Below are 106337 nucleotides of genomic sequence, written 5' to 3' on the forward strand. Positions count from 1 at the left end.
AAGATGCGTCGGTGAACTCCGGCGCCGGGCCTCGGGCAGACACTGCACCGGACCGGTACGCGGACGCAGATCAAGTATCACGGTGGCCAAGACGACCGCACGCGCGGTTCGGCGACTTGTTCAACCTGGTGTCACACCCGGACTACCTATGGATGCATGGACGGTGGTGGACGCAACAAGGGGCTCGCACCGCTGGGATCGATGGTGTGACTGTGCACCAGATCGAACAGCGTGCGAGGTCCTGCGTTCTTGTCCGAGATCGCTGCGACTATCGAAGACGGCTCGTATCGGCCCGCGGTGCGGCGGTGTTCATTCCAAGCCGGGTGGAAGTCTCGCCGCTGGGGATCCCACCGTGACGACCGGTGTGCAGCAGTCGTTGAAGATGGTGCTGGAACCGATCTTTGAGCCGACTTCTTGCCGGTCTCCTACGGTTTTCGGCCAAGCGCGAGCTCATGACGCGGTCGCTGAGATCCATTACTACGCACACGCGGGTACCAGTGGTGCTCGATGCTGACATCGAAGGATGCTTCGACCACATCGACCACGGCACTACTCGCACGGGTGCGGGCACGGATCTCGGACAAAAAGACCGTGGCATTGGTACGTGCGTTCCTCAAGCCGGAGTGCTCAATGAACTCGGCGTCAGGACGACACCGATGCCGGAACGCTCAGGCGGATCATCTCACCGCTGCTGGCCAATATCGCGTTGTCCGCGTTGGACGAGGCGGTGATGGCTCCGTGGCAGCCGGGGCGACCAAGCCACGCAGTGGGCCGTCGCAAACGGGTGCGCCACGGATGGGCAACTGGCGGATCGTGCGCTATGCCGACGATTTCGTCATCATGTCCAACGGCAGCAGAGATGACGTTGTCGCCTTGAGAGAACAAGTCGCCGAGGTGCTCGGCGGTTGGGCCTGCGGCTATCTGAGGCAAGACCCGTATCACGCACCTTGAGCAGGGATCGACTTCTCGGCTTCCACCTCCAGTGGAGGCAACGTCGGGGAGCGGCAAGTGGTACTGCATGACCTTCATCGCCGATAAGGCGTTCGGTCGATCAAGCAGACCATCCGCCGGTTGATCCCACGCCGGTCACCCCGGCCTTTGGCAGCAGTAATTTTCGAGGTCAACGCGGCGCTGCGTGGTTGGACGTACTACTTCCGCCACGCGCTGGCCGGGCGACGATTCTCCTTCCTGCGGTACTTTACGTGGCGAAGGTTCGTTGCCTGGCAGCGAGAGCAGCGGCGCTGGAACTGGTCGAAGGTCAAACGATGGCTGCGCCGTCCCGACGGCAGCTGGAACACCATCACGGCCCCCGGCGCGGTCCTGTTCGATCCGACGAAAGTGCGGATCGAGCGCTACTGGTACCGCGGACGAAGATCCCAGTCCCTACGACCCGAGCATGGCCGCCTGACCGGCACCATCGTCGTGGAGAGCCCGTTGCGCTGAAAGGCGCACGGCGGGTTCGCGGGAGGCCCGGGAAACGGAGCAGCAGCAATGCTGCACCGCGTCCCGGCCCACCCAACACCTTGCATTTCGAGACCGATGCCGGCGACGGATTCCGCGAACCAGGATTCTCCAAGAACGACGGCTGGACCCACAAATCACCTCGGGTTGCTCACCGACGCATCCGGCCTGCCACTGTCGGTGACGGCATTCGAGGCAATCGAGCCGAGACCGCCACGATGCTGCCGTGATCAACGCCTTCAAGCCACCACCACCTCTCCGATGTGACCGTGGTCGCCGACGCGGCATGATCTCCGAAGCCAACCAGGTCGCCCTGCACGCCGCCGGGCTGACCTACATCCTCGCGCGAGGATTCCATTGCTGCCCGGTGTGGTCGGTGAATGGCGCGACAACCACCGCGACGAGGCGATCCCGACGGACTGGTACTCACTCAACCGTGGCGGCCAGCACCAGCGAGAAGGCCGCGGATCCCGACCGGATGATCCACTACCAATACCGCACGACCGGCACGACGCACGCTCCGTGGGATCGATGAACAGGTCGCCAAAGCCCAGCGTGCCGTCGACGGCACGCCGCGGTCAAGCGCAACCGGTTCATCAAGCTGTCCGGGCGACCAAACGCGTCAACCGTGAACTGGAAGCCAAGGCCCGCGCCTGGCCGGATGGAAGGGCTATACACCAACCTCACCGGTCAGCCCGCCTCGTTCGTCATCGACGCCTACCACCAGTTGTGGCGCATCGAGAAAGCTTTCCGGATGTCCAAGCACGACCTGCAGGCCGCCCGATCTACCACCGCACCGCGAGTCCATCGAAGCTCACCTGAGCGTCGTGTTCGCCGCCATGGCCGTCTCACACTGGATCGAGCACCAAATGTCCGTGGCCATGAAAAAGTACCGAGCTGAAGAACCGCGGGTGGCGACATCTTCTTCCTGGTCTGCGATGGGCTCAAAGGCTTACCGCAATCGTGGGCGCGTGTTCCCCGACACTGTGGTCCAGACGTGTGTCATCCATCCGTTGAGACGCTCTGGTTCCGGTGGAGGCTCGGCTATTGGATTTCGACCAGGGTTGGTCGGTCCGTTTCGGAGCGTAGAAGATGGCTTCGAACTCTGTGGGCGGTAGGTCGTTGAGGTAGCCGTGCAGACGCGCTGTGTTGTGCCAGTGCACCCAGCTCAGGGTGGCCAGTTCGACATCCTCGACGGTCTTCCAGGGGCGGTGCGGGCCGGCCCGTAGATCAGCTCGGACTTGTAGTATCCGTTCACCGTCTCCGCGAGGCGTTATCGAAGCTGTCCCGACGGATCCGATGGAGGGCACCGCACCGATCTCGGCGAGGCGTTCACCGTAGCGAACGGACGTGAATTGCGATCCGGCGTCGGAGTGACATGTCAAACCGGCAACGTATTTCCGCGTGACCAGCGGCCATCTCAATCGCGTCGAGCACCATCGTGGTCCGCATGTTCGACGCGACCCGCCAGCCGACGATCATCCGACTGAACGCGTCGGTGATGAAGCAGACGTACGCCACGCCGGCCCAGGTCGGAACGTAGGTCAGGTCGGTGACCCACAACTGGTTGGGGCAGTCGCGGTGAAGTTGCGCTTGACCAGATCGGGATGCCGCCCAGCGCCGGGTCAGCCTTGTGGTGCGGACCCGTTTGCCGCGACACACCCCTTCGATGCCGGCGGCCCGCATCAGCCGGCCACCTGATCGCGGCCCACATCGTGACCGGCCGGCGTGCCGTTTTCCACAGCTTGTGCGCCCGTAGACGCAGTAGTTGTCCTTCCACAACCCGACCAGGCCGGACCCAGCACGGCGTCACGGCGGGCCCGCTGCGACGGACCGCGGACTTGGCCGCGTAGTAGGTGCTCGGAGCCACCGACACCCTGCTGATCGCAGGACGGTGCAGATGGGCTCGACCCGAACTCCTCGCGGTTGTCGTCGATGAAGTCGACTATTTCTTGTGTTGGCGTCGAGCTCCGCCCGAAGAAACTGGCCGCTCGCTTCAGAATCGCGTTGGCGCGCTTGAGTTCTCGGTTCTCTTGCTCGAGTTCCTTGACCCGCGCCGACTCTGCGGTCGATACCCCTGGAGCTAATCCTTCATCGATATCTGCCTGGCGCACCCACATCCGTACCGACTCGACGCCGTAGCCGAGCTGGCGGGCTACCGTTGCACGGTTCCCTGCTCGTACCCAGTTCGGCGCGCAACGTCCGCACCATCCGCACCGCGGCGGCCTTCTCTTCCGGACTGTATCGGCGTGTCGTCGGCTTCCCTGGCGACTGTTCTTTCGGCATACCTGCATCCTCGTTTCCAAGGTCAGGAGCCTCCAGCATTTCCAGGGCGATTCACTTCTTCGTCTCCAGCCGGGGCAACAGGATGGTCTACCAAACGGTGCACGCAGTGTTCCGAAACCTCTGTGACGGCGCCGGAATCGGTGCGGATGCACCGTCGCGGCCACGGATTCACGACCTGCGCCACACCTTCGCCATCCGCACCCTGATCGGCTGGTACTACGCCGGAGAAGACGTCGAGGCACGGCTACCGGTGCTATCGACCTACCTGGGTCATCGGGATCCGCGCTGGACCTACTGGTATCTGTCGGCCGCCCCCGAACTGTTGGCGTTGGCGGCCGCGCGCCTGGAAGCCGCCACATCAGGAGGCTCCGATGAGCCTCATCGCGCCGACGCTGCAGACGTTCTTCACCGACCGGCTCATCACACAGCGCCACGTCAGTCCACGCACCATCGCGTCCTACCGCGACTCCCTGCGGCTACTGGTCGGATTCGCCCAGGAACGCACCGGCAAAGCGCCCTCCCAGCTGGAGTGGACCGACCTCGACGCCGAGCTGATCGCAGCGTTCCTCGACCACCTCGAACACACTCGGCACAACAGCGCACGCACCCGAAACCTCCGACTGACCGCGATCCGCTCGCTCTTCGGGTTCGCTGCACTGCGCCACCCCGAGCACGCCGAGGTGATCCAGCGGGTCCTGGCTATACCGGCCAAACGATTCGACCACCAACTCATCACCTTCCTCACCCCGACCGAAATCGACGCCCTCATCGACGCACCCGACACCGATCGATGGAAGGCCGCCGAGACCGTGCACTGCTGCTGTTGGCGACCCAGACCGGGCTGCGGGTCTCCGAACTGACCGGCCTCAACTGCGATGACGTCACCTTCGGAGCCGGATCCAGCGTTCGCTGCCTGGGCAAAGGACGAAAACGCCGCGCCGTTCCCCTGACCACGACAACCCAAGCAGTGCTACGCATTTGGCTCACCGAGCGTGGTCACGCGCCCGATCGACCCCTACTTCCGACCCGGACGGGACGTCGCCTCAGCACCGATGCAATCGAACGACTCGTCCGATTGCATGCGATCACCGCCGCGCGAACGTGCCCACGATCCGCCCAGACAAACTACACCCACACGTTCTGCGGCACACCTGCGCAATGTCACTGCTGCGAGCCGGAATCGACACCGCCGTCATCGCCCTATGGCTCGGCCACGCCGACATCCGATCAACCGGCATCTACCTGCACACCGACCTCACCATCAAACAGCGTGCACTCGACGCGATGACCACGGCCTCGATAAAACCCGGTCGCTACCACCCACGCGACAAGCTGCTCGCGTTCCTGGAAAGCCTCTAACTATGCCGACAGCAACGGCATGCATAAGATCGAACTGACCACCACCCCAACACGTTCCAGAAGCGCATGCCTACAACAGTCGGCATAGTTACGGGTCGGCATAGGTCGATTTATCCCGATGTCGGATAAATCGACGAGGTTGGCTACATCCCCTTCGAGCAGGACGCGGCCAACCTGTTCTTCCAGCTCGTCTCCAGCCGCTACGAACACGCCTCGCTGATCTTGACCTCCAACCTGCCTTTCGCCAAAGCGCACTTGTTCGCGCGAACCTGTGCGGAAGTGGCGTCGAAACGTGACACGTTCGCACTTATCAGGGTTCAGCGAGATGGTCGGGCAGTCGGCCATCGTCGAGGTGATCGGCGAGGTAGATCATCGCTCCTTCGGGTCTCATCCCGAACGCTGCCGCGACGAGTTTCGGGTCGATCGTATTGACCAGGTCGGCCAGTCGGGTCGTGCGCAGCATCTTGGCCGGCAGGCCGCACGGATCGAGCAGATGACTCATGTAGGCCTCGGACGCTGCTCGCCGGTCGGCCTTGGTACCGCGGGTGACGATCACATGCGGGTTGTTGGTGCGCAAGGTGTCGCGGTGATGGAGGCTGCGTTGCAGAGCGGTCCAGCTGACCGGGTCCAGCGGCACCCGGTGGGGGCGCTTGCCGAGGTGGATCGAGCGATCACTCGCGTCGATATGGTCGACCTCCAGCAGGCGCAGCTCACGGCTGGAGACACCGTGCAATATGGCGAGGAGCCCGAAGAGGGCCTCGTGCGGATGCGCCGCGGGGTCGGCGCTCCAGCGGCGAAACAGCGCGCGCTGTTGCGTGATGGCGAGGGTGCGGCCACGAAATCCCCTGTACCGCTTGGCCGACATGCCTCGCGTCGGGTCGACGAGCACCACGCGGCGATTGCGGGCGAACCGGAAGAACTGGCCCAACACAGTCAGACGTCGAGCTCGGTTGTTCGGCAACTCAGCGAGGAACGCCTCAATATCGGCGACGTCCACGAGTGCCCAATCCCGCTTGCCGCGTTGGGTATCGAGGAAGCAGGCCAGATCGCGCACAATTGCCAACGCCGACTCGATGGTGCGGTCGGCGCGGGGCCGGGTGCCCGCACGCCGAGCCCGATCGCGAGCGCGCAGCATCGACTCGGCGAAGGCCGCGACAGCGGCGCGCATCCCGGCTGGTGCGCCGTCGATCCGCTTCTTGCGCCGTCCGGAGGCGAGCCGCTGGTCCTGGTCGGTGGCCATCGCCAGGCCGCGCTGGGTGAAGAACGTCTCCAGGGCACGCGCCAGTGACCCCATCGACCGGCCAGGTCGGCGGGCCCGCTCGAGCACGCTCTGCGGGTGGTTAGGGTGCTCGTCCTCGAGCAGCCGAGACAACGTAGTGATCAGCACGCAGGAGCGAGCGGGCAGTGGTGAGCGGCCAGATACGCGACGAAATCTTCAAGCCAGTCCGGCGGTTCGGCGAGCCGAGCAGCGAGCGTCTCGCCGCGCACGAACGGCCGGTCCGGTGGCGCTGCCAGCATCGCCCGCACATACCGCGCCCGGCGTGGCGACGCAACTCGCCGCAGCTCGCACAGATGCGGGCGGATCCTTTGACGGGCCGGGACGAGAGCACGAGCCACACCACCCAGTCGTTTCCCGCAGATAGCCCGGCTTCCCGCAACGCGGGCACGGCGACTTCGCGGCGGCGAGCTCGGCCCGCTTCCGGCACGGCCGGCACACCGTCTCACCGCGGAACCGGATCGGCCCGCCGCATTCGCGGCAGCGGCGCGAGCACAGCACGCACCGGCCCGTCTGCGACAGCAGCATCCGGTCCCGACCGCAGCCCGGGCATCGCGCCTTGGCCACCTGCGCCCGTAACCGGCGGGTGCACCGGCAACAGTGCTCGCGGCCGATGTATCCCACCGGCGCACCGCAGTCGACGCAGTCTCGTTGCCGTTTCCCCATCAGCCCCAACCCGTTCCGAAATCTGCGTGGGTTTACATCGGCGGCATCGACCGGCCCGCGCAGTGGCCGTCTTCGGCTCCGACGCGACCGGCCGCGGAGGGACCACGAGCCGTTCGACCGGGGTGGTGTCGACCTCGAACAGGTCGTCCGGGGTGCAGTCCAGCGCGGTGCACAACGCGATCAGCGTTGAGAGCTTGATCTGGCTGGGCTCCTTGGTCAACAGCGCCGACACCGACGCCGCCGACAACTCCAGACCCGCTCGCTCGGCCAACAGCCGCCGCAGCTCGGTGCCGGTCCACACCTCGCGCTGGGCCGCGGCCATCCGCAGCCGCCATCGAATCTTCATGCCGTCCCGTCCTCTCCGCTCAACTCGGCCAGCGTCGAGGTGACCGCACGCCGGTAGGCGTCCTCGATGAACGTGGCCGACGGACGCACATACCGCATGGTCGAACTCACCGTCCAATGACCCAAAAGCTGTTGAATCGCAACCAGATCCACACCACGCTCGTAGTTGTGGGTGGCGCACGCGCGGCGCAGCGCGTGCGGGCTGAACCGCTCGGTAGCCGGTCGGCCCTCCAGCTCCATCAGATACCGCAACCGGTTGCGGATCGTGCCACGATGCAATGGGCCGCCGGACTCGTCGGCGAACAGCACCGGCGAGTTCGGGAACTTCGGGCGCACATCGGCCAGGAACCAGCGCAACAGCACGTCCAGCCCGTCCAGCATCGGCACCCACCGCGGCCGGGACCGGACATGTGGGCGGCCTTGCCGAACCGCACGTGCAACTTGCCGAACGGTCCACGATCGAAATGCACATCCGGAATCTCCAGCAGCGCAGACTCTTCCGACCGCAGGCCAGCGTGATACAGGGTCCGGAACATCGCGTAGTCCCGCGCGGCCGGACCGTACTTGCGGGCGGTGGCGATCCTCGACTTCAGGAACTCGAAGAACTCGCTCACCCGCTGCGGGATCGGCGGCGCCGCGACCGCCGGCGAGTCGTCGCCCACGTGCCGGGAGGCGTTGAACTCGTCCACCGGGCACACCAGCCGCGCCCGAACGCGGCCTCGATCTCGGCCGCCTTCCGGGTCTGCAGGAACCGATGGAACCCCTTGAAGATCTGCACATACTCACGCCGCGTCGACGCCGCCCGCCCCGCCACCGCCAGTTCACCGACCACCCGATCGATGTCCTCACTGGTGACCTCCCACGCCGGACGCCCCAGCGCCGCCAACGTCCGCTCCAACAGCCCAACATCGTTGTCGATCGTCACCAGGCTGAATCCTCGGCATGCCACGACGCCACGAACGCATCGACGCATTCACGTTGAAACACAACAGGATCCGCGGCAACAGGCTCGACCGGTGCGACGCCACCGGGAATCAGCCGCAGACCCTCCACTAGCCGCACACCTTCTTCCCGCCTAACTAGTTAAGGCGGCACCTAACATATCGCGACCATGGCTTGAAGATCTGTAAGACACGCAGACCAGTCGAAAGCCCAGCTAGCAGCAGAAATCAGACACAACGAACATGTGCCAGCTCCAGTTCGCTGGGGCGATGTCTTTGGTGACCAGGTCGTCGCGGCGGCGATGATCGACCGCATCGTTCACCACGCCGAGGTGCTGACCCTCAAAGGCTCCAGCTACCGCCTCAAAGACACCGGAATCGACACCCTGCCCTCCGCGCGGGCAGACAACACGGCACAATAACCACGACCACGTGGCCTACTTTTCGACCGTCGCCACCGGCCTACGTTTCGACCGTCGTCAACAGGGTTGCCAGTGCGCGACGAGGACTTCGTAGGCCCGTTCGGCCTGTTCGACGATTGCGTTCTCTTCGTTGCGGCGTTGCTTGCTGTTATAGGCCGCGCCGGGTTGGCGGTGGTTCCCGCGCCGTGATGGCGCCCCAGCGCCAGCTCAAGCTTGCGGCGCTTGTGGGTGACCAGACCTGGTCGGGCGAAGGCGTAGTCCTCGTCCTTGGTGACCAGGTGCCAGGCCAGCACCGTCATCTTGCGGGCGGTGGCCACGATCGCGGTCTGAAAGCCGCGTCGGGCCTTGATGCGTTGATAGAACGCCCGCAAAGGCCCGGGTGCGCGACTGGCCGACCAGGCCGCCTCGACCAGCACACCGCGGACGTGGGCGCGGCCGGCTTTGCTGATCCGGCCGTGCACCGGTAAGGAGTTTCCGGATTGGCGTACCTTCGGGTTGAGCCCGACGTAGGCCACTAACTTGTCGGGATCGTCGAACCGGGAGAAGTCACCCACGGCGGCCACGATCGAGAGCCCGGCGATCGCGTCGACGCCGGGGATGGTCATCAACCGGGCCACGACAGGGTCGGTGAGGGCTTCTTCGGCCAACTCTTTGTCGACCAGGGCGAGTTCGCGGGCGTGGAAGTCCAACTGCCGCAACAACGCTTGCACGCTAGCCTGCTCGTCTTCGGGGAGCGGCTGACGTGCGAGCCAGTGTCGGCCGGTCTTACCGAACAGATCCGACACCGGCGGCGTCGGCGCGAGATTGCGTGCCAGGATCGAGTGGACCTGGTTCTTCAGCCGTGTGCGTTGACGCACCACATGCGCACGGCGCATCACCTGGCGGCGCAGACTGCGCGTGCGGTCATCGGGCAGCCACACCGGCGGGAGGAAGTCCGCCGCCAGCAGCTGCGCCAAGATCCGCGCATCGACCTTGTCGGTCTTGGCCTTCGCCTCGGCGATCGCTCGCGTCTTGGACGGGTTCGACACCACCACCCGGCCCACCAGCGGTGCCAGCAGAGTCGCGATCGCGTCACTGTTGCCGGTGGCCTCCAACGCCACCTCGTCATCCGATCGCAGTTCAGACGCCCACGCCCGCAACGCTTCTGGCGTAACACCTATCTTTCCCTCGTCACGGACAATCCCGTCCTCAAGCACCGCCAGCTGCGCGAACTCACGGTGCACGTCCATCCCGATATACCGAGTCACCTCGATTCCCCTTCTTCCTGGATTTCACTTGGAGGGGAACCGCTGGGACGGAACGCACACCTACGGATACGCGCTCACAGCGCAGCCGGACAAGTCGCAGGGGCGGCCAACTACTAACACGGGCTCGCAGCCCATCGAGCAAGAACGGCCTGCCCATACGTGTTCCCCAAAGGCCCCTGTTCCGGACGGTCGCACCGTACGCCCAGCACGCTGACCAGGCAAGACAGAACACCACGCGGGCCCTCACCCCATTTCATGGGTACCAACGCGATCGAATCGCTCAACGCCCGCTACCGCCGCGCGATCAAGGCTCGGGGGCACTTCCCGTCCCAGCAGGCCGCGCTCAAATGCCTGTACCTGGTGACACGATCGCTGGACCCGACCGGTGCCGGCAGGGCACGATGGACGATGCGGTGGAAGCCCGCACTCAACGCGTTCGCAATCACCTTCAGCGGCCGGATCACTCCGACTGGCAACTAACCAATGCCAGGATCAGATCCACCGTCTATCGGACAGTCCCGACGGGTGTTAGCCGACCACCAAATTCGTCACCGGAACCCGGCTTTGAGGCGATCGATGACTACCTCGGGCTTCTCCACCATCATGAAATGCCCAGCATCCTGGATGAGTTCCATGGTGTAGTTCGAATAATAGTTCGGAACCTGATGAACGAGCGATGACGGAACGACGGGATCGCCCACGCCCCAGAGCATGGTCACGGGAAGTTCGCTTACCGTCCGGTCGAGGTCCGTCCACAGATCGCTCGTTACCGAGAGGTTTGACCGGTAATAGTTGAACCCGCCGTGGACATTGTTCGGTTTCATACAGTTGTCCACGTGTATGTCCAGCTCGTCCTGTGTTAGCAAAGGCGCGTGGTACGACCGAGCATGTCCCGAGTCTCGTGGATTCTTGGTGACGATCCATGGTGAACTCTAGGCGGCGGCACCGACAGCTTCGGTACCGGCGGCGGTTTTGGGGTGGGCGTGTCGATGTAGGGCAGCTACGAGCTGGGGCATCTGCTTGTGGCCCTTGATGCGGCGGAAGGCTCGCTCGGCGTTGAGCATGCCGGCTGCGGTCCAGCGCAGCACCATCTGCCCGTCGCGCCAGCGGGTGACGTTTCGGTTGGTGGTGCGCGCGATCGAGATCATCGACTCGACTGGGTTGGAGGTTGTCAGTGTTTTGGCGAGCCGGCCGTCGATGCCCAGACGGGCGACGGTGAACATCTCGTCCAGCCCCTCGGGATAGTTCTTCTCCAGTTGCGCAGCAAGGCTTTTGGCATTGGCTAGCCCGGTGTGGGGGTCAGGGTGGCCGAACGCCTTGACCAGCTTGGCATCCACCCAGGCCTGCTCCTTATCGGGCAGGTGATCGGCGACATTCCTACGCTTGTGCAGGGTGCATCGTTGGATCGCAGCCTTGGCGCCGAACACCTCACGCACCGCGGCGGCCAATGCCTTGGCCCCGTCGCAGACAACCAGCAGTCCGTCATCGAAGCGCAGGCCACGCTCAACGAGATCGGCCAACAGCGAGCACACCACCGTCTTGTTCTCGGTGGAGCCGTCCCACAACCCGACCGGCTTCTTCGTGCCGTCGGCGGTGATCGCCAGCGCCACCACCACGCACCGGCCAGCCATATGCTCCCCGTCGAGCATGAGCACCTTGATGTCCTCGCCGGCCAAGTCGCGGCTCATCAACTCGGCCAGCGCGGTCTCGGTCTGCTTGACGAATCGACGCGAGATCGCCGACTTCGAAGTGGATTTCTGTGTGCCGCTGACTTTTTCGCCGACCGGCTCGGCGGTGCGGGCGTGCCGGCGAGTGGCCACCCCGGCGGCCATCCGCTCCATCACCACCTGAGTCAGCAGGTCGTCAGCAGCGAAGTGGGCGTAGCTGGTCAACGGCACCTCATGGCCCTCGACGGTGCGTGCCCGCGGCCGCTCGACCGGCACCCGGCGACCGCCAAGAGTCACCGATCCCTTCTCGGCGCCATGGCGCACCGCGGCGCGATCCGGGTTGTGCTTGCCCTTGGGTCCGGCAATCTCGGTGATCTCGGCCTCAAACATCGCGGCCATCACCGCCATCCCGGCGGCCACGCTCATCGCCATCAGCCCTTCGCGCGCGGCATCGGCGATATCGGTCATCGCCAGCGCGATCTCCTCCGGCAACTCGGGCAGAGCGGCAGCATCGATCGTGTCAGCGAGACGAACAGTAGGTACGGTCTTCATGGCGGTCCCTTACTCCTTCTTCGAGGTGTACTTGGCGGTTCACCCGAAGACCTACCATCAGGCAGGCCTCAGGTGAGGGACCGTCACCTCAAATTCCACGAAGAACGGGACAACCTCGTACGACCAGTGATCGAAGAAGTGCTTGAAGTAAATCCGGCAAGCCTCGCGGCTTGAAGTAACGAGTTCGACTGACATATCTGTCTGATGGAACTGCGAATACCACGACTCTGCGATGTGCGGGAAGCCAAGATAGAAGGGTCCGAAATCCGGGGTAATGGGATCGAAGATCGCCGCCTTGACAACCCTGTCGGGATACTTTCGGATGAACTTGTGAACGACGATTGCACTGTAGTCGTGTCCGACGACATACGCTTGATCGATTCCCAATGCGTTCAGCAACCCTGCTTGGTCGTCGGCGACCCGTTCCAGCGAGTACTGCGCCAGGTCGGACAAGTCGGGCTTCTCTGAGTCGCCGAACCCACGCAAGTCCGGAACGATTACATCGAAGCGCTCCGAAAGCGGTCCGATGACCTTGCTCCATTCCCACCAGAATCCGGGCCAGCCGTGCAGCAGCAACAGCGTGGGCCCGGCCCCCTCGCGCACGTAATGAATCTTCACATCTGAGAGCTGTACCTCATGATGCGTGAAGTGCTCGGGGCGCCTAATCGTCATTTGCTGACCTTGGTGTTGTGGGGGTGATTGAGGTTCCCCCGAAATGTGGACAGGGGGCTATGCGGCTTTGGTGGCCGCGTCCAATGACTGTTCGTGGGCGATGGGGCTGAGCATTCCGATCACCGAGGAACACGTGCTGTCGGGCAGTGCCATGTCCGGAAGATGCAGGTCCAGGTAACACCACGTCGGGATGTTCCGATGCGGCGAGCGCGACGCCATCAGTCGAGGTACGCCCCCCTGGGCACATCTGCACGCGCGGCGCGCCTTCCACCACCAAGTGCACGAACGGATGATCGTTCGACCACCATCACACGTACCGACCCGTCATGGGCACCCACCACACCTGCAGTGGCGGCGTACGGGCGCGGGTCGCTGTGACCTCGCCGGTGAGGGACCATGTTTCCACGGTAACCCCACGCGTTCCCGACCACCGTCACCCGTAGCGATCGCGAACCTCCGATCGGAGGTGTTCGCCCGCAGATCCGCGTGTGATGCTGGTCTCAACGCGACGGTGGTCGGCACCGGCGTCACAACCCAACGGGAGCGATATATGACTGCATCGGTCACCACACAGCACGAGAAAATCAAGTCGTTCGATTGGGAGCCGAGTTACTTTCATCGCGACGCGCTGTATCCGACGAAGTACAAAATTCCGCCGAAGACCAAGGACCCGTTCCGCACTCTGGTCCGTGAGTACGTCGGGATGGAGGAGGAGAAGGACGACCGGCAGTACGGTGCGCTCGAGGATGCGTTGAGCCGGATGAACAACTCCGGGCAGGCCGAGCCCCGCTTTATGGAGGTCATGAAGCCGGCGCTGGCGTTGGTCGACTTCGCCGAGTACGCCGCGATGAAGTGCACTGCGATGCTGGTTGACACGGTGGAGAATCCGGAGCTGCGCCAGGGGTTCCTCGCGCAGATGATCGACGAGGTGCGCCACACCAATCAGGAGGCGTACCTGATGCGGTACTTCGCCAAGCACGCTCCAGACCCGGCTGGGTTCAATTCGGGATTTCAGATGCGCGCCTTCGACCCGATCGGTCGAGCGGGGCGGGCGGTGTTCGAAGCCTTCATGAACGACGATCCGATTGCCAATGCGTTGAATCTGCAGGTCGTCGCCGAGACTGCGTACACCAATCCGCTGTTTGTGGCGTTAACCGAGGTGGCCGCCGCCAACGGAGACCAGGCGACCCCGTCGGTGTTCCTGTCGGTCCAGTCCGACGAGGCGCGGCACATGGCCAATGGCTACTCGACGCTGGCCGCTGTGCTGAGTGAGCCGGACAACCTGCCGATGCTCCAAGAGGACTTCGACACGGCGTTCTGGCGTCAGCACGCCTTCCTGGACAATTTCCAGGGCTCGACTTACGACTACTTTTCGAAGGTTCGGCTGAAGTCGTATAAGGAGTACTGGGACGAGTGGATCTGGGACGATTGGGCCGGAAGCTACATCGAGCGGTTGGAACCATTCGGCCTGAAGGTGCCGCGTTGGATCCATGATGCGAAGCGGCATGTGGAATGGGGCGGGCATTCCGCAGCGATGGTGTCCGCGGCGCTGTGGCCGGTACACGCTTGGCGATCGGATTACATGGTCGACGAGGACTTCGCTTTTCTGGAGGAAAAATATCCGGGCTGGGAAGAGCATTTCGGCGGATTCTGGACGGCGTACCGCGAGATGGGTGACCCGCGCAAGGGCCACCTGGCGTTGGAGCTGTTCCCCGCGATGCCACCGATCTGTCGGACCTGCCAGATGCCGTGCGTGTTCCCGCGCCCGGACATCAACGAGGTCCGGTTGTCGGTCGACGCGGCCGGTCAACGTCATGCGTTCTGCTCGGAGGCCTGCCAGCACATCTTCAAGCAGGCCCCGCAGCGTCACACCGGGATGACCTGGTGGGAGGTCAACGACGGGATCGAGCTGGCCCGCTACATCGAGGACGCCGGCCTGCTGCGCGACGATGGCCGGACTCTAATGGGTCAGCCCCATCTGCACACCGAGGAACGGTGGTTGTGGACGATCGACGACATCCGGCGCACCGGATTCGTCATCCAGGATCCGCTCAAGGCATTGCCCGCCGACGCGTTCAGCGAGATCTGATGAGCGCCGAACTGATATCGGACGGTGTGGAGGCCGAGATGGTGGGAGAGGGCTTTTACTCGGCTCGGGATCTGACCTACATCCGCCCGCAGAAGCGTCGACTCTCCGAGTACGAGGCGGTCATCTGCAACGCGCAACCGGACCTCGGCCAGTTCGATTCCGGTGGCTGGTATCTGCTGAGGCCCGACGGCTTGGGCTGCCAGGATGCCCGGACCACGGCGCTGGGGCATCCGAACTGGTTCGAGTACCGCGACCCGTCCGGTCTGTGGCAGCGTCCTTACATCAAGCTGCAGGCCCAGCAGGAACGGTCCATCGAAGGGGCAATCACCTCGGCGAAGGTCAACGGCGCATTCGGGGACATCGCGCCAGAGTGGCTTGATCTCGTGGCGCGCTATTACGAAGCGTTGGCGTCGTTTCAGTGGGGGATGTTCAAGGCGCACGCATTCGTCACCCGGGAAGCGTTGTCGGACACCCTGTCGATGACCTATACCTTCAGCGGGATGGATCGGCTGCGTCACCAGCAGGACATCGCGCTGTATAGTCTGGATCTGCACGAGCACGCGTCCGGCTACACCGAGGGCGCCGGTGCCGAGGCCTGGCTCAATGATCCGGCCTGCCAGGGGGCACGCCGGCTGGTGGAGAGGCTGCTCTCGCTGCACGACTGGGGTGAAATGATTCTGATGACGAACCTGGTGGTGGAGCCTCTGTGCACCGCCTTGATCGGCAGCGAGTTCTTTCGACGCCTAGCGCCGCTGCACGGGGATGTGGTGATCCCGGTGATCGAGATGACTGCGGAAGCGGACCGGCGTCGCAACCGGGCAGCGACACAGGCTTTGGTCAAGATGCTCATCGCCGATACGGACCGTGCCGGTCATCCCGTTCCGGCCGCACGCAACCGTGAACTCATCCAGGGCTGGGTCGACTCGTGGTATCCGGATGCGCTGGCGGCTGTCGACGCATTCCTGCCTGTCTTCGACGCAGCTCCCGCGGGATCAGTGTCGGGAGAATGCGCCCGCCAGCGTGTCGTCGACACGACCGCGGACATCCTCGAGTTGGCCGGTCTACGTGTTCCTGCGGCGGTGACGTCGTGAGCGACACCCAGTCCCACGGCCGCAGAACGATCGGACTCGTCCTGATGAAAAGCGAAGAGGCCCAGGCGACCGTGCATTACGTGAACGAAGAATGCCCCCAGATTCGAGTGCAGGATCGCGGCACGTTCTTCCTGCTCGAGACCGAGGCGACGATACGCATCCCGCTGGCTGAGGTCGAGGAATACCTGGGCAAACCGTTGACGATGGCTCGGTTCCTGGTGAGCATGTCCAGTTACTACGGTCGGGCGCACGTCGAAGACGATGCGTTCGTGGTAAGTGCCGACATGTCTCAGCTCGAACCGGCGAAGTTCTGATTGGAGGGCAGATGGCGCGCGTCACCCTGGTACCGACGGGGGAGGAGTTCCCCGTCGGGGAGAATGAGGACATTCTCACGGCCGCCCTGCACCACGGCGTCAACCTGCAATACGGGTGCCGGCACGGGAACTGCTCCTCCTGCAAGCACTGGTTGCTCGACGGCGACGTCGACGACTCGGCGGCGTCGGTCTATGCGATTCCGAGGAACGAACGCGAGGACGGGGCGATTCTGCTGTGCTGCACCTACGCCGAGAGTGATCTGGTAATTGAGATCGACCAGCATGACGGTGCCGAGGCGCTTCCGCCGATGACACCTCCCAGCCCGCGGCGGGCGACGGTGTTGGAAGTGATTTCTCGGACATCGAACCTGGTCGAGTTGCGGGTGGCCCTGGACGCACCATTAAGTTTCCGGGCCGGCCAGTACGCGGAATTCACTCTCGACACCGGGGAACGCCGCTCCTACTCGCTGCTGAACCCGCCGAGTTCGGGAAGCGAACTGACCTTCTGTATCAAACGCGTGCAGAACGGAGTGTTCACCGCCGTGCTCGACCAGCTCGAGCCGGGATACCACCTGCACCTGGAGGCACCGTTCGGCACGATGTTCCTGCGGGAAACCGGTCGCCCGGTGATCGCGGTTGGGACAGGCTCCGGGATAGCGCCGCTATTGTCGATGCTGTCCGACGCCGCCGAGCAGAACAGCGACGTCCCGATCCGCTTCTACTACGGAGCCCGTACCACCAATGATCTGGTATACCTCGACAAGCTCGCCGAACTGTCCACACGGTTGAAGGATTTCCAGTTCATCCCGTGCCTGTCGCAGGGCACCCCCGAGACGGTGCCGCCAAACGCCCGCGCTGGACGGGTAACTCGGGCCATCGCCGAAGACATCCGGGACGCCTCACTCTATGACGCCTACCTGTGCGGCGCACCCGAAATGTGTGACGCCGTCGGGAGACTCCTGGAAGCCAAGGGCCTGCCCGAGGTGCGCATTCACGCCGATAAGTTCTATCCGGCCATCGAGTCGGCCCCGGTATCCGCGTGAGTGACGTGCAATCCAACCGATTGCACGACCTAGCACCGACAGTAGATTCAGAGAATTACCGCCGAGGAGATCGCCACGACAGCTGCCGCAAAGCACCCCGCTGTGCCCGAGGTTCTCGGGATCCTCCGCGGCGACTGCGCTGATAGGTAAGGGGACCGTCGCGATCGCGGTTTGGCGGACCCGGCGAACCTCACCGTGCGCGTATCGGGAACCGACCTGACACTCAAACGAGAACACGATCAAGGGCTCGTTGCCCAAACCGCAACTGTGCGCCTGCATGACCACCGCGATCCGGGATGTCCTTGGCCACCATCCGGGGTGAAAGCCTCACACGAAGAGAAGAGAGTGCGCAACCGTGCCCAAGAAAATTGCCTTCGATGAGGATGCGCGCCGGGCCTTGGAGCGGGGGGTAGACAAACTCGCAGACGCCGTCAAGGTTACCCTCGGCCCGAAGGGCCGCAATGTCGTGCTCGGTCGTCATCTGGCGAAACCGCTCGTGACCAACGACGGTGTCACCGTTGCCCGCAGTATCGAACTCGGCGATCCCTACGAAAAGATGGGCGCCGAACTGGTCAAAGAGGTTGCCAAGCAGACCGACGACGTAGCCGGTGATGGTACGACCACCGCCACTGTGCTGGCCCAGGCCATGGTGCACGAAGGCCTGCGGAACATCGCCGCCGGCGCCAACCCGATAGCGGTCAGGCGAGGTATCACCGCTGGCTTGGTCAATGTCATCCAGGCGCTCGACGATGCCGCGAGACCTGTCGAAACCTTAGAACAGATCGCCGCGACCGCGACGATCTCCTCCGGCGACCCAGCAATCGGGAACATTGTTGCCGCGGCGTTGAACAAGGTCGGTGCGCACGGCATCATCACAGCTGAGGCATCCGACGCGATCGGCCTCACGCTTGAGCTCGTCGAGGGTTTGCGATTCGAGAAGGGATACCTCAGTCCATACTTCGTGAACGATTTCGAACGGCTCGAGGCCGTCCTCGACGACCCGTACATTCTTCTCGTCTCGTCGGTGATCAGCTCGGTGCGCCAGCTGATGCCGATCGTGGAAAAGGTGATGAAGACCGGCCGTCCGCTGGTCATCGTGGCCGAAGACGTCACTGACGATGCGCTCGCGACCTTGGTCGTCAACAATGTGCGCGGCAAGTTCACCTCAGCGGCAGTGAAGTCGCCCGGTTTCGGCGACCGGCGTGAGTTGATGCTGCGCGACATGGCGATCGTGACCGGTGGCGAAGTCATCTCCGAAGCCACCGGGGTGACCGTCGAAGCCGCGAGCCTCGACTTGCTCGGGTCTGCGCGTCGGGTGCTGATCACCAAGAACGACACCTCGTTTGTCGGCGGCGCTGGCGACCCCGTCGCGATCGGGGGACGGGTCAAAGAAATCACCGCCGCGATCGAGGCGTCAACCGACGATTACGACACCGACAAACTCCGGGAACGCCTGGCAACGCTCAGCGCCGCGGCGGCGGTGATCCGGATCGGCGCCGCAACCGAGATCGAACTCAAGGAACGCAAACATCGGATCGAGGACGCAGTGCGCAACGCGAGGGCCGCAGCGGAGGAAGGCGTAGTGGCCGGCGGGGGTGTTGCGTTGCTGCAGGCATCCAACGCCGCCTTCGACACACTCGATCTCGCTGGCGATGAGGCGGCCGGCGCCAACGTCCTGCGGGTCGCTCTGGACGCGCCGCTGAAACAGATCGCCGTCAACGCCGGCCTGGAAGGTGGGGTTGTGGTCGAGAAGGTCAGAAACCTCCCGACCGGGCACGGCCTGAACGCCGCGACCGGACAGTATGGCGACATGATCGCCGCCGGAATCATGGATCCGCTCAAGGTAACCCGATTAGCGCTGGAAAGCGCCGCGTCCATCGCGGCGATGTTCCTGACCGCGGAGGTACTCATCGCCGATAAGCCCCACATCCCACTATCCGAAATGCCTCCGCTCTGAAACGACAGCCGTTTTCGCCAACAGTGCGGCCCGTGTCGGCGTCGCTGCGGACTTGGTCAAAGATCCCGAAGCGGACTAGGATCGGCGTTCACTGGCCCGTGTGGGGCCGGTCGATCGGTCCAGCGCCCCGGCAGGCTCAGTAACGGCCGATCTCGTCGACCCGCGCATGCGCGTCGAATCTCAACCGGTCAAGACCCACGGATGGCAACGGTGTCCGCCGGGCCGGCAAAACGATCCGGCAGGCGTATCGAGCATGTCCCGAGTCTCGTGGATTCTTGGTGACGATCCATGGTGAACTCTAGGCGGCGGCACCGACAGCTTCGGTACCGGCGGCGGTTTTGGGGTGGGCGTGTCGATGTAGGGCAGCTACGAGCTGGGGCATCTGCTTGTGGCCCTTGATGCGGCGGAAGGCTCGCTCGGCGTTGAGCATGCCGGCTGCGGTCCAGCGCAGCACCATCTGCCCGTCGCGCCAGCGGGTGACGTTTCGGTTGGTGGTGCGCGCGATCGAGATCATCGACTCGACTGGGTTGGAGGTTGTCAGTGTTTTGGCGAGCCGGCCGTCGATGCCCAGACTGAATCGCCCTGGAAATGCTGGAGGCTCCTGACCTTGGAAACGAGGATGCAGGTATGCCGAAAGAACAGTCGCCAGGGAAGCCGACGACACGCCGATACAGTCCGGAAGAGAAGGCCGCCGCGGTGCGGATGGTGCGGACGTTGCGCGCCGAACTGGGTACCGAGCAGGGAACCGTGCAACGGGTAGCCCGCCAGCTCGGCTACGGCGTCGAGTCGGTACGGATGTGGGTGCGCCAGGCAGATATCGATGAAGGATTAGCTCCAGGGGTATCGACCGCAGAGTCGGCGCGGGTCAAGGAACTCGAGCAAGAGAACCGAGAACTCAAGCGCGCCAACGAGATTCTGAAGCGAGCGGCCAGTTTCTTCGGGGCGGAGCTCGACCGCCAACACAAGAAATAGTCGACTTCATCGACGACAACCGCGAGGAGTTCGGGGTCGAGCCCATCTGCACCGTCCTGCGATCAGCAGGGGTGTCGGTGGCTCCGAGCACCTACTACGCGGCCAAGTCCCGCGGTCCGTCGCAGCGGGCCCGCCGTGACGCCGTGCTGGGTCCGGCCCTGGTCGGGTTGTGGAAGGACAACTACTGCGTCTACGGGGCGCACAAGCTGTGGAAAACGGCACGCCGGGCCGGTCACGATGTGGGCCGCGATCAGGTGGCCCGGCTGATGCGGGCCGCCGGCATCGAAGGGGTGTGTCGCGGCAAACGGGTCCGCACCACCAAGGCTGACCCCGGCGCTGGGGTTGCGTCCAGCAGAGTGGTGTACGAGTCGGACCTGATCAGCGGTACCGGCGTGTCGTAGCCCAATGATTGAAGGTCATCGCGTGATTCTTCGAGAGACCGTCCAAAGTCACTCGAGCAAAGGAATCGACGCGATGACCACTGCCCACAATATCGACCTGCCCGCCGTGCTCGCCGAACGACTCACCACCTGCCATCCCGACGTGCTGCGTGAACTGCTCGCCACGTTCATCCACACGTTGATGGGTGCTGAGGCCGATGCGCTGTGCGGTGCCGGATACGGCGAGCGCAGTACCGAGCGCACCAATCAGCGCAATGGCTATCGGCACCGCCAGTTCGACACCCGCGCAGGTTCGTTGGACTTGGCGATCCCCAAGCTACGGCAGGGCTCCTATTTCCCGGACTGGCTGCTGGAACGGCGCAAACGCGCCGAGCGGGCCCTGACCACGGTGGTGGCCACCTGCTACCTGCTCGGGGTCTCGACGCGGCGGATGGACAAGCTCGTCGAAACGTTGGGCATCACGTCGCTGTCGAAGTCGCAGGTGTCGGTGATGGCCAAGGAACTCGACGCCGCTGTCGAGGCGTTCCGGACCCGGCCGCTGGACGCCGGTCCGTACACGTTCGTCGCCGCCGATGCGCTGGTGCTCAAGGTCCGCGAGGGCGGGCGGGTGGTCAACGTGCACGCCCTGATCGCTGTCGGGGTCAATGCCGAGGGCTACCGCGAAATCCTGGGTGTCGACGTCACCACCGCCGAGGACGGCGCGGGCTGGCTGACGTTCTGGCGGTCGCTGACCGCTCGCGGGCTGTCCGGGGTCAAACTGGTCACCTCCGACGCCCACGCCGGGCTGGTCGCCGCGATCGGCGCCACGCTGCCAGGGGCAGCCTGGCAGCGCTGCCGCACGCACTACACGACCAATCTGATGGCCGTCACTCCAAAAGCGTCATGGCCGTGGGTGCGGACCCTGTTGCATTCAGTGTTCGACCAGCCTGACTCGGAATCCGTTGCTGCCCAATACGATCGGATCGTCGCCGCGCTCGCCGACAAGCTCCCCAAGGCCGCTGAACATTTGGAAGCGGCCCGGCCGGATCTACTGGCGTTCACCGCGTTCCCCAAACAGATCTGGCGCCAGATCTGGTCGAACAACCCTCAGGTTATCTGGAGTGCTCCGGTGGGTGTCCTCGATGTCCGACACGAGGGGTTGAGGGTCCGGTTTCTGCCTGGTGGACGTGGTTATCTGCAGTCGTCCAGGAGGCAGATTCCAGGGAGGCGGAGTGTTTGTTACGCGGGTGGTTTCGCCGGTCTCGTCGCGTGAGTCGTGGACCGTTCTCGGTGATGACGATCGGCCGGTGGAGCCGGTTGAGCGGTATCTGGCCTATTTGACCGGGATCGAACGGTCCCCGAACACGGTCAAGGCGTATGCCCACGATCTGAAGGACTGGTTCGAATTCCTCGGCGACCGCGGGTTGGATTGGCGGTCAGTGACTTTGGAAGATGTCGACGGGTTCGTGGCCTGGCTGCGCGCCCCGGCTGAGGCGCGTGACGGGCGGGTGGCGGTGCTGCCGTCGGTGGCGCCGGTATGCAGCGAGTCGACGGTGAACCGGAAGTTGTCGGCGCTGGGTTCGTTCTATACCCATACCGCTCGTGACGGCGTCGATGTTGCCATGTTGTTGTCGTCGTGGCAGGTCGGAGGGGCGCGGGGCGGGTGGAAACCGTTCCTGCATCACATCAGCAAGTCGATGCCGCAGCGGCGGCGGACGGTGGCGTTGAAGGCGCCGAAGAAGCTGCCGCGGGTGCTGACACCGGAGCAGGTGCAGGCCCTGCTGGACGGGTGCGAGCATCTGCGCGACCGGCTGTTGCTGGTAATTCTCTACGACACCGGAATGCGGATTGGTGAAGCATTGGGGTTGCGGCACAACGATATTGCCGCTGCCGAACGCCAGATCACGGTGACGCGCCGCGACAATGACAACGGGGCCCGCGCCAAGTCGCCCACCACGCGCACGGTTCCGGTCAGCGCGGAGCTGATCCGGCTCTACGGCGATTACCTGCATCGCGAATACGGTGACCTGGACAGCGACTACGTGTTCGTCAATCTGTGGGGCCGCCCGTTCGGGCAGCCGTGGACCTACGCCGCGGTCTACGACCTCATCCGCCGCCTGCGCCAGCGCACCGGCATCGACTTCGATCCGCACTGGCTGCGGCACTCGGCAGCAACCAGGCTGCTGCGCGACGGTGTCGGCCTCGAGGTCGTGGCCCAGCTGCTCGGCCACTCGAACGTCACGGTCACCGCCACAACCTACGGGCACCTCACCGTCGAAGACGCCCGAGCGGTGCTCGACGAGGCGGGCTGGTTCGACGGGCGGGTCAGCTGGTGACCGCCCCGGAGATCAACGGCCCGGGTCTGCGGGGCCTGCTGGGCCGGTTGATGGCGGTTGTCCGTCCCGAATTCCGCAGTGATGTCCTGGAATTCCCCGCCGACGACCTGGTGTTCGGCGGGGGCGCCTGCCGGGTTCCCGGCTGCCAGCGCAGCGCACGAGGTCACGGGTTCTGCCAGGGCCATGGCCAGCGGTGGGTCGATGCCGGTCGACCGGACCCGGAGGTGTTCGCGGCGACGACCGATCCGCGGTGGCGGCGTCAGCAGCCGAACCAGCGGTGCGCGGTCGATGGCTGTGGTTACGGCACCGCCCGCGGCGGGTTGTGTTCCATGCACGCCCGGCGCTGGGAGCATGCGGGCAGGCCGGATCGTGACCGGTGGCTGGCTGCGGTTCCGGCGGTCAAACAGCCTGCGGCAGGGGCGGTTTGCCGTATAGAGCACTGCCTGCTCTGGCCGCAGGCCAGCTCACCGTTCTGCCATGCTCACACCAACGCCTGGCGCTGCCACGGCCGCCCGGACCCTGGCGAGTTCGCCGACGGGTTCGTCCCGACCGGCCTGCCCGCCAACGAGACCATCCGTTTGGGGACGCTGGCGCCGGCGCTGCGGCTGGAGATGCAGTACGCGCTGCAGTGCCGCCACGACCAGCGCCGCGGCAAGGTCACCCCGACCATCGTCGGCAGGGTGGTGCGGCTGCTGGTCGCCGCCGAGGTCAGCTCGCTGCTCGACCACGACGAAGCCGGCTGGCGGCAGCTGTCGGGCCAGTTGGACTCCAACGCCCGCGGACTGCTGATGTTCGCTCACCGCGTCGTCGCCGACCTCGCCGAGGATGACGGCTGGGACGGCGAATACGATCGTGACGTCTGGCGCATGCACCGGCTCGGCTTCGACGGACACCGGAGTCTGCGGTTCACCAGCATCACCCAGCCCTGGCTGCAGGAGTTGGCCAAACGCTTTGTCCGGCTGCGTCTTTCCCGCGGACTTGGCCTGGAAGCCGGCGGCGGGCGCCCGGTCTTGGCGATCACCCGGTTCTCGGCGTTCCTGTCCCGCACCGGTGTCGAACGCATCGATCAGCTCGACCGGCCGCTGCTCGAGCACTACCTCGCCGACCTGAGCGAGTTGAGCATCGAACGCCGCCGCAGCCACATCGGCACGCTCAACGGGCTGTTCACCGCGATCCGCCAGCACCACTGGCACTCGGGCCTGGCCGCCACGGTCACCTTCTACAACGAGGACTACCCGCACCGCGCCGAGTTGCTGCCCCGGGCACTGGCCGAGCAGGTCATGACCCAGCTCGAACACCCGGCCAACCTCGACCGGTTCGACAACCGCACCTACCGGCTGATCACCATCGTGCTCATGCGCAGCGGATTGCGGGTCACCGACGCGCTGCGGCTGCGCGCCGACTGCATCACCACCGACGCCGAAGGCGCCCCCTACCTGCGCTACTTCAATCACAAGATGCGCCGCGACGCCCTGGTCCCCATCGACGCCGAGCTGGTCGACCAGATCAACGAACACCGCCGCCGCACCCTCGACCGCTGGCCGGGCGGGACACCGATCCTGTTCCCGCGCCCTACTAAAAACGTCGACGGCACACAGCCGTTGGGAACACCCACATACCGGGCCGCGCTGCTGCGCGGGCTAGCCGCCTGCGACATCCGCGACGACACCGGCCAGCCGGTCCACCTGACGCCTCACCGCTGGCGTCACACTCTCGGCACCCGGCTGATCAACCGGGATGTTCCGCAGGAGGTCGTGCGCCGCATCCTCGACCACGACTCACCGCAGATGACCGCCCACTACGCCCGAATGCACGACACCACCGTTAGACGGGCTTGGGAAGCCGCCCGCAAGGTCGATATCACCGGCCGCACAGTAGTTTTCGACCCAGACGGGCCACTCGCCGACGCCGCCTGGGCCAAACAACGCCTGGCACAAGCAACCCAGGCCCTGCCCAACGGCTACTGCGGGCTGCCGCTGCAGCAGTCCTGCCCGCACGCCAACGCCTGCCTGACCTGCTCCATGTTCCTCACCACCGCCGAGTTCCTGCCCCAGCACCGCACGCAACGGCAGCAGACCCTGGAACTGATCACCGCCGCCGAGGCCCGCGGCCAGAAACGGCTGGCCGAGATGAACCGCACCGTCCTGACCAACCTCGACACCATCATCGACAGCCTCGACACCTCGCAGGACACCGAACATGCGCTCTGACAACAGCATTCACCTCGTCACCGCCGCCCGCCAACGCCACGAACTCACCCGCGCAAAAGCCCTGGCCGCCCTGCACGAGCTCGACCGCACCGGCCAGCCCATCACTTTCAGCACCGTCGCCGACGCCGCAGGCGTCTCCCGTTCCTGGCTCTACGCTCAGACCGACGTCAAAGACGAGATCCGGCGCCTGCGCGCCCGCAACCAGCCCCGGCCGACCCCAACGATTCCGTCCCGGCAACAGTCCAGCGACCAATCCCTGCGCCAGCGCCTCGACATCGCGCTACGCCGCAACCGCGAACTCACCGACGAAAACCAGCGGCTACGCCGCCAACTCGCTGTCGTTCTCGGCCAGAACCGAACCGCGACACCCCACCCCCCACCACATCGCAATCGGATAACGATCGGCCCATGCTGAACCGCCAGCGCACCCACCCGCACGACCGTCATCGACACCGTCCACAACACGAAACACCAGCTCAGACGACCGCACCTGCACCGGACTCCAGATAACGGTGGAGCGGCTCAACAAGGAGATCCGCCGGCGCACCGACGTCGTGGGCATCTTCCCCGACCGCAACGCTCTGATCCGCCTCGTCGGCGCCGTGCTGGCCGAGCAACACGACGAATGGGCCGAGTCCCGGCGCTACCTCGGCCTCGACGTCCTGAGTAAATCACGCACCGTCAACGAAACCCCGACAGAACAGGAGAACGCCCCAGCGGCGCTAACCGCCTGACCCATCACGACGAAGAATCACACGACGACGTCGTACACCACGTCCCTGGACTTGACCGGCGCTGGGCGGCATCCCGATCTGGTCAAGCGCAACTTCACCGCGACTGCCCCCAACCAGTTGTGGGTCACCGACCTGACCTACGTTCCGACCTGGGCCGGCGTGGCGTACGTCTGCTTCATCACCGATGCGTTCAGTCGGATGATCGTCGGCTGGCGGGTCGCGTCGAACATGCGGACCACGATGGTGCTCGATGCGATTGAGATGGCCCGCTGGTCACGCGGAAATACGTTGCCGGGTTTGACATGTCACTCCGACGCCGGATCGCAATTCACGTCCGTTCGCTACGGTGAACGCCTCGCCGAGATCGGTGCGGTGCCCTCCATCGGATCCGTCGGGGACAGCTTCGATAACGCCCTCGCGGAGACGGTGAACGGATACTACAAGTCCGAGCTGATCTACGGGCCGGCCCGCACCGCCCCCTGGAAGACCGCCGAGGATGTCGAACTGGCCACCCTGAGCTGGGTGCACTGGCACAACACAGCGCGTCTGCACGGCTACCTCAACGACCTACCGCCCACAGAGTTCGAAGCCATCTTCTACGCTCCGAAACGGACCGACCAACCCCTGGTCGAAATCCAATAGCCCGAGCCTCCACCGGAACCAGAGCGTCTCAGGCTGGTAGAACTGGGCAAGATCCGTGAGTGTCGCGGCCGCAAACCCTCGAACAGCGAGGAGACCGTCGCCGAGATCGTCAGGCTGACGACCACGACGAACCCGCCGGGTGCCACACATTGGTCGTGCTGGACGATGGCCAATCGGGTGGGGCCCTATATGCAGCGTTAATCCTTGGCCTGGACGGTATATCGGACGGTTTGGACCTGGATCAGTCCGTCGCCGAACACAAAGGTGTCGATGCCGTCGTCCACGCGTGTGGTCGCGGATTCGGCGGCCCACTCGAGCAAGAGCACGTCACCCTCGAAGAACTGGGTCTTCAACTGCCAATCCGCTTTCGGAACATCATCCAGCAGCTGGGTGAACGCCGCACGAATGCCATCCTTGCCGCGAAGGACGCCGCTGGGCGACATGAAGACGGCGTCATCGGCATAATCGGCGACGATCTCATCGAGGTCGCCTGCGCCGAGCGCCTGGGCGTGGTGGGCGAATACTTCCTGCGGCGTGCGGGTCATCGTGGTTCCTTCATCTCGTCGTGTCCTGAGCTAGACCCTAACCCAGATTTTTCGGGGATTATCGCTGGTGACGGCGTGTAGATAAGCGAAAGTGCCTGTCCTGCAAGGGATAATTGGACTTCTCTAGGGTTCAACCATCCTGACGGGAAGGCACTTCGCAGGTGAAGAGTATCGCGGCCGCATCGCGGGTGAAAGTGTCAGCCGACGGCCACGGGGTCGTGTCGCACGCCGGGATGGGCCTACTGCGGGAACTGGCCGACCGGACCGGGTTATCAGCGCAGGTCACCGGGGCTTTGGCCGACACCTACCGCGGGCCGTGGAGCTACGCACCCGGCGAGGTGTTCGCTGATCTGGCCGCGGCGGTCGCCGACGGCGCGGACTGCATTGACGGGGTCGGCCAACTGTGCGGCGACCGTGAGCACGCGTTCGGCGCGAAAGCCTCCACGACCACGATGTGGCGGCTGGTCAATGAGCGCATCGACGCTGCACACCTGCCTGCGGTGCGCGCGGCCCGCGCCAGCGCGCGGGCGGCGGCCTGGGCCGCCGGTGCGGCCCCGAACCGGGTGGCTGGCTGCACATCGACATCGACGCCACCCTGGTGATCGATCACTCCGACAACAAACACGGCGCGACGCCGACCTGGAAGAAGTCGTTCGGGCACCATCCGCTGCTGGCGTTCCTGGACCGCCCGAGATCGCCGGCGGGGAAGCCCTGGCCGGGCTGCTGCGCAGCGGCAACGCGGGCTCCAACACCGCCAGCGACCACGTCATCGTCCTGGCCCAGGCGCTGGCAGCGCTGCCCGCGCCGTGGCGGCCCGACTCGAGTCGTGGCGGTGATCCCGACCGGCCCCAGGTGCTGGTGCGTTGCGACACCGCCGGAGCCACCCACCGATTCGCCGACGCCTGCCGTGAGCAGGGGTCGGATTCTCCTTCGGCTACCCCGTCGACGCCCGCGTCCAGGACGCCGTGGACACACTCAACCTTGCCGAGGGCTGGTACCCGGCCATCGACACCGACGGTGGGCTGCGCGACGGCGCCTGGGTCGCCGAGGCCACCACCTTGGTCAACCTCAACAGCTGGCCGCCGGGCACCCGGCTGATCCTGCGCAAAGAGAGACCGCATCCCGGCGCCCAGCTGCGGTTCACCGACACCGACGGGATGCGCGTCACCGCGTTCATCACCGACACACCGCCCGGTGTCGTGGCCGGCCAAGTCGCCGGCCTGGAGTTGCGGCACCGCCAGCACGCCCGCGTCGAGGACCGCATCCGCGAACTCAAGAACGCCGGCCTGCGCAACCTGCCGTGTCACGGCTTCTGGGCCAACGCCGCCTGGCTCGAGATCGTCCTGGCCGCCGCCGACCTGGTCATCTGGGCACGGCTCATCGGATTCACCAGTGATCCGACGCTGGCCCGCGCCGAGATCGCCACGTTCCGCTACCGCGTGCTGCACGTCGCGGCCCGCATCACCCGCGGCGCCCGCCAACTCCGGCTGCGCATCGACGCCACCTGGCGCTGGGCCACCTCGATCGCGACCGCCTGGCAGACGATCCGCACCGCCTTCGGATAACAGCCGGCCTCCTGACCGATCGATCACGAAAGACATACCGGCCCTAGGAAAGCCCGCCCCACCCGGCGACACGGGACCAACCCACCATGCCCTGTGACCGCAGACGTCACCCGACCAACCATCACGCCCTACAGATCCACCGCCATCACCATCGACGAAAAATCCGGGCTAATTGGAGTCGTGTTGTAAGCCAGATGCTGTGAGCAGCGCTTGAGAGTAGCGGTCTCAGCCGGGCGGGTGAACAGGCCATACGCGGTCTCGAACTCGTCGAGGGCCAACCGGTGGGTGATCATGGGCGCGGTGTTGGGTCGGCCGTTGGCGACGAGTTCGATCAAGCTCCGCGTGGCGTACGTATCGACGAGCGCCTTCATTGCGTCCTCTTCTGCTGGCTCGACCATCCCGAGTCCTCGATCGGTATCTACTGCTTCGGTCGCACTTCGGTTACGGCCGCAAAATCGGCTCGATCGCGTGCAACACGGTGGCGTCTTCGATGGTGGACGGGGTCGGCTCGTCCTTGCCGTGGGCGATGCCGCGCATGGTTTTCCGCAGGATCTTGCCGGAGCGGGTCTTAGGTAGCGCGGCCACGACGTCGACCTGCTTTAAGCAGGCCACCGCCCCGATCTCGTCGCGCACCAACTTGACGAGCTCGTCGGCCAGTCCCTCGGCGGACGCGCGGGCCTTCAGCACGACCAGCCCACGCGGCACCTGACCTTTGATCTCGTCGGCAACCCCGATGACGGCGCATTCGGCCACCGCCGGGTGGGTGGCCAGCACCTCTTCGATCGCGCCGGTCGAGAGCCGGTGTCCCGCGACATTGATGACGTCGTCGATGCGGCCCATCACGAACAGGTAGCCGTCCTCGTCAATGTAGCCGCCGTCGCCGGTGAGGTAGTAGCCGGGATGCTCGCACAGATAGGCCGCCTCGTAGCGAGCGTCGTCACCCCATAGCGTCGGCAACGTGCCCGGCGGCAACGGCAACGCGATGCAGATCGCGCCGTCCTCGCCCGGTTGGCACTCCGAGCCGTCGATGCGCAGCACGTGCACGTCATAGCCGGGCATCGGCACCGTGGGCGATCCCGGTTTGATCGGCAGCGCCTCCACCCCCATCGGGTTGGCAGCGACCGCCCAGCCGGTCTCGGTCTGCCACCAGTGGTCGACGACCGGGACGCCCAGCTTCTCGGCCGCCCAAGCATAGGTATCCGGGTCGAGACGCTCGCCGGCCTGGAACAAACAGCGCAGGCCGGTCAGGTCATAGCGGTGAATGTGAGTGCCCTCGGGATCCTCCTTGCGGATCGCCCGCAGCGCGGTCGGCGCCGAAAACAGCGCCTTCACACCGTGTTCCGAGACGACGCGCCAGAACGCGCCGGGATCCGGGGTGCCGACGGGCTTGCCCTCGTAGAGCACCGTCGTCGCACCCAGCAACAGCGGGCCGTACACGATGTAGGAGTGCCCGACCACCCAGCCGACATCGGAGGCCGCCCAAAACACCTCGCCCGGTGCTACGTCGTAGATGTGGCGCATGCTCCACAGCAAGGCGACGGCGTGCCCGCCGTTGTCACGGACGATGCCTTTGGGTTTTCCGGTGGTGCCGGAGGTGTAGAGGATGTACAGCGGATCGGTGGCCGCGACCGGTACCGCTTCGACGGGCTCGGAATTGCCGATCAGCTCGTGCCAATCCAGGTCGCGGCCGGGGACTAGTTCGCAGCGGTGACGGTCGCGCTGCACGATCACGCAGGCGGCCGGCTTGTGCTGGGCCATGTCGAGCGCGGCGTCGAGCATGGGCTTGTACTCCACGATGCGGCTCGGCTCGATGCCGCAGGAGGCGGAGACGACGACCGTCGGGCGGGCGTCGTCGATGCGGGTGGCCAGTTCATGCGGGGCGAACCCGCCGAACACCACCGAATGTACCGCGCCCAGCCGGGCGCAGGCCAGCATCGCGATCACCGCCTCGGGCACCATCGGCAGGTAGATCACCACCCGGTCACCCTTGCCCACCCCGAGCGCGCGCAGCACCCCGGCGAACCGCGCGGTCTCGTCGAGCAGCTCGTGGAAGGTGTAGGTGCGTTTGGTGCTAGTGACGGGGGAGTCGTAGATCAGCGCAGGCTGGTCGGCGCGGCCGCCTGCGACGTGGCGATCCAGCGCGTTGACGCAGGTGTTCAGCTGCCCGTCCGGGAACCAGCGGTAAAATGGTGGATTTGTGTCGTCCAGAACGCGCTGCGGCTCGCGGGTCCAGGTCACCGCCCGCGCGGCGTCGCTCCAGAAGCCCGTCGGATTTTCGATACTCGAGTTGAACAGTTCTCGGTACCCGATATCGCTCATGATTGTGATTGTCTCCTCAGCCATCAACGGATCATCTCCACGTCCAAATGAGGCTCGAAGCCGTGCGGCACCGGCCGCGTCGCGCAGACCACCGCAGCACGCCTGAATCGCAGAGCATCGTCGGTCAAGCGGTTGCTGAGACGACATCGTCGGCGAGCGATTCGACCGCGGTCATGATCAGTTCGGCGGTGTGTTCGGGCACTTCTGCAGCCGAGAGGCTTTTTCTCAAATGCGCGCCGACGAGGTCGAAGTGGCGGCGGGTGATCCCGCGCCCCTGGTGGACCTGGCGCATCGAGGGACCGACGTACGGCTCGGGCCCGCCGAGAGCCGCGGCAAAGAATTCGACCTGTTTGCCCTTCAGCCGCTCAATCCTTGTGCCGCTGAAGAATGGCGCCAATTCCTGGTCGGCCAGCACTCGTCCGTAGAAGTCCTCGACGACGTCTTCGAGCGCCTCCGCACCGCCGATGTGCTCATAGATGCTTGCCATGCTGCCGATCCCTTCGCCGCGTGCGTCAGATGCCGCTCGACGCTACGCAGTGGCGGTTGGCGCAAGGTTGGACCATCGGCGGCGTGTTCCGAACTCTGCCGCCTGATGCCCGCCAATGCCGCGCGAGTGCAGTGGGCGACGAGCGTCTGACACTGACACATCTGTCTGCACATGTCTGCGTAGCCGCACTGCCGATTCGCCGGGCACCAGTGTGCAGTTTTCGGACACATAGCCCCTCCTTTTGATGCGGACAATTTCCAGGAAGAGCGCTACAACGGTTAATCGGCGAACACAGCGAAGGCGCTGGGCACATAGGGAGATAAAGATGAAAACAAGAGCGGCAGTCCTGTTCGAGGGTGGCAAGCCCTTTGAGATCGTCGATTTGGATCTCGAGGGCCCTCGCGACGGTGAGGTGCTGATCAGGTATGTGGCCGCCGGATTGTGCCATTCCGATCTGCACCTGACCGACGGGGATCTGGTGCCTCGGTTCCCGATCGTGGGTGGTCATGAGGGGGCAGGCATTATCGAGGAGGTCGGCGCCGGTGTCACCAAGGTTAAACCGGGTGATCACGTGGTGTGTAGCTTCATCCCCAATTGTGGGCGCTGTCGCTACTGCGCGACGGGGCGTTCCAACCTGTGTGATATGGGTGCGACGATCCTGGATGGCCATATGCCCGACGGGTCGTTCCGGTTCCGTATGGGCGATACCGATTTCGGCGCGATGTGCATGCTGGGCACATTCGCTGAGCGGGCGACCATCTCCGAACATTCGGTGGTCAAGGTCGATGATTGGCTGCCGTTGGAGACCGCGGTGCTGGTCGGTTGTGGTGTGCCGACCGGGTGGGGCAGCGCCAACTATGCGGGCGCGGTGCGCGCCGGCGATACCACGGTGGTGTACGGCATCGGCGGGATCGGCATCAACGCCGTGCAGGGCGCCAAGCAGGCGGGCGCGAAATACGTGATCGCGGTGGATCCGGTGGCGTTCAAACGCGAGACCGCGGCGAAGTTCGGCGCGACGCATGTTTTCGCCACGGCCGACGAGGCCGCCGAGAAGGTTACCGAACTGACCTGGGGGCTGATGGCCGACCAGGCCATCATCACCGTCGGCACCGTCGACGAACAGGTGGTCACCGACGCGTTCAACACCATCGGGCGGGGCGGCACGGTGGTGATCACCGGCTTGGCCAACCCGGAGAAACTGACGGTCCATGTCTCCGGCGGGGTGATGACGCTGTTCGAGAAGACGATCAAGGGCACCCTGTTCGGTTCGGCCAATCCGCAGTACGACATCGTCAAGCTGCTGCGGCTCTACGACGCCGGCCAACTGAAACTGGATGAACTGGTCACCAAGAGGTACACGCTCGAGCAGGTGAACGAGGGCTACCAGGACCTGCGGGACGGCAAGAACATCCGAGGCGTCATCACCCATGCCCAGTGAACTCAGTTACGCCTCGGCCACCAGCGACGTACCTCTCCTCGGCGACACGATCGGTGCCAATCTAGACCGCGCGGCGCGATTGTTCGCCGAGCGCGACGCACTCGTAGAGTGTTGGACGGGTCGGCGCTGGACATACCGGGAATTTGTCTCCGATGTGGATACCCTGGCCTTGGGCCTGCTAGAGCGGGGCATCGGCAAAGGTGACCGCGTGGGCATCTGGGCGCCCAACTGCGCGGAGTGGGCCCTTGTCCAGTACGCCACAGCCAAAATCGGCGCGATCCTGGTCAACATCAACCCCGCCTATCGAGCACACGAGCTGGAGTACGTGCTCAATCAGGCCGGCGTGATGTCGCTGATCGCTGCGGAGAGGTTCAAATCGTCGGACTATTCCGCGATTATCGAGAAAGTCAGGCCGCGATGCGAGGCGCTCAAACAGGTGGTGTTGCTGGGGGGTGACGACTGGAATGCGTTGCTCGGGACTGGGCGGCGAGCCGATCGCGGTCGACTGTCGGCGATAGCGCACACCCTCACTGCCGACGACCCGATCAACATCCAATACACATCCGGCACCACAGGCTTCCCCAAGGGTGCCACCCTGAGCCACCACAACATCTTGAACAACGGTTTCTTGGTTGGTGAGCTGTGTGGCTACACGGAAGCCGACCGGATCTGCCTTCCGGTGCCCTTCTACCACTGCTTCGGCATGGTGTTGGGCAACCTTGCCGCAACGAGCCATGGCGCATGCATGGTGATTCCGGCGCCGGCCTTCGAGGCGAGAGCCACGCTCCAAGCGGTACACGCAGAGCGGTGCACGTCGCTATACGGCGTGCCGACAATGTTCATCGCCGAACTGGCCGAGCCGGGATGTGCGGATTTCGACTTGACCAGCCTGCGGACGGGCATCATGGCCGGCTCCCCGTGCCCGGTGGAGGTGATGAAGCAGGTTATCGAGCGGATGGGCATACCCGAGGTGACGATCTGCTACGGCATGACCGAGACCTCACCTGTGTCGACGCAGACCAGAGTCGACGATTCGATCGAGCGCCGGGTGTCCACGGTCGGAACGGTGCACCCACATCTGGAGGTCAAGATCGTCGACCCGGAAACCGGAGTGACGGTGCCGCGCGGCACGGCGGGCGAGCTGTGTACCCGCGGATACTCGGTGATGCTCGGGTATTGGCAACGGCCCGACTGGACGAGCGAAGCCATCGATGCCGCGCGGTGGATGCATACCGGCGACCTGGCGACAATGGACGAGGAGGGCTATGTCTCCATCATTGGCCGGATCAAGGACCTGGTTATCCGCGGCGGAGAGAATATCTACCCCCGCGAGATAGAGGAGTTCCTCTACACCCACCCGCAGATCCTCGACGCGCAGGTGATCGGCGTTCCGAATCCCAAGTACGGCGAGGAACTCATGGCGTGGATCCGCATGCGGGAGGGGGCTGAACCGCTGACCGCGGAGGCACTGCGCGATTTTTGCACCGACAAGCTGGCACACTACAAGATCCCCCGCTACGTTCACGTCGTCGACGAATTTCCCATGACCGTCACCGGCAAGATCCGCAAGGTCGAGATGCGTGAGAAGGCGATCGAACTGCTCAATTTGCGGCAGCCCTGAACCCAACGAAACGCGCCCCGCGTCAGCGCAACAAGGCCCGCGACATGACGACGCGCTGAATCTGGTTGGTGCCCTCGTAGATCTGGGTGATTTTGGCGTCGCGCATGAACCGCTCGACGGGAAAGTCGGTGGTGTACCCGGACCCGCCGAACAGCTGCACGGCGTCTGTGGTCACCTCCATCGCGACATCGGATGCGAAGCACTTCGACGCCGACGAGATGAAGCCCAGGTTGGGCTCACCGCGTTCGGCGCGGGCAGCGGCGGTGTAGACCATCAACCGCGCGGCTTCCACCTTCATCGCCATATCCGCCAGCATGAACTGCACGGCCTGGAAATCCGCGATCGGCTTGCCGAACTGCTTGCGCTCCTTGACATAGGCGATCGACGCGTCGATGGCGCCCTGGGCGATGCCGACGGCCTGTGCGCCGATCGTCGGGCGGGTGTGGTCGAGGGTGGCCAGCGCGGTCTTGAAGCCGGTGCCGGGCTCGCCGATGATCCGGTTGCCGGGGATGCGGCAGTCCTCGAAGTACAACTCCGTGGTCGGAGAACCCTTGATGCCCATCTTCTTCTCCTTGGCGCCCACGCAGAAGCCGGGATCGTCTTTGTGCACGATGAAAGCCGAGATGCCGTTGGCGCCCTTGTCCGGGTCGGTCACCGCCATCACCGTGTACCACGTCGAGTGCCCGCCGTTGGAGATCCAGCACTTGGCGCCGTTGAGCACCCACTGGTCGCCCTCGGCGCGGGCCCTGGTGCGCATCGAGGCGGCGTCGCTGCCGGCCTCGCGCTCCGACAGCGCATACGACGCGACAGCCTCACCGGCGGCAATCGACGGCAGCACCTGCTTCTTGAGTTCCTCTGAGCCGCGCAGCAGCAGGCCCATGGTGCCGAGTTTGTTGCAGATCGGGATCAGCGACGACGACGCGCACACCCGCGCCACCTCTTCGATGACGATGCACGCGGCCACCGCGTCGCCGCCCTGCCCGCCGTACTCTTCGGGGATGTGGATCGCTGCGAAGCCCGAAGACGTCAGGGCGGCCAGGGCTTCGTCGGTGTAGCGGGCCTTCTCGTCGACGTCGGACGCATACGGGGCGATCTGCTTCTCACACAGGTCACGCAAGACGGAACGCAGCTCGTTGTGTTCATCGGAGAGCTTGAAAGGACCGAATTGCGTCATGCCGAGCGGGCTCTGAGCCCCAGTCACGTTTGACCATCCATCATGGTCGCGGACCTGGCGGGTGAGGAGTCGGTGAGGAGTTGTGGCATTGGCGTCCTTGTCTGTTTCGTTTATCAGCGACGGCCGACGTTGCTGATAAACGAAGTTCGGCAGCGCGATTCGTGCGGCCCGTGGCCTCTTTAGCCCGTAATGGCCGTCCAAGCGATCTGGAACGATGAAACCCACCGCTGCCGCGCGGTGGGCCTGGCAGGCAGCGGCGCGTCATCGCGCGACGGTCCCGTAAATCAGATAAAAGATGTAGCTGCTTGCTGTTTAAACCGGCCCGGGAGCGTCGCAGCATACTTCGGATTCTGACGTGATCATGCTGGCCGTAACTGTCCAACAATCGCACAGTCACAGGCCGGCTCACCTCCAGCACAGCGCCTCAGCGCTTCCTCGCAGGACGGCCCACATGAAAGGCACTGAGCGGTTCTACTACTGCCTAGACGGTATGGGAGGCCCCAGCCCCCCATACCGGCTCTTCGATTTTGACCGGGCAATCAGCATGAAGTCTGGGTTGCGGCCCGCTGTTTGCGGGTGCAGTGGAATCGTATCCGCCGGGCTGAGTTCTCTCGGTTCCGGAAGCCGCATCCGACTCGTTTGACCTGTTTGACAAGCCGGTTGTAGCCCTCGGTACGGCCGTTGGTGATCCCGGTGGTCACGAACGCGTTGATTTCGGGCCACCAGGTGTCGATGGTGCCGGCCAGGGTGAGTAGCTCAGGGATCCCGGAGTCGATGCACCACGCTAGGAACCGGTGCAGCCGATGCCGGGTCAGGTGTGGATCGCCGCCGACGCGCACGGTGGACAGCAGGGTGCGCAGTTCCTCCTTGGCGATCTATGCCGACAGGATCTGGCTACTGGGGTCTTCGGCGACGATGGCATTCCACATCTTGGCGAAGCTCTTGTCCGAGAGTCTCTCTCGTGCGCGCAGCAGCCGCCGACGGTTGGCCCACTCCGGGTCAAGTTTGCCGCCGCGGCGATCGCGCAGGTCCCAGGTGACACGGCGGCGGACCTTGGTCAGTGCGCCGTTGGCGAGGTGGACCAGGTGGAAGTGATCGACGACCAGCGTCGCGTTGGGCAACAACCCCGGGGTGCGAACCGCCGTGGCGTAGACCGCGGCCGGGTCGATCGCCACGTAGTGGATGCCTAAGCGAAACTGCTCGCTGCGTTCGTGCAGCCACTCGATCACCGTGGCGCCGGTGCGGCCTTCACGTTGCCCCAACAGACCCTGGTTGCCGGCCAGATCAACGAACCCGGTGTCCCACGGATCGACCCGTATCCACCTCCCACCAGCAACGCACCGTTCCCACCGGGGCTTTCCACGGCGGGTCTCATCGATGCCGAGCACCCGGGTCGGCTCGGGTTCGGCCAGCAGCACCTCAGCGTGGGCGACGAACGCGCGGTGCGCGGTCGGCCACGACACCCCGTGAGCATCGGCGACCTCGGCCACCGAGCGGGCCGCATCCCCGATCGCCGCGCCGATCTGGGTGCGCAACCGCGTCGTGGTGCGAGTCCGCGACGGGACCTGCGCGATAGCCTCGGTGAACGAAGACCGCTCACAGTAGTCTTCTCGGCAACGCCACCGAGTCTTGGTCCACCGCACCATGATCCGGTCCTGCCCGTAGGGAATATCACGCGGCCAGGTGGACACCCGGCCCTTCACCGACGTGGACACCACCCCACACGACGGGCACACCGCCGCCGTCTCATCAGCGGTGACTACATGCACCACACGAGTACCGTCGGCTGAACGCTCAACACGCTCGACTCGTACTCCTGGCAGCCCGAACAACAATGTCGTACCGTCAGACACGGCCCTTGGTTTCCTTCCACCGTCCGAAAGCGTCGCAACTCTCAGACTTCGGAAGGCCAAGGGCCTCCCCATGCAACGACACGCTCTATGAGAGCGAAATCACAACTGCCCCATTAAAATTGAAGAGCCCCCATACCGTCTAGCGCGTTCGACGCCGGCAAAGTGGACATCTCGGTTAATCGCGACTAACATTTACGCAGTTAGTCGCAATTAACCGAGTCAATCGGGCGAGGCGACGCAAGGCAAACATGTCGTGAGCGTATTCACACCGCCGGTTTGGAGGATTGATGACGACGTCGGTGATTGTTGCTGGAGCACGTACTCCGGTGGGCAAGTTGATGGGTTCGCTAAAAGACTTCTCCGGCAGCGATCTGGGCGGCATCGCGATCTCCGGGGCGCTGGAAAAGGCAAAGGTGCCGGCGTCGCTCGTCGAGTATGTGATCATGGGCCAGGTGCTGACCGCGGGCGCCGGACAGATGCCGGCGCGGCAGGCCGCGGTGGCCGCCGGGATCGGCTGGGACGTGCCGTCGTTGACCATCAACAAGATGTGCCTGTCCGGCATCGACGCGATCGCGCTTGCCGATCAGCTGGTTCGGGCCGGTGAGTTCGATGTCGTCGTCGCCGGTGGTCAGGAATCGATGACCAGGGCGCCGCATCTGCTGATGGACAGCCGCGCGGGCTACAAGTACGGCGATGTCACCGTTCTTGACCACTTGGCCTACGACGGGCTGCACGACGCGTTCACCGATCAGCCGATGGGCGCCCTGACCGAGCAGCGCAACGACGTGGATCAGTTCACCCGCGCCGAGCAGGACGAGTTCGCGGCGCGGTCGCACCAAAAGGCCGCTGCGGCTTGGAAAGACGGCGTCTTCGCCGATGAGGTGGTGCCGGTGACGATTCCGCAGCGCAAGGGGGACCCCCTGGAGTTCAGCGAGGACGAAGGCATCCGCACTAACACCACGGCCGAGTCGCTGGCCGGCCTCAAGCCCGCCTTCCGCAAGGGCGGCACGATCACCGCCGGTTCGGCGTCGCAGATCTCCGACGGCGCCGCCGCCGTGGTAGTGATGAACAAGGCCAAGGCGCAGGATCTGGGTCTGACGTGGCTGGCCGAGATCGGTGCCCACGGCGTTGTCGCGGGCCCGGACTCGACGCTGCAGTCGCAGCCGGCGAATGCCATCAAGAAAGCCATTGCGCGCGTAGGGATCTCCGTCGATCAGCTTGACGTGATCGAGATCAATGAAGCGTTCTCTGCGGTGGCGCTGGCCTCGATGAAGGAACTCGGTGTCGACCCGAGCAAGGTCAATGTCAACGGCGGCGCCATCGCGATCGGCCATCCCATCGGCATGTCCGGTGCGCGGATCACCCTGCACGCCGCCCTTGAGCTGGCACGACGCGGGTCCGGGTACGCCGTGGCCGCGCTGTGCGGCGCCGGCGGCCAGGGCGATGCGCTCATCTTGCGCGCGAGTTAGCCACCGGACAGGGATGGGGCGAATTCACGGCGAGGTGGCGTCGGGGGCCCTTTGATCCCGCCGGATTCACCGCATCCGCTGTTGTGGCAGTGCAATTCACAAACACAGGCAGGAGCTTGAAATGCGCATCGACTACTCCGATTTCCCCACCCTGCGACTCGACCATCCCGACGAGGGGATCCTCGAGATCACGCTCGCCGCGCCCGGCCTGAATTCGGTTGGCCCACGCATGCATCGCGACCTCGCCCACATATGGCCCGTAATCGAGCGAGATCCCGACGTTCGCGTCGTCCTGGTTCGCGGTGAAGGGACGGCCTTCTCGTCCGGGGGAAACTTCGACTTGCTCGAAGCAATGGTCGATGACTACGAAGCCCGTATTCGGATCATGCAGGAGGCCCGCGATCTGGTCGGTAACATGGTCAACCTCGACAAGCCGGTCGTCTCTGCAATTCGCGGTCCTGCCGTCGGCGCGGGCCTGGTAGTCGCGGTGCTGTCCGACATCTCCGTCGCCGGCCGCACCGCAAACATCATCGACGGGCACACACGGCTCGGCGTCGCCGCGGGCGATCACGCCGCCATCTGCTGGCCGCTGCTGGTGGGGATGGCCAAAGCAAAGTACTACCTGCTCACCTGTGATCGCCTGTCCGGCGCGGAGGCCGAGCGAATCGGTCTGGTATCCATCTGTGTCGACGACGAAGAGGTTCTGGCGACGGCTCATCGCATTGCCGCTCAGTTGGCCTGTGGCGCGCAGGGGGCAATCCGCGGGACCAAGCGCAGCCTCAACCATTGGTATCGCATGTTCGAGCCCGCCTTCGAAGCCTCGCTTGGCCTGGAGTTCCTCGGATTTGGCGGCCCCGACGTCAAAGAAGGCCTGGCAGCGCACCGTGAGAAGCGTCAGCCTCGATTTGACACCCGACCAGTGGAAACTTCGATGGACGATCCACGATGACCCGCCTGGACGGGCGCACCGCGCTGGTGACCGGCGGTGCCGGTGGGATCGGTGCCGCGATCTGCCGGCACCTCGCCGAGGCCGGCGCCCGAGTAGCGGTGTGCGATCTGGACCTCGTCGGCGCCGAGGAGACAGCGTCTGCGCTGCCGGGTACGAGCGCCGGGTTCGCGATCGACGTCACCGACAGCTCGGCTGTCGCCCGCACGGTCGATGCGGTGCGCCGACAATTCGGCGAGATCGAGATCCTGGTCAACAACGCCGGTATCGACACTATCGAGAAGTTCGTCGACTCGACCGAAGAGACCTGGCGGGCACTCGTAACGGTCAATTACCTCGGCACGGTCATCGTCAGCCGTGCAGTGCTCGATTCGATGATCGAGCGCAGGCGGGGGCGCATCATCAATATCGGATCCGACGCTGGGCGTGTGGGATCCGCAGGCGAGGTGGTGTACTCGGGCACCAAGGGAGCCATAATCGCTTTCAGCAAGGGTTTGGCCCGCGAGATGGCCACGAAGGGCGTCACCGTCAACACCGTCTGCCCGGGTCCCACGAACACCGCGCTGCTCAAGAAGGTCGCGGCCGCCAGCCAAGGGCTGTACGACGCGCTTGCGCGCGCGATCCCGATGAAGCGCATCGGGACACCCGACGACATCGCGCCTGCCGTTGTCTTCTTCGCCGGCGACGGCGCGTCCTACATCACTGGCCAGACGTTGTCGGTGAGCGGCGGCCTGACGATGGTTTGATCGCCGACGGCCGGAGGACGGCGATAACTTATCGTCGGTTCCTCAGGACACGGGTGCCACCGGCCCACCGGTCATGAATTCCCTGCTGGTTCGGGCTGTTGCCGATCGTCGACGCGATTAGGGGGTAGGCGGTCAAGCCGAGTAGTACGCCGACAAATGGGAGAACAACCAACAATGTGAATGCGTTTCGGATGGCGGATTGTTTCATGGTGGGCATAGCCGCAACATCGGGGCCGCGCACCTGTAGCCCCATGACTTTCTTGCCCGGCGTCCAACCTCGGGTCGACTCGAACACAATGAAGTAGATGAACCCGGCCAGGCCGGACACTGCGATTATGGCATATAGGTTGCGCTCTGCGCCCAGTGGTATGGCAATGACAACGGCCAAGACCAACACGATCAGGTTGTCGATTACCCGGGCGCCGAGCCGCGAACCCAGCCCCGCCGCCTGCGCGTCGGCGGGCGATGGCCCCGGCGAATGGATGCCCCGGGGATCTTTCGGATCGGAATCGTCAACGGTCACACTCGGGTTCTCCGATCGATTGGGTGGTTACGGTGCATTCGCTTGTCATCGTCCGACGAGTTCGTCTGTCATCTTGTTGGTCGCGCGCTCCAGTCCCGAAAGGTCGCGGACAATTTCGACCCGATCACACGACGGGGCATACAGCGGAAGGTCGCAGCGGCCAAGGGCCCACGAGTATCTCGGTTCCGGTGTCAGCCAGATGACCTCACGTGCGCGCCGCGCGATCTCTTCGAACGCCGGCACGTTCGGGTCGTTGCCGTTTCCGCGGCCGTCGCCGAGGATGAGTACGGTGGTGCGGCGGGTGATTGCCGCCGCGTGCTCGGCGAGCAAGCCCGCAAAGGCGGCACCGTAATCGGAGTTCGCATCCACATCGAGCACGTCTCCGCCAAAGATCAGCCCGAGGGCGCGTTCGGTGGGGTGTTCGGCAAACAGCTCGGTGATCTCGGCGATTTCTGCGACGAAGACGAACGAGCGCACCTGGGCGAAGAGGTCCTGAAGGCCGTGGACCAGGTGCAGGGTGAACCGTGCGGTGGAGCGCACGGACAGGCTGACGTCGGCCAGCACCAGCAATCGGGGTTTGTCCTCCACCCGGCGCATGGTGATCGGGTTGAACGGGACGCTGTCGTGGCGCATGTTGCGGCGCATGGTGCGCCCGGAGTCGATTCGGCCACGGGTGTCTCGCTTGCGGCGTTGGGTCAAGGCCCCGTGCAACGATCTCGCCAGGCGGCGCAACGAGGTTTCCAGGTCGGCGCGATCTTGCTCGCCAACCACATCGACCGCGCCGAGTCGGCGTTCGCCGGACTCGATCACCCGCTGCTCGAGGGCCAACAACGCCTCCAGGTGACGCTTGAGGGCGGCGGGCAGATCAGCTAGAACTCCGGCCAGCCCTGCCGCGAAAGCTTTCGGATCGTCGTCGCCGGCGTCGGCCGCCTGGTCTTCCGCCGCGTTAAGCCATGCCAGCAGCGCCTCCTCCTCCGCCACGCTGAGGTCGGCGTCGACGCGGGTTCCGGTGCTGCGTGAGAGCCGGCCGGGGGCACCCGCACCGTGTAGGCGGTTGGCTTCAAGCTGTACGCGCCGGGCGTCACCGATCAACCCCTGGTTGTCCTTGGAGAACGCGATCTCGTCGGTCATCGCGGCGAGGTCGATCTTGTTGGCCTCCTGGTGCAGGTTGTACTGCTGCGCCAGGTCGTCCGGGTCGAAGAAGTCCCGGATGTCGTCGGGCGCGCCGTGCTCGTGCCCCTGCTGCGGAATGGGGCTCGGATTCTCCGAAACGGTGAACGACTCCAGTGTGCCGGTGTCGCTCAGGTCGTCGTGGGTGTGGCCGTGCGAGTCGTCATCGCCGAAGCCGACGCGAACCAGGGAGAAGAACGCGTCGAATACTTCGTCGAATACGGCTTGGTCACGTCGATCCTTGAGCAGCGCCACCGACAGGGCGCAGCGCAGGGTTTCCCTGTCTGCCAGCACTCCGGGCTGACTTGCCGCGCGTAACGCGTCCAACGCCTCCGACACCGAGATGCGCACGCCTGCCAGACGAAGCAGTCGCACGAACCGGTGGATCGCATTCTCCACGCAACATCCTCACAGGGCGCGGCGTCGGGCGAAGGAGCGGCTGCCCTGCTCCCCGCTGATCTGCGCCCGGGACCGAGACGGGATTTTATCCGCCTTCGGGGTTCCGTAATAGCCTTCGTCGAAGCGGCCCGGCGTGTCTTTTGCGGCTCGCACCGCGGCGCCGTCGACATCGCCTCCGAGAAGTTGGTGGTCATGGTCTTCGTGGCGATGGTGGTTGTGCTGATGTGAATGATCGTGGTGGTGTCCGGGCGAGTCCGGAACGGCGGCATTCGGGTCCACCAGCCGCGGGATGACCTCGAGCGCCTTGCGCACATCCTTGTCGTATTTGACCACGACTGACACGGTCTCGGCGAGAACGGGTGCGGTCAGTTCGTCCACACCGAGCACCGCGAGGGTGCGTGCCCAGTCGATGGTTTCCGAGATGCTGGGAGCCTTGCGCAGTTCGAGTTGACGCAGTCCGCGAACGATATCGACCAGCTGGGCGGCCAGAACGTCGGATAGCCCGGTGTCTTTGGAGCGGACGATGGCGAGTTCGCGTTCGGCGGTGGGGTAGTCGAGGAACATGTGCAAGCAGCGCCGCTTGAGCGCAGCCGCGAGGTCGCGCGTGTTGTTAGAGGTCAACACGACATAGGGTGGCTGCGTGGCGGTGAACGTGCCCAGCTCGGGCACGGAGATCTGAAACTCGCCGAGCATCTCCAGCAGTACCGCCTCGAGCGCTTCGTCGGCGCGGTCGACCTCGTCGATCAGAAGCACCACGGGCTCTGGGGCGCGGATCGCCTCCAACAACGGTCGCGCAGCCAGGAAACGCTCGGAAAAGAACACGCTCTCCTGGGCGCCGATGCGCTCGACGGCATCATGTAGGTCCGTCGCGTCGGCGACGATCTGGCCGATCTTCTCCCGCAGGATCTGGGTGTAGAGCAGCTGCTTGCCGTAATCCCATTCGTACAGCGCCTTGGTCTCGTCCTGGCCCTCGTAGCACTGCAGGCGCAGCAACCGGCGGCCGGTGGCCGCCGCCAACGTCTTGGCCAGCTCGGTCTTCCCAACGCCGGCCGGCCCTTCCAGCAACACCGGTTTGTTCATCCTGGTGACAAGGTAAACCGTGGTCGCCAACCGCCGGTCGGCGATATAGCCGAGCTCGGTCAAACGGGCGACGACGTCGTCGACGCTCGCGAAAATGCCATCGGCGCCGGCGAGAGTGGTAGTGCCTGGAAGGGTCACGGTAATCCTTTGGGTGACGGGTGGGGCCGGACAGGGTTAGGGAAAGCCGCTGCCCAACCCGTTCCCCTTCAGCTGAGCAGGTCGTCGAGATCGCCGTTGAGACAGTGCTCAACCACGGGGCGCACCGTTTCAAACGTGCACTCCTTAGGGTTGCCTGGGGTGCAGGCGTCTCCGAGGACATGGTTGGTGATGTTGTCGACGTCGTCCTTGTCACCTTTGATGGTAGGCCGCGATTCGTAGAACTTCGTCGGGCCTTGGCCGAGCCGGTTCTTGCTGTAGCTGTTTTGGGTCACGTCAGTGAACTTTTCGGGGATCCCGACGTCTCTCAACAGTCTGATGCTGGCAGCCAGTGCCTGGTCGGCCGCTTGAACCTCTGTCAAACCGGCGGTGTCTACGCCCATCGCCTCGGCGATGTCGGCGAACCGCCTGTACATCACCGGCATGTTGAACGCCCAGACCCGCGGCAGGGCGATGGCGTTGTTCAGTCCGTGATGGGTGTCGTAGAACGCGCTCACCGCGTGTGAGATCGAGTGGATGATGCCCAGCCCGCCGGAGTTGAACGCCTGGGCTGCGATGTACTGCGCGTACATCATGCCCTCGCGTCCAGCGAGCTCCTGCGGGTTCCACGTCGCCTGCCGCAGGTTCTGCGCGGTCAGCTTGATCGCATAAAGCGCGTTGCCCAGCGACGGGGCGAAGTTCAGCCGCGACACGTAGGGTTCCGACGCGTGCGCCAGCACATCGAAGCCGCATTGCGCGGTGTAGTCGACGGGGCAGTCGAAGTAGAGAACCGGGTCATCGACGGCCAGCGTCGCCACCGATGCGTCGTCGAACGCGACGTACTTGTGCGGTTTGCTCGGATCGGTGGTGGTATCGGTGATGACATAGGCCCATGAGGTCTCCGAGCCGGTGCCCGCCGTGGTGGACACCGCGATGTGCGGCGGGTTCTTGGGGTTCTCCGACTTGTTGAACCCTTCGAACTCGTTGACGCTGCGCCCATCGTGGGCCACCGAGATGCGCGCCCCCTTGCAGGCGTCGTGGGAGGAACCGCCGCCGATGGAGACGAAGCTGTCGCAGCCGTTAGATTGGTACAGCTCGACCGAATCCATCACGTTGTAGTCTTTGGGGTTCGACTCGACCTTGTCGTACACCACGACTTCGAGGCCGTGATACTTCATGGATTCGACGATCCTGTGCACAATGTCGGAGCCGCGAAGGCCGCTGGTCATCACCAGTGTCTTCTTGAACCCGAGCTTGAGTGCCTCCGGGCCGATGAGTTCGTGGGCCCCCGGGCCCATCAGGGCCCGGGGAAACGGATGGAATTCCTTGATAGGGAACGGCTTGAGAAGTTCGTCTACCTGCATGCTGCACCGGTCCTAATATCTGTGTGCCGTGGCGCACACCCTGGCGATTGACTTGCCGCCGCGTATCAGCACCTGGTCGGGCCCGAGAACCACAGTCGGCGATGCTCAACCTAATCAACCCGCACGGGGGGCGGAAAGGGCATCGGAGGCGCCCTGATCAGTTGGAACACCGGAACCGCACGACTGGCGAGTGTGCCAGCTGCCCAGCTGGGCAGTTCCGATGGTGTGTGGTCAACGCTACAGTTCGCCGCGACCCGGAACTTCGCTCGTCAATGCCGCAGTTTTGCCGCATCGGCTCCTGACGGGAATAGAATTGGGATCGTTATGTATGAGGCAGATCACATCAAAGGAGCTGTGGTGCCCCCGGACACTGCTGATCCGCCGACGTCGCGACCGGACATCGTCATGTCGTGGCGCCGATCTGCGCTCAGCGGCGTCAGTCCGGACAAGCCGCCGCAACTTGACCTGGCACCTGATGTCGACGGTGATTCTCCGTTGCTGCGATCCGCGATGCCGGTTCTGGAAGAACTCGGGGCAGAGATCGCCGATACCGGGTTATGTCTCCTGTTGACTGACCGCGACGGCCGCATCGTTCGAAGCGTTATCGACAACACCGCTCTCGCGCGGCGCATCGAAGGGCTGGGAGTCGTCGCGGGCGCCCGCTTCAGTGAAGACGCGGTCGGGACGACGTCGCTGGGCACACCTTTGGAGGTCCGCCACGGCGTTGTTGTCAATGCAGCCGAGCACTACCTTGAATCGCTGCGCCGGCTCAGTTGTTACGGGTCGCCGATAATTCACCCTGCCACGGGCCGGGTGGAAGGCGTCCTTGACATGACGATCGAGGACGAACGGGCCGATCCGCTGTTTGTCCCCTTCATCGACCGCGCGGTCCGAGATATCGAACGCCGGTTGCTGGACGGATCGAGGGTATCTCAGCAGCGCTTAGTCGCCGCGTTCCAGGACACCGTCGCGCCGCCGCACGCGGCGCTCGTCGCGATGGGAACGGACATGCTGCTGCACAACAATGCGGCCGCAAATCTTCTGAGTTCCACCGATTACGTTGTGCTGGGGGAGATCGTCTCGGAGATGCGCCCCGGCGAGAGGCGAACAATCACCATCGAGTTGGCGTGTGGCGAGTCGGCACGGGTGAATGCGCAGTCCGTCGCCGGCAGCGAGGGTGGTGCCATCTTTGTCGTGCACCCCACGCTTGCCACCGCCAACCCCGTGCCGCGAGGATCGCACGTCGATGCGGCGGTGCCGCGGCTGCGCGCCGAGATCAGCCGGCTCGCCCGAGCCAGCGGAGCGGTGGCGGTTTGCGGTGAACCTGGCTCGGGCCGCAGCACCGTCGCTGACGAAATTGCCGGGGCGGCCGCGGTACGGCTGGACGTCTGCGATCTCATCCGAGTGGGCGAGCGCGAATGGCTGACACGATTGGCCGAGGCGGCAAACGCGTCACCGCCCGCCATCGTGGTCGAGCACCTGGAATCACTCCCCGAGTCGATGGTCCCCGCCGTGACGCCGCTGGTCGACCGCGACAGTGGGCCGCGACTTGTGCTGACGAGTCGCCCGGTGGACGATCTGGCGGCCGGCATCGCAGCAGTCGTCGCCCGCTGCCCGGGCCGCATCGACATTCCTCCCCTGCGCCGGCGCCGTCTGGAACTCGGCGCGATTGCCCGCCGGATGCTGTCCAATATCGAGGGCAGGTGGGAACTGACACCCAACGCGCTGGCGGCATTGTCCGCCGCCGATTGGCCCGGCAATTTGACTGAGTTGGCATGCGTCCTGCGCACGGCTTCACACACAGCGACGGGCGGCAGGATTGACGTGCGCGACCTGCCCACCCGGTATCAGCACACCGGTCGGATCACCCACCTCGCCGGACGCGAACGCGCCGAGCGGCAGGCGATCATCGACGCGCTTGCCAACGCCGCGGGCAACAAGGTGCACGCGGCACGCGAATTGGGCATCAGCCGCAGCACGCTGTACGCGCGGATGAAGGCGCTCAACATCCCGTCTTAACCGGCCGCAGGGTCGTTGGAGTGCGCGCCATCACCGCCGAAGCGGTGCACAGCCGAGGTGTCCAAAAGTCGAACAGTTACGACACAGCGGCGACGTGATGATGGTGGTGGTCACATCTGTCTGCCGGTGTGACGTAGGAAACGGAACCGACCGACACAGGGAGGGTGTGATGACCGTAGTTGCCGACTCGCCGCCGGTACTTCCCGCGGTCCACGAGTTCTTGACGCGTACAAGGAGCTTATTGATCGACGGCGAGTGGGTCCAGGCGGCCTCAGGCCGTACTTTCGGGACCGTCGACCCCGCCACCGGCAACACGCTCACCGAGGTGGCCCACGGCGAAGCCGTCGACATCGACAGAGCCGTGCGAGCGGCTCGGAAGGCATTCGACGCCGGTCCCTGGCCGTCCATGAAGCCCAACCAGCGCGAGCGCCTGCTGTGGCGCGTGGGTGATGTCCTGTCTGAGCGCGCCGAGGAGTTCGGCCAGCTCGAATCGCTCGATAACGGAAAGTCCGCCGCCATCGCCACCGCAGTCGACGTCGCGTGGTCCGCCGATGTCTTTCGGTACTACGCCGGATGGGCCACCAAGATCGAGGGCTCGACGATCAACGTGTCAATGCCGTTCGCGCTCGGCGGACGGTTTCATGCCTACACCCTGCGCGAGCCGGTCGGGGTTTGCGGCCTGATCGTGCCGTGGAACTTCCCCTTGTTGATGGCGGCATGGAAGTTGGCGCCCGCCCTGGCAGCGGGCAACACGGTGATCCTGAAGCCCGCCGAGCAGACGCCGCTGACGGCGCTGCTGCTCGGCGAGGTGTTCCAGGAGGCCGGCTTCCCGCCCGGCGTGGTGAACATCGTCACGGGGTTCGGCGATGCCGGCGCGGCGCTGTCGGGCCACCACGACGTGGACAAGATCGCGTTCACCGGGTCGACGGAGGTCGGCAAGAAGATTGTCGATGCCGCCAAGGGCAACCTGAAAAAGGTGTCGCTGGAGCTGGGCGGCAAGAGCGCGAACGTGGTGTTCGCCGACGCCGACTTCGACGCGGCTGTGGCAGGCTCGGTCACCGCCTGGATGTTCAACCACGGGCAGTGCTGCGTCGCCGGAACCAGGCTGCTCGTCGACGAGCGCATCTTCGACGACTTCACCGGGGCCGTGGCCGAGACCGCCAGCAAGGTCAAGATCGGGCCCGGGCTGGACCCCACGACGGAACTCGGCCCGCTGATCTCACAGGACCAGTTCGACAAGGTCGACCGCTACCTGCGGGAGGGACTGGCCGACGGTGCCCGGGCGTTGACCGGCGGCAAACGGTGGGGCGATTCCGGCTTTTTCATCGAGCCGACGGTGTTCGTCGACGTCAAGCCCGAATACAGCATCGTCCGGGAGGAAATCTTCGGCCCCGTCGTGGCTGCGATGCCGTTCGACGGCGAGAGCGGTGCCGTGGCCGCGGCCAACGACAGCATCTACGGGCTTGCGGCCGGCATCTGGACCAAGGACATCTCCAAGGCGCACCGCACAGCACAGCAGCTGAAGGCGGGCTCGGTATGGATCAACCAGTACAACGGGTTCGACACCGCAATGCCGTTCGGCGGCTACAAGCAATCCGGGTGGGGCCGCGAACTCGGCCAGTCGGCAATCGACCTGTACACCCAGATCAAATCGGTCAATGTCGCCCTATAAACAACTGACGAAGAAAAGGCCGCTCGTCGGTCATCGAGTGGGAGGCTGAACAACGATGCGTATCCCGTTGACCACCAATACATTCCTCGACCGGGCGGAGCGCATCTACGGCGACCGCACCGGGGTGATCGACGAGCCGTCGGCGCCGGACAATCTGGGCCAGTTGACGTACCGGCAGCTAGCGACCCGCGGTACGGCTGTGCAGGCGGGCCTCGACCGCCTTGATGTGCCGGAGGGCGGACGAGTCGCCGTGGTAAGCCACAACTCTGCGCGTCTGCTCGAGCTACTTCTCGCCGTGCCGTCGTCCGGTCGCATCCTGGTGCCGATCAACTTCCGGCTGCAGCCGAATGAAGTGTCGTACATCATCGACGACTGCGAAGCCGACGTGCTGCTGGTGGACCCGGAACTCGACGGTCCGCTCGCGCAGGTGTCGGCCCGGAACCGGCTGGTTCTCGGAGGCGAGTCCGACGACGTCCTGCTCGACTTCGCGAGCGAACCACAACCGTGGTCACATCCCGACGAGGACGCTGTCGCGACGCTGAACTACACGAGCGGGACCACCGGCAAGCCTAAGGGCGTGTGCCTGACGCACCGCAACATCTGGCTCAACGGCCTCACGTTCGGCCTGCACATGCAGGTGTCCGATCACGATGTGCTGATGCACGTGCTGCCGATGTTCCACTGCAACGGCTGGGGCATGCCCTATGTCGCAACGGGGTTGGGCGTCGAACAGGTGGTGCTTCGCAAGGTGGACGGCGCGGAGATCCTGCGGCGCGTCGACGCTCACGGAGTTACGTTGATGTGCGGTGCGCCGACGGTGTGGAACATGGTGCTCGACGCCGCGCGGGACTGGGAGGGCGCCATCCCGGGGCGTGACCGGGTCCGCATCGTCTGCGCTGGCGCGCCGCCACCGTCGCTCACCGTCGCGCGGATAGAACGCGAACTCGGCTGGCAGTTCAACCAGATCTACGGCCTCACCGAGACGGCGCCTCTGGTGACCGTCAACCGTCCACGCCGCGAGTACGACGGGCTGGAGCTGGGGGACCGGGCCAAGAAGCTGAGCCGGGCCGGCGTGCCCTCGCTGGGCACCTCGGTGCGCATCGACGAGGAGGGTGAGGTCTTGGTGGCGTCCAACCACGTCATGGCCGAGTACTGGAACAAGAAGGAAGAGACCGACGCGGTCATCAAGTCCGGGTGGTTTCACACCGGTGACGGCGGAGTCCTCGGGTCCGACGGGTATCTGACGATCACGGACCGGAAGAAGGACGTGATCATCTCCGGCGGTGAGAATGTCAGCTCGATCGAGGTCGAAGACGTACTCGTCGGCCATCCCGCCATCGCCGACGCGGCCGTCATCGCGACTCCCGACGACAAGTGGGGCGAACTGGTGACAGCAATCGTCGTGCCGCGGGACGGGCAGACCCTCACAGAGGATGACGTCATCGACTTCGCGAAAAGCAAGCTGGCGCATTACAAGGCGCCGAAGAAGGTGATCTTCCGTTCGGACATCCCGTACACCGCCACCGGCAAGAAGCAGAAGTTCAAGCTGCGCGCACCGTTTTGGACCGGTGAACGGCAAGTCAACTGATCTGCGTGTGTACGACCCCGGTGGCGCGCCCGTCCGAAATGAGTCTGACCGATGCTGAGACAAACACCAAACGGCCGTCGGTGCGAATTGAAGCGTGAGCGGGAGGACGCGGTTCCGGACGGCGCCGTGAGCGGGGGAGTGGCTGCAATCTTTTCCAACCGCGAGGCTGTCCGTCCGGAGATAGCAGACTCGTGGGAGCGATCGCTGAGATCGGTTGACCCGTCGCGCGGTTGCGCACCGACCCATACCGAGTGCGCGACGGACCTGTGGAACGCCTCACCGCTGCGGCGGCCGATCGACGAGCTGGCTGATGACCTGCAGCAGATTGCCCATGCGGGATTCGTCGTCGGCGTCACTGACGAGTGGGGCACTTTGCTTTGGACCTGCGGCGGCCGGGTGATGCGTCGGCGCGCGGAACGCGTAAACTTCGCGCCGGGGGCACGGTGGAGTGAATCGGCCGTCGGCACCAACGCGCTGGCTTTGGCTCTGCATAATCGGCGCCCCAGCGCCGTGTTCTCGAGTGAGCACCTGGTGGACACGCTGCACGATTGGGTGTGTTACAGCTCGCCGATCCGCAGCCCCCACGGGAAAACCCTTGGCGCATTAGATTTCTCCACGACCTGCAAGCTGGCCAACCCTCTCGCGATGGCGACAGTGCGGGCGATGGCCGCGTTGGTCGAAACGCGCGTACGGGAACTGCAACCAACCAGCGTCGCGCGGGACTCGGCTGCCAAGGTCGCGCTTCGCTGCTTGAGCCGTACTGAAGTCACCGTCGATGACGCGCCCGTTCAAGTCAGCCCGAGGCAGGCAGAAATCTTGGCGCTGTTGACCCTTCGTCCCGACGGCTACACTCCCGCAGAGCTAAGCCTCGCGCTCTACGGCGACCGCCCGGTTTCGATGTCGACGCTCAAATCCGAAGTGTCGCGCCTGCGCCGAATGATGGGCGGCGGGATCGCGGCCCATCGCTACATGCTTACCGCGCCCGTGTGGTGCGACGCGGTCGAGGTGCTCCGGTGTCTATCCGCCGGCGACACCGTAGCCGCGGTGGAGCAGTATCGCGGACCGCTATTGCCCCACTCGGAAGCCCCTGGTGTCGTGGACTGGCGACACCGGCTGGAAGTCGCCATCCGGGAAGCGGCGCTGCAGAGCAATGACCCGAACGTGGCGATAATCCTCGGTGAACGGATCGACCACGATTTCGAGCTCCATGAACATGCTCTAAATCTCCTGCCGCCCACTGATAGTCGCACGCCACTTGTCGCCGGACGTTTGTCCGTATCACGGCGGAACATGGTGTGAAGGGCAACGCGGACTTCGCGGGTATCGACCGTGGCGGCGATGAATTCTGCCGCGAAGACGACGCAGTCACCCGCCTTGCCCTGTCAGCCGGTCGGGGTGACCCCGACGCTCTCGAGCAGTTCGTGAAGTCCACCCGGCGCGATGTGTGGCGCTTGATTGCATACCTGGCCGACGTCGGTAGCGCGGACGACCTCACTCAAGAGACGTTCCTGCGCGCCATCGGTTCGCTGCCGCGCTTCACCGGGCGATCCTCGGCGCGAACGTGGCTGTTGTCCATCGCGCGGCGGGTCGTCGTCGACCAGATCCGTCGCGATCGGTGCCGTCCGCGTGCCACCGCGGCGGACTTGCACAATGTGGTCGAGCTGGACAGGTTTCAGGGCGGCCAGCGTCGCGCTGGCGCCCAGTTCGAGGAAGTCGTTGAGATCAGGATGCTGCTCGACGGTCTCGACACCGATCGGCGGCAAGCTCTCCTACTCACTCAGGTGTTGGGCTTGTCCTACGCCGAGGCCGCCCAGGTTTGTGGCTGTCCGGTCGGCACCATCCGGTCACGGGTCGCACGGGCTCGGACCGACCTGATCAACGCAGCACACGGACGCGACCGCGCGCTCGACGCCAACGATTCCGCCGGACTGTAGCTTCCCTCCTCGGTTGCCTGCCCTACACGTGGCACGCCGGGCGGGTTTGCGGCATGGCTTTGCCCCGCCGCGGGAGAGCACGACACGTCGGAACCAAAGGCGTGACTTGGCGGGAACCTCTCGGCGACTTCATCCGACTACTGAACGAATAAGCAACCCTCAACGCCCGGGCCGTGTTTCCGGGCTTGGCGAGAAGGACCACGATGACCGATATGCGGCCCGCCGCTGACAGGCTACGTGTCGATGTCGTCATCCGCGCATGTCGAGGCGCAGGCGGTGCATTCCTGCCTGCCAATTTCGGGCCCGGCCAGCGGCGGGTTCGGCAAGCTGACGGCGAAATGCGGCGGTGCCGGAAGCAAGCGTCGGTGCCGGTGGCGGTGCTCGCGGCGGTGGCGTTGATCATGACTTCTTGCACGGGTAGCGGCAATGACCTAGCGACCGCGGCCCCCACGGGTCCGTCCACCGCTGCGACGTCGCCCAGCGACCAGCACCGCGCCGCTGGTGATGAGCCTCATGAGCACGACGGCGCCGGCCACCAGCATGGTGCCTCGGGCGGCGGGCTAACCCCGGTGCAGGATGGCTTTCGGCTGGCAACACAGCAGATACCGACCGCGGCGGGCCAGCAGAGCGAGCTGTCGTTCCGCGTCTCCGGGCCGTCGGGCGCGCCGCAGACCCGCTTTGAGGAAGTGCATGAAAAGCTGATGCATGTGTTTGTGGTCCGGCAGGATCTGAACGACTTCTATCACATTCATCCAACAATGGCGCCCGACGGAACCTGGTCAGTGCCGTTGACTTTGCGCCGCCCCGGTCCGTACAGGTTGGTAACCGACTTCGTGGCCGTCGACGAGCAGAACCAGCCTCATCCGCTGGTGCTGGGAACCGACTTTGAACTCGCCGGACCCTATTCACCGGAGCCGTTGCCGACACCCTCCCGCGAGGCCAGCGTGGGCGGCTACGCGGTGCGCGTCGACGGTGATCTGGTCGCGGGCCAGACGAGCATGATGGCGGTGCGGATCACCCAAGGAGGTGCCCCGGTCACGGATATGAAGCCCTATCTGGGTGCGATGGCCCACGTCGCAGCGTTCCACGAGGGGGATCTGGAGGTGGTGCACATGCACCCCCAGGAGGCATCAAGCGACGGCGTGTCGCCGTCAGATTTGATGGTGCATGCCGATTTCCCGGTTGCGGGGTTGTACCGCGTTTTCATCCAATTCCAGACCAAGGGACAGGTGCACACCGCACCTATCACCCTTTCGGTGCAATGATTCCGCCGTCAACGGCGAGTTAAAGGCGAAAGAAATCGAATGACATCTGAACCGAGCGAAACCAACAACGAACAGCAGTGAAACAACGAAGGAGAACAGCAATGCGGCGCAAGCTGATCGTGTCTATCGGCGTCCTGGCTGCAGCAGCGTCGCTGGCGGCATGTAGCGGACAAGGCGGCACCGGGGCAGGGACGACTGCGACGAGCAGCGCCGCGGCCGCAGCTGAGACGACCTCCTCGACCGCGCCGGGGGGCGGGGAGCACTCCGGACACAACAGCGCAGGGGAACAGTCGCCGACCGCCGCTCCGGCGCCATCCGCACCCGCACCCGGGGCGATGACGATCGACGTCACGGTGAGCGGTGGAAAGGTGAGCACGGCTAAACAGCTCGTGGATGTCCCAGTGGGTTCGCCGGTGGAGCTAGTGGTGACTTCCGACGTCGCCGACCATGTACACGTGCACGGGTACGACGAGATGGTCGACGTAGTTCCCGGCGTCCCCGCGCGGGTAGGGTTCATCGCGTCGATTCCTGGCGTGTTCGAGGTGGAGCTCGAGAACGCCAAGCTGCGCCTGCTGCAGCTGAGGGTGCAGTGACCGAAGTCGTCCTTGCGCACGGCGTTGGCGGGCGATCCGATCTTCCGATCCCGGTGTGGCTCGCGATGTACGCCGCGGGTTTCGTCCTGGTGGTCACGTTCTTCGGGCTGGCCACGCTGTGGCGGACCCCCAAGTTGCGCGGCATCGAGGCAGGCCGCACGGTTCCGGGACTTGCGCAGCGGATCATCGACGCACCCGCGGTTCGCCGGGCGCTTCGAGGGATCGGGGTCGCGCTGTTGGCGATCACGCTCGCGGTGGCGGCGTTCGGACCCGATGATCCGAGCCGCAATCCGGCGCCGACCTGGTTCTTCGTGTGGCTGTGGGTGGGGGTGCCGTTCGCGTCGATGCTCATCGGCCCGTTCTATCGGGCGCTGAACCCGCTGCGGGCGATCTCCGCTGGATTGACGGCGGTGCTGGGCAAACGGCTCACAATCGCGGCGGCGCGGCCGCACGCCCAGCAGGCGGTCGCCGCCCACAGTTCTGCTGTGCTTTCGCCGGCGCAACCCGACGCCCCGCAGCCGCGATATCCGGAGCGGTGGGGCTACTGGCCCGCCGTGGTGAGCATCCTCGTATTTGTCTGGCTGGAGCTGGTCTACCGCGACGCGTCGAAGCCGCACACGGTGCTGCTGTTCATCGTTGTCTACGCGGTGCTGCAGGTGGCCGGGGGCGTGCGCTACGGGCAGGAATGGTTCGCCCGCGCAGACGGTTTCGAGGTGTACTCCGATCTCGTCGGTCGGCTCAGCCCGCTTGGGCGACGTGCAGACCGTCGGTTGGTTTGGCGCAACCCGTTGGACGGGCTGGCGTCGGTGCGCCCGCGGCCCGGTCTGGTCGCGGTCGTGTGCACGCTGCTGGGCTCTACGGCTTTCGACGGGCTGACCCGCACCACGGCGTGGTACGCGCTGACCGAACGCGCCAGTGAGCAGCCGGCCAACGCAGTGCTGGGCACCGTGGGCCTGCTGGCCAGTATCGGCCTAGTCACCGTGATCTACCTCGGTGCCGCGCGCGCCAGCACCGTCATCGGGCACACCGAATCGGGGCTGAAGCCCGCGGCGGTCTTCGTGCACTCGCTGATTCCGATCATGCTGGGTTATGCGATCGCACATTACTTTTCGTTCTTCGTCTTCCAGGGCCAGGCCGGTTACATCCTGGCCTCCGATCCGTTCGGCCGGGGCTGGAACCTGTTCGGTACCACAACGTGGCAGATCGACTACCTAGTCATCTCGCCCACTACGATCGGGTTGGTCCAGGTGGGCGCGATCGTGCTCGGTCACGTCACCGGCGTCGTCGCCGCTCACGATCGCGCGGTGGGCTACTTCGCCAAGCGTGACGCCGTCCACGCCCAGTACGCCTTGCTGGGCGCCATGGTGTTGTTCACCTTCGCCGGCATAGGGCTACTCGTCGGCTCCGGCTGAACACCTAGAACGCTCATGAGCGACCAAAGGGAAGTGGACTGCGATCTTGCCCGCGAGGCGTTGTCGGCGCGGATCGATGGAGAGCGGGGGCCCGTATCCACGGCGCTGGTGGAGAACCATCTGTCGGCGTGTCCGAGGTGTCGGGCGTGGCACGCCCGAGCGCTCGATCAGGCAGGTCATCTGCGGGAGCTTGCGGCGGTGGCGGGTTTGCGCCCTCCGCAGACAGCGGACTCCCCTGACCGCGACGCGGGCGAACGGTTCCCCGAGCCGGGGGGATCAGGGGCATGGACCTGGGCACGTTGGGCGCTCGGGCTGGTTGGCTTACTCAGCGTGGTGGTGACGGTCGTGCACGCGGTAGGGGTGGGGGAGGCCGGTGGGGGCTTCGAGGTGAGGGGCACTCATCTTGCCGGCGAGTCCGTCGCATGGTCGGCCGCCATCGGGGTAGCGATGATCGTTGCTGCTCTCCGCCCAGGCGCTGCCGCAGGTTTGGCCAGCGTGTTGGTCGCATACAGCGCGATGCTCGCGGCGTATGTGGTTGGCGACGCGGCCCAGGGGACTATCACCCTGCTGCAGGAGGCTGTGCACCTGCCCGTTGTGGTGGGTGCCGTCTTGGCCCTGCTGGTGTGGCGCGGAACCGGCTCCCGCTACTCGTCGCCGGGGGGCGATGCATCGCGACCGACCAACGACGACGTCAATCGGCATGGCACGGCGAATTCAGCACGGCGCGCGCACCGGCGGCCGAGTGACGGCGCCGCGGCCTAGCCAGTAGGGCGACCTCGCGCGAGATAACCCTCTGCCCCGGTCGTCGTGAGCACAGCGGCGTCATCGCGGCGACAGCGCGCTCGTTGCCGTCCTGGAACCGGGCCACTACGCGGTGTCCGATTCTTGGACAGTTACCGACACGCATCAGGGTTGATGATCACAGTCACATCTGGCTCCTGGTGTGACACAGGATACGGACGTGTGAGAAGGACAAGGAGCGACTCAGTGCAATCTGCCCAGACGGATCGCCACGAGACGATTACAAGTAACGTAGGGAGGTAGGTCGACAGATGAGTACGACCGAGCGTGCGAAAGCTCGCGCAACGGCGAGCCGCTCGCCCAAGTCCACCAAGGAGGACACCGACTTCAGCGTCTCGCGCGGCGGGAGCGTCGTCGGGATGGTGGTCGCGATCGGTGCAGTCCTTGGACTGTGCCTGTTCTGGCGGGGGTGGCAGCAGGCATTCGCCTTCAGCCACGGGCTCGACAAGAATTTGCCGGCGTTCACCTATTTCTGGCTGACACTGCTGGCCTTCAACCTGCTCGTTCTGCCGAGCGTGTTCGCCATCTGGTACCTGAGGATGTGGAAATCGGCCGGCAACCCAGCTGCGCAAATCACCCGCCAGCAGGAGGGTAAGCGGTTGTGGAACCTGTGGTTGTTGACCCTGGCCTTCACGGTCGCCGTGTTCTTCGGTGGCAGCTTCTTTGCCGAGGAGGACGCCTCCTGGCACCAGGTAGTGATCCGTGACACAGCATTCACCCCCAGCCACATCGTGCTGTTCTTCGGGATTTTCCCGCTACTGATCTACTTAGCCGCAGGCATCTACATCTACGGACGCACAAACCTACCGCACATGTACGGCGGCCGGCGGTTCCCGGTTTCCATCGGGCTGATCATCGGCGGGTCGGTGCTGCTGCTGTTTCAGGTGGCGATGAACGAGTTCGGGCACTCCTTCTTCACGCCTGAGGAACTGTTCGTCGCGCCGCTGCACTGGCCGTTCGTGATCTTCGGCTACCTGCTGGCAGGCACGTTCGCGATCTGGTTTGAGACACTGCCCCGCATCGGTGAACTGGCCCGCCAAGAGCAGCAGGAGCACGCGGCTGGCCAGGGGCAGGCAGTCGAGCAGCGTGCGACGGACGCGGGCGTTTCCGCGACCAGCGGCTCGGCCACCGCGCAGGCCACATAGGCAGCACGGCTGTTCGCGGCCACTGCGACGTCCCTGGGTGGGGCTGGGCGAAGTAGAACCTCAGCCCCACCCAGGGTTTCCACCCCCGCCTCGGGGCGTGGCCCGGCACGCATCACAGTTATGAATTAGAAACGGAGTTCCAAAGAAATGACGACCACCGTAGCGAAACCCCCCACGCCGTCGGACCCGGCGCCCTTGGGGAAGGGACGGCGGATTCTCGGCTGGCGGTGGGAGGTTCTGTTCGCCCTGGCGTTCGTGCCGCTGGTCATCGGCGCCTTCCACCTGAACCAGATGCTGTTCGTCGGCGACTGGTCCTTCTGGGCGGACTGGAAGGATCGTCAGTGGTGGCCCCTGCTCACGCCGGCGCTGGGCATGATCATTCCGGCGGCGGTGCAGTACATCGCCTGGGACCGCCTGCGGGTGCCCATCGGGGCCACCGTGTGCGCGGTGTGCCTGATGATCGGCCAGTGGCTTTCCCGCTACTTCAACTTCGACTGGTGGGCCAACATCCCCATCAACTACACGTGGCCGGAGACCTTCCTGCTCGCCGCGATCATCCTCGACGTCATCCTGCTGGTGAGCAGAAGCTACCTGATCACCGCCGTGTTGGGCGGACTGATCTGGGGCTTCGTGTTCTGGTACTTCAACTTTGTGATGCTGGCGCCCTACCTTCAGGCGGTGGACTTCCACGGCACGTTGCTGACGGTGGCCGACACAATGGGCTTCCACATCACCCGAACGCAGACGCCCGAATACCTGCGCATCATCGAGGAGGGGCACCTGCGTGCGCTCGTCGGCGACATCACCATCGTGGTGGCCTTCTTCGCCGGCATGCTCAGCGTCGCCACCTACGGGTTCGGTCTTTTGATCGGCAAGTACCTGGCGGTATGGCCGATCGGCAAGTTCTTCAAACTCCAGACCAACTGAGCGTGAGCGAAAGGTTGACACAGATGTCGCAGCTACAGCGCAGCGCCAGCAGCCGACCAACGGAGGGGCACGCGGGCTGGGCCCGCCGACTCGCCCTAACCGCGGTCGCCGTGCTCGTGCTTTTGATCGGACTTGCCGCCCCGGCCGCGGCGCACGGTGAGGAAGGCCAGCAGGCCTTCGAGAAGACCGCGACGGTGACTTTCTACGATGTCAAGTTCTCCACATCAGAACTCGACATCGGCCAGGAACTCACCATCACCGGCACCTTGCGGGTGATGGAGTCCTGGCCCGACCACACGCTGGCGGCGCCGGAACTCGGCTTCCTGAGCCTCAACCAGCCCGGACCGGTGTTCTTCGTCACCGAGCGGTGGCTGTCGGATACCTTCACGCCTCAGTCGGTCAAGATCCACAAGGGCGCGACCTACCCGTTCAAGATCGTGGCCAAGGCGCGGGTGCCGGGCACGTACCATATCCACCCGACGTTCGCCGTGCACGACGCGGGCACTCTGGTCGGCCCCGGGCAGTCGGTGACAATCGCAGACGCCGGTGAGTTTAGTGTGCCGATGGAGCTGGCCACCGGCGAGACGGTGGAACTGGGCGGTTTCGGGATCGGCAATGTCGTCGCGTGGACGGCAATCTCCTTCGTCATCGCTGCGGCCTACCTGGTCTTCTGGATGCGCAAGGGGCTGCTGTGGCGCGCGTTCCCGGTCGCGGAGGGCCGCGGGGCGTCCATCATCAGCAAAGGCCAAGTCAAGGTCTCGGTAGCCATCGCCGTGCTGGCGTTGCTCCTCGGGGTCGGCAGCTACGCGTACGCCGAATTGACAACCGGACCGAAGGTACCGCCACAGGTGGCGCGGGTGGAACCGGCGGCCGCGGAGCTCGATCCTCTGGGCAAGCAACTGAAGGTCCACGTCGACAGCGCGGTCTTCCAGACCGGCACCGGTCGGCTGGAGTTCACGTTGACGGTGACGAACAACAGCCCTCAGCCGGTCTTGCTGCAGAAGCTGCAGTTCAGCACCTACCAAGCCATCAATCGCGACGTCGCGGCTGGAAGCGCGGCGCCGGACCCCGGTGAGCTGGTCACGGTGACACCGCCTGGTCAGATCCAGCCGGGAGAGACCCGGACGTTGACCGTCGACCTCGACGGTGCCGCGCTGGCCGAGCAGGGCTTGTTGCCGCTCAACGAGGCTCAGATCCGGGTGACCGGATTGGTCTTCTTCACCGACGCCTCCGGGCAGAGCGCGATCAGCGAGGTCAACGAACTGACCACGGGCATCCTGCCCAAGTACTGAGGGTCGGTCCTGGCGGGGCCTCCCGACAGGCCGGTGGCCCCGCCAGGACCGATGGAAAGGACCTCGTATTCAGATGATGCAGCAGGTATATCTCGCCCACGGCGGGCAGATGACCGGCGACGAAATGGCTCTCATCGGTGTCGGCCTGGCCGGGTCGCTCATCATCCCGATGGTGGCGGTGGCATACATTTTCATGCAGAAGCGGTCAGCCTCCGAGGGCGCCGCCGACGACGCGACACCGTCGCAGTCACATCCTCCGTCGGCCACGCATTTCACGACCGCCGACTGGGAGGACGCAGACGACTCGGGGGAAGCAGCGCCCCGTAAGTCCGCGACGGTCGGTTCAGAAACAGAACGGCGGCGGCGATGACGCCCGATACCTCCACGCTGCTGGCGGCAGGAGAAAACCTGAATTCACTAGCTGCGTCCAATGGCGTCACGAGCTTTGTGCTGATGGTGATTCTTGGCCTTGCGTTGCCGCTGATGAGCATCGCCTTGGTCGTCATGCTCCCGCTGCGGTCGGCGCGTTCATCAGGCGACGATGCCTCCGCCGTCGGATTGGGCGACAGGAGCCTGCAGGAAGAGTTCTGGGAGTTCATCGACGATGTGGAGCGCGGGCGGGTAACGCTGTCCGACGTGTCGGCGACCGCAGCACGGGGCGCGGCCAATGCCTCATTTCACGACGCTGGCGAGCAGCGAGCTGAGGAAGCTTGAGGCTCGTGGCTGCCCGCAGTATCCGCGGTCAGGCACGCGACGCAACGTCGACATCGGTTCTGTCGCGGTTGGCGCCCGTGCTGTTGGGGTCGACGGCATTCGATTTGGTGCCTAGAAAGATGGAGCAAGACAATGGCTGACGAACAGCGAACATACGCGCCGCGCCCGCGGGCAGAAATCGTGCAATGCGGCGCCGGTGGGCGACTGACATCCCCGCCTCGTTCGCGCCATCCCTCGTGTCGCAGGTCAAGCGGAAGAACAGGATAGTCTTATGCCCAAGTTCATCATCGAGCGCACCGTGCCTGGCGCCGGACAGTGGTCAGATGAGGAGGTGCAGACGGTCAGCGCCAAATCAAACGAAGTCCTCGCCGACATGCCTGGCGTGCAATGGCAGGAAAGCTATGTCGTCGACGACAAGCTGTACTGCGTCTACGTTGCCCCGGATGCGGAACGAGTGGTCGAGCATGCGCGTCGCGGTGGTTTTCCGGCAGACAAGGTCTCCGAGGTACGTCGCATCATCGACCCGACCAGCGGCGGTCGCTAGTGTCGGCGCCTCGGGCCGCGCCCACCGGGCAACCGCTGGCCGCACCAGGGTCGGCCACCGAGACAGGGTATGCCCGAGCCGAGCACACGCCCGGGGTGTCGGCCATTCCTGGCATCGTCGACGGTTGGCTGACGGCGAGCCGAAACGCCGACGGACTGGTCTCACTTCGCCTCATCCTCGGCGGAAAACACGATGATGGGCCCTCCGGTGCCGTGATCGAGGTCGTTGTCCAGCCGGCCTTCGCGGCGAGCGTCGCGGCCAACTTCGCGGCAGACGCCGATGCGGCCGACGCCCGCGCAGCAGGGGACCGGTCTTCGTCCTGTGTGCCGTGCCGCGTCGGAATAAGTCGCCGCCTCAACCGCGGGTCCAACTCGTCTCCCGGATGAGTCCGCCGCGAAATGGATCAGCGCCGAGGTTTTACATTTCGGCTCGCGAGACGGCAACGATATGCCCTGCCGCGCCTATCCCGTGTGGCCCTGGGGCCCGCAATGAGCCACCATGGTCATATGAACTGCAGGCTCGCCCGCGAGGCGTTGTCGGCGCGAATGGATGGGGAGCGCGAGCCCGTTTCGGTTCGGTCGGTCGACAAGCATCTTGTGGGCTGCTCGGACTGCCGCCTCTGGTATACGCGCGCGGTTGCTGACGCGCAGCGCCTGCAGGGGCTTGCGCGCGACAGTGGCCTGCGCTGCCGTTCAGCCGCAGCTGTGGTTGAGCGAGCCGCCGGGAATCGGCCACGCCGCTTGACTCGGCCGCTCGTACTCTGGGCGCGGTGGTCCTTGGCGCTCGTTGGCGTGCTGTACCTGGTGCTCACGGTCACTCAGATGACGACTGCGCGCGTTGCGCATAGCGATGTCACCGGGATTCACTTGTTCGGTGAGTCCACGGCCTGGTCGATCGCCATCGGCGCAGCGATGATCATTGCCGGCATATTGCCCGCCGCCGCCGCCGGTCTGGCCGGCGTGCTCATCACCTACGCGTGCGTGCTGGCGGTGTACGTCGTCACTGATACCGCGAAGGGAATCGTCAGTGCACCAAGCGAGTTGGGCCATCTGCCGGTGCTGGTGGGCGCCATCCTGGCGGTGCTGGTGTGGCGAGGCACGCGCACTACCCATCCAACTCCCATCGGCGCGGGCGCACTCCAGCCCGATGGCACCGACATCACGGGTCCGTACCTCGCTCCCATTGGCTCAGGCCAGCCACGCCGGTCACCGCGGGATGGCTCCGCCGCCTAGATTGCCGGCGCTACCTGTTGAGCCGCCCGGAAACGACGTTGCCGTCCGGCATGAAGCCAGCCCCGATCGACCTGGGGATCACGCGCTCGGTGCTCCACGTCGGCGAGCCAACCACCCGGCAACGAGGTCAACGGCGACGAAAGTGGCCAAAGACGCGCCGAACAACGGCGCGAACCAGCCGACGCCGACCATAGCGAGCACAGCCAGTAGCGCCTCGTACGGGCGCAACGCCCGCAGCGTGCCGCGGCGGCGAGGGCGGGGCAGCTGGACGCGATCACCGCGGGTGGGCCGTCGACGCCACCACATGCGGTAGCCCAGCACGACCGAAGCGATCAACGCGAGCGCCACGCCGATCAACAACAGTTGGTTGATCCAGCCGAACAGGATGCCCATATGGGCGTCGATGGCCCAGTCCGTCATCTTGGCCATGAATGGCCAGTCGGCGAAATTCACCCGGTCGGTAACCGCGCCGGTCTGTGGATCAACTGAGATCGAGTCGTGGCGGGCGGGCCAATCGCGTTTGTTCTCCGACACTTGCCAGCCCTCCTCCGCAGCCGCCGGCGGATACATCCACATCGGTGCGCGCAGTCCGGCGCTCTCGGCGGCTTTGAGCGCGGTGTCGGCGCCTACCTCCGAATGGCCTTCCGCGCCCGTCATGGCGCCGTGATGGCCGCCGCCGCCTGGGCCGGCGGACGCACTCAGGGCGGTGTCGACCGAGGGAGCGGTCCAGCTCAGGTGGGACTGGATCTTGTCGACAGACTCTCCGGCGAACCGCGACCACGTCATGCCGGTGACCGACAAACCCAGGACGACGACGATGATCCACACCCCGAGGGCGCCGTGCCACGAGAGCAACCCCCGAAGGCCCTGAGCGCCGCGGTCAGGAAGGGCGATCCTGCGCAGCTTTCGGGTGCCTTTCCGGTGGCCGACCCACAACAGCAGCCCGGCTATCGCGATGACCCAGACCCAGCTGGCCGCCAGTTCGCTGTAGTTGCGGCCGAACGCGCCGAGGTGCAGGTTGCGGTGCAGCTCATCGAACCACGCCCGTACCGGCATCCACTGCCCATAGGTGGTCAGCGCTCCCCGCACTTGGGCGGTGTAGGGGTCGACGAACACCGTGCGGGCGTAGTCGGGCGGCACGTCGTCGACCGCCAGCGTGACCCATGTGGTGTCGTCGAGTGCCGCTGGCGGCCGGATGCTGTCGATCGTGCCTTCCGGGTGGGCGGCGCGGGCAGCCGCAACTTGGTCGTTCAGACTCAGGCGTCGATCACCGACATGGTCCACTTTCAGTTCGTCGCGGAACGCCATCGCATCGATCTGCGGGACTAGCGCGTACAACAGGCCGGTCAACGCCGCGATCAGTACGAAGGGACCTATGAAGATCCCGGCGTAGAAGTGCAGACGCAACAGCAGCGGACGGATTCTGGCCCACGCGGTTGGGCGCCGATCGGCGCCGACAGGGACGAACGCTAACCCGGTTGCTCGCACGTCAGCGACGGCGTCGGTGGACGGCTCAAGGGGTTCTTCCAGAGGGGTGTGACTCATGCCGGTGGCACCTTCGGTTTTCATCGCGGGACGAGGGTCTTCCAAGTGGTCGGCGAAACGCCCTCAAAAGTTCCTGTGGGCCGGTGACAGAGCCGCTCACCACTTTTCTGGGACGAGGAGGGAACTTTCGTCGTCCGGCGTCCGACTAACTGCCGTAGTCCTAAATGCATTCGTCGTCGGCCAGCGAAAATCACCGCGGCGGCACTAACGGCTGTGTCGACAGGCCGCCGTTCTCGTCACTTCCTCGTGCAGCGAACAACACAACGGTCATGATCGGCGCGAGCACTCCCCAGGCCCCCGCTGGCCGTCGGATCGACGGCAGAGCGGGACACGACCACGGCGCCTCCGGGCATGGCAATCTGCAAGCCCAGGACGGCTGCACGGTTCAACTGGATAGGGCCCGAGCATGGTGGCCCAGGCAGGGGAGCTCGTCTTGCAGGCCTTCGGAGGCAGCCCAAACCCGGCTTCAGCTCGAGTACCAGAAGTTGATGCACGTCTACGCCGTTCGTGTAGATCTCGTCGATTTCTACCAGCTCCACCCGCAGATGCGTGCCGATGGCACGTGGTCGGTACCCGTCACATTGAGCCAATCCGGTCCATCTGGCGGCCGAATTGGCGCTGGAGGAAAAGAACCAACCGCGCCGCTTGTGCTCGGACCGACTTCGAAGTTCCGGGCCCTACACCGCGACACCCTTACCGGCTCCGACGTCCGATAGCCGAGTGGACGGCTACGAGGTCGCGCTTAAGGATGAGCCCGTCGCTGAGCAGTCATGGATGCTGACCTGTAGTTAGCCCGGCATGGCTCGCCAGTGGGGAACCTCGAACCCTGTCTCGACACGGTCGAGCACCTCACCGCCGTCCACGAAGGCACCTGTACGTAGTACACGTGCGCCCGCAGGCACCGCGAGCGGGGCAGGCCCCGCCGACAGCTCGCCGTGGTGCCTGCCGACTTCGCCAAGGGTCTGCACCGCATTTCATCCAGTTCCAAACCGACGGCAGCTTCATACGACGCCGATTACCGCTGTTGTGCAGTGACCGCCACCCGGCCAGTAAGTCGGGCCAGTCGACCATTACGCTTCGCCCGAGCCAACAAGTCTGTGGCGTTTCGGCAGTTTGCCGCGCGGAGACTTCGTGTCCAGGGTCGGAGTTGGGGAGACGTCGATGAGCGGTTCGAGGCTGCCGGATGGCTTCGCGGTTCAACTTGACCCGCGGGTGCGGACCCTGGACGATGGCGCCGCGCTGCTCGGCGGTGCGCCGACCCGGCTGCTGCGCTTGACCCCCATGGCCCAGTCGCTACTTGTCGGGGGACGGCTGACTGTGCATGACGCGGTCACCGCGCAGCTGGCGCGGTTGCTTTTGGATGCAACGGTAGCCCATCCACGTCCCACGACTGGTCCGTCGTATCGGGACGTCACCGTCGTAATCCCCGTGCGCAACAACCTGACTGGGCTTTGTCGGGTCCTGCCGACATTGCGTGATGTTCCCGTGGTCGTGGTCGACGACGCATCGGTGCAAAGCATCGACGGTGCGGATCTCGGCGGTCTGCACGACGACGTGAAAGTTATTCGACATCGTCTCAGCAGAGGGCCCGCGGCGGCGCGCAACGCCGGCCTGGCTGCCTGCCGGACCGAATACGTCGCCTTTCTCGATTCCGACGTGGTGCCGCGTCCCGGATGGCTCGCCGCGATGCTCAGGCATTTCTCGGACCCGGATGTCGCGTTGGCGGCGCCGAGGATAGAGGCCTATGCGCGAGCCGGGAATGCCGTCGCGCGGTACGAGGCGGTGCGCTCGTCATTGGATCTCGGCGCTCGTGAATCGCGCGTTACCCCGTATGGGCCGGTGTCGTACGTCCCGAGTGCGGCGATGGTCGGCCGTCGATCAGTGCTCGTCGAGCTTGGCGGATTCGACGAAGCGCTGAATTCCGGCGAAGACGTCGACCTGTGTTGGCGTTTGGTCGACGGTGGAGCATGCCTTCGGTATGACCCAAGCGGGTTGGTGGCGCACGACCATCGGGTTTCGTTGCGGAAATGGTTAGCGCGCAGAGCTTTTTACGGTACATCGGCTGCTCCGCTCTCGCGTCGGCATCCTGACAAGATCGCGCCGGTGATCCTGTCGCGGTGGACGCTGGCGATTTGGTTACTGGTCGCAACCGGGCTGCGGTCAGGCTGGGCAATGGCGATGCTGATCGCAATCGTCGGTGCTCGTCGGACTGCCGGGGCACTAGCCCAGATTTTTCGGGGATTATCGCTGGTGACGGCGTGTAGATAAGCGAAAGTGCCTGTCCTGCAAGGGATAATTGGACTTCTCTAGGGTTCAACCATCCTGACGGGAAGGCACTTCGCAGGTGAAGAGTATCGCGGCCGCATCGCGGGTGAAAGTGTCAGCCGACGGCCACGGGGTCGTGTCGCACGCCGGGATGGGCCTACTGCGGGAACTGGCCGACCGGACCGGGTTATCAGCGCAGGTCACCGGGGCTTTGGCCGACACCTACCGCGGGCCGTGGAGCTACGCACCCGGCGAGGTGTTCGCTGATCTGGCCGCGGCGGTCGCCGACGGCGCGGACTGCATTGACGGGGTCGGCCAACTGTGCGGCGACCGTGAGCACGCGTTCGGCGCGAAAGCCTCCACGACCACGATGTGGCGGCTGGTCAATGAGCGCATCGACGCTGCACACCTGCCTGCGGTGCGCGCGGCCCGCGCCAGCGCGCGGGCGGCGGCCTGGGCCGCCGGTGCGGCCCCGAACCGGGTGGCTGGCTGCACATCGACATCGACGCCACCCTGGTGATCGATCACTCCGACAACAAACACGGCGCGACGCCGACCTGGAAGAAGTCGTTCGGGCACCATCCGCTGCTGGCGTTCCTGGACCGCCCGAGATCGCCGGCGGGAAGCCCTGGCCGGGCTGCTGCGCAGCGGCAACGCGGGCTCCAACACCGCCAGCGACCACGTCATCGTCCTGGCCCAGGCGCTGGCAGCGCTGCCCGCGCCGTGGCGGCCCGACTCGAGTCGTGGCGGTGATCCCGACCGGCCCCAGGTGCTGGTGCGTTGCGACACCGCCGGAGCCACCCACCGATTCGCCGACGCCTGCCGTGAGCAGGGGGTCGGATTCTCCTTCGGCTACCCCGTCGACGCCCGCGTCCAGGACGCCGTGGACACACTCAACCTTGCCGAGGGCTGGTACCCGGCCATCGACACCGACGGTGGGCTGCGCGACGGCGCCTGGGTCGCCGAGGCCACCACCTTGGTCAACCTCAACAGCTGGCCGCCGGGCACCCGGCTGATCCTGCGCAAAGAGAGACCGCATCCCGGCGCCCAGCTGCGGTTCACCGACACCGACGGGATGCGCGTCACCGCGTTCATCACCGACACACCGCCCGGTGTCGTGGCCGGCCAAGTCGCCGGCCTGGAGTTGCGGCACCGCCAGCACGCCCGCGTCGAGGACCGCATCCGCGAACTCAAGAACGCCGGCCTGCGCAACCTGCCGTGTCACGGCTTCTGGGCCAACGCCGCCTGGCTCGAGATCGTCCTGGCCGCCGCCGACCTGGTCATCTGGGCACGGCTCATCGGATTCACCAGTGATCCGACGCTGGCCCGCGCCGAGATCGCCACGTTCCGCTACCGCGTGCTGCACGTCGCGGCCCGCATCACCCGCGGCGCCCGCCAACTCCGGCTGCGCATCGACGCCACCTGGCGCTGGGCCACCTCGATCGCGACCGCCTGGCAGACGATCCGCACCGCCTTCGGATAACAGCCGGCCTCCTGACCGATCGATCACGAAAGACATACCGGCCCTAGGAAAGCCCGCCCCACCCGGCGACACGGGACCAACCCACCATGCCCTGTGACCGCAGACGTCACCCGACCAACCATCACGCCCTACAGATCCACCGCCATCACCATCGACGAAAAATCCGGGCTAACACACCAGCATCGGTGAGCCGACTCAACGCCTTATAGGTGCTGGCCTCCGTCGTCCCGGTCATAGCCTGCGCTGTATCAGCGTTGAATATCGGCACGTCGAGAAGGCGATCGATCAACGCCTCGTCAGCTGAGTTCGCCCTCGGCCGCGCGATCTCACGCCAACGTTCGGGCAACACAGCCAGGCGTGCCGCAGACTCTGCAGCCGCCTCGCTGGCGTGTACCGCCGCATCCGCCACATAGCCCACGAACTGCTCGGCCCCGCCACGGCGGTACTCGGTCAAACAGCGGAAGTAGCGGTCGGTGTCAGCAAGCATGGCCGAAGCCATCGGCACAGTGACCCGTGCGGTCAGCCCCCGACGACGCAAGATGGCACTAATCAACGCCCGGCCCACCCGGCCGTTGCCGTCGGAGAACGGGTGAATCGACTCGAATTGAGCATGCGCGATCGCAGCCTGAGCGAGGATCGGAAGATCGGTCCGCCCGGCGAAAGCCATCAGATCCGCCATTAAACCCGACACCATCTCAGGCGGCGGAGGAACGAACAGCGCGCCCACCGGTGAGTAATCACTACCGCCCACCCAGTTCTGCACGCTGCGGTACGCGCCTGGACGGTCCGCATACGGATCGGGCGCCATCAGCAGCCGGTGCGCCTCCAGGATCGCCGCCTCCTCGATCGGCCCGGACGCGGCGGCATCGACCAACGCCAGCAGCGCGTGCACAGCCCCAAGCTGGGACTGTGCCTCGGCGCTGGCTTTCGCGCCGGCCACTGCCCGGCCGAACGCGTGCCAGCCTGAGTCGACCTGCTCGATCTTCGAAGAAGCTACCGACTCGCTACGAACCAAGAAATCGGCTAGAGGTGCCAGGTGCTGGCCGAACCCGGCGTCGAGTCGCGTCACCGCAATGACCGCGTCTTCGTGTCTGCGCGCTGTGTCGCCGGTGACAGCGACAGGAAGAGTCGCGATCAGCGGAGGGATCTGCACCTCGATCTCGGTCAGCAACCGGTCCTCGAGGTTGCCGCGCCGGCCCTGTGGAGTCCATCGGCGGCTCGCCGTGGAGTGCGCCGGCCAGTCCATAGACAACCTTTCGGCAGAAACATACAACAAGCGACAGTCTTACTATAAGTTATGGCGTTAAAGCTATAATAAGAGAACTACCGAGGGTGCATCCACCCTCACCTGATCGACCATCCGCCGCCATAACGGCACCCGCGACCAGCGAATACGTGCCCGCCTCCCCCACGCCGTCGTCTCTGTCGAGAACCCAGGCAAACCTTTAGACTGGGTTCGCAAGGAGAAACCGTAGGGGGAGCAATGGCTATTCGAGGAGAGACCGCAGCAGGCGCACAGGCCGGCGCTAGCGTTGGCATGCACTTATCCTCGGACTTTCCCGAAGTCCCGACCGGCGCCGACACCAAGAGCGCCGCGATCGCCGCCGAACTGCAATCGTTCGTGACCGCCATCAGCACAGACATCACCACCTACAACACCAGCCTTGACCAGGCCCGCGAAGGCATGGTCGCAGCGCCACGCCGAGTCGACGCCGCCGACCGCGAGGGCGCCGCCGTCATCCAATCAAGCGGAGGGACGTACACCATATGACGACTTTCGCCACCCAGTCCCCGGCGACCGGGCCCTGGAAGACCGCCGACGAAGTATCCCGCGAGACCGGGCTACGCCCCGACCTCGTCCTGCGCTTCATCCCCCATACCGAAACCCCGAACGGGCCCCGCTACAACCCCCACCACATCGCGCTGGCCGGCACCGTCAAGCAGATGACAGACGCCGGCGCACCGGCCGACGCGATCGACGCCGCAGTCCGCGACCTCCTCCAGCGCCCAGACCTCGCAGCCGTTGCCCCACTCGCACGGTCCCCGAAGCGTCGAAACGGCCGACTGCTTACCGTCGCCGGTGTCAGCGCTGCCATCGCACTCCTCATCGGCGGCGTGATCGGCGGACTCATCGGATCCGGCAACCGCAGCACCACCACAGCCGCCCCTGTACCCGTCACTGTCACCGCGACGGCGCCGACACAGGAGCTTCCTGGCGTCCCCGCGGCTGTCGACCCGGTCTGCGATGAATGGGGTGCGCTCAACACCGAGTTCCGCGACAGGAGAGCGGCCTGGGTTGCAACTGACGCGAACATTCCAGCGAGCCAGTGGAACGCTGAGCAACGACGGATCACTATGGCCGTCATTCCGGTTCTGCGAGATGAGGCGGCCGAACTCCGCACCCTGGCCAACAAGGCCAGTGATCCTGCGTTGCGTGATCTTCTGGGGCTTAACGCTTCCTATAAAGAAGCCTTCGCTGAGCGGTTGCCCAACTACGTTCCTGCGACGGACAAGCAAGTGTGGAGTGCGGCCGTTGATTTCGGGAACGCGGTGAACAGCTACTGCAATGCGACTAGGTGATCAATGCTTGAGCGGCCGCCCAGCCCGAATGATCTGATCGGTGATAACTGGCCATCGATCGACGAGGTGGCTTTAGCCACGCTCAGCACCGCCTTCGTGGGGGCTGGGACTGCATCGCAGACAGCCGAGCAGAAGGCGTACACCGACGGCAACGCCTACAACAGCCTCCTGCCTGAAGGCTTCGAGAAGCAGGTCGAGGTGGCCTTCAAGGTCGGCGGAATGGCCGCAGATCTGTCTGCCGCACTCGGGAAAGCCGGTGGCGAAACGGCTGTGGTCGCCCAAGCCGTGATGATGGCCAAAGTGCAGATCATCGTCACGGTCGGTGTGGCAGAAGCTCTGATCGCCGCCAAGGAAGCCGAGATCGCGGCATTGCAGGCTGCAAGTCTGCGTCCCGAGATTCGCGCGATGCGAATCCAGCAGCTGCGCAACGAGATTGAACAGATAACCAACGAGGCCAAGAGCGACATCCGGGCGATGTACAACGGCATCTACACACCCACGGCACCCGCCACTCCAGGCCTTACCCCAATCACACACAACGGCCCAGCCCCCGGAAATGGCGCACCGCCGGCGGGAAATGGGCTGGGTGTTCAACCGCTGAGCTGGGGCGAGGAGAAGGCCGACGGTGCGGGCGCTGACGTAGGCACAGAAAGTGGCTTCGAGGAGGCCGCGCCGACTGAGCAGCTTGCAGAAGGCTGGGAGCAGGAACGGCCTGTGGATTCAAATGCTCCGGAAACGCCTGCTTCAGATGCGCAGGCTTTCGCCGAGCAGACGCCAACGGGAGTCCCTACAACATCTGTGACCGAGTCTGCTGTCAGTGGCGTGCCAACGACAGCGATGCCGCCTTCGATGGGTGCGCCGTCTGCGAGTGGTGGCGGGTCTGCGAGCAGCTTGAGTAGCGCGATGCCGAAGATGAGCGGCGGCGGTCTGTCGTCTGCTGGTGGATCGGGGTTGTCTTCTCCTGGTGGCTTGTCCAGCGGTAGCAGCGGATTGTCCGGGCTGTCCAGTGGGGGTCCTCCGTCGGCGCCGTCCGCGCCGACGCCCACCCAGCAGTTCTTGAATGGCGTGGGGCAAGGGTTTTCGTCAGCGTCGCCGTCGACGGTGGCTTCGGGTGCGTCTGCTGCTGGTGCGCAGCCGTTCAAGCCGGCGCCGGGTTCGACGATTCCGGCGGGACCGCCGCCGGCAGCGTCTTCGGCTATGTCGGCGCCGACGTCGTCTTCGGCGGGGCCCGTCGCAGCGCCGGCGGCTCCTGCGGCGAGTGCCGCGCCGATGGGGGTGCGCCGGCGGCGGCTGGCCCGATGCCGATGACTGCCCCGCCGCCTGCGGGAACGCCCAGCGTCGCGCCTCCGCCAGCTGCCCCGGCGCCGGCCGCTCCGGTTGCGCCGGCTCCTGCCGCGCCAGCGCCTGCGCAGCCGCCCCCAGTGATGGGCCTTGGTGGGCAGAACGTGGCGGCCAAGCTGGCCAAGATGGGCACGACTGCGGTCGGGGAGGGTTTGCGGACCAGTGATGAGTTCAACGCCGCCGTTGTGCTCGTGGCGGCGTTGAACGACCCTGCGGTCGGTGTGGTGTGCGAGTGGGCGTGCGCGGTGTTCCAGCAGCCCGGCGAGACTGCCGCCCGATTCGTGGTGGCATCGCGTGAAGGCTTGTCGTGGATCCCGCCCGGTGTGTACATGCCCGACGGGGTAACGGTGGCCTCGCTGGACGAATCGGTGCCCTACGCGACGCGGCAGCTGTGGCGCGGCATGAAGCCGCCGGCGCGGGTGCTGGCGGCGTACGCGAAGGCGATCGAGGAGCAGCCGCGCATCGTTGTGGCCCGGAAGTGGTTGGGGCTGCAGGGTTTGTTCGGTCGCGGGACGGTGTTGGCTGCCGATGATGAGACCGTTGTCAGCCCGAATCCGGTCCTCAACCCTGACGGGCGGCACCGTTTGGAGTTGGCGTCCACGGACCGGTGGTGGGCGCAGGTCCAGGCCATCCCCGAGGCCGATATCGCGACACGGATCCGCGACCTTGCCGACCACGTCGCCCAGGCGCACGACGCGGCGTTCGGTGTCCACGACGCCGACAGCCAGAACTTCGGTGGGCGCGCATTGCGGGTAGCGGCTGTCGAACAGATCGGCCGCCCGGGCGGCGAAGCGGTCTGGCACGCCGTCGAGCAGCAGATGCACTGGACCCGCGCGCAGATCATGACGGCTCCGATCGCGGCACCTGAGCCGCTGCATGAGGGCTGGAACAATGACCTGATTGCGGCCGAGCAGATGCTGCGTGGTTGGGAAGTGCTGTGGTTGGCGCAGCGCGCGGCGACGCGGGCGACGTTGGCAGACATGACATATGCGGCTGCGGCCGCGCTGATGTAGGCGGTTTACGGGGTGTCGCAGTGGTTGGCGCGGCCTGGGGCGGTTCCGTCGTCGACGCCTGTCCCGGTGCCTGAGCATGCTCGGTGGTGGTCCTACGCGCAGGCGTGCGCGGTGGCATTCCGGCTGGGTGAGGCCCCACCGGAGATTGATGTGTTCGGTCCGGTGCTGGATCACGATGAGTGCGTCTATTTTTCGGCGACTGCGCAGTACGCCCGGTTGTATGGGGGCGACGGCAGCTACACCACGAATGGGTTCGTGGCGTTCGGGCGGCCCGCGGTGATGGCGGGGGCGTTGGCCGCGTCGGCGTATGTGAATCACCGGCGCAAGGTTGCCGCGAAACGGGAGGCTGTCTCGCGGTGGCGGGATCAGCAGCAGTCCATGGTGATCGGCACGAGCTCGCGGCTGATGGTGAACACCGTCGAGCATGGTTGGCTGTCGTTCTACTACTCGGCGGTCAATGAGTATGTGCCTGATCTTCCGCGGTGGGCATTGACGTTGGGATTCGGAAGCCAGTGTGTGCCAATGCAACTCGTGGGTCCGTGCGTTCCCGCCGCGGCCGTGCTGGTCAGTGTGGCGCTGGACCCGCAGCGGTGGTGGCGGGATCCGCGCCTGGGCCCGCTGCTCACCGGGTAGGGAGCCGGAGCGACTTCCTTGGCTGACTGGTCGACAGCGGTGTGCGCGGTTCGTTCCCGAACGAGCACTGTTGGTCCTACGCTGAGCGTCAGGGGTGCTGTGGGGCGCCCACGGGGCATCCGGGGGGAAGCGATGCGTATCGCGTCTTACAACGTTGAGAATATGTTCGAGCGACCGAAAGTGTTCGCCCGCGACAAGGACTGGACCGAGGAAGCGGTGCGCACAAGTGCCCGCGTCGATAGTTCGGACCGTTTCAATGACGTCATCGGTCTACATGCAGAGCTCAATCAGCTGTTCGCGAAGGACGTGTACAGCAGCGGCGACAAGGGCCGGATGGCCGAGATAATCGGGGCGCTCGGGCTTCGTTCGAGCGACAACGTCAGCCTGGTCACGCTGCGGGTGCTGCGTGGCCGGTTGCTGCGGCGACCGACCGACAAAACTAAGCCGGTGCAGATCGTGGCGTCCGGCCGAGCGGACTGGGTGGGCTGGCTGGACCTCAACCCGGAGCCGGTCAGCGAGCTCGCCACCGACCACATGGCAATGGTGATCCGGGACTCCGGAGCCGACATCGTCGGTGTAGTCGAAGCCGACAACCGCGTCGCGCTCGACTTGTTCGCACAGTCGTTCCTCAAGAGGGTCGGTTGCCGACCCTACGAGCAGGTCATGCTGTTCGACGGCAATGATCCACGCGGCATCGACGTCGGTCTGCTGGTCCGTGACCGCGCCAGCTACTCGGTCACCTATTTTCGGACACACATCTTCGAACCCGACCCCGACGGTTCGGGTCGGCTGTTCTCCCGGGACTGCGCCGAGTACCACATCACCGAAGAGGCCAGCGGCCGAACGGTTGTCGTGTTGGTCAACCACCTGAAATCCAAGGGCTACAACAGCGAGGACGACCCGATCGGCGCCAAACAGCGGCGCCGGCAGGCGGAGGGGATCGCCGAAATCTACACCCAGCTCGTTCGTGACGGCTTCGATCAGGTAGCGGTGCTCGGAGACCTCAATGACTCACCAACCCTGGACGGCAAACCCGAATCGTCGCTGCAGCCGCTGTTCGACACCGGCCTCAAAGACATCAGCGAGCACGACGGATTCGACCCCGGAGAGCGACTCGGCACCTTCGGAACCGGTCACACGCTGGCGTCGAAGATCGACTACATCCTCCTGTCGCCGGCGCTGTCTGAGCGGGTAGTGGCCGGCGGCATCATCCGATCCGGGATGTGGCGAGGCCCCCGAGTCAGGAAGCCGTGGAAAATGTACGACACATTGACCGCCGAACAACACGCCGCCTCCGATCACGCGCTGATCTGGGCTGATCTGGAGGACTGAGATCTCCGCACCGGCTACAGTTGGTGGGTTGCGTTGCCGCCGTTGCGTTTCGCGCGGAACATCGCATGGTCAGCGCGTGCGATCACTGTGTCGAGCACCAGCTGCGGGCGTTCGTTGGAGGCGATGAAGTCGGTGCGGTTGGCGCTTGTGATTCCCACACTGGCTGTGATTTCCGGAGGTCCGCCCGCTGCGATCGCGCGCCTGACCGCCTCGGCGGTTTCGGCGCCGCGGCTAGGCGTCGTGGTGTCGATTATGGCGAATTCTTCGCCGCCTATTCGGGCGATCAAGGCCTGACTGCCCGAGGTAGCCGCAATCAGCCGGGCGGATCGGACTAATACCTCGTCGCCGACGGCGTGGCCGTGGGTGTCGTTGACGTCTTTGAACCGGTCGAGGTCGACGACGATTACAGTCACCGTGCCTTCGGTGGATGTTGCGTTGCTTTCGAGGAGATCGCCGAAATGCAGGTACAGGCCGCGACGATTCAACAACCCTGTCAGCGCATCGATCGAAGACTTGTTGGCGTCGGTGCGTAGCATGCGGATACCGAACTGTATTCCCAGCGGCGTCGCAATCACCGGTATCACTGCCCCGAGGATCCGGCCGGCAAGTGCGCCGCTGAGGGCTTCGTCGCGGCTTGCCAGCGCGATAAAGGCTACGGTCGTCACCAAGATCAAGCCCGTATGCAGTGTGAGCGCTTTGGGTCCGTCGAAGAACATCAAGTACACCGATATCAGTGCGAAACAGTTCAGGGCGAATAGGCCCATGAGCCAACTTGATCCGGTCAGTCCGATTGCAGCGATGCCGATATCTGATGAGATGACAAAGGCCCGTGATTGTCGACGTGTCGGCCACGGGCGAACGCACCACATCACGGCCCAAAAGGTATTCACCGTGGCGAACGTGATGAGGACTACCTGTTGGGGCGTTGAGGCGGGTTCGACTGCGGGCAACAACCCGGCCGCGGTGATGATTGAGATCAGGCCGATGCCGGCACCGATCATCACGCGGATCGCGCCAGCCAGCGACCTCCGAGCGAAGTACTGCACGTACGCGGAGTAGTCGACCGGTTCTTGCCACCAGTCATCAAGGTGCCGGCCGAACACTCGGAAGCTTCGAAGATCCCCGCGCAACCACAACCCCCTGATCGCCTTGCCTGCGCCAGGCGCCAGCACCTGCCGTCGGGGCGGGGTGTAGGCGGCGATCGGCGCAATAATCTGAGCCAGCTATCGTCAGTAGCTGCCGCGCAAAGATGCTATACCACCGTAATAGCGGGTCCCAATGCTAAGCGACCCGTCTGCGGCAAATGATCACCTGGGCATCAATGGTGTGGTTGGCGGTGTCCCACGGTGTTGCGGTAGGCGGTGGGTGTGGTGTTGAACCATCGTTTGCACGCTCTTGTGAGGACGCTTTGTTCGGCGTAGCCGAGTTGGCGGCAGAGTTGGTCGAGGCTGAGTGCGGTGTCCAGGAGTAGGCGTTGGGCGGTGTCGCGGCGGGTTTGGTCGACCAGCTCAGCGTATGTGGTGTTTTCGGCGGCCAGGCGCCGTTGCAGGGCTTTGGTGTGCAGGCCGATGTGGCGGGCGATGTCGGGTAGGCCGACCGCACCGGTGGGGAGGAGCTGGCGCACCAGGGTGCGTACCAGTTGGCTGGTGGCCGGGGTGTAGTCGCCGACGGTGTCGGCGAGGTAGTCGATGGCGGTTTGGTGGGCCAGCCGGTCTTTGGGCAACGGCTGTTGCAGGTCGGCGGTGCGCACGGTGAACCCGGCGACGTGCTCGCAGAAGCCAGGTGGGCAACCGAAATAGGTGTCGTAGTCGTCGGCGGGGCCGAGGGCGGGGTGGGGCAGGTGTACGGCGACGGGACGGTAGGCCGCTCCGAGGAACAGGCGCAGGACCCGCAGGGTGACCCCGAGAGAGAGTTCGATGGCCTGGGCTTGCGGCGGCGGGGGGTTGAGGAGGTATTCGAATTCGAAGCGTCTCAGGTCGGGGTCGAGGTGTGCGGTGACCCGGGCGCTGATCGACGGGCTGTAGGCGGCCATGAACTTGTCGAAGATCGTGAATGCCTCGGCGACAGTGGCCGCGCTGCGGCCGGCCAGCCCGACCGGCCCGAGGATCTCGATACCCTGTCGGCGGGCCAGCCGCCGCGCGAAATCGGGGGTGTCGAGGATGTCGGCGGTGTTTTCGAGTAGCCGGGCGCCGTTGGGTAGGGAGATGAACCGGTCGTGGCGGCCGATGTCGTTGAACGGGATGTGCGCGTCGGCCACCAGGATGTGACTGTCGCCACCGAGTTCGGTGACCAGCTCGTGAAAACCCGTCAACGCCGTCCCCCGGATCACCGCCATGTCCCAAACTGTCAAATATTCGTCTCAGACTGTCAAGACGAATCGTTGCTGGGTCGTGCAAAGTTGTTGCCCGGGTCGGGGGACCGGACCGTTGCGTGTTCGTGGTGGGCCCCGAGGGTGGTGTGCTGCTGCGACGATGTACCTGAGGAAGGGGCTGTGTTGTCTGAGCGGCTGGATGGTCAGATTGTGGCGCCGGTGTTGCCCGACGGCGGGGTGTTGCCATTCCCACCGGTGCCCTCGGGCAGTATCGCCGGCCGCACGCTGCAGGAATCGACGTACCAGCCGCGCGCGATCCCCAAGCATCTGCATGAGGATTCGCCGAACATCGTGATCGTGTTGATCGACGACGCCGGGCCCGGTTTGCCGTCGACGTTCGGCGGTGAGGTCACCACCGCGACACTGGACCGGATCTGCGGCGAAGGCGTGTCCTACAACCGCTTTCACACCACGGCGATGTGTTCGCCGACCCGGGCGTCGCTTCTGACGGGCCGCAATCATCACGAGATCGGCAACGGGCAGATCGCCGAGCTGGCCAACGACTGGGACGGCTACGCCGGCAAGATCCCGCGCTCCAGTGCGACCGTGGCCGAGGTGCTCAAGCAGTACGGCTACGCGACGTCGGCGTTCGGGAAGTGGCACAACACCCCAGCCGAGGAAACGACCGCGGCGGGCCCGTTCGAGAACTGGCCCACCGGCCTGGGTTTCGAGTACTTCTACGGCTTCCTCGCCGGTGAGGCCTCACAGTACGAGCCGAACCTGGTGCGCAACACCACCGTGGTCGCCCCGCCGAAGACTCCGGAGGAGGGCTATCACCTGTCGGAGGATCTGGCCGATGACGCCATCTCCTGGCTGCGCCGGCACAAGGCGTTCAACGCCGATAAGCCGTTCATGATGTATTGGGCCAGCGGCTGCCTGCACGGCCCGCACCACATCATGAAGGACTGGGCCGACCGCTACGCCGGCAAGTTCGACGACGGCTGGGACGCCTACCGGCAGCGGGTTCACGAACGCGCCAAGGACAAGGGCTGGATCCCGCAGGACGCAGTACTCACCGAACGTGATCCGCAGATGCCGGCGTGGGACGACATCCCCGAGGACGAGAAGCCGTTCCAGCGGCGCTTGATGGAGGTCGCAGCGGGCTACGCCGAGCACGTCGACGTCCAGGTCGGCCGCATCGCCGACGAACTGGACACCCTCGGCTACGCCGAGAACACGTTGTTCCTCTACATCTGGGGTGACAACGGATCCTCCGGTGAGGGCCAGAACGGGACCATCTCGGAGCTGTTGGCGCAGAACGGAATTCCCACCACCGTGCGCCAGCACATCGACGCTCTGGATGAGCTCGGCGGGCTGGATGTGCTGGGTTCCCCGTTGGTGGACAACCAGTACCACGCCGGGTGGGCGTGGGCCGGGTCCACCCCGTACAAGGGCATGAAGCTGATGGCCTCACACCTGGGCGGCACCCGCAACCCGTTGGCGGTGCGCTGGCCGGCCAAGGTCGCCGCCGACCCCACGCCGCGCACCCAGTTTCTGCACTGCAACGATGTCGTGCCGACCATCTACCAGGTGGTCGGGATCGAGGCGCCGCGCACGGTGTTCGGGGAGACCCAGATTCCGCTGGCCGGGGTGAGTTTCGCGCAGACTCTGGTTGACCGGAATGCCGAGGGCGGCAAGAAGACCCAGTACTTCGAGATCATGGGCAGCCGCGGGATCTACCACGACGGCTGGTTCGCCGGCGCGGTCGGGCCGCGTCTGCCGTGGATACCGGGCCTGCCGCCCGGGATGGCCACCTGGACCCCGGACCAGGACACCTGGGAGCTATACCACCTGGACGAGGACTGGACCCAGGCCAACGATCTCGCCGCGCAGATGCCCGACAAACTCGCGCAGATGCGCGAGACCTTCGCTATCGAGGCCGCCAAGAACGCGGTGCTGCCGATCGGCGGCGGGCTGTGGGTGCCGGTTTATCACCCCGAGCTGCGGATCGCGCCGCCATTCACCGAGTGGGAGTTCTCCGGCGACATGATCCGGATGCCGGAGTTCTGCGCACCGAGCCTCGGGAACAAGAACAACACGGTGACCATCGACGCCGACATCCCCGCCAATGCCCACGGCGTCCTCTACGCCCTCGGCTCCGGCGCCGGCGGGTTGACCGTCTATATGGACGAGGGTTACCTCTGCTACGAATACAACCTGTTCATCCTGTCGCGCACCAAGATCCGCACCACGAAGAAGATCCCTCCGGGACGTGCCACACTCACCGTGGCCACCCGGTACGCCGATCCACGCCCGGCCGGACCGCTCGACATCACGATCGCCCGCAACGGTGAATCGATCGCCACCGGCCAGGTGCCGATCAGTGCGCCGCTGCTGTTCACCGCCAACGATTGCCTCGACATCGGCACCTGCCTCGGGTCACCGGTGTCGATGGACTACCGGGAACGCGCACCGTTCCCGTTCGAGGGCCGTATCCACACCGTCCACGTCGCCTACACCTAAACCACAGCCCAACCCACACCGTGCTGCCGTAGGCGGCTTGGTGTTGACACGGACAAAACCTGAGGAGAACGAATGAGGTTCGGAAACGTCGCGGCGATCACTGTCGCCGCGGCGATGGCCGCAGCGATCGCAGGGTGCGGCGGCAAAACCCAAGAGCCGGCGGGTGGTTCGGCGGTGACGCTGCAGGAGATGCGGGCGATCGCCAAGGAGGCCTACGTGTACGGCTTTCCGATGGTGGATATGTACCGCATCGAGAACGCTTATGCGGTGAACAAGGACAGCGGCCAGTACCTGGGTGACTGGAACCAGATCCACAGCATCGCCCGGGTTTTCACCCCGGCGGACACCACGGTGCAGACACCCAACTCCGATACGCCGTATTCGTTCTTGGCGACAGATCTGCGGACCGAGCCGCTGGTGCTCACGGTGCCGCCGATCGAGCAGGATCGGTACTTCTCGCTGCAGTTCATCGACAGCTACACCTACGTCTACGACCTGATCGGCTCCCGCACGACCGGCAACGGCGGCGGCACCTATCTGCTGGCCGGCCCCGGCTGGAAAGGCGAGCAGCCCGCCGGCGTCGACAAGGTGATCCGCACCGACACCGACTTCGGCCTGGTCCTGTACCGCACGCAGCTGTTCAACCCGGCCGACCTCGACAACGTCAAGAAGATCCAGGCCCAGTACACCGTCGAGCCGCTCTCGGCGTTCCAGAAGACCCCGGCCCCGGCGCCGGCGCCGGCGCCCGCGGTGGACTTCATCGCGCCCCTGACACCGGACGAGGAGAAGACCTCGCTGGACTTCTTCAAGATCCTCAACTTCACGTTGAAGTACGCGCCGGTGAAGCCCGACGAGAAGGAGTTACGGGACCGGTTCGCCACGATCGGCATCGGACCCGACGGTGACTTCGACCCCGCGAAGCTCAGCGACGAGCAACGCGCCGCCATCGAGGGCGGCATGGCTGATGCGTGGGCCGAGCTGCACACCTTCCAGACCGAGCAACTGCAAACCGGTAAGGTGACCTCCGGTCAGCTGTTCGGGACCGCCGAGCAGCTGGGCGGCAACTACCTCTACCGCTTCGCTGGCGCGGTGATGGGCATCCTGGGACTGCCGGGTGCTGAAGCCAGGTACTTCCCGCTGACCAACGACTCGACCGGCGCCACGCTCAGCGGCGCCAACACCTACACGCTGACCTTCCCGGCGGGTCAGCTGCCGCCGGTGAAGGCGTTCTGGTCGGTCACCGTGTACAAGCTGCCGCAGATCCTGCTGGTGGACAACCCGATCAACCGGTACCTGATCAACTCGCCGATGCTGCCGGACCTGGTGCGCAACCCCGACGGCGGAATCACCCTCTACCTGCAGCACACCTCGCCGGGACCGGAGAAGGAAGCCAACTGGCTGCCGACCCCGGCCGGTGACTTCCAGATGATCCTGCGCACCTACTGGCCTTAGCAGGCGGTCACCGATGGGGCCTGGACCCCGCCGAAAGTCGTCAAGAGCTGACCCTTGTGGCCCGCGGCGCGCCCTTCACCGCGCGTCACGGTCACCCGCACATATCTGCGGGACGCCACCAGGTCTCCCGTTCGCCGTGTTTAGTCAGGAGGTAACGCCGTCATGCCCGGTTTGGCTGAGATCGCTTTGGGTGCCGCGCCGATCGCCGGCGGCGCCTTACTGGGTGCCGTCGCCGGCAACCTGAAAGGCCCCGATGTTCGCGCGGTCATCAAAACCGACCTCGATCTGCTCGACCGTATCCCCGAAGACCAGGCGCAGCGGCGTGCGGCGATGTCGCAGATGATCGCCGGGCGTATCGACGACCTCATCGGCGCCGACCAGAGCGCGCGCCAACTGCGCCAAGCCGCCGCGAATTATCAGGGCGACTGGCGCGACGTCATGGTGTTCATCTGCACGGTGCTGTTCACCATCGTGTGGTGGCACGTCAGCCATCACCGCACCAACTGGCTGCCGATGTTCATCGTGCTTATCGTCATGTCGGTGATCGCCGGCGCCTACGCCGCCCGAGGTGCCCTGCGCGCCGTGAAACACCTGGCACGCCGCACACCCGCCACCACGACGGCACGCCATGGCGCACCATGACAATCCAATCCCGCACCCACACAGCCGCCCGACCACACTCGGTCGACGAGCAAAAGGAGTTCCCGATGTTGTTGACACTGCGGCGCCTGGCAGGTGCCGGCGCACTTGCCCTGGGGGTCACCGCGCTGCTCGGTGGTGCGGTGGCGGCTGCGGACCCGGCCACGGATCTGCCCCGCCCTCCCCATTGTTCTGCCGCCGATCTGGCCGGTATCGCGTCCGGGGTCGCCGCGGCCACCTCGGCCTATCTGTTCACCCATCCTGAGCTGAACGGATTCTTCACCGATCTGCACGGTCAACCCCACGAGGAGGTGCCCGACGCCACCAGGGCCTACTTCGACGCCCATCCGCAGGAGCACGCAGAACTCAGGGGTATCCGCCAACCGCTGGTCGATTTCCGCAACCGCTGCGGATACGGCGAACCCAACCTGGTTGGAGGGCAACAATCGTGAACAGATCACCTCGGTCGATCCGGGCCCGCGTCGCGACCGTCGCTCTGGCGTTCTTGACGTTGCCCGGCGTCATCGTGTTGGCCGCGCCCGCCGGTACGGCCAGTGCGGACGTGTGTGCCAGCGCCGGGCGCCGGATCTCAGTGGGGGGATGTGTCAACATCGCCGACGCGGTCGCACCCTACGTCCCGCCACCGGCCTACTACGCCCCGCTGCCCGAAGACCCGCCACCACCGCCTGGCTCCAATGTCAGCGGCTGCATCGGATACAACGGACGCTGGGTTCACGCCGGAGGCTGCAACTGACACTGCGATTGGTGTCAGTGGCGGGCGGGGTCGAGCAGCTCGGCGCAGGCGTGTACCCGGTTGAGCACGTCGTCGAACGACGGCGGATCGTCGCCGTAGAAGAACGCATCCATGGCCGAATCATGTTCTCGTCGGAGGTCTTCGGCGAACTGGCCGGCGGGATCGAACGCGGCAGAGGCCGCGAAACCGCCATCGGGTACGGGGTGGTCCGGGTTGTCGAGGTGTGCGGAGACTGCGAGGGCGCTGGCGACGATGTCGCGGACCATTGCGGTGTCGGCGAGCAGCTCGGTAACCAGATCGTGCCCGAGTAGGGCCCAGATGTCGTAGAACTGCCGACCGATCCGTGGCAGCCCGTGAGTGGTGTTTCGTCGCGCCGGGTCTACGACAAAGTTGTTGACCCGCAGCAGTTTTTCGATCAGCGTGCGTCCTGGGTGAAGGATCGACACCGAGAATGGCCGTAGATCCTCCCAAATGTCATCGACTGCCCCCGTCAACTGGCGCGCCAGCAGGGACTGCACAGTCCCGTCCAGTGCCGGGTTCGGGCCGCCAGCCTGCCCGAGCTCGATGAGCACTGACGTCGGCTCTGCCAGCCCGTTCGCGGTACCGCTGTGATCGAGGGGTAGCTCGAGCCGGGCGGTCTGGGTTGCGGTTCCCAGCCGCCCGCCGGACTTGCGGTCGGTGTAGTGGCCGCCCGTCGTCGACGCCGCGGTCTCCAACATGGTGAGCATCGCGCGCTTTGCGGTGCGCACGTTGGGGAATTCGCCGAGCACCAGCAGGTCGAGGTCCTCGGAGAACCGCTTGATGATGCGCAGCTTCTCCAGGCTCGTCCCGCCTTTGAACACGATCTCGTCGCGGTGGCTTGCGGCGATGGTGCGCAGCACCTCGCAGACCCAGTAGTCCTTTTCGACGGCCAACGGTTGCACGTGAAGCTGTTCGGCCGCGGTAACGATTGTCGCGGCGAAGACATCGGGATTCTCTTCGCGCCAGAGCGCCACGTCAGGTGCTCGTCAGGCCGGCCAGTGCCCGCACCTCGGTGCGTCGATCTGCCCGGCGCACCCTTTCGGCGAGTTCGGTGCGGCCGGTTCGTTGCAGCAGGTGGCGCAGTCGCGCCCGCCCTGACGCGGGTTCGGTGTCGCTGGCCTCCGCCAGGCGCTCGGCGTCGAGGCGTCCGGCATCGATGAGTTCGGTGAGCCGTGTCATCGCGGCATCAGGGCTTGCTTCGATCACCTGATCCCAGCGGTCGAGCACTTCGAGTGTCGCCACTTCGATAGGGGTCAGGGCGGCGTCGGCGCGGCCGCGGCGAGCCGAGCGGTTCGCGAACCGCACCAGTTCGTAGTCGGCCGGGGGACGTGCGGGTATCGCGTACTCGCCGCGGCGGGGGATCTGGGTGGACAGTTGGAGCGCATTGGCCGCTGACAGCCCGGCTGGCCCGATACCCGGCACGCCGGCCAGCTCGGCGGCCAGCACGTCAGGCTGTGGCGGGGCCATGCCCAGCGGGGTTTTGAGGCCGCGCCAATACAGGCCTCTGCGGAGGTGGCGAAGCTCCCCCTGGTTGACCAGCTCAGCCAGCAGGTGCTGTGCGGTCGACGGTGCGGTGTCGAGGTCGGCCGGCTTCCAGAACCGGTTGAGGGAATCCAGGATCGCTTGGCGGGCGTTCTGGGCTGCGCTGCGGTCGTCGCGGGTGGGCATCGGGTTCACCTCCTTCATGCAACATGATACGAGAAACTGCCGCGGTTTCGGTCGGCGTTGTTACCTGCCAGGGCAAACGTGTCTCCTCCGGGGCGCGGCCGCCGCGCTCGACGCAGCCTGCCTAACGGAGATATAATCACGTTAATTGACGTTAGGAGCGTGGTGTGTATGTCAACGACCGACGAGCTGGAACGACTCCTGCAGGAACGGTTCGAGATCTCGACGACCCAGTTCGTCGACGCACTGAAATTCCTGCCCATCACCCGCCCCTGGGCGGCCTCCCTGGCCGAAGACGCAGCCCGACTCCTCGACGAGGCGGGCTTGGTTGAAAACCCGGACGCGTTCGTGGCCGCAGGCACCGAGGTCGCCGGCGAAGTAGCGCGTCTGGCGGTCACCGCCTTCACCGCCGACGAGGTCGCCTCCGGCCTGGGAATCAGCGCCTCGCGGGTACGCCAGAAACGCCTCGCCGGCGAGCTGTGGGCCATCCCCGACGGCCAGACCTGGGTCTTCCCAATTCTGCAGTTCGAAACCGGCGACGATGGCGGCCCCACCCGGCAGGTCCGCGGCCTCGACCAGGTACTCAAGCAGCTCCCCGCCGACCTGCATCCGGTGGCCGTGGCCGGCTTCCTGCGAACCCCGCAACCGGACCTATTCCACGAGCGGCCCAGGACAGTGATCGAATGGCTGCGAGACGGCGGCGAAGTGGACAAGGCCGCAGCTGTCGCAGCCAACGCCGACTGGTACACCGTGTGACCGCACGCCTGCCCGGCCCCCCACCACTCGCCGAGCTGCGCGCCATCGGGATCCGCGACAACGAGTACCGGTCCGCACCCACCAACCAGCTGTGGTGGCGGATCCACCGCACCAGCGGGGCACATGTGTTGGCCTGGAACGCGTTCCGCGAGAACGGGCCACGTCTTCGGTTCGACCCACACCCCCTGCCGGTCGGGAATCACCCGGGGATCGGGGTTTGGTACGGCGCCTCCGAACCGCTTGCGGCGCTGGCCGAGTCATTCCAGATTGACCGCACCATCGACCGGTTCCGCGGAGCGCCCTACCTGACGGCGCTGCGGTTCACACGGGAGCTTCGGCTGCTCGACCTGGCAGCCGACAGTGCCGGATCGTGGCCGACACGAGCCGGCGGCACATTCGCACTTTCCACCGGGCCGCACTCGATCACCCAGCGCTGGGCGCGCAGGATCGCCGAGGCCTTTCCTGATGTCGACGGCGTCCTCTACAACAGCCGGTTCTCGGGCCGCCACTGTGTCGCGCTATTCGTGCCTGCCGTGCCAGCGATGCCGTCGCGTCCAGTGCTGTCGCTGCCGTTGAGCCATCCCGGTCTGGCGGTGCGGATCGCGTCGGCAGCGCAGCAGCTGGGCTACAGAGGTCGTCTCCCCGGTCTCTTGAAGTGAGGTGACGCGGCACCAGTCCTCGTCGTCGATCCCGAGTTCGAAACCCCGTTCCGGGTTGGGTACGAACTCACCGACGGTCACTGCGTTCCACCGCTTTTTCGCCCATCCGAGTCCGGAGACGGTGGTGTCGGGCCACGGATCGTCCCCGCGTCGGAGGCGGGCCTGTCCGGCGATCTCTTCGGAGTTGAACGGGTTTGAGTAGTCGCTGAGGTGGGCGCGGATGGCCTGTTCGTAGTCTGAGATCTCGTCTTTGGTCAGGCGAACACCCAATGCGATCGATAGAGCCCTCCAGAGAGGGGCGAGCGGGGGGCGGGCCCACCGGCGGCGTTCGAACTGGTCGGTGACGGCAATGCTGTACCGGGCGAACCAGTGAACAGCTTCTTCTGGGTCGCAATCCCAGATCCATCCGAGGACTCTGCCGATCGAGTCGCCGGCTTGATGGAACCCCGATTGTCCGACGTCGGTGGCCAGCCAGTCGGCCTCGCTGTCCAACGTCGCTCGCATCATCACCAGTAGTTCGTTGTTGTCGTGGACTAGTGCGTTCGCGGGCACGACCTTCTTGCCCGCGGGAACTATATGGGCGACGACTTGGCCTTCCCGGATGACGTGGGTGACTTTTCCGTTCGCTGCGTCATCGAGCACCGCGCTGAAATGGGTTCGCACATCGGAGGCTCGCAGCATGCGCTCAAGATCAACCTTCATCCCCGAAGACTATCAGACGTACGAAAGAGCGTCATGCACACCGTACGTAGTAACGTACGGTGTGACGTATACCTGTGCGGTGAAGTGTCGGGACACGGTGGCGGCGGGTTGACAACGGAACCTGCCGCCGAAGTCCCCTCGCGGGGGCGGTGATCCGCGTACGCGCTGGTAGCCTGCCGGACGGAGATGATTAGCTGCTCTTATCTGCAGCGTACAGAGAACGAAAGGGTCGGGAAAATGAAGAACGTCGGAATGACGTTGGTCACTCTGGCCGGTGTCGCCGTGGCTGGTGTGGCGGTGGCTCCCAGTGCGGTAGCCGAGGAGGCGGTGATTCACCACTTCGGCGCCAGTGCCGAGCTCGTCAACGGGACTGTGGTGCAGGAGTGGACGGTGAGCGACCTCAAGCCCAGCAGCGACGTGATCCCGTACCCGGTAGCCGGGACGCTGTGGGAGGCCACCGCGACGGACACCGCAGTCGAAGGATCGGTCATCCCGATCGTGTCGAACTTCAACGCCCGGGCCCGGAGTGGGCAGACCTACCGGGTGCTGTTCGGTGTAGCCACGCCGCAGGGCGTGAACCCATCCGCCCTCGGCCAGGGTGAAAGCACCACGGGGACAATCTATTTCGACGTCACCGGCGACGCTCCCGACAGCGTGGTATACAACGCGGGCGGGCCAGATCTGGCGGTGTGGGTGCAGCCGCCACCGGTGCCGCAGCGGCCGGCGACGCGGTCCGGGTCGGGTTCGGGCGCGTCCTCGGGCTCTGGTGCGGGCGGCGCGGTGGCTGCTGAGCCGGCTGGCGCCGAGACAGAAGCGGTCCCCGCGGGCGAGGCCGCGGAAGCGGCCACGCCGGTCACCGACGGCGCGGTCGTCCCCGTCGAGGGCGGCAGCCAGGGCACCCCGATCGAGGGTGGAAGCGAGGGCACTCCGTTGCCGGCGGGTGACGGTGCGCCAGAGCTGCCGGCAGTGGCCCCGGAGCCCAGCGTCGCTGGGACGCAGCCTGCCGGGCAGGGTTCAGGACCGGCGCCCGGGCCAAGTGCCGGCACGCCGTTGCCGGCCGAGGAGCACGGGACCTCTGCCGTGGTGGTGCCTTCACCGGGCGCCTGACGAGCGGTGTCGACGAGAGGCGTTCAGACGGCGTGGGGGACGGGCTGTTTGTCCCTGGTGGCCTCGGCGGTGGCCTGGCTGGTCATGTAACCCCAGTCCTTGCGGATCGCGAACACGTAGCTGTGCCACAGCGGGATAGCGATGAGTCGCATCCGTTCTGCTTCGGTCATGGTGGCGGCAGCCGGTGAGGCACTGGCCCGTCGCCACGCCGTGGTGCGGGCGAGGTCGTCGGCGATCCAGTAGAGCAGTTCGTCGACTGCGGTTGTCTCGCGAGTAACGGTGCCGTGTACGAAGGTTCGGGTGCGGTAGCGGTACAGGGTGCCAGCGGGACCGACTGTGGCAATGCTGTAGCACGGCCCGTCGTGATGATCTTCTGTATCCGGGCGCACCTGTGCGGGGGTCGCGGAGTCCAGGGGCAGCGGCGCTCCGGCGATGGTCATCAGCTGAGCCTTGATGCCGTCGATCTGCTGCTGCAAGGGCACGGTCGGCTCGGGATCCGCCTGGAGCTGTTCGGGTGTCCGCGTGGCTCCGACGGCCTGCTGCTCGGGGGCTGCGGGCTGGGGCTGCTGGAGCGGCGTGCCGGCAGCAGGATCGGGGTCCTGATCGGTGGGCCGTCCGGCGGTAGGGGCGTCGTCGATCAGGACGACGGCCACGACCGCGGTCTTGGTGGTGTCCAGTGTGTCGTCGGCGGCCGCGGTCGAGTCCAGGACGTAGGACAGGGCCACGGGGAAGTCGGTCATCCCGCGGTGCGGGCGCTGACCGGGCGCGTGCGGGTGCACGACGACGTCGGTGATCCACAGGTAAGGGCCGTGGTCGTCGTGGCCGAGCAGATCAGGATCACAGCGGTCGAGGGGGAACGCGTCGTCGGGGCGGAAGTACACCGGTTCGTCGAGGGTCGCGTAGTAGGTGTCGCCGGCGAACAGACGCACGGTCGACCCGGTACGGGGCAGCTGCGTGCTCAGGTCCTCGGGCCCGGACTGCATGTGGGTGATTGTGAAGTGGGACATCAGGTTTCCTAGCTGCCGGTAGCGGCTGTGTAGGTGATTCGCAGGCGACCATCCAGGGCACATCGGAGTCGTCCGGCCGCGGCGCGGTAGAACGCGGCGGGCAGCGGACGTCCCGTCGTGGATGGGTCGTCGACGTCGGTGTCAACGCGGGGGACGGTTGTGGTGGGCCAGCTTTGAGGGGTCAATGAGGCCAGCAGCTGGTCGACATCAGTGGCGTCCTGGCCCGCGGCGAGCTCGGCAGTGATGCGAGCAAGCTCGTCGGTGACATCGGCGTCCATCTGCTTGTCGAGCTGGGTGAGCAGAGCGACGACATCGGTACGCAAAGGCAGGGCGCCGTCTTCCCATCGTCGGACTGTGCGTTGGTCGACGCCCACGGCGTCGGCGAGCCACTGGGCTGATAGTCCGAGTGACTCGCGGATCGTTTTGAAGTCGGCGGGTGTCATGCTGGGCGAGTTCCTTACTCATGGCCCCGGGGTTGTGGATGCCCGCAGCGTCCAGTGGGCGGACATGGGGAGAGGTCAGCGGTGATGCAGGATGGCGTCGGCGTGTGTCGCGACCCAGGCCGGTGTCAGAGCCGTGTCGACCGATCCGACGGGCCGCCACGGCGCGCCGTCGATGGTGCAGTAGACCGTGTGCCCGTCGTCGCCGATACGGATCCATCCTGTGGTGTGGCGGGGTCCGTCGGTGATGGTGAGCGTGTAGCCCCGGGAGCCGTCAGTGGCGTAGTTGGGGGCTTCGGCGGATACGGTTGCGGTTGCTGTCGCGGTCATGATGGTGGTCCTTCCGGTGGGGTGTGGCCTAGTGCCTGCCCGCGGCTCCATCCTACGCCCTAAGTTAGGGCGTGGCCATTGGAGGGGGAGGGAGGTCTCCGGTGTCGGTCTGGATGTCTTCGGATTGACTGTGGGGCAATGGCTCTGGTGTTTGTTTGGCTGGATTTTCCGGGACGGGTGCGCTGTCGCGGACTATCTGTCGGATGCGCTCTCGCGTGTAGCCGGTTCTTTTCGCGATCTCGGCTTGGGTGCCGCGCGGGCCGTGAGCGATCATTTGGCGAATGATGGCGTGCAGGGTTTGTCGTGCGTCTTGCGTTGCCTGCTGGGCGTCGGAGAGGCGGGTTAGGGCGGCGTCGAGGTCGTCCACCGATAGAGCATAGCGCGGTTGGCCAACAGCACTTGACAATGCCAACTGCGTTTGGCATTGTCGCTGTGTCGGACCACCGAGAGAGGATCTCCACGTGGAAGCACTCACGCCATGCCAGTCGAGCTGGAGCGTCCCGTTCGGGTTCGCCACCTATGAGCTAACCCAGACGGTCGACGGGCCGATCATCACTGGCGGCGGCCAGATCGACCACTACGGACCTCGGACCTTCCATTGGGGCATTCAGCATGTCTACGACGACGGGACGCTGCGGATCGTGGTCAGGCCCGGTGACCGCGACACCTACAGCGCAAGCGGCTATTACATGTCCATTGAAACACTGGCTGGCCAGCCGGGGCGGCAGTTCAGCAACGTGCACGCGGCGCTGGCGGCCGCCAGAGACGAGCTCTTGCGGTGGCCCAACTACCGCCGCGCGCTGGCCGCGCAGGCCTGCACGTAGGGGCGGGTTGCCAGTGAGTCGCCAGCGGCCTTGGAAAGTGCACTTTCACCACGACGGCACAAAGACCTTCAGCGACGACGAAACGCGATCGGACAGCTACACCATCGACACATCACGACCCGTCGGCGGAACATTGGTGCAACAGAAGAAGCTGCGACCATCGCGGCACGCCGAGTCTCGCGCAACGGTGGCGAAGCGCGAATAGTCCTCTGTGACAAGAAAACCGGCATAGAGTCCGAGATCCGGACCTACGCGCCGTACGAAGCGGCGATGGAAGACTTGATGAGAACACAATGAATCTAGTCATCGAATTCGGAGAAGACGGCCGCGCCGGATACGGCAGCATCCACCGCAAAGGGTGCGCCGACGTCAGTGACCCCGAATTTATCGGCACCGCCAGCACTCGCGCGGAAGCGGTAACGCTCGCCGACCAGGCGACATCCTGGGCGTCCAACGACGGCGAAGAGCCAGCCGACTATGGCTACAAAATCGCCTCCTGCGTGAACCTCCCCGCCGGCTGAGGGTAGAAGCGCTCGGCCCGTCCCTAGGTTCTAAGCCGACGCGCCGGCGCGTATCGAGTGGAGGTGCTTGCTCGAACTTCCCTGCACCGTCACGTCGCTCGACGTCGATCAGCTGCGCGCCACCAAGGCCCCAGTCCCGGGCGAGCGGGAGAGCTCCTCTGGAATAGTGCGCCGAACACTCCTTAGCATGAGATTTGCGTAGCTCACCAAGGGGTCACCCCGTGACGGTGACCCTGTCCGATACGCCCAATGATGGGGGAGTGCAGCATGATTCAGCGGACGGAGCCATTCGCGAATGGGCGATCTCCTCTCTCGGGTTCAGCATTGCCGACCAATCGCGAGCTCACCGTCACAACAGATGATGGTGTCGCACTCGCAGTTCGTGACACCGGCTCCAACGCCGCAACACACACCGTGGTTTTCCTGCATGGACTATGTCTTTCGCAGCTGACCTGGTCGCTGCACATCGACCGCCTTGTGCGTCGGTACGGCCCGGCGATCCGGATCATCAGTTACGACCACCGCGGACACGGGCGCTCGCAGCACGCACCGATGAACACCTACAGCATCGACCGGCTGGCTGAGGACTTGGCACGGGTGCTGGAAGCGGCGCATGTTGCTGGCCCGACGACGTTGGTCGGGCACTCCATGGGTGGGATGACCGCACTGGGCTATCTCGCTCGCCCCGCTTCCGGCAGGCCCATCGATCCTGCCGGGCTTGTACTGGCGGCTAGCGCAGCTGGAAAACTCTGCTGCCGCGGCCTGGGCCAACTGTTGGGGACTCCCGCCACCGCGGCACTGCGCGGTGCGGCAGAGCACGTCCCTGAGCAGGCCATGAAGGCGATGCTCAGCCCCCTGTGCGTGACGCTGAGCCGATGGCGACGCAATCCGCCGGCAGCAACGTTGGCCTCGCTCGCAATGGATGCGCTCAGCACCGTCACCTTGGCCACCGCGGTCGGATTCCTGCCGGCTCTTCGCGATTACGACCAGTATCCGGTCCTGGGATCAATCCGGGCCCGCACCGTCGTGATCAGCGGAGGTGCAGACCCGCTGACACCGCCAGCACACGGGCGCGACCTCGCTGGCGGAATTCCTGGCGCTCGACACGTGCATCTTCCTCACGCCGGCCACATGCTCCCCCAGGAGGCCCCGCACGTGCTGCACCAGGCGATCCGCCGCGCGATGAACATCGATAGCGCGACCGAGCACGACAACGCCGCGGGTGCGACCACCGCGGCCACTCCGACGCTGGCAGGTGCTGCGTCATGACCGTCGAGAGAGGCCCTCGTGGGTAGGCCGTCCGCGCGGACCGTGGCCATCCGAGACCAGATCCTCGCCGCGCTACGCGCTGAATGGCCGCTGCCGGTATCGACTCGCCGCGTCTGCGAGCTATTGGGCGCCCGTCGCTACGACGAGACCGGCTACCGCATCTATCCCCAACTGTGCGCCCTCGATCGATTGAGCGTCGTCGAGCGAATCCGCCGTGGCGCTGAATGCCGCGATGTGTTCTGGCGCTTCTGTGGGGACCCGACGGACGCCGAGTTGAACGCGGCGGTCGACGCGATGGACTCACCAGCTATCGAACGTCCACGCCCACTGGGGACAGTGCAACCACCTGACGGAATTGAACGGATTCTGTCGACCCTGGACGGCTATATCAAGGCCCTCGATCAGGCAGAAAGGCGCTTCTCCAACGCGGCCGCATCAGGTGATGGTGACGCCGAAGCAGGCGCGGCCGACGATCTGGCAGCGCTGGTTCGCCAGTTCGTCAACCTGTGTGCCAATCGGCCGAGGGAAGGTGAGCCCGCTCCATGAGAACGGTGGGGCCGGTACGGCAGGTGCAGTCTCGGCACGTAGAGCGCCATGCTGTCGAGGCGATCTCGCAGCGGCTCGGCCACCATGTAGCGGATGCGGTCATCGGGTCGACGCGCGAGGCGGGCGGGTCGGTAATCCTGCATCTGAACTCTGGTGGAAACGCTTCTGCGGCAGAGTCGCGGTTGCGGGCGCTCGGATACTGCGTCGAACCAACGGATTACGACTCGTATGGGCCAGGGCGGTACGGCGTGAAGCTGCGCGTCAGCCCCGGAGATTCGTCGTCGAGGTGGTGCGTGGGCAGTCGTACTCCGCCGTCTGTAGTACGTCTGGATTCGCCGGGCAGCTACGCCAACCCGCGCGGGATCTGCTCGCACTGCGGCCGCGAGATGCCGGTTCTTGGAGATGCGACGGTGCGGAGGCATACGGTGGAAGGCGGACCGCCAGTTCGGAGAAGGTCGGCAGCGGGTGCTATTGAAACGTAAGGCGGATCGCCGAATCAGCGTGAGTGAGAGCAAGCGTCCGGAGTGGGCAGATCGGATAGATGACATGCATGCAGATATGGGTGTCGAGGAGGCGCGACAGCTCGCTTCGGACCTGCTCGCAGAAGCGCTGCCCCGTCGGTGGTCTCACACAGTGGCGGTGGCGAAGACTGCTGCGGGTCTAGCGAGCCGTCTCGCACCAAGCGCTGCCGATGAGATTGTATGCGCCGCGTGGCTTCACGACATCGGATACGCCCCGGGCCTGATTAATGCGGGTTTCCATCCGCTCGATGGGGCCGCATACCTGGCTGGACTGTCGGGAACGGGGCGCGTTGCAGCCGAGGTTGTAGCTCTGGTCGCTCATCACACCGGCGCCGCCTTCGAAGCTCGCGAACGAGGACTGTCAGACGCACTGGCCGGCTACCCCGAGCCCGATCAAACCAATCTCGCTATCTTGAGCTGCGCGGATCTGTGCAATGGTCCCGACGGCGCGCCAGTGGATCCCGCTGGTCGTCTCAGCGAGGTCCTCGCCCGGTACCCGGCCGACCATCCGGTTCATCGCGCCATTGCACAGTCAGCTCCGATGCTCGTCGCGCAGTCTTGTCGGATTCTGGAGGCAGCTCGGGAAGTGTGATCTGGCATGGGCTTTAAGGGCGAGCGTGGTGGAAAAGCTGTGGCCGGAAGCCGCTGTTAGTCGGGTGCGGGCGCGACGGTGATGTCCGGTCCCGGGCGAGCGGGAGAGCTCCTCTGGAATAGTGCACCGAACACTCCTTAGCATGAGATTTGCGCAGCTCACCACGGGGTCACCCCGCGAAGGTGATCCTGTCCGATACGCCAATGATGGGGGAGTGCAGCATGATTCAGCGGACCGAGCCATTCGCGGAATGCGCGACCTCCGCTGCCGAGCGAGGCCCTCGTGGGTAGGCCGTCCGCGCGGCCCGTGGCCATCCGAGACCAAATCCTCGCCGCGCTACGCACTGAGTGGCCGCTGCCGGTATCGACTCGCCGCGTCTGCGAGCTTTTGGGCGCCCGCCGCTACGCCGAGACCGGCTACCGCATCTATCCCCAACTGTTCGCCCTCGATCGATTGGGCGTCGTCGAGCGAATCCGCCGTGGAGTTCGTGAACGTGTGGGGCAGGTGTAACGTATGAAGTCACGGGCGTGGAACAAGTACAACGCGGCCGTGAGGCTGCGCCGCGACGCCGAGATGACCGTAGCGTTCCTGGCGGCGCATGGTCTGAAGGACAGGCCCACACGCAAGGGTGCCGAGCTGCAAGCGGCCGAGGACTACTACCGCTGGTGTCTCACCGATGGCCCGGAGGCGCTTGACGCACTCGACGGAGCCGCAGTGGAGTCATTTGTCGAACAGTGGCGGCTCCACGCTGTCGCGGCTGACGTGCGGGCGGCGGGCATCGGCGCGGAGGTGCGCCTACTCGGTGCGTTTCTGTGCCTGGTCTTCGTGATCGTGACCGGCCTGAACCACTCCTTCCTTGCAATGTCCCTAGCAGCAGCCCTTTTCATCGGGTTAATGGTCTCTCTTATCTACGCCAAGTCCGCGCTTATCGTCGGCCCGGACGGACCATCGCAGCTACCGCCCATCGCGGCTGGCTCCACCCCGTTTGGCTGGCGCGGGCGGGCTATCGCGCTACGTGTAGCCAACGTCGGGAGACTTTGAAGCCGGTAGGAGTCATTCCGCACCTTGGAGATCACACCCGATTTTCGATGCTCGTCGCGCAGTCTTGTCGGATTCTGGAGGCAGCTCGGAAAGTGTGATGTGGCATGGGCTTTAGGGTGAGCGTGGCGGAAAGCCCATGGCCGGAAGTCGCTGTTAGTCGGGTGCGGGCGCGACGGTGATGTCGTCTAGTCCCGCGAGTTGCATCGTCCTGCCGTCGGACAATGTGATGGAGGCGTTCTCGCACCCCGGGTGGTCGATGACGATGTCGATGGCTGTGACGGTGGCGCCGAATTCGGGTAGGTAGTCACCGGGTTCGATGTCGTGGACGAGTTGCTCGATCATCGTCGCCGTTCCTCGCTGCTAGTTGATGAGACGTTGATGCGACTATGCGGGTACGGCGGTGGCTTCTCAAGAGGAGCTGATCGGTGCGGTTATGTCTGCGGTAGAGGCACGATGGTGCCGCCGGTCTCGGCGGCGTAGGCGGCTGCTTCGGGGCGCTCTGCTTCGGTGAAAACCTTGATCGCTGAAGGGTTTCCGGGGACGCGGACGAGGATGATGGCGCTAAGTGAAAGTGCTCAGTCTCGCTAATTGAAAGTGCCCAGTTGGCAGCGGTGGTTCGGCGTGTCGTCGGACTGCTTGTCGGGGTTCTGCTCATCGTCAGCGGAGTTGTGTTTCCGCTGATGAATGGGAGGGCCGTCGTTTGCTGTCGCTGGAGGGTGATGTGGAAGCGCATGCGCTTCGGGAGCAGGGTTGGTCGATATCGGCGATCGCTCGCCATCTCGGGATCAATCGCCGAACCGTTCGGGCCTATCTGGCTGGGGAACGAGTACCCGGGCAACGCCAACGCTCTGAACCGCTGGTGATCGATCCGTTCGTCGAGTACTGCCGGATCCGCCTGGCTGACGATCCGCACCTGTGGGCCTCAACCCTGTTCGACGAACTCGTCGAGCTAGGTTTTACCGGCTCGTATCCGTCGCTGACCCTGGCAATCCGAAACCTGGGGCTGCGACCGCATTGCGAGCCGTGTCAGTCGGTCAAGGGCCGCGACGTCGCGGTCATCGATCATCCGCCCGGGGTCGAGACTCAGTGGGACTGGGTCGAGCTGCCCGATCCACCAGCATCGTGGGCGGCTGACCGGCATGCCCACCTGCTGGTCGGGGCGTTGGCCCATTCGAGCCGCTGGCGCGGGGCGCTGGCCCCGGCGAGGACTTCGCGCACGTCGTGGAAGCGATCGAGGCGGTCAGCATCCGGTTGGGTGGGGTCACCCAGCGGTGGCGGTTCGACCGGATGGCCACGGTATGTCATCCCGAATCGGGCCGGATCACCGCGGCGTTCGCCGGGGTGGCCAAACACTACGCTGTCGCCGTCGATGTGTGCCCGCCACGACGGGGCAACCGCAAGGGTGTGGTGGAGAAGTCCAATCACGCTGCCGCCCAACGCTGGTGGCGCACCGTCACCGACGACACCACGATCGAGCAAGCCCAGGCGTCGCTGGACCGGCTGTGCGTGAAGCTCGACGGGCGCCGCCGGCGCCGCGACGGGCAGGCCACCACCGTCGGCGCCCTGGCCGATGCCGAACCACTACGGTCACTGCCGACGGGTTCGTATCCGGCCGAGTTGACCGAACACCGCATCGTCACTCCACAAGCGTTGGTGTCCTGGCGGGGCAATCAGTACTCGGTGCCGCCGGGGCTGGCCGGGGCCACGGTGACCGTCACCCACCGCCTGGGCTCTGACACCGTGCAATTGACCACGGCATCGGGAGCCGTTGTTGCCGCGCACCGCCGCGCGGTCGACGGCAGCGGCGCGGTGGTGCGCGATGCGGTCACGTCGTCGCGCTCGAACAGGCAGTGCTATCGGGGTTCTCGACGGCCAGGCCTTGCACTCATAAGACCCGGCGACCGCCCTCGGTGGCCGCCGTTGCCGAGGCCGCGCGGCTGCGTGGTGCCCGGCGAACGATCCCGCCCAGAAGGTAGTGATCGATCTGGCCGTCTATGCGGCGACCGCAGCACGGCTATCCGTTGTTCCCCAACACCATCCAACCGAACAGAACCAGGAGTAACCCCTTGAGCAAAACCGTCCCACAGATGAGCGAAGCCCGCCGATACCAACAACTCCGGGCACATCTGTCCTATCTGAAACTCGGCGACGCAGCCGAAGCGCTACCCCGCATCCTCGATGCCGCCCGCGCCGAAAACCTGTCCCTGACCGCCGCTTTGGAGCGGCTGTTGGAGATCGAGGTCAACGCCACCGAAGCCCGCCGGCTGACCTCACGGTTGCGGTTCGCCTGTCTGCCCGAACCCTGGACCATGGCCGATTTCGATTTCGCCGCCCAGCCCGGGGTCGACGCCAAACTGATCAACGACCTGGCCAGTCTGCGCTTCCTCGACGACGCGGCCAACGTGCTGTTCGTCGGCCCACCCGGGGTCGGCAAGACCATGCTGGCCGTCGCGTTGGCCCGCGGCGCGGTCGAGGCCGGCCACCGGGTGTATTTCACCACCGCCGCCGACCTGGCGGCCCGCTGCCACAAAGCCGCCCTGGAAGGCCGCTGGCACACCTGCATGCGGTTCTTCGCCGGACCGAAACTGTTGGTGATTGACGAACTTGGCTACCTTCCGCTGCCCGGCGATGGGCATCCGCGTTGTTCCAGGTGATCAACCAACGGTATCTGAAGTCGAGTACGATTCTGACAACCAATGTTGGGATCGCTGACTGGGCAACCGCTTTCGGAGACGCCACCGTCGCAGCCGCCATGTTGGACAGGCTACTGCACCGCGCCACCGTGGTCGGTATCGACGGACCCAGCTACCGGCTGCGCAACCACCAAGCCACCGCCGAAACGATGCGTAAGGCGGTCGCCGCCCATGTCAGCTGAGACCCGTTCCTGCCAAGCCTGCTGGACCGAATTCACCGCCACCACACCGACCAAGATCTACTGCTCAGACCGCTGCCGCAAACACGCCTGGGAGCAACGCAAACACAGCGACACCGCCGCCACCGTCACCGAGGCCCGGCCACCCGCCCCACAGCCGGCCGCCACCCGTTCCTGCCCGCATTGCGGCGAACCCATCACCATCGTCGCTTTGCTGACCACTCCAGAAGCTGCCCGCCCCAGCACCCCCGGCGACGGCACAATCGTTCCCCTGCAACGACGAACCTGCTAACCTTAGCCACTCAAGCCAACTGGGCAATTTCGCTTAGCATCTCTGGGCAGTCTTCTTTAGCGCCATCAAGGATCGCGAAGTCGGCGATGGTGGCGTCGGTGTGTTTGCGGGGCTGGCGGGTGAAATGGTTTTCGCTCATGGCTGTGATTGTGCTCTCGGGTGCCGACAGGTTGGGGTCAGCGTTGGGGGCGGCGGCGGTAGTGGTCGGTGATGGGGCGGCCGTCTCTGGTGTGAGGGCGTACCCAAACCTGTCCTGGCACTGTGGGTCCGCGGTCTGGTGGGCGCCACGCGCCGGCGTGGTGGTCCCACGTGTAGCCGGTGTTGAGTTCCCCGGACAGTAGTGGGTTGAGCCAGGCGCTGACGGTATCGGCGGCGTTGTCGAGGTGGCGTAGGGGTTCGGGCAGTGAGGTGGTGGTGGCGATGCGGGTGTAGCCAGTAGACCAGTCGGCGGGTATGTCGATGGTGGTGGGAGGCGGTTGGGTTCGGGTTTGTGCGCGGCGATCCAGGGCGGTGCGCAGGTCGTCACCGTTGATGTCGACGGCGCCGGCGTAGAGGGTGAGATCGACGAGGTCGCGGTAGCGGTTGGTGGATCGTCCTGTCGTGTCGCGGTACATGACGCCGATGATCTTGTCGGCGAGTTGGCTTGCCAGTGGGTAGAGCGGGACGGCTGGTAGGGGCGACATGCCTTTGACGTCGGGGACTATCGGATTGGGTTGGCGGCGCTCGATGTCGCTGATGGGGATGGTGTCGGAGGCGACGTCCACGGCGAAGACCGCGGCGCGGTCGGCGCCGATGGTGGCGGTGATGCGCAGTTTGGTGCCGTTCATGACGCCGGTGAACGGCTCAGCAGTGTCGACGGTGTAGTCGAACGGGTCGAGGTCGCTGAGGCCGGTGTGGGTGGCGATGTCATCGAGGACCTGGTGGCGGTCGCTGCGCCCTGGCTCGGTGGCGGTGAGGTCGAGGTCTCGGGTCGCGCGGGCTCCGGGGACACGGATGAGCATGCCGATGCCGCCGGCGACTACCCAGGGTGGCTCGTTGGCGTTGAATACGCGTGCCATGAATCGTTGAATGACGAACTGGCGCAACAGTTCGTGTGAGGGTTGTGGTGGCTGGGTGGTGCGTGCGTGGCGGGTGGCTCGGGTGCGTAGCGCGACCCAGAATGCTTGCTTGGTGCGGTATTCGTCGGCCCAGGTCATCGGCCGGTGAAGAGGAGTTCGTTGGCGGCGATGAGGTGGGCGGGAGCGCCTACGACGGTGAGGGCGTGTTCGATGGTGTCTCGGCCGGCGCCGTTGGTGAGTGGGTCGAGGGCGTCGGTGAGGTCGGTGATGTTGGTGAGGGCTCGGGTGAGCGTGTCGCGCAGGATGTCGCCGAGGTGGCCGGCGTCGATGCCGTCGGCGTAGAGGTCGGCGATGGTCTGGGCGATGGTGGTGGTGGGGATGCCGGCGACGAGTCGCCAGGGTGGCCACTGTCGGGGGACGTGAAATCGGATCCAGGGGTTGTTGGTGCGCCGGGGTGTGGGCACGGTGTAGTCGAGGTGGTCGGGCTGCAGTGTTCCCAGTTCATAGAGGTAGTGGGCCGCGGTGAGGTGGGATGCCAGTGGGCCTGGTGTGCCGGCGCGTAGCGCGTCGAGTCGTTCGCCGGCGAAGTGGGAGGGTTCGAGGGCTAGCCAGGTAGCTCGGACGGCGTCGAGGGTGATGTCGGTGGGTGTGCCGGCGAAGCGGTAGACCGCGCGGGTGTCGGTGTGGTGGATGCGGTCGGCGGCGCAGAGCTGGGTGATGCGTTTTCGGGTCATGCCGAGGCGGGTGGCCTGGGCTGCGGTGAACATGCCCCACTGGCCGGCCGCTTCCACGGCCAGCGCGAGTTCGGCGTCACGCATCCCGGACATGCTCTTAAAGATACCCTGATTAGGTATCAATTGGGTAGCTCAGGATTACTGTTGGTGGTGTGGTCGCCGGGGCGCGTGATGCAGGGTGCATCACGTGGTGGGTGTCGCGGCCCAGGTCCAGCGGGTCGGGTGGCGCCGGCGTAGAGCATGCAGGTATCCGTCCAGTCCGCCGTTGAATTGGGCGATCAGGCGGAGGTCGGGGCCCGCCTGGTGCACTGCAGCCTCGAGGAGGTGTTGTCGGCTCAGTCGGCCTGTGGGGTCGGCGAACTGTGCGCTGCATTCGCGGCATTGGAGAGTGCCGAACAGGATGGGAGTGCGGGATCCGCGTTCGACGAACCGTGCGGCCCTGATGTTGTTGCCGCTGATGAGGTGTAGGCCGGTGTCGAGGGCGAGGTGATCCACAATGTCGAGAACCTCATCGGGCGTTGCCCAGGAGCCGCCAGGGCGGCCTGGCGACCAGAGTCTGCCGCCGTTGCCGAATTCGCTGGCGTCCATCCACTTGGGGAGGAGCCGGAGGTACTCGTCGGTCGCGCCGTGCAGGCGCATGGCGGTGACAGTCTGATTCGGGACCAGTGTGACGGTCTGATTCGGGACCCACCCGGGCTTCGGCGTGGCGTCGTGACGGCTTGATCTGGACCCACTTCCGTGGCGTCAGGAGGACCCGCATCCAGCGGTCCTCGCGGCACCGGAAGTGGGTTTCGGGATGAGGGTGCGTGTGGAACTGTTCGCTGCGATCCGTCGGGACGCCCGGGTCGAGGGCATGTCGATCCGAGCGCTCGCACGCAAGCACCAAGTCGGACGCGGCACCGTTCGCCGGGCCCTCACGTCCGCGGAACCACCGCCGCGGAAGACCCCGGTGCGTTCCTCGCCCCGGTTGGATCCGTTCAAGTCGGCCATCGACGACATGCTCCGCGCCGACCTTGAGGCGCCGCGGAAGCAACGGCACACCGCCCGCCGGATCCACGTCCGCCTCATCGAGGAACACGACGCCATTGAGGTGTCGTACTCGACGGTTCGCGACTACGTCCGCATCCGCCGCACGCAGATCGGCCTCGAAGCTGGCCGCCGGGTCGAAGTCATGATCCCCCAGGAGCACGCGCCAGGCGCAGAAGCAGAAGTCGACTTCGGCGAGCTCTACGTCATCCTGGCCGGGGTGAAGACGAAGGTCTTCCTCTTCACATTCAGGTTGAGTTACTCCGGGAAGGCGGTGCACCGGATCTACGCCACCCAAGGCCAAGAGGCGTTCCTCGAGGGCCACATCGCCGCGTTCAACGAGATCGGCGGCATCCCCGCCCGGCACGTCCGGTACGACAACCTCACCGCCGCAGTCACCCGGGTCGTCAACGCGCGCGGTCGTGAGCGGGTAGAGAACGACCGCTGGGTGCTGTTCCGCTCTCACTTCGGGTTCGACGCGTTCTACTGCCAGCCGGGCATCGCCGGGGCACATGAGAAGGGCGGTGTGGAAGGCGACGTCGGCCGGTTCCGCCGCCAGCACCTCGTGCCCATGCCCGTCGTCGACTCGCTCGACGAGCTGAACGAGAAGGTCCGTGCCTTGGACGCCGCCGACGACCGCCGACGGATCTCGTCGCGGATCCGGACCGTCGGCGAGGACTTCGCGACCGAACGCGAGAACCTCGCGCCGCTCCCGGTCGAGGGGTTCGACCCCGGGCTGATGCTGAACCCGATGGTCGACCGCTCCGCGATGATCACCGTCCGCATGGCCCGGTACTCCGTCCCGGCGCGGTTCATCCACCGCCGCGTCCGCGTCTCCTTGCGCGCATCCGAGGTCGTCGTGTTCGACGGCCGACTCCAGATCGCCCGGCACGCCCGCGTCATCACAAGGGGTGGCCAGTCGGTGAACCTCGACCACTACCTCGAGGTGCTCAAGGGTAAGCCGGGCGCATTGCCAGGCTCCACCGCGTTGGCGCAGGCCCGCGAATCGGGGGCGTTCACGCCTGCGCATGAGGCGTTCTGGGCGAACGCCCGCAGGCGGCTCGGGGATGCGGTCGGCACCCGGGAACTGATCGACGTGCTCCTACTGCACCGCGCCATGGCCGCCGACGAAGTCGAAGCCGGGCTGCTCGCCGCAGTGAGCGTCGGTGCAGTCTCAGCTGATGTGGTCGCGGTCGAAGCACGCCTGCACACCACCCTCGCAGCGCCCACCGGGGCCAGTTCAGACCGTCATCCCGTTGCGCAGCCCAGCGATGGCGAACGACGAGATGGCGACGCCAAGCGCAGCCGGAAGGTCGTGTCCCTCACCGAACGCCTGCTGCTCGACCCGGCCGCGGTCATCGCCGGCCTCCCGCCCGACACCCGGCCGCTGCCGTCGATGGAGAAATACCAGCAACTGCTCGGCCGCCGCACCGGCACCGACCACCACCCCGACCCGATGAGTCCCGATGAGAGCGGAGCACCCCGATGAGCACAGTCACCAGCGTGACCACCACCTTGCGCCGCCGCCGCGGCCTGACCGAGGAAGCCGCCGTAGCGGCGGTCGACCAGGCCTGCCGGAGGCTCCGGCTCCCGACCATGCGGGCCCTGCTTGGCGACGCGGTCGCGGCGGCGAACAAGGACCAGTTGACCTACACCGGATTCCTCGCCGAGCTGCTCCTGGCCGAGTGCGACGACCGCGACCGTCGGTCCACCATCCGGCGCGTGAACGGCGCCGGGTTCCCGCGGAGCAAGTTCCTCGCGGACTTCGACTTCGACGCCAACTCGAACATCAACCCCGCCACCATCCACCAGTTGGCGACCGGCGAGTGGGTGCGGAAGGGCCAGCCGCTGTGCCTGATCGGGGATTCCGGCACCGGCAAGTCTCACCTGCTCATCGGCATGGGGACCGCAGCCGCGGAAAAGGGATTCCGGGTAAAGTACACCCTCGCCACGAGGCTGGTGAACGAGCTTGTAGAAGCAGCCGATGAGAAGCAGTTGGCCCGCACGATCGCTCGTTACGGCCGCGTCGACCTGCTCTGCATTGACGAGCTCGGCTACATGGAACTGGACCGCCGCGGCGCCGAACTCCTCTTCCAGGTCCTCACCGAGCGAGAGGAGAAGAACAGCGTGGCAATCGCGTCCAACGAGGGCTTCGCCGGCTGGACCAAGACCTTCACGGACCCGCGCCTGTGCGCGGCCATCGTCGACCGCCTCACCTTCGGCGGCAACATCATCGAAACTGGTACCGACTCCTACCGGCTGGCGTCGACCCGGTCAGGGAACGCGTCGCGGTGACGCAATCAACCGAGCCTGTTTCGTGCGCACGCCGCACCCGGTGGGCTGTCACTGCGTGCTGTCCCGCGTGGTCATCGGGCGCCCCCGAAGGATCCGGCGGCGTCGCTGGAGAACCCGAGCGCCAGCACTACCAGCGCAGACGCGGCAGCGAGCGCGCCGATGAGTGTCGCCCGTGTCTGGATCCAGCTGGAGACCACCGCGGAGACGTCAGTGAGTCCGCCACCACGGCCCGCGGCGACCGGGGCGTCGCTGGTGGCCGCCGGGTACCAGTACCAGGCCAGATAGGCGCCGGTGAGCAGCAGGACGACAGCGGTGACCCGTGGGCCATGGCGGGCCAATCGCGCGACGTGGCGGGTGAGTCCGCTGCCTGCCGCGGCGGTGGCCAGGGCGAGCAGCAGCAGGACGGTCGCCGAGCCAGCAGCGTAGACACCGAAGACGAGCAGGAGCCGGCATAGCTGTAGGTGGCCTGCGCCTGCGCGATGACCGCGAGGATCACCCCGAACGTGCACGACAGCGAAGCCAGCGCGTAGCCGACCCCAAACGCAGCCATCCGGGCAGTGGGTGGGAGTCCCGCGGCTGCCCGGCCGGGGATCCGAGGCACCCGCACCGAGACCGAGCGTCCGGCTAGCATCCACAGGCCGAGAACCACCAGCAGGATGCCGACGGCCAGGCCAAGCGACGGCGCGGCGCGAATCAGCCCTCGGGCGCCGGCGCTGACTACCAGGCCAGCTGCCGCGAGGGTGCCGGCGAACCCCACCGCCAACACGAGACCGGCCCGCAGCGCCCGCAGCAGCCGCACCGGGACCGTTGAGGCATCGGTGTCGCCGAGGGTGTGGGTGATCCAGGCCGGGAGTAGCGCGAACCCGCACGGGTTCACGGGCGCGACCATGCCGGCCGCGAAGGCGAGGGTGAGCAGTCCGCCCATGGGTCAGGCTCCGGCCTTTGCCAGTTCGGCGGTGATCGTCGCGGCGTCGGGGTCGGTGGCGCGGAAGGTCACCGTGCCGTCGGCGTCGACGACGATCAGGGTGGACAGAGCGGCCACCTCGAATCGCCGGGAGAGTGCCGCGCCATCGTCGATTGCGGCCGGTACGTGTTCGGCGTCGACGGACTCCATGAAGTCGCCGATCAGGGCCTTGGATTCGCCGGGGTCCATGTCGACGGCGAGGAAGCTTGCCACGGTGCCGGCGTTCTCGGCGGTGGTGGCGGCCTCGCCGAGGGACCGGACGCCGTTGACGCATTCGCCGCACCCGACGGAGAAGAAGAACACCGCGGTGGGCTTCCCGTTGGCGGGCAGGCTGATCTGCTGGCCATCGACGCTGGTCACGGTGGCGGGTGAACCGGAACCGGCGGTCGCGGGTCGGCACTGTTGCCGCAGGCGGTCAGGGTCAGCGATCCGGCGGCGAGTACGGCGGCGATCGAGAGCGCGGCGTGGTGGCGGCGGGTGATTCTCATCGGTTCTGCTCGTCCTTCGGTCGACGTTTTCGTTGGTGGGCATGGGCGGGCAGCAGCCGTGGCCGGCGGTGCGCCGCCGCGGCGGGAGATGGCAATCAGCGCGAGGATCGCCAGGGCGATCCCGGCGCCGATGACCCACGGTTGCGGAGGAACGCGCCGATACCGGCGATCGCGCCACCGGCGATGAGGATGGGGAGCAGGGCGCAACAGGCGACCATGAGCAGCGCGGCGCCGGCTCCGAGGAGCAGGCCGCTGCCTCCCGGGCGATCGTCGTGGTTGGACATCATCGGTGTTCTCATTCCTTCAGTGGTATGGGTCAGCAGCAGCTGTGGCTGTCGTCGGCCGCGGCGGGCGCCTGGAGGCGGTTGAGCAGGCCGGTGGCGAGGGCGGCCCCGATCCGGCACGCCTCGGCCACCGGGACCACTCCGCGCCGGGGTGCTCGGCCAGCCAGCCCGCGGCGTCCTCGGGGAGGTGAAGTAGTGCACCTGGTTGCAGAAGGAGGAACGGATCGAGGTGATCTGCTCCGGGTTCACCAGCGACACCACCGCGGTGGGCGGATCGACGCTGGTTGCACCTTCTGTGGGGTCGACGTTGACCCGAACCGGCTCGCCGCTGACCGGGGAGGCCGACTCCACCTTTGCCGGGCGGTCCAGCAGGGCGGGGAAGATCAGCGTGTCCAGCGCACACCAGGTGTAGAGCTCCTCACCGGCCACGGTGAACCGGTGCGGGGTGGGGCGCAGGGTGAGGCCCTGGCCGATGATCCGGCCCTGATCGTCGTACTCGGTGTCCGGCACCGCCGCGAGACCGCGCCGTACGTCATCGAGGGTGCGGCTCGCAGCCGCGGCGAGTTGCTCGACGGTGACGGGGTCGCCGTCGACGAGCAGCCGCAGCAGCGGATCAGCAGGCCGGCGTCAAGGCCGGTCTCCTCGGGTCGGGTGAGTCGTTGGGGCAGTTGGGTGCTGAGGTCCGACATCGCGGATGCCTCCTTCGTTGAGTGGGTGGGTGCGGGTCAGGCGCAGCAGGAGAGCTTGGAGACGTCGGTGGTGAAGGCCTTCGCGACGATCCGGATGCCCTCGGTCATGGTCAGGTAAGGCGCCCAGGCGTCGGCGACCTCGGCGATGGTCTTGCCGATGATGTGGACGCCCGCGGCGGCCAGTTCGCCGGCGTCCTTGGCGACCGCGGTCAGGCCGAGGATCTCGCCGGTGTCGGCGTTGGCGACCATCTTGATGAAGCCGCGGGTGTCCCGGTTGACCAGCGTTCGCGGCACGTATTCCAGCGGGAGCACCCGGCAGTCGCAGCGGATCCCGGCCGCGAGGACTTGGGCCTCAGTCATCCCGACTGCGCCGATCGCGGGACTGGTGAACGTGACCCGGGGCAGCCGCATGTAGTCCACCGACCGCTCGGCGTCGGTGAAGGCGTTCTCGGCGACCACGGTGCCGTGGTGGGCGGCGACATAGACGAACTCGGGGTGCCCGGTCACGTCACCGGCCGCCCAGATCCGCGGGTTGGAGGACTGCAGCTGGTCGGTGACCACGATCTCGCCGACCTCGCCAGTCTTCACCTCGACCGCGTCGAGGTTGAGCCCGTCGGTCACCGGTCGGCGGCCGAGAGCGACCAGAACCTCGTCGGCGCGGAACTCCTGCGCGCCACCGGAGACGTCCGCGGTCACCACCACCTGGCCGGTGGCGGCGTCGCGGGTCACGCGGGTCGGGACCGCTCGGCGGACCACCCGGATGCCCTCATCGGCGAAGACCTCCTGCAGCGCCTTGGAGACCTCCGACTCCTCCTTCGACGCGAGCCGGACCGAACCAGCAGGGTCACCGTCGACCCGAGCCGGCGAACAGCTGCGCCTGCTCCAGGGCCACGTAGCCACCACGAGCACCAGCAGCGAGTCGGGGACCTCGGTCAACTCCATCGCCGTAGTCGAGGTCAGGTACCCGGCCTCCTCCAACCCTTGGATCGGCGGGCCCAGGGACGGACCCGGTGGCCACCAGGTACTGCGCTGCCTCGATGGTCTCGACGCTGCCATCCGCCGCGGCGACCTCGAGCAGGGGCGAATCCGGAGTGCCGGCGAACGCGGCGTTGCCGCGGCGGACCTGCCA

84 protein-coding genes, 29 pseudogenes and 2 other annotated features are annotated in these 106337 nt (G+C 65.6%); of the genes and pseudogenes, 74 read left to right on the forward strand and 39 right to left on the reverse strand.

Going from position 1 to position 106337, the window contains the following annotated elements; genetic code table 11:
• The first annotated feature begins 795 nt into the window (after positions 1-795).
• From BTO20_RS40965 to BTO20_RS41530, 4 genes and pseudogenes are all read left to right on the forward strand, one after another.
• Entirely contained in the window at positions 796-951 is a 156-nt protein-coding gene (locus BTO20_RS40965) for a hypothetical protein (protein WP_232491390.1), read from the forward strand.
• Positions 952-1098: 147 nt separating this feature from the next.
• The gene (locus BTO20_RS40970) at positions 1099-1443 is read left to right on the forward strand and encodes a group II intron maturase-specific domain-containing protein (protein WP_232491391.1); all 345 of its coding nucleotides are present in this window, start codon (positions 1099-1101) and stop codon (positions 1441-1443) included.
• 74 nt (positions 1444-1517) lie between these two features.
• A pseudogene (locus BTO20_RS38135) lies at positions 1518-2354 on the forward strand (IS1634 family transposase); the annotation flags it as partial.
• Positions 2353-2480: pseudogene (locus BTO20_RS41530) on the forward strand (transposase); the annotation flags it as partial. The pseudogenes BTO20_RS38135 and BTO20_RS41530, both read left to right, overlap by 2 nt.
• 42 nt (positions 2481-2522) lie before the next feature.
• Here BTO20_RS41530 and BTO20_RS38140 read toward each other — a convergent pair.
• A pseudogene (locus BTO20_RS38140) lies at positions 2523-3747 on the reverse strand (IS3 family transposase); the annotation flags it as partial.
• Positions 3323-3450, reverse strand: a sequence feature (AL1L pseudoknot). Its footprint overlaps the pseudogene before it by 128 nt.
• A 49-nt stretch (positions 3748-3796) precedes the next feature.
• Between BTO20_RS38140 and BTO20_RS40975 the strand changes: the two are divergent.
• The 3 pseudogenes from BTO20_RS40975 to BTO20_RS40075 form a co-directional block, all read left to right on the forward strand.
• Positions 3797-4048 (forward strand): annotated as a pseudogene (locus BTO20_RS40975) (tyrosine-type recombinase/integrase); the annotation flags it as partial.
• A 70-nt stretch (positions 4049-4118) separates the two neighbouring features.
• Positions 4119-5106, forward strand: a pseudogene (locus BTO20_RS38150) (tyrosine-type recombinase/integrase).
• A gap of 129 nt (positions 5107-5235) precedes the next feature.
• Positions 5236-5355: pseudogene (locus BTO20_RS40075) on the forward strand (ATP-binding protein); the annotation flags it as partial.
• A gap of 61 nt (positions 5356-5416) precedes the next feature.
• On the opposite strand, the pseudogene BTO20_RS38160 reads toward BTO20_RS40075, so the two are convergent.
• The 3 pseudogenes from BTO20_RS38160 to BTO20_RS38170 form a co-directional block, all read right to left on the reverse strand.
• A pseudogene (locus tag BTO20_RS38160) lies at positions 5417-7048 on the reverse strand (tyrosine-type recombinase/integrase).
• A 32-nt stretch (positions 7049-7080) separates the two neighbouring features.
• A pseudogene (locus BTO20_RS38165) lies at positions 7081-7394 on the reverse strand (helix-turn-helix domain-containing protein).
• Positions 7391-8455 (reverse strand): annotated as a pseudogene (locus BTO20_RS38170) (tyrosine-type recombinase/integrase). The pseudogenes BTO20_RS38165 and BTO20_RS38170 overlap by 4 nt, the downstream one beginning before the upstream one ends.
• A gap of 139 nt (positions 8456-8594) precedes the next feature.
• On the opposite strand from BTO20_RS38170, the pseudogene BTO20_RS38175 reads away from it, so the two are divergent.
• Positions 8595-8756, forward strand: a pseudogene (locus BTO20_RS38175) (ATP-binding protein); the annotation flags it as partial.
• A 57-nt stretch (positions 8757-8813) separates the two neighbouring features.
• Here the strand turns inward: BTO20_RS38175 and BTO20_RS38180 are convergent.
• Positions 8814-9985, reverse strand: a pseudogene (locus BTO20_RS38180) (IS110 family RNA-guided transposase).
• A 279-nt stretch (positions 9986-10264) separates the two neighbouring features.
• On the opposite strand from BTO20_RS38180, the pseudogene BTO20_RS38185 reads away from it, so the two are divergent.
• A pseudogene (locus BTO20_RS38185) lies at positions 10265-10483 on the forward strand (transposase); the annotation flags it as partial.
• 68 nt (positions 10484-10551) lie between these two features.
• Here the strand turns inward: BTO20_RS38185 and BTO20_RS38190 are convergent.
• The 3 genes from BTO20_RS38190 to BTO20_RS38200 all read right to left on the reverse strand — a co-directional run bounded on the left by BTO20_RS38190 (position 10552) and on the right by BTO20_RS38200 (position 12894).
• Positions 10552-10827: an alpha/beta fold hydrolase gene (locus BTO20_RS38190; RefSeq protein ID WP_087083737.1), complete on the reverse strand. Its 276-nt coding sequence runs from the start codon at positions 10825-10827 to the stop codon at positions 10552-10554.
• A 108-nt stretch (positions 10828-10935) separates the two neighbouring features.
• Positions 10936-12222: an IS256 family transposase gene (locus tag BTO20_RS38195; RefSeq protein ID WP_087083739.1), complete on the reverse strand. Its 1287-nt coding sequence runs from the start codon at positions 12220-12222 to the stop codon at positions 10936-10938.
• 57 nt (positions 12223-12279) lie between these two features.
• On the reverse strand, positions 12280-12894 hold the full coding sequence (locus BTO20_RS38200) for an alpha/beta fold hydrolase (RefSeq protein WP_087083741.1): 615 nt from the start codon (positions 12892-12894) through the stop codon (positions 12280-12282).
• Positions 12895-13444: 550 nt separating this feature from the next.
• Between BTO20_RS38200 and BTO20_RS38210 the strand changes: the two genes are divergently transcribed.
• The 6 genes and pseudogenes from BTO20_RS38210 (at position 13445) to groL (ending at position 19388) form a co-directional block, all read left to right on the forward strand.
• Positions 13445-14983 carry an aromatic/alkene/methane monooxygenase hydroxylase/oxygenase subunit alpha gene (locus tag BTO20_RS38210; protein ID WP_087083743.1) on the forward strand — a complete coding sequence of 513 codons (1539 nt, stop codon included), beginning with the start codon at positions 13445-13447 and terminating at the stop codon, positions 14981-14983.
• The gene (locus tag BTO20_RS38215; RefSeq protein WP_087083745.1) at positions 14983-16074 is read left to right on the forward strand and encodes an aromatic/alkene monooxygenase hydroxylase subunit beta; all 1092 of its coding nucleotides are present in this window, start codon (positions 14983-14985) and stop codon (positions 16072-16074) included. The genes BTO20_RS38210 and BTO20_RS38215 overlap by 1 nt, the downstream gene beginning before the upstream one ends.
• Complete coding sequence (locus tag BTO20_RS38220; RefSeq protein ID WP_087083747.1) at positions 16071-16388, forward strand: MmoB/DmpM family protein; 318 nt, start codon at positions 16071-16073, stop codon at positions 16386-16388. The genes BTO20_RS38215 and BTO20_RS38220 overlap by 4 nt, the downstream gene beginning before the upstream one ends.
• A gap of 11 nt (positions 16389-16399) precedes the next feature.
• Complete coding sequence (locus BTO20_RS38225) at positions 16400-17431, forward strand: 2Fe-2S iron-sulfur cluster-binding protein (protein WP_087083749.1); 1032 nt, start codon at positions 16400-16402, stop codon at positions 17429-17431.
• 124 nt (positions 17432-17555) lie between these two features.
• Positions 17556-17684: pseudogene (locus tag BTO20_RS41485) on the forward strand (alcohol dehydrogenase); the annotation flags it as partial.
• Between the two features lie 102 nt (positions 17685-17786).
• Complete coding sequence (gene groL, locus BTO20_RS38230; RefSeq protein ID WP_087083751.1) at positions 17787-19388, forward strand: chaperonin GroEL; 1602 nt, start codon at positions 17787-17789, stop codon at positions 19386-19388.
• Between the two features lie 298 nt (positions 19389-19686).
• On the opposite strand, the pseudogene BTO20_RS38235 reads toward groL, so the two are convergent.
• Positions 19687-19959 (reverse strand): annotated as a pseudogene (locus tag BTO20_RS38235) (IS256 family transposase); the annotation flags it as partial.
• 56 nt (positions 19960-20015) lie between these two features.
• On the opposite strand from BTO20_RS38235, the pseudogene BTO20_RS38240 reads away from it, so the two are divergent.
• From BTO20_RS38240 to BTO20_RS38270, 7 genes and pseudogenes are all read left to right on the forward strand, one after another.
• Positions 20016-20695 (forward strand): annotated as a pseudogene (locus tag BTO20_RS38240) (IS3 family transposase); the annotation flags it as partial.
• Positions 20315-20446 (forward strand) — a sequence feature (AL1L pseudoknot). Its footprint overlaps the pseudogene before it by 132 nt.
• Before the next feature lie 139 nt (positions 20696-20834).
• A pseudogene (locus tag BTO20_RS38245) lies at positions 20835-21851 on the forward strand (IS256 family transposase); the annotation flags it as partial.
• A gap of 121 nt (positions 21852-21972) precedes the next feature.
• Entirely contained in the window at positions 21973-23076 is a 1104-nt protein-coding gene (locus BTO20_RS38250; RefSeq protein WP_087083757.1) for a site-specific integrase, read from the forward strand.
• On the forward strand, positions 23073-25286 hold the full coding sequence (locus tag BTO20_RS38255; protein ID WP_408632232.1) for a tyrosine-type recombinase/integrase: 2214 nt from the start codon (positions 23073-23075) through the stop codon (positions 25284-25286). Before BTO20_RS38250 ends, BTO20_RS38255 begins: the two co-directional genes overlap by 4 nt.
• A complete protein-coding gene (locus tag BTO20_RS38260; RefSeq protein ID WP_087083759.1) occupies positions 25276-25701 on the forward strand; it encodes a DUF6262 family protein in 426 nt (141 codons plus the stop codon). The genes BTO20_RS38255 and BTO20_RS38260 overlap by 11 nt, the downstream gene beginning before the upstream one ends.
• A 100-nt stretch (positions 25702-25801) precedes the next feature.
• Positions 25802-26020: pseudogene (locus tag BTO20_RS38265) on the forward strand (transposase); the annotation flags it as partial.
• Between the two features lie 57 nt (positions 26021-26077).
• Positions 26078-26662 (forward strand): annotated as a pseudogene (locus BTO20_RS38270) (IS3 family transposase); the annotation flags it as partial.
• Positions 26663-26859: 197 nt separating this feature from the next.
• Here BTO20_RS38270 and BTO20_RS38275 read toward each other — a convergent pair.
• Positions 26860-27207: a nuclear transport factor 2 family protein gene (locus BTO20_RS38275; protein WP_087083761.1), complete on the reverse strand. Its 348-nt coding sequence runs from the start codon at positions 27205-27207 to the stop codon at positions 26860-26862.
• 161 nt (positions 27208-27368) lie between these two features.
• Here BTO20_RS38275 and BTO20_RS38280 point away from each other — a divergent pair.
• Positions 27369-28772, forward strand: a pseudogene (locus BTO20_RS38280) (IS1380 family transposase).
• Between the two features lie 128 nt (positions 28773-28900).
• Here BTO20_RS38280 and BTO20_RS39785 read toward each other — a convergent pair.
• The 3 genes from BTO20_RS39785 to BTO20_RS38290 form a co-directional block, all read right to left on the reverse strand.
• Positions 28901-29170, reverse strand: coding sequence for a hypothetical protein (locus tag BTO20_RS39785; protein WP_157680487.1), 270 nt, complete (start codon positions 29168-29170; stop codon positions 28901-28903).
• Between the two features lie 43 nt (positions 29171-29213).
• Entirely contained in the window at positions 29214-31091 is a 1878-nt protein-coding gene (locus tag BTO20_RS38285) for a propionyl-CoA synthetase (protein ID WP_087083763.1), read from the reverse strand.
• 124 nt (positions 31092-31215) lie between these two features.
• The gene (locus BTO20_RS38290; protein WP_087083765.1) at positions 31216-31578 is read right to left on the reverse strand and encodes a group I truncated hemoglobin; all 363 of its coding nucleotides are present in this window, start codon (positions 31576-31578) and stop codon (positions 31216-31218) included.
• Between the two features lie 325 nt (positions 31579-31903).
• On the opposite strand from BTO20_RS38290, the gene BTO20_RS38295 reads away from it, so the two are divergent.
• Positions 31904-33016: an NDMA-dependent alcohol dehydrogenase gene (locus BTO20_RS38295; RefSeq protein WP_087083766.1), complete on the forward strand. Its 1113-nt coding sequence runs from the start codon at positions 31904-31906 to the stop codon at positions 33014-33016.
• A complete protein-coding gene (locus BTO20_RS38300; protein WP_087083768.1) occupies positions 33006-34637 on the forward strand; it encodes an AMP-binding protein in 1632 nt (543 codons plus the stop codon). Before BTO20_RS38295 ends, BTO20_RS38300 begins: the two co-directional genes overlap by 11 nt.
• 22 nt (positions 34638-34659) lie before the next feature.
• On the opposite strand, the gene BTO20_RS38305 is transcribed toward BTO20_RS38300, so the two are convergent.
• The gene (locus BTO20_RS38305; RefSeq protein ID WP_087083770.1) at positions 34660-35811 is read right to left on the reverse strand and encodes an acyl-CoA dehydrogenase; all 1152 of its coding nucleotides are present in this window, start codon (positions 35809-35811) and stop codon (positions 34660-34662) included.
• A 539-nt stretch (positions 35812-36350) separates the two neighbouring features.
• Positions 36351-37736 (reverse strand): annotated as a pseudogene (locus BTO20_RS40980) (ISL3 family transposase).
• Between the two features lie 215 nt (positions 37737-37951).
• Here BTO20_RS40980 and BTO20_RS38315 point away from each other — a divergent pair.
• The 3 genes from BTO20_RS38315 to BTO20_RS38325 all read left to right on the forward strand — a co-directional run bounded on the left by BTO20_RS38315 (position 37952) and on the right by BTO20_RS38325 (position 40825).
• A complete protein-coding gene (locus BTO20_RS38315; RefSeq protein ID WP_087083772.1) occupies positions 37952-39133 on the forward strand; it encodes an acetyl-CoA C-acetyltransferase in 1182 nt (393 codons plus the stop codon).
• A 121-nt stretch (positions 39134-39254) separates the two neighbouring features.
• Positions 39255-40082: an enoyl-CoA hydratase/isomerase family protein gene (locus BTO20_RS38320; protein WP_087083774.1), complete on the forward strand. Its 828-nt coding sequence runs from the start codon at positions 39255-39257 to the stop codon at positions 40080-40082.
• Complete coding sequence (locus BTO20_RS38325; protein ID WP_087083776.1) at positions 40079-40825, forward strand: SDR family NAD(P)-dependent oxidoreductase; 747 nt, start codon at positions 40079-40081, stop codon at positions 40823-40825. Before BTO20_RS38320 ends, BTO20_RS38325 begins: the two co-directional genes overlap by 4 nt.
• Before the next feature lie 28 nt (positions 40826-40853).
• Here BTO20_RS38325 and BTO20_RS38330 read toward each other — a convergent pair whose 3' ends face one another.
• From BTO20_RS38330 to mdo, 4 genes are all read right to left on the reverse strand, one after another.
• Positions 40854-41348, reverse strand: coding sequence for an RDD family protein (locus BTO20_RS38330; protein ID WP_087083778.1), 495 nt, complete (start codon positions 41346-41348; stop codon positions 40854-40856).
• 45 nt (positions 41349-41393) lie between these two features.
• Positions 41394-42917: a VWA domain-containing protein gene (locus tag BTO20_RS38335; protein ID WP_087083780.1), complete on the reverse strand. Its 1524-nt coding sequence runs from the start codon at positions 42915-42917 to the stop codon at positions 41394-41396.
• Between the two features lie 9 nt (positions 42918-42926).
• Positions 42927-44135: an AAA family ATPase gene (locus tag BTO20_RS38340; protein WP_232491392.1), complete on the reverse strand. Its 1209-nt coding sequence runs from the start codon at positions 44133-44135 to the stop codon at positions 42927-42929.
• Positions 44136-44203: 68 nt separating this feature from the next.
• On the reverse strand, positions 44204-45496 hold the full coding sequence (gene mdo / locus BTO20_RS38345; protein WP_087083784.1) for an NDMA-dependent methanol dehydrogenase: 1293 nt from the start codon (positions 45494-45496) through the stop codon (positions 44204-44206).
• Between the two features lie 357 nt (positions 45497-45853).
• On the opposite strand from mdo, the gene BTO20_RS38350 reads away from it, so the two are divergent.
• The 18 genes and pseudogenes from BTO20_RS38350 (at position 45854) to BTO20_RS40990 (ending at position 62634) form a co-directional block, all read left to right on the forward strand.
• Entirely contained in the window at positions 45854-47515 is a 1662-nt protein-coding gene (locus BTO20_RS38350; RefSeq protein WP_087083871.1) for a sigma-54-dependent Fis family transcriptional regulator, read from the forward strand.
• Between the two features lie 169 nt (positions 47516-47684).
• Positions 47685-49187: an aldehyde dehydrogenase family protein gene (locus tag BTO20_RS38355; protein ID WP_087083786.1), complete on the forward strand. Its 1503-nt coding sequence runs from the start codon at positions 47685-47687 to the stop codon at positions 49185-49187.
• A gap of 55 nt (positions 49188-49242) precedes the next feature.
• The gene (locus BTO20_RS38360; protein WP_087083788.1) at positions 49243-50775 is read left to right on the forward strand and encodes an AMP-binding protein; all 1533 of its coding nucleotides are present in this window, start codon (positions 49243-49245) and stop codon (positions 50773-50775) included.
• Between the two features lie 51 nt (positions 50776-50826).
• On the forward strand, positions 50827-52074 hold the full coding sequence (locus BTO20_RS38365; RefSeq protein WP_087083791.1) for a GAF domain-containing protein: 1248 nt from the start codon (positions 50827-50829) through the stop codon (positions 52072-52074).
• Positions 52071-52709, forward strand: a complete 639-nt coding sequence (sigC, locus tag BTO20_RS38370; RefSeq protein WP_198344634.1) for an RNA polymerase sigma factor SigC — start codon at positions 52071-52073, stop codon at positions 52707-52709. Before BTO20_RS38365 ends, sigC begins: the two co-directional genes overlap by 4 nt.
• A 203-nt stretch (positions 52710-52912) precedes the next feature.
• A complete protein-coding gene (locus BTO20_RS38375; RefSeq protein WP_157680490.1) occupies positions 52913-53974 on the forward strand; it encodes a hypothetical protein in 1062 nt (353 codons plus the stop codon).
• A gap of 101 nt (positions 53975-54075) precedes the next feature.
• Positions 54076-54567 (forward strand): cytochrome c oxidase subunit II, encoded by a 492-nt coding sequence (locus tag BTO20_RS39795; protein ID WP_157680491.1) that lies wholly within the window; start codon positions 54076-54078, stop codon positions 54565-54567.
• The gene (locus BTO20_RS38385) at positions 54564-55979 is read left to right on the forward strand and encodes a hypothetical protein (RefSeq protein WP_087083797.1); all 1416 of its coding nucleotides are present in this window, start codon (positions 54564-54566) and stop codon (positions 55977-55979) included. Before BTO20_RS39795 ends, BTO20_RS38385 begins: the two co-directional genes overlap by 4 nt.
• Before the next feature lie 15 nt (positions 55980-55994).
• Positions 55995-56741 (forward strand): zf-HC2 domain-containing protein, encoded by a 747-nt coding sequence (locus BTO20_RS38390; RefSeq protein WP_087083799.1) that lies wholly within the window; start codon positions 55995-55997, stop codon positions 56739-56741.
• A gap of 290 nt (positions 56742-57031) precedes the next feature.
• Positions 57032-57925, forward strand: coding sequence for a methane monooxygenase/ammonia monooxygenase subunit C (locus BTO20_RS38395; protein WP_087083801.1), 894 nt, complete (start codon positions 57032-57034; stop codon positions 57923-57925).
• A gap of 147 nt (positions 57926-58072) precedes the next feature.
• Positions 58073-58852 carry a methane monooxygenase/ammonia monooxygenase subunit A gene (locus tag BTO20_RS38400; RefSeq protein ID WP_087083803.1) on the forward strand — a complete coding sequence of 260 codons (780 nt, stop codon included), beginning with the start codon at positions 58073-58075 and terminating at the stop codon, positions 58850-58852.
• 23 nt (positions 58853-58875) lie between these two features.
• On the forward strand, positions 58876-60144 hold the full coding sequence (locus tag BTO20_RS38405) for a methane monooxygenase/ammonia monooxygenase subunit B (protein WP_087083805.1): 1269 nt from the start codon (positions 58876-58878) through the stop codon (positions 60142-60144).
• Positions 60145-60217: 73 nt separating this feature from the next.
• Positions 60218-60514 (forward strand): hypothetical protein, encoded by a 297-nt coding sequence (locus tag BTO20_RS38410; protein ID WP_087083807.1) that lies wholly within the window; start codon positions 60218-60220, stop codon positions 60512-60514.
• Entirely contained in the window at positions 60511-60858 is a 348-nt protein-coding gene (locus BTO20_RS38415; RefSeq protein ID WP_087083809.1) for a hypothetical protein, read from the forward strand. Before BTO20_RS38410 ends, BTO20_RS38415 begins: the two co-directional genes overlap by 4 nt.
• A 271-nt stretch (positions 60859-61129) precedes the next feature.
• Positions 61130-61402: a DUF4242 domain-containing protein gene (locus BTO20_RS38420; RefSeq protein ID WP_087083811.1), complete on the forward strand. Its 273-nt coding sequence runs from the start codon at positions 61130-61132 to the stop codon at positions 61400-61402.
• Positions 61402-61788, forward strand: coding sequence for a hypothetical protein (locus tag BTO20_RS38425; RefSeq protein WP_087083813.1), 387 nt, complete (start codon positions 61402-61404; stop codon positions 61786-61788). The genes BTO20_RS38420 and BTO20_RS38425 overlap by 1 nt, the downstream gene beginning before the upstream one ends.
• A gap of 120 nt (positions 61789-61908) precedes the next feature.
• Positions 61909-62007 (forward strand): annotated as a pseudogene (locus BTO20_RS41195) (zf-HC2 domain-containing protein); the annotation flags it as partial.
• Positions 62008-62223: 216 nt separating this feature from the next.
• On the forward strand, positions 62224-62634 hold the full coding sequence (locus BTO20_RS40990; protein ID WP_232491407.1) for a hypothetical protein: 411 nt from the start codon (positions 62224-62226) through the stop codon (positions 62632-62634).
• Between the two features lie 78 nt (positions 62635-62712).
• Here BTO20_RS40990 and BTO20_RS38435 read toward each other — a convergent pair whose 3' ends face one another.
• A complete protein-coding gene (locus tag BTO20_RS38435) occupies positions 62713-64179 on the reverse strand; it encodes a PepSY-associated TM helix domain-containing protein (RefSeq protein ID WP_232491393.1) in 1467 nt (488 codons plus the stop codon).
• A gap of 1161 nt (positions 64180-65340) precedes the next feature.
• Between BTO20_RS38435 and mftF the strand changes: the two are divergent.
• Positions 65341-66411, forward strand: a pseudogene (gene mftF, locus BTO20_RS38440) (mycofactocin biosynthesis glycosyltransferase MftF); the annotation flags it as partial.
• 112 nt (positions 66412-66523) lie between these two features.
• Positions 66524-67927, forward strand: a pseudogene (locus tag BTO20_RS38445) (IS1380 family transposase).
• 145 nt (positions 67928-68072) lie between these two features.
• Here the strand turns inward: BTO20_RS38445 and BTO20_RS38450 are convergent.
• Positions 68073-69173, reverse strand: a complete 1101-nt coding sequence (locus BTO20_RS38450; protein ID WP_232491394.1) for a Fic family protein — start codon at positions 69171-69173, stop codon at positions 68073-68075.
• Positions 69174-69464: 291 nt separating this feature from the next.
• Between BTO20_RS38450 and BTO20_RS38455 the strand changes: the two genes are divergently transcribed.
• The 6 genes from BTO20_RS38455 to BTO20_RS38480 all read left to right on the forward strand — a co-directional run bounded on the left by BTO20_RS38455 (position 69465) and on the right by BTO20_RS38480 (position 74826).
• A complete protein-coding gene (locus tag BTO20_RS38455) occupies positions 69465-69698 on the forward strand; it encodes a hypothetical protein (RefSeq protein ID WP_232491395.1) in 234 nt (77 codons plus the stop codon).
• Positions 69695-70507 (forward strand): hypothetical protein, encoded by an 813-nt coding sequence (locus BTO20_RS38460; protein WP_087083819.1) that lies wholly within the window; start codon positions 69695-69697, stop codon positions 70505-70507. The genes BTO20_RS38455 and BTO20_RS38460 overlap by 4 nt, the downstream gene beginning before the upstream one ends.
• Positions 70508-70603: 96 nt before the next feature.
• Positions 70604-71815 (forward strand): hypothetical protein, encoded by a 1212-nt coding sequence (locus BTO20_RS38465; protein ID WP_157680492.1) that lies wholly within the window; start codon positions 70604-70606, stop codon positions 71813-71815.
• Positions 71816-71952: 137 nt separating this feature from the next.
• Positions 71953-72861: a hypothetical protein gene (locus tag BTO20_RS38470; RefSeq protein ID WP_087083823.1), complete on the forward strand. Its 909-nt coding sequence runs from the start codon at positions 71953-71955 to the stop codon at positions 72859-72861.
• Between the two features lie 66 nt (positions 72862-72927).
• Positions 72928-73494, forward strand: a complete 567-nt coding sequence (locus tag BTO20_RS38475; RefSeq protein ID WP_232491396.1) for a hypothetical protein — start codon at positions 72928-72930, stop codon at positions 73492-73494.
• 162 nt (positions 73495-73656) lie between these two features.
• A complete protein-coding gene (locus BTO20_RS38480) occupies positions 73657-74826 on the forward strand; it encodes an endonuclease/exonuclease/phosphatase family protein (RefSeq protein ID WP_232491397.1) in 1170 nt (389 codons plus the stop codon).
• 14 nt (positions 74827-74840) lie between these two features.
• Here the strand turns inward: BTO20_RS38480 and BTO20_RS38485 are convergent, their stop codons facing one another.
• Together BTO20_RS38485 and BTO20_RS38490 are read right to left on the reverse strand one after the other, a co-directional pair.
• Positions 74841-75872 (reverse strand): GGDEF domain-containing protein, encoded by a 1032-nt coding sequence (locus tag BTO20_RS38485; protein WP_232491398.1) that lies wholly within the window; start codon positions 75870-75872, stop codon positions 74841-74843.
• A 272-nt stretch (positions 75873-76144) separates the two neighbouring features.
• Entirely contained in the window at positions 76145-77161 is a 1017-nt protein-coding gene (locus BTO20_RS38490; RefSeq protein ID WP_087083827.1) for an AraC family transcriptional regulator, read from the reverse strand.
• Positions 77162-77317: 156 nt separating this feature from the next.
• Between BTO20_RS38490 and BTO20_RS38495 the strand changes: the two genes are divergently transcribed.
• From BTO20_RS38495 to BTO20_RS38515, 5 genes are all read left to right on the forward strand, one after another.
• Positions 77318-79660: an arylsulfatase gene (locus BTO20_RS38495; protein WP_198344635.1), complete on the forward strand. Its 2343-nt coding sequence runs from the start codon at positions 77318-77320 to the stop codon at positions 79658-79660.
• Between the two features lie 72 nt (positions 79661-79732).
• Positions 79733-81112, forward strand: coding sequence for a DUF1254 domain-containing protein (locus BTO20_RS38500; protein WP_087083829.1), 1380 nt, complete (start codon positions 79733-79735; stop codon positions 81110-81112).
• A gap of 162 nt (positions 81113-81274) precedes the next feature.
• Positions 81275-81754, forward strand: a complete 480-nt coding sequence (locus tag BTO20_RS38505) for a hypothetical protein (RefSeq protein WP_087083831.1) — start codon at positions 81275-81277, stop codon at positions 81752-81754.
• 65 nt (positions 81755-81819) lie between these two features.
• On the forward strand, positions 81820-82203 hold the full coding sequence (locus BTO20_RS38510; RefSeq protein ID WP_087083833.1) for a heme-binding protein: 384 nt from the start codon (positions 81820-81822) through the stop codon (positions 82201-82203).
• A 44-nt stretch (positions 82204-82247) separates the two neighbouring features.
• On the forward strand, positions 82248-82505 hold the full coding sequence (locus BTO20_RS38515) for a hypothetical protein (protein WP_232491406.1): 258 nt from the start codon (positions 82248-82250) through the stop codon (positions 82503-82505).
• 14 nt (positions 82506-82519) lie between these two features.
• Here the strand turns inward: BTO20_RS38515 and BTO20_RS38520 are convergent, their stop codons facing one another.
• Both BTO20_RS38520 and BTO20_RS38525 read right to left on the reverse strand, forming a co-directional pair.
• Positions 82520-83500, reverse strand: a complete 981-nt coding sequence (locus BTO20_RS38520; protein WP_087083839.1) for a nucleotidyl transferase AbiEii/AbiGii toxin family protein — start codon at positions 83498-83500, stop codon at positions 82520-82522.
• 1 nt (position 83501) lies between these two features.
• The gene (locus tag BTO20_RS38525; protein WP_087083883.1) at positions 83502-84194 is read right to left on the reverse strand and encodes a hypothetical protein; all 693 of its coding nucleotides are present in this window, start codon (positions 84192-84194) and stop codon (positions 83502-83504) included.
• Between the two features lie 168 nt (positions 84195-84362).
• On the opposite strand from BTO20_RS38525, the gene BTO20_RS38530 reads away from it, so the two are divergent.
• The 3 genes from BTO20_RS38530 to BTO20_RS38540 all read left to right on the forward strand — a co-directional run bounded on the left by BTO20_RS38530 (position 84363) and on the right by BTO20_RS38540 (position 87415).
• Positions 84363-84947, forward strand: a complete 585-nt coding sequence (locus BTO20_RS38530; protein WP_087083841.1) for a hypothetical protein — start codon at positions 84363-84365, stop codon at positions 84945-84947.
• The gene (locus BTO20_RS38535; RefSeq protein WP_087083843.1) at positions 84944-85606 is read left to right on the forward strand and encodes an RES family NAD+ phosphorylase; all 663 of its coding nucleotides are present in this window, start codon (positions 84944-84946) and stop codon (positions 85604-85606) included. The genes BTO20_RS38530 and BTO20_RS38535 overlap by 4 nt, the downstream gene beginning before the upstream one ends.
• 939 nt (positions 85607-86545) lie before the next feature.
• A complete protein-coding gene (locus BTO20_RS38540; protein ID WP_232491399.1) occupies positions 86546-87415 on the forward strand; it encodes a DUF1942 domain-containing protein in 870 nt (289 codons plus the stop codon).
• A gap of 23 nt (positions 87416-87438) precedes the next feature.
• On the opposite strand, the gene BTO20_RS38545 is transcribed toward BTO20_RS38540, so the two are convergent.
• From BTO20_RS38545 to BTO20_RS38560, 4 genes are all read right to left on the reverse strand, one after another.
• Positions 87439-88422 carry a hypothetical protein gene (locus BTO20_RS38545; RefSeq protein ID WP_087083847.1) on the reverse strand — a complete coding sequence of 328 codons (984 nt, stop codon included), beginning with the start codon at positions 88420-88422 and terminating at the stop codon, positions 87439-87441.
• A gap of 8 nt (positions 88423-88430) precedes the next feature.
• Positions 88431-88865: a helix-turn-helix domain-containing protein gene (locus tag BTO20_RS38550; RefSeq protein ID WP_087083849.1), complete on the reverse strand. Its 435-nt coding sequence runs from the start codon at positions 88863-88865 to the stop codon at positions 88431-88433.
• 75 nt (positions 88866-88940) lie between these two features.
• Positions 88941-89192 (reverse strand): hypothetical protein, encoded by a 252-nt coding sequence (locus BTO20_RS38555; RefSeq protein ID WP_232491400.1) that lies wholly within the window; start codon positions 89190-89192, stop codon positions 88941-88943.
• 64 nt (positions 89193-89256) lie between these two features.
• Positions 89257-89559 carry a sigma factor-like helix-turn-helix DNA-binding protein gene (locus tag BTO20_RS38560; RefSeq protein ID WP_087083853.1) on the reverse strand — a complete coding sequence of 101 codons (303 nt, stop codon included), beginning with the start codon at positions 89557-89559 and terminating at the stop codon, positions 89257-89259.
• Positions 89560-89653: 94 nt separating this feature from the next.
• Between BTO20_RS38560 and BTO20_RS38565 the strand changes: the two genes are divergently transcribed.
• From BTO20_RS38565 to BTO20_RS38605, 7 genes are all read left to right on the forward strand, one after another.
• Positions 89654-90016 carry a hypothetical protein gene (locus BTO20_RS38565; protein WP_087083855.1) on the forward strand — a complete coding sequence of 121 codons (363 nt, stop codon included), beginning with the start codon at positions 89654-89656 and terminating at the stop codon, positions 90014-90016.
• 293 nt (positions 90017-90309) lie between these two features.
• Positions 90310-90537, forward strand: a complete 228-nt coding sequence (locus tag BTO20_RS38575; RefSeq protein ID WP_087083857.1) for a hypothetical protein — start codon at positions 90310-90312, stop codon at positions 90535-90537.
• A gap of 324 nt (positions 90538-90861) precedes the next feature.
• On the forward strand, positions 90862-91806 hold the full coding sequence (locus BTO20_RS38580) for an alpha/beta fold hydrolase (RefSeq protein WP_232491401.1): 945 nt from the start codon (positions 90862-90864) through the stop codon (positions 91804-91806).
• A 42-nt stretch (positions 91807-91848) separates the two neighbouring features.
• Positions 91849-92352, forward strand: a complete 504-nt coding sequence (locus BTO20_RS38585) for a hypothetical protein (protein WP_232491402.1) — start codon at positions 91849-91851, stop codon at positions 92350-92352.
• Positions 92353-92910: 558 nt separating this feature from the next.
• Complete coding sequence (locus BTO20_RS38595) at positions 92911-93465, forward strand: HD domain-containing protein (RefSeq protein WP_087083885.1); 555 nt, start codon at positions 92911-92913, stop codon at positions 93463-93465.
• A gap of 282 nt (positions 93466-93747) precedes the next feature.
• Positions 93748-93975 carry a hypothetical protein gene (locus BTO20_RS38600; RefSeq protein WP_232491403.1) on the forward strand — a complete coding sequence of 76 codons (228 nt, stop codon included), beginning with the start codon at positions 93748-93750 and terminating at the stop codon, positions 93973-93975.
• A gap of 3 nt (positions 93976-93978) precedes the next feature.
• Positions 93979-94506 carry a hypothetical protein gene (locus BTO20_RS38605; RefSeq protein ID WP_087083863.1) on the forward strand — a complete coding sequence of 176 codons (528 nt, stop codon included), beginning with the start codon at positions 93979-93981 and terminating at the stop codon, positions 94504-94506.
• Positions 94507-94659: 153 nt separating this feature from the next.
• Here the strand turns inward: BTO20_RS38605 and BTO20_RS38610 are convergent, their stop codons facing one another.
• Entirely contained in the window at positions 94660-94848 is a 189-nt protein-coding gene (locus tag BTO20_RS38610) for a hypothetical protein (RefSeq protein WP_041801112.1), read from the reverse strand.
• A 358-nt stretch (positions 94849-95206) separates the two neighbouring features.
• Between BTO20_RS38610 and BTO20_RS41535 the strand changes: the two are divergent.
• The 3 genes and pseudogenes from BTO20_RS41535 to BTO20_RS38625 all read left to right on the forward strand — a co-directional run bounded on the left by BTO20_RS41535 (position 95207) and on the right by BTO20_RS38625 (position 97670).
• Positions 95207-96568: pseudogene (locus BTO20_RS41535) on the forward strand (Mu transposase domain-containing protein).
• A gap of 25 nt (positions 96569-96593) precedes the next feature.
• Positions 96594-97381 (forward strand): annotated as a pseudogene (gene istB, locus BTO20_RS38620) (IS21-like element helper ATPase IstB).
• Complete coding sequence (locus BTO20_RS38625; protein ID WP_087072533.1) at positions 97371-97670, forward strand: hypothetical protein; 300 nt, start codon at positions 97371-97373, stop codon at positions 97668-97670. The pseudogene istB (BTO20_RS38620) and the gene BTO20_RS38625 overlap by 11 nt, the downstream one beginning before the upstream one ends.
• 10 nt (positions 97671-97680) lie before the next feature.
• Here the strand turns inward: BTO20_RS38625 and BTO20_RS41200 are convergent, their stop codons facing one another.
• The 4 genes from BTO20_RS41200 to BTO20_RS38640 all read right to left on the reverse strand — a co-directional run bounded on the left by BTO20_RS41200 (position 97681) and on the right by BTO20_RS38640 (position 100101).
• Positions 97681-97809 carry a hypothetical protein gene (locus tag BTO20_RS41200; RefSeq protein WP_269770373.1) on the reverse strand — a complete coding sequence of 43 codons (129 nt, stop codon included), beginning with the start codon at positions 97807-97809 and terminating at the stop codon, positions 97681-97683.
• A gap of 37 nt (positions 97810-97846) precedes the next feature.
• Positions 97847-98866, reverse strand: coding sequence for a nucleotidyl transferase AbiEii/AbiGii toxin family protein (locus BTO20_RS38630; RefSeq protein ID WP_087083865.1), 1020 nt, complete (start codon positions 98864-98866; stop codon positions 97847-97849).
• A complete protein-coding gene (locus tag BTO20_RS38635) occupies positions 98863-99555 on the reverse strand; it encodes a hypothetical protein (protein WP_011896204.1) in 693 nt (230 codons plus the stop codon). The genes BTO20_RS38630 and BTO20_RS38635 overlap by 4 nt, the downstream gene beginning before the upstream one ends.
• A gap of 90 nt (positions 99556-99645) precedes the next feature.
• On the reverse strand, positions 99646-100101 hold the full coding sequence (locus BTO20_RS38640) for a hypothetical protein (RefSeq protein ID WP_198344636.1): 456 nt from the start codon (positions 100099-100101) through the stop codon (positions 99646-99648).
• Positions 100102-100258: 157 nt separating this feature from the next.
• Between BTO20_RS38640 and istA the strand changes: the two genes are divergently transcribed.
• Positions 100259-101977, forward strand: a complete 1719-nt coding sequence (istA, locus tag BTO20_RS38645) for an IS21 family transposase (RefSeq protein ID WP_008720624.1) — start codon at positions 100259-100261, stop codon at positions 101975-101977.
• Positions 101974-102783: an IS21-like element helper ATPase IstB gene (gene istB / locus BTO20_RS38650; protein WP_006246577.1), complete on the forward strand. Its 810-nt coding sequence runs from the start codon at positions 101974-101976 to the stop codon at positions 102781-102783. The genes istA and istB (BTO20_RS38650) overlap by 4 nt, the downstream gene beginning before the upstream one ends.
• A gap of 119 nt (positions 102784-102902) precedes the next feature.
• Here the strand turns inward: istB (BTO20_RS38650) and BTO20_RS38655 are convergent.
• The 5 genes and pseudogenes from BTO20_RS38655 to BTO20_RS38675 all read right to left on the reverse strand — a co-directional run.
• A pseudogene (locus BTO20_RS38655) lies at positions 102903-103708 on the reverse strand (cytochrome c biogenesis CcdA family protein); the annotation flags it as partial.
• Positions 103709-103711: 3 nt separating this feature from the next.
• A pseudogene (locus BTO20_RS38660) lies at positions 103712-104235 on the reverse strand (TlpA family protein disulfide reductase).
• Positions 104236-104330: 95 nt separating this feature from the next.
• A complete protein-coding gene (locus BTO20_RS38665) occupies positions 104331-104534 on the reverse strand; it encodes a hypothetical protein (protein WP_198344637.1) in 204 nt (67 codons plus the stop codon).
• A 17-nt stretch (positions 104535-104551) separates the two neighbouring features.
• Positions 104552-105208: pseudogene (gene merB / locus BTO20_RS38670) on the reverse strand (organomercurial lyase MerB).
• Positions 105209-105244: 36 nt separating this feature from the next.
• A pseudogene (locus BTO20_RS38675) lies at positions 105245-106337 on the reverse strand (FAD-dependent oxidoreductase); the annotation flags it as partial.

It is taken from the genome of Mycobacterium dioxanotrophicus, assembly GCF_002157835.1.
Taxonomy (GTDB): domain Bacteria; phylum Actinomycetota; class Actinomycetes; order Mycobacteriales; family Mycobacteriaceae; genus Mycobacterium; species Mycobacterium dioxanotrophicus.

Bases quoted from the DNA above. Each gene is read 5' to 3' on its own strand.
- BTO20_RS38500 (WP_087083829.1), top strand. From the start codon at position 79,733: ATGAGGTTCGGAAACGTCGCGGCGATCACTGTCGCCGCGGCGATGGCC.
- BTO20_RS38360 (WP_087083788.1), top strand. From the start codon at position 49,243: ATGCGTATCCCGTTGACCACCAATACATTCCTCGACCGGGCGGAGCGC.
- BTO20_RS38605 (WP_087083863.1), top strand. From the start codon at position 93,979: ATGAAGTCACGGGCGTGGAACAAGTACAACGCGGCCGTGAGGCTGCGC.
- BTO20_RS38300 (WP_087083768.1), top strand. From the start codon at position 33,006: ATGCCCAGTGAACTCAGTTACGCCTCGGCCACCAGCGACGTACCTCTC.
- BTO20_RS38190 (WP_087083737.1), bottom strand. From the start codon at position 10,827: ATGAAACCGAACAATGTCCACGGCGGGTTCAACTATTACCGGTCAAAC.
- BTO20_RS38320 (WP_087083774.1), top strand. From the start codon at position 39,255: ATGCGCATCGACTACTCCGATTTCCCCACCCTGCGACTCGACCATCCC.
- BTO20_RS38610 (WP_041801112.1), bottom strand. From the start codon at position 94,848: ATGATCGAGCAACTCGTCCACGACATCGAACCCGGTGACTACCTACCC.
- BTO20_RS38400 (WP_087083803.1), top strand. From the start codon at position 58,073: ATGACGACCACCGTAGCGAAACCCCCCACGCCGTCGGACCCGGCGCCC.
- BTO20_RS38395 (WP_087083801.1), top strand. From the start codon at position 57,032: ATGAGTACGACCGAGCGTGCGAAAGCTCGCGCAACGGCGAGCCGCTCG.
- BTO20_RS38540 (WP_232491399.1), top strand. From the start codon at position 86,546: ATGAAGAACGTCGGAATGACGTTGGTCACTCTGGCCGGTGTCGCCGTG.
- BTO20_RS38420 (WP_087083811.1), top strand. From the start codon at position 61,130: ATGCCCAAGTTCATCATCGAGCGCACCGTGCCTGGCGCCGGACAGTGG.
- BTO20_RS38375 (WP_157680490.1), top strand. From the start codon at position 52,913: ATGACCGATATGCGGCCCGCCGCTGACAGGCTACGTGTCGATGTCGTC.
- BTO20_RS40990 (WP_232491407.1), top strand. From the start codon at position 62,224: ATGACGACTGCGCGCGTTGCGCATAGCGATGTCACCGGGATTCACTTG.
- BTO20_RS39795 (WP_157680491.1), top strand. From the start codon at position 54,076: ATGCGGCGCAAGCTGATCGTGTCTATCGGCGTCCTGGCTGCAGCAGCG.
- BTO20_RS38510 (WP_087083833.1), top strand. From the start codon at position 81,820: ATGTTGTTGACACTGCGGCGCCTGGCAGGTGCCGGCGCACTTGCCCTG.
- BTO20_RS38505 (WP_087083831.1), top strand. From the start codon at position 81,275: ATGCCCGGTTTGGCTGAGATCGCTTTGGGTGCCGCGCCGATCGCCGGC.
- BTO20_RS38575 (WP_087083857.1), top strand. From the start codon at position 90,310: ATGAATCTAGTCATCGAATTCGGAGAAGACGGCCGCGCCGGATACGGC.
- BTO20_RS38315 (WP_087083772.1), top strand. From the start codon at position 37,952: ATGACGACGTCGGTGATTGTTGCTGGAGCACGTACTCCGGTGGGCAAG.
- BTO20_RS38630 (WP_087083865.1), bottom strand. From the start codon at position 98,866: ATGACCTGGGCCGACGAATACCGCACCAAGCAAGCATTCTGGGTCGCG.
- BTO20_RS38200 (WP_087083741.1), bottom strand. From the start codon at position 12,894: ATGACGATTAGGCGCCCCGAGCACTTCACGCATCATGAGGTACAGCTC.
- BTO20_RS38480 (WP_232491397.1), top strand. From the start codon at position 73,657: ATGTTCGAGCGACCGAAAGTGTTCGCCCGCGACAAGGACTGGACCGAG.
- mdo (WP_087083784.1), bottom strand. From the start codon at position 45,496: ATGCAGGTAGACGAACTTCTCAAGCCGTTCCCTATCAAGGAATTCCAT.
- BTO20_RS39785 (WP_157680487.1), bottom strand. From the start codon at position 29,170: ATGGTCGAGCCAGCAGAAGAGGACGCAATGAAGGCGCTCGTCGATACG.
- BTO20_RS38455 (WP_232491395.1), top strand. From the start codon at position 69,465: ATGCACTTATCCTCGGACTTTCCCGAAGTCCCGACCGGCGCCGACACC.
- istB (WP_006246577.1), top strand. From the start codon at position 101,974: ATGAGCACAGTCACCAGCGTGACCACCACCTTGCGCCGCCGCCGCGGC.
- BTO20_RS38625 (WP_087072533.1), top strand. From the start codon at position 97,371: ATGTCAGCTGAGACCCGTTCCTGCCAAGCCTGCTGGACCGAATTCACC.
- BTO20_RS38275 (WP_087083761.1), bottom strand. From the start codon at position 27,207: ATGACCCGCACGCCGCAGGAAGTATTCGCCCACCACGCCCAGGCGCTC.
- BTO20_RS38260 (WP_087083759.1), top strand. From the start codon at position 25,276: ATGCGCTCTGACAACAGCATTCACCTCGTCACCGCCGCCCGCCAACGC.
- BTO20_RS38405 (WP_087083805.1), top strand. From the start codon at position 58,876: ATGTCGCAGCTACAGCGCAGCGCCAGCAGCCGACCAACGGAGGGGCAC.
- BTO20_RS38550 (WP_087083849.1), bottom strand. From the start codon at position 88,865: ATGACACCCGCCGACTTCAAAACGATCCGCGAGTCACTCGGACTATCA.
- BTO20_RS38545 (WP_087083847.1), bottom strand. From the start codon at position 88,422: ATGTCCCACTTCACAATCACCCACATGCAGTCCGGGCCCGAGGACCTG.
- BTO20_RS38215 (WP_087083745.1), top strand. From the start codon at position 14,983: ATGAGCGCCGAACTGATATCGGACGGTGTGGAGGCCGAGATGGTGGGA.
- BTO20_RS38530 (WP_087083841.1), top strand. From the start codon at position 84,363: ATGTCAACGACCGACGAGCTGGAACGACTCCTGCAGGAACGGTTCGAG.
- BTO20_RS38525 (WP_087083883.1), bottom strand. From the start codon at position 84,194: ATGCCCACCCGCGACGACCGCAGCGCAGCCCAGAACGCCCGCCAAGCG.
- BTO20_RS38410 (WP_087083807.1), top strand. From the start codon at position 60,218: ATGATGCAGCAGGTATATCTCGCCCACGGCGGGCAGATGACCGGCGAC.
- BTO20_RS38390 (WP_087083799.1), top strand. From the start codon at position 55,995: ATGAGCGACCAAAGGGAAGTGGACTGCGATCTTGCCCGCGAGGCGTTG.
- BTO20_RS38450 (WP_232491394.1), bottom strand. From the start codon at position 69,173: ATGGACTGGCCGGCGCACTCCACGGCGAGCCGCCGATGGACTCCACAG.
- BTO20_RS38355 (WP_087083786.1), top strand. From the start codon at position 47,685: ATGACCGTAGTTGCCGACTCGCCGCCGGTACTTCCCGCGGTCCACGAG.
- BTO20_RS38665 (WP_198344637.1), bottom strand. From the start codon at position 104,534: ATGAGAACACCGATGATGTCCAACCACGACGATCGCCCGGGAGGCAGC.
- BTO20_RS38225 (WP_087083749.1), top strand. From the start codon at position 16,400: ATGGCGCGCGTCACCCTGGTACCGACGGGGGAGGAGTTCCCCGTCGGG.
- BTO20_RS38490 (WP_087083827.1), bottom strand. From the start codon at position 77,161: ATGGCGGTGATCCGGGGGACGGCGTTGACGGGTTTTCACGAGCTGGTC.
- BTO20_RS38325 (WP_087083776.1), top strand. From the start codon at position 40,079: ATGACCCGCCTGGACGGGCGCACCGCGCTGGTGACCGGCGGTGCCGGT.
- BTO20_RS41200 (WP_269770373.1), bottom strand. From the start codon at position 97,809: ATGAGCGAAAACCATTTCACCCGCCAGCCCCGCAAACACACCGACGCC.
- BTO20_RS38295 (WP_087083766.1), top strand. From the start codon at position 31,904: ATGAAAACAAGAGCGGCAGTCCTGTTCGAGGGTGGCAAGCCCTTTGAG.
- BTO20_RS38305 (WP_087083770.1), bottom strand. From the start codon at position 35,811: ATGACGCAATTCGGTCCTTTCAAGCTCTCCGATGAACACAACGAGCTG.
- BTO20_RS38365 (WP_087083791.1), top strand. From the start codon at position 50,827: ATGCTGAGACAAACACCAAACGGCCGTCGGTGCGAATTGAAGCGTGAG.
- BTO20_RS38640 (WP_198344636.1), bottom strand. From the start codon at position 100,101: ATGCGCCTGCACGGCGCGACCGACGAGTACCTCCGGCTCCTCCCCAAG.
- BTO20_RS38290 (WP_087083765.1), bottom strand. From the start codon at position 31,578: ATGGCAAGCATCTATGAGCACATCGGCGGTGCGGAGGCGCTCGAAGAC.
- BTO20_RS38195 (WP_087083739.1), bottom strand. From the start codon at position 12,222: ATGAAGACCGTACCTACTGTTCGTCTCGCTGACACGATCGATGCTGCC.
- BTO20_RS38210 (WP_087083743.1), top strand. From the start codon at position 13,445: ATGACTGCATCGGTCACCACACAGCACGAGAAAATCAAGTCGTTCGAT.
- BTO20_RS38635 (WP_011896204.1), bottom strand. From the start codon at position 99,555: ATGTCCGGGATGCGTGACGCCGAACTCGCGCTGGCCGTGGAAGCGGCC.
- BTO20_RS38595 (WP_087083885.1), top strand. From the start codon at position 92,911: ATGGGTGTCGAGGAGGCGCGACAGCTCGCTTCGGACCTGCTCGCAGAA.
- BTO20_RS38415 (WP_087083809.1), top strand. From the start codon at position 60,511: ATGACGCCCGATACCTCCACGCTGCTGGCGGCAGGAGAAAACCTGAAT.
- BTO20_RS40965 (WP_232491390.1), top strand. From the start codon at position 796: ATGGGCAACTGGCGGATCGTGCGCTATGCCGACGATTTCGTCATCATG.
- BTO20_RS38285 (WP_087083763.1), bottom strand. From the start codon at position 31,091: ATGAGCGATATCGGGTACCGAGAACTGTTCAACTCGAGTATCGAAAAT.
- BTO20_RS38460 (WP_087083819.1), top strand. From the start codon at position 69,695: ATGACGACTTTCGCCACCCAGTCCCCGGCGACCGGGCCCTGGAAGACC.
- BTO20_RS38435 (WP_232491393.1), bottom strand. From the start codon at position 64,179: ATGAGTCACACCCCTCTGGAAGAACCCCTTGAGCCGTCCACCGACGCC.
- BTO20_RS38555 (WP_232491400.1), bottom strand. From the start codon at position 89,192: ATGACCGCGACAGCAACCGCAACCGTATCCGCCGAAGCCCCCAACTAC.
- istA (WP_008720624.1), top strand. From the start codon at position 100,259: ATGAGGGTGCGTGTGGAACTGTTCGCTGCGATCCGTCGGGACGCCCGG.